This window comes from Stenotrophomonas sp. YJH_SMC_14-1 (assembly GCF_059372275.1).
In genome coordinates this window covers 282,001-395,747 of the sequence record NZ_JCAFVK010000003.1, presented here as the reverse complement: position 1 = coordinate 395,747, position 113,747 = coordinate 282,001, and the positions used below count along the sequence as shown (strand labels likewise).

Annotated in this window: 97 protein-coding genes, 1 other RNA gene, 1 pseudogene and 2 riboswitches (2 of these 101 only partly in view); of the genes and pseudogenes, 28 read left to right on the top strand and 71 right to left on the bottom strand. The window is 67.4% G+C overall.

The genetic code is table 11. The features are described from left to right. On the bottom strand, window positions 1-141 hold the 5' end (the start) of the coding sequence (locus AC5P9P_RS11175; RefSeq protein WP_495232778.1) for an aldo/keto reductase. 831 nt of this gene lie to the left of the window's left edge; 141 of the gene's 972 nt are visible here — the first part of the coding sequence; the start codon lies at window positions 139-141; its stop codon lies beyond the left edge, outside the window. Window positions 142-334: 193 nt separating this feature from the next. Here AC5P9P_RS11175 and AC5P9P_RS11170 point away from each other — a divergent pair, with 193 nt between their 5' ends. The 5 genes from AC5P9P_RS11170 (at window position 335) to AC5P9P_RS11150 (ending at window position 5,233) form a co-directional block, all read left to right on the top strand. Continuing rightward, window positions 335-1,633 (top strand): NupC/NupG family nucleoside CNT transporter, encoded by a 1,299-nt coding sequence (locus AC5P9P_RS11170; RefSeq protein ID WP_019661098.1) that lies wholly within the window; start codon window positions 335-337, stop codon window positions 1,631-1,633. A gap of 25 nt (window positions 1,634-1,658) precedes the next feature. Further along, the gene (locus AC5P9P_RS11165) at window positions 1,659-2,624 is read left to right on the top strand and encodes a ribokinase (protein ID WP_019661097.1); all 966 of its coding nucleotides are present in this window, start codon (window positions 1,659-1,661) and stop codon (window positions 2,622-2,624) included. 149 nt (window positions 2,625-2,773) lie between these two features. Next, window positions 2,774-3,205, top strand: coding sequence for a hypothetical protein (locus AC5P9P_RS11160; RefSeq protein WP_049402351.1), 432 nt, complete (start codon window positions 2,774-2,776; stop codon window positions 3,203-3,205). A 147-nt stretch (window positions 3,206-3,352) separates the two neighbouring features. Further along, entirely contained in the window at window positions 3,353-4,348 is a 996-nt protein-coding gene (dusB, locus tag AC5P9P_RS11155) for a tRNA dihydrouridine synthase DusB (protein WP_049402413.1), read from the top strand. Between the two features lie 57 nt (window positions 4,349-4,405). Beyond that, on the top strand, window positions 4,406-5,233 hold the full coding sequence (locus tag AC5P9P_RS11150) for a class I SAM-dependent methyltransferase (protein WP_005408109.1): 828 nt from the start codon (window positions 4,406-4,408) through the stop codon (window positions 5,231-5,233). A 57-nt stretch (window positions 5,234-5,290) separates the two neighbouring features. Here the strand turns inward: AC5P9P_RS11150 and AC5P9P_RS11145 are convergent, their stop codons facing one another. From AC5P9P_RS11145 to olsF, 3 genes are all read right to left on the bottom strand, one after another. Beyond that, the gene (locus AC5P9P_RS11145; protein WP_049433184.1) at window positions 5,291-6,358 is read right to left on the bottom strand and encodes a metal-dependent hydrolase; all 1,068 of its coding nucleotides are present in this window, start codon (window positions 6,356-6,358) and stop codon (window positions 5,291-5,293) included. 138 nt (window positions 6,359-6,496) lie between these two features. Further along, the gene (locus tag AC5P9P_RS11140) at window positions 6,497-7,297 is read right to left on the bottom strand and encodes a UDP-2,3-diacylglucosamine diphosphatase (protein WP_033834453.1); all 801 of its coding nucleotides are present in this window, start codon (window positions 7,295-7,297) and stop codon (window positions 6,497-6,499) included. After that, window positions 7,294-9,009: a bifunctional ornithine lipid synthase OlsF gene (olsF, locus tag AC5P9P_RS11135; protein WP_495232777.1), complete on the bottom strand. Its 1,716-nt coding sequence runs from the start codon at window positions 9,007-9,009 to the stop codon at window positions 7,294-7,296. Before olsF ends, AC5P9P_RS11140 begins: the two co-directional genes overlap by 4 nt. Window positions 9,010-9,333: 324 nt before the next feature. Between olsF and metK the strand changes: the two genes are divergently transcribed. Together metK and AC5P9P_RS11125 are read left to right on the top strand one after the other, a co-directional pair. After that, window positions 9,334-10,545 carry a methionine adenosyltransferase gene (gene metK, locus AC5P9P_RS11130; protein WP_005408103.1) on the top strand — a complete coding sequence of 404 codons (1,212 nt, stop codon included), beginning with the start codon at window positions 9,334-9,336 and terminating at the stop codon, window positions 10,543-10,545. A gap of 160 nt (window positions 10,546-10,705) precedes the next feature. Beyond that, the gene (locus AC5P9P_RS11125) at window positions 10,706-11,212 is read left to right on the top strand and encodes an acyl-CoA thioesterase (RefSeq protein ID WP_005412266.1); all 507 of its coding nucleotides are present in this window, start codon (window positions 10,706-10,708) and stop codon (window positions 11,210-11,212) included. Between the two features lie 87 nt (window positions 11,213-11,299). On the opposite strand, the gene ppc is transcribed toward AC5P9P_RS11125, so the two are convergent. Both ppc and AC5P9P_RS11115 read right to left on the bottom strand, forming a co-directional pair. Next, window positions 11,300-14,017, bottom strand: a complete 2,718-nt coding sequence (gene ppc / locus AC5P9P_RS11120; RefSeq protein ID WP_478419171.1) for a phosphoenolpyruvate carboxylase — start codon at window positions 14,015-14,017, stop codon at window positions 11,300-11,302. A gap of 172 nt (window positions 14,018-14,189) precedes the next feature. Then, entirely contained in the window at window positions 14,190-16,706 is a 2,517-nt protein-coding gene (locus AC5P9P_RS11115; protein ID WP_021203441.1) for a S9 family peptidase, read from the bottom strand. A 120-nt stretch (window positions 16,707-16,826) separates the two neighbouring features. Continuing rightward, window positions 16,827-16,910: riboswitch (S-adenosyl-L-homocysteine riboswitch) on the top strand. A gap of 36 nt (window positions 16,911-16,946) precedes the next feature. Here AC5P9P_RS11115 and ahcY point away from each other — a divergent pair. From ahcY to AC5P9P_RS11100, 3 genes are all read left to right on the top strand, one after another. Next, window positions 16,947-18,392: an adenosylhomocysteinase gene (ahcY, locus tag AC5P9P_RS11110; RefSeq protein ID WP_004154241.1), complete on the top strand. Its 1,446-nt coding sequence runs from the start codon at window positions 16,947-16,949 to the stop codon at window positions 18,390-18,392. Window positions 18,393-18,593: 201 nt separating this feature from the next. Beyond that, complete coding sequence (gene ybaK / locus AC5P9P_RS11105) at window positions 18,594-19,067, top strand: Cys-tRNA(Pro) deacylase (protein ID WP_033834448.1); 474 nt, start codon at window positions 18,594-18,596, stop codon at window positions 19,065-19,067. Beyond that, on the top strand, window positions 19,067-19,552 hold the full coding sequence (locus AC5P9P_RS11100) for a hypothetical protein (RefSeq protein WP_033834447.1): 486 nt from the start codon (window positions 19,067-19,069) through the stop codon (window positions 19,550-19,552). Before ybaK ends, AC5P9P_RS11100 begins: the two co-directional genes overlap by 1 nt. Window positions 19,553-19,627: 75 nt before the next feature. Here the strand turns inward: AC5P9P_RS11100 and AC5P9P_RS11095 are convergent, their stop codons facing one another. Next, on the bottom strand, window positions 19,628-20,185 hold the full coding sequence (locus AC5P9P_RS11095; protein WP_033834446.1) for a DUF3228 family protein: 558 nt from the start codon (window positions 20,183-20,185) through the stop codon (window positions 19,628-19,630). Between the two features lie 137 nt (window positions 20,186-20,322). On the opposite strand from AC5P9P_RS11095, the gene AC5P9P_RS11090 reads away from it, so the two are divergent. Further along, window positions 20,323-21,840, top strand: coding sequence for an amidohydrolase family protein (locus AC5P9P_RS11090; protein ID WP_033834445.1), 1,518 nt, complete (start codon window positions 20,323-20,325; stop codon window positions 21,838-21,840). 6 nt (window positions 21,841-21,846) lie between these two features. Here the strand turns inward: AC5P9P_RS11090 and AC5P9P_RS11085 are convergent, their stop codons facing one another. The 3 genes from AC5P9P_RS11085 to AC5P9P_RS11075 are packed head-to-tail and all read right to left on the bottom strand — an operon-like array spanning window position 21,847 to window position 24,572. Continuing rightward, complete coding sequence (locus tag AC5P9P_RS11085; RefSeq protein ID WP_033834444.1) at window positions 21,847-22,578, bottom strand: LytR/AlgR family response regulator transcription factor; 732 nt, start codon at window positions 22,576-22,578, stop codon at window positions 21,847-21,849. Then, the gene (locus AC5P9P_RS11080; protein WP_033834461.1) at window positions 22,575-23,621 is read right to left on the bottom strand and encodes a sensor histidine kinase; all 1,047 of its coding nucleotides are present in this window, start codon (window positions 23,619-23,621) and stop codon (window positions 22,575-22,577) included. Before AC5P9P_RS11080 ends, AC5P9P_RS11085 begins: the two co-directional genes overlap by 4 nt. Before the next feature lie 24 nt (window positions 23,622-23,645). Then, the gene (locus tag AC5P9P_RS11075) at window positions 23,646-24,572 is read right to left on the bottom strand and encodes an alpha/beta fold hydrolase (RefSeq protein ID WP_049459467.1); all 927 of its coding nucleotides are present in this window, start codon (window positions 24,570-24,572) and stop codon (window positions 23,646-23,648) included. 203 nt (window positions 24,573-24,775) lie between these two features. On the opposite strand from AC5P9P_RS11075, the gene metF reads away from it, so the two are divergent. Together metF and AC5P9P_RS11065 are read left to right on the top strand one after the other, a co-directional pair. Beyond that, complete coding sequence (gene metF / locus AC5P9P_RS11070) at window positions 24,776-25,603, top strand: methylenetetrahydrofolate reductase [NAD(P)H] (protein WP_005412254.1); 828 nt, start codon at window positions 24,776-24,778, stop codon at window positions 25,601-25,603. A 40-nt stretch (window positions 25,604-25,643) separates the two neighbouring features. Continuing rightward, window positions 25,644-26,228 (top strand): DUF4124 domain-containing protein, encoded by a 585-nt coding sequence (locus AC5P9P_RS11065; RefSeq protein WP_049397434.1) that lies wholly within the window; start codon window positions 25,644-25,646, stop codon window positions 26,226-26,228. A gap of 51 nt (window positions 26,229-26,279) precedes the next feature. On the opposite strand, the gene AC5P9P_RS11060 is transcribed toward AC5P9P_RS11065, so the two are convergent. The 3 genes from AC5P9P_RS11060 to AC5P9P_RS11050 form a co-directional block, all read right to left on the bottom strand. Continuing rightward, window positions 26,280-27,236, bottom strand: coding sequence for a Nudix family hydrolase (locus tag AC5P9P_RS11060; protein WP_288469700.1), 957 nt, complete (start codon window positions 27,234-27,236; stop codon window positions 26,280-26,282). Window positions 27,237-27,338: 102 nt separating this feature from the next. Continuing rightward, window positions 27,339-30,071, bottom strand: coding sequence for a preprotein translocase subunit SecA (secA, locus tag AC5P9P_RS11055; protein WP_005408088.1), 2,733 nt, complete (start codon window positions 30,069-30,071; stop codon window positions 27,339-27,341). Between the two features lie 278 nt (window positions 30,072-30,349). Next, window positions 30,350-31,306 carry a M23 family metallopeptidase gene (locus AC5P9P_RS11050; RefSeq protein WP_033834438.1) on the bottom strand — a complete coding sequence of 319 codons (957 nt, stop codon included), beginning with the start codon at window positions 31,304-31,306 and terminating at the stop codon, window positions 30,350-30,352. Between the two features lie 12 nt (window positions 31,307-31,318). On the opposite strand from AC5P9P_RS11050, the gene AC5P9P_RS11045 reads away from it, so the two are divergent. After that, window positions 31,319-31,768, top strand: a complete 450-nt coding sequence (locus AC5P9P_RS11045; RefSeq protein WP_005408086.1) for a DciA family protein — start codon at window positions 31,319-31,321, stop codon at window positions 31,766-31,768. Between the two features lie 282 nt (window positions 31,769-32,050). On the opposite strand, the gene lpxC is transcribed toward AC5P9P_RS11045, so the two are convergent. From lpxC to mraZ, 15 genes and pseudogenes are all read right to left on the bottom strand, one after another. Next, a complete protein-coding gene (gene lpxC / locus AC5P9P_RS11040; protein WP_005408085.1) occupies window positions 32,051-32,962 on the bottom strand; it encodes a UDP-3-O-acyl-N-acetylglucosamine deacetylase in 912 nt (303 codons plus the stop codon). Window positions 32,963-33,154: 192 nt separating this feature from the next. Next, entirely contained in the window at window positions 33,155-34,390 is a 1,236-nt protein-coding gene (gene ftsZ / locus AC5P9P_RS11035) for a cell division protein FtsZ (protein ID WP_005408084.1), read from the bottom strand. A gap of 170 nt (window positions 34,391-34,560) precedes the next feature. Next, window positions 34,561-35,796, bottom strand: coding sequence for a cell division protein FtsA (gene ftsA, locus AC5P9P_RS11030; protein ID WP_495232776.1), 1,236 nt, complete (start codon window positions 35,794-35,796; stop codon window positions 34,561-34,563). Window positions 35,797-35,864: 68 nt separating this feature from the next. Further along, window positions 35,865-36,542 (bottom strand): annotated as a pseudogene (locus AC5P9P_RS11025) (cell division protein FtsQ/DivIB); the annotation flags it as partial. After that, on the bottom strand, window positions 36,539-37,501 hold the full coding sequence (locus AC5P9P_RS11020) for a D-alanine--D-alanine ligase (RefSeq protein ID WP_495232775.1): 963 nt from the start codon (window positions 37,499-37,501) through the stop codon (window positions 36,539-36,541). The pseudogene AC5P9P_RS11025 and the gene AC5P9P_RS11020, both read right to left, overlap by 4 nt. Next, window positions 37,498-38,934: a UDP-N-acetylmuramate--L-alanine ligase gene (murC, locus tag AC5P9P_RS11015; protein WP_005408080.1), complete on the bottom strand. Its 1,437-nt coding sequence runs from the start codon at window positions 38,932-38,934 to the stop codon at window positions 37,498-37,500. The genes AC5P9P_RS11020 and murC overlap by 4 nt, the downstream gene beginning before the upstream one ends. Before the next feature lie 40 nt (window positions 38,935-38,974). Beyond that, complete coding sequence (gene murG / locus AC5P9P_RS11010; protein ID WP_495232774.1) at window positions 38,975-40,063, bottom strand: undecaprenyldiphospho-muramoylpentapeptide beta-N-acetylglucosaminyltransferase; 1,089 nt, start codon at window positions 40,061-40,063, stop codon at window positions 38,975-38,977. Continuing rightward, entirely contained in the window at window positions 40,060-41,379 is a 1,320-nt protein-coding gene (gene ftsW, locus AC5P9P_RS11005; RefSeq protein WP_478419163.1) for a putative lipid II flippase FtsW, read from the bottom strand. Before ftsW ends, murG begins: the two co-directional genes overlap by 4 nt. A gap of 1 nt (window position 41,380) precedes the next feature. Then, the gene (gene mraY, locus AC5P9P_RS11000; protein ID WP_004154219.1) at window positions 41,381-42,466 is read right to left on the bottom strand and encodes a phospho-N-acetylmuramoyl-pentapeptide-transferase; all 1,086 of its coding nucleotides are present in this window, start codon (window positions 42,464-42,466) and stop codon (window positions 41,381-41,383) included. Continuing rightward, complete coding sequence (locus AC5P9P_RS10995) at window positions 42,456-43,850, bottom strand: UDP-N-acetylmuramoyl-tripeptide--D-alanyl-D-alanine ligase (protein ID WP_005408077.1); 1,395 nt, start codon at window positions 43,848-43,850, stop codon at window positions 42,456-42,458. The genes mraY and AC5P9P_RS10995 overlap by 11 nt, the downstream gene beginning before the upstream one ends. After that, on the bottom strand, window positions 43,847-45,355 hold the full coding sequence (locus AC5P9P_RS10990) for a UDP-N-acetylmuramoyl-L-alanyl-D-glutamate--2,6-diaminopimelate ligase (RefSeq protein ID WP_033834433.1): 1,509 nt from the start codon (window positions 45,353-45,355) through the stop codon (window positions 43,847-43,849). The genes AC5P9P_RS10995 and AC5P9P_RS10990 overlap by 4 nt, the downstream gene beginning before the upstream one ends. Then, window positions 45,352-47,196, bottom strand: a complete 1,845-nt coding sequence (locus AC5P9P_RS10985) for a peptidoglycan D,D-transpeptidase FtsI family protein (protein ID WP_005412243.1) — start codon at window positions 47,194-47,196, stop codon at window positions 45,352-45,354. The genes AC5P9P_RS10990 and AC5P9P_RS10985 overlap by 4 nt, the downstream gene beginning before the upstream one ends. Beyond that, complete coding sequence (gene ftsL, locus AC5P9P_RS10980; RefSeq protein WP_005412242.1) at window positions 47,193-47,456, bottom strand: cell division protein FtsL; 264 nt, start codon at window positions 47,454-47,456, stop codon at window positions 47,193-47,195. Before ftsL ends, AC5P9P_RS10985 begins: the two co-directional genes overlap by 4 nt. Beyond that, on the bottom strand, window positions 47,453-48,421 hold the full coding sequence (rsmH, locus tag AC5P9P_RS10975) for a 16S rRNA (cytosine(1402)-N(4))-methyltransferase RsmH (RefSeq protein WP_012479154.1): 969 nt from the start codon (window positions 48,419-48,421) through the stop codon (window positions 47,453-47,455). Before rsmH ends, ftsL begins: the two co-directional genes overlap by 4 nt. Before the next feature lie 14 nt (window positions 48,422-48,435). Continuing rightward, a complete protein-coding gene (gene mraZ, locus AC5P9P_RS10970) occupies window positions 48,436-48,882 on the bottom strand; it encodes a division/cell wall cluster transcriptional repressor MraZ (protein WP_004143635.1) in 447 nt (148 codons plus the stop codon). A 323-nt stretch (window positions 48,883-49,205) separates the two neighbouring features. On the opposite strand from mraZ, the gene AC5P9P_RS10965 reads away from it, so the two are divergent. Further along, window positions 49,206-49,958 (top strand): NRDE family protein, encoded by a 753-nt coding sequence (locus AC5P9P_RS10965; protein ID WP_033834460.1) that lies wholly within the window; start codon window positions 49,206-49,208, stop codon window positions 49,956-49,958. 279 nt (window positions 49,959-50,237) lie between these two features. Beyond that, window positions 50,238-50,717: a DM13 domain-containing protein gene (locus AC5P9P_RS10960; protein ID WP_005412238.1), complete on the top strand. Its 480-nt coding sequence runs from the start codon at window positions 50,238-50,240 to the stop codon at window positions 50,715-50,717. 138 nt (window positions 50,718-50,855) lie between these two features. Here the strand turns inward: AC5P9P_RS10960 and rnpB are convergent. After that, window positions 50,856-51,207: RNase P RNA component class A (gene rnpB, locus AC5P9P_RS10955), an RNA gene on the bottom strand. Between the two features lie 155 nt (window positions 51,208-51,362). Then, on the bottom strand, window positions 51,363-52,181 hold the full coding sequence (gene rsmI, locus AC5P9P_RS10950) for a 16S rRNA (cytidine(1402)-2'-O)-methyltransferase (RefSeq protein ID WP_005412235.1): 819 nt from the start codon (window positions 52,179-52,181) through the stop codon (window positions 51,363-51,365). Between the two features lie 81 nt (window positions 52,182-52,262). Between rsmI and AC5P9P_RS10945 the strand changes: the two genes are divergently transcribed. The 4 genes from AC5P9P_RS10945 (at window position 52,263) to AC5P9P_RS10930 (ending at window position 56,479) form a co-directional block, all read left to right on the top strand. Then, on the top strand, window positions 52,263-53,984 hold the full coding sequence (locus AC5P9P_RS10945) for a penicillin-binding protein activator (RefSeq protein ID WP_049402415.1): 1,722 nt from the start codon (window positions 52,263-52,265) through the stop codon (window positions 53,982-53,984). After that, the gene (locus tag AC5P9P_RS10940) at window positions 53,974-54,342 is read left to right on the top strand and encodes a YraN family protein (RefSeq protein ID WP_174842129.1); all 369 of its coding nucleotides are present in this window, start codon (window positions 53,974-53,976) and stop codon (window positions 54,340-54,342) included. The genes AC5P9P_RS10945 and AC5P9P_RS10940 overlap by 11 nt, the downstream gene beginning before the upstream one ends. A gap of 110 nt (window positions 54,343-54,452) precedes the next feature. Further along, window positions 54,453-55,097 (top strand): metal-dependent hydrolase, encoded by a 645-nt coding sequence (locus AC5P9P_RS10935; protein WP_111108792.1) that lies wholly within the window; start codon window positions 54,453-54,455, stop codon window positions 55,095-55,097. Next, window positions 55,094-56,479 (top strand): FAD-binding oxidoreductase, encoded by a 1,386-nt coding sequence (locus AC5P9P_RS10930; RefSeq protein WP_111108793.1) that lies wholly within the window; start codon window positions 55,094-55,096, stop codon window positions 56,477-56,479. The genes AC5P9P_RS10935 and AC5P9P_RS10930 overlap by 4 nt, the downstream gene beginning before the upstream one ends. 22 nt (window positions 56,480-56,501) lie before the next feature. Here the strand turns inward: AC5P9P_RS10930 and AC5P9P_RS10925 are convergent, their stop codons facing one another. The 3 genes from AC5P9P_RS10925 to AC5P9P_RS10915 all read right to left on the bottom strand — a co-directional run bounded on the left by AC5P9P_RS10925 (window position 56,502) and on the right by AC5P9P_RS10915 (window position 65,100). Next, window positions 56,502-58,523, bottom strand: a complete 2,022-nt coding sequence (locus AC5P9P_RS10925; protein ID WP_495232773.1) for an acyltransferase family protein — start codon at window positions 58,521-58,523, stop codon at window positions 56,502-56,504. Between the two features lie 192 nt (window positions 58,524-58,715). Continuing rightward, the gene (locus AC5P9P_RS10920) at window positions 58,716-62,219 is read right to left on the bottom strand and encodes an autotransporter family protein (protein ID WP_495232772.1); all 3,504 of its coding nucleotides are present in this window, start codon (window positions 62,217-62,219) and stop codon (window positions 58,716-58,718) included. A gap of 190 nt (window positions 62,220-62,409) precedes the next feature. Further along, entirely contained in the window at window positions 62,410-65,100 is a 2,691-nt protein-coding gene (locus AC5P9P_RS10915) for an autotransporter family protein (RefSeq protein ID WP_288469694.1), read from the bottom strand. A gap of 597 nt (window positions 65,101-65,697) precedes the next feature. Here AC5P9P_RS10915 and AC5P9P_RS10910 point away from each other — a divergent pair. Both AC5P9P_RS10910 and AC5P9P_RS10905 read left to right on the top strand, forming a co-directional pair. Continuing rightward, complete coding sequence (locus tag AC5P9P_RS10910) at window positions 65,698-66,108, top strand: hypothetical protein (RefSeq protein WP_049402380.1); 411 nt, start codon at window positions 65,698-65,700, stop codon at window positions 66,106-66,108. 127 nt (window positions 66,109-66,235) lie between these two features. After that, window positions 66,236-66,610 carry a DUF805 domain-containing protein gene (locus tag AC5P9P_RS10905; RefSeq protein ID WP_049402382.1) on the top strand — a complete coding sequence of 125 codons (375 nt, stop codon included), beginning with the start codon at window positions 66,236-66,238 and terminating at the stop codon, window positions 66,608-66,610. 255 nt (window positions 66,611-66,865) lie between these two features. On the opposite strand, the gene thiL is transcribed toward AC5P9P_RS10905, so the two are convergent. From thiL to AC5P9P_RS10880, 5 genes are all read right to left on the bottom strand, one after another. Next, window positions 66,866-67,828 carry a thiamine-phosphate kinase gene (gene thiL, locus AC5P9P_RS10900; RefSeq protein ID WP_049402384.1) on the bottom strand — a complete coding sequence of 321 codons (963 nt, stop codon included), beginning with the start codon at window positions 67,826-67,828 and terminating at the stop codon, window positions 66,866-66,868. A 120-nt stretch (window positions 67,829-67,948) separates the two neighbouring features. Further along, the gene (nusB, locus tag AC5P9P_RS10895; RefSeq protein ID WP_012479139.1) at window positions 67,949-68,428 is read right to left on the bottom strand and encodes a transcription antitermination factor NusB; all 480 of its coding nucleotides are present in this window, start codon (window positions 68,426-68,428) and stop codon (window positions 67,949-67,951) included. Continuing rightward, entirely contained in the window at window positions 68,425-68,892 is a 468-nt protein-coding gene (gene ribH, locus AC5P9P_RS10890) for a 6,7-dimethyl-8-ribityllumazine synthase (RefSeq protein ID WP_005408061.1), read from the bottom strand. The genes nusB and ribH overlap by 4 nt, the downstream gene beginning before the upstream one ends. 128 nt (window positions 68,893-69,020) lie before the next feature. After that, the gene (ribB, locus tag AC5P9P_RS10885) at window positions 69,021-70,121 is read right to left on the bottom strand and encodes a 3,4-dihydroxy-2-butanone-4-phosphate synthase (RefSeq protein ID WP_033834708.1); all 1,101 of its coding nucleotides are present in this window, start codon (window positions 70,119-70,121) and stop codon (window positions 69,021-69,023) included. Continuing rightward, entirely contained in the window at window positions 70,118-70,720 is a 603-nt protein-coding gene (locus tag AC5P9P_RS10880; protein WP_033834707.1) for a riboflavin synthase, read from the bottom strand. The genes ribB and AC5P9P_RS10880 overlap by 4 nt, the downstream gene beginning before the upstream one ends. Window positions 70,721-70,794: 74 nt before the next feature. Next, window positions 70,795-70,940, bottom strand: a riboswitch (FMN riboswitch). 187 nt (window positions 70,941-71,127) lie between these two features. Between AC5P9P_RS10880 and AC5P9P_RS10875 the strand changes: the two genes are divergently transcribed. From AC5P9P_RS10875 to AC5P9P_RS10865, 3 genes are all read left to right on the top strand, one after another. Continuing rightward, window positions 71,128-71,748, top strand: coding sequence for a hypothetical protein (locus AC5P9P_RS10875; RefSeq protein WP_495232771.1), 621 nt, complete (start codon window positions 71,128-71,130; stop codon window positions 71,746-71,748). Between the two features lie 151 nt (window positions 71,749-71,899). Beyond that, window positions 71,900-72,784 carry a hypothetical protein gene (locus AC5P9P_RS10870; RefSeq protein WP_049402386.1) on the top strand — a complete coding sequence of 295 codons (885 nt, stop codon included), beginning with the start codon at window positions 71,900-71,902 and terminating at the stop codon, window positions 72,782-72,784. 133 nt (window positions 72,785-72,917) lie between these two features. Further along, a complete protein-coding gene (locus AC5P9P_RS10865) occupies window positions 72,918-73,253 on the top strand; it encodes a hypothetical protein (RefSeq protein WP_229295554.1) in 336 nt (111 codons plus the stop codon). A gap of 75 nt (window positions 73,254-73,328) precedes the next feature. On the opposite strand, the gene ribD is transcribed toward AC5P9P_RS10865, so the two are convergent. The 7 genes from ribD to AC5P9P_RS10830 form a co-directional block, all read right to left on the bottom strand. Then, window positions 73,329-74,414: a bifunctional diaminohydroxyphosphoribosylaminopyrimidine deaminase/5-amino-6-(5-phosphoribosylamino)uracil reductase RibD gene (gene ribD, locus AC5P9P_RS10860; RefSeq protein ID WP_049402416.1), complete on the bottom strand. Its 1,086-nt coding sequence runs from the start codon at window positions 74,412-74,414 to the stop codon at window positions 73,329-73,331. Window positions 74,415-74,692: 278 nt separating this feature from the next. Next, on the bottom strand, window positions 74,693-75,214 hold the full coding sequence (gene nrdR, locus AC5P9P_RS10855) for a transcriptional regulator NrdR (RefSeq protein WP_004143350.1): 522 nt from the start codon (window positions 75,212-75,214) through the stop codon (window positions 74,693-74,695). Window positions 75,215-75,363: 149 nt separating this feature from the next. Then, on the bottom strand, window positions 75,364-75,813 hold the full coding sequence (locus AC5P9P_RS10850; RefSeq protein ID WP_049430325.1) for a hypothetical protein: 450 nt from the start codon (window positions 75,811-75,813) through the stop codon (window positions 75,364-75,366). Window positions 75,814-75,840: 27 nt separating this feature from the next. Beyond that, window positions 75,841-76,260, bottom strand: coding sequence for a hypothetical protein (locus tag AC5P9P_RS10845; RefSeq protein WP_049402390.1), 420 nt, complete (start codon window positions 76,258-76,260; stop codon window positions 75,841-75,843). A gap of 6 nt (window positions 76,261-76,266) precedes the next feature. Continuing rightward, window positions 76,267-76,740, bottom strand: a complete 474-nt coding sequence (locus AC5P9P_RS10840) for a hypothetical protein (RefSeq protein WP_049402391.1) — start codon at window positions 76,738-76,740, stop codon at window positions 76,267-76,269. A 98-nt stretch (window positions 76,741-76,838) separates the two neighbouring features. Continuing rightward, entirely contained in the window at window positions 76,839-78,092 is a 1,254-nt protein-coding gene (gene glyA, locus AC5P9P_RS10835) for a serine hydroxymethyltransferase (RefSeq protein ID WP_005408051.1), read from the bottom strand. A 187-nt stretch (window positions 78,093-78,279) separates the two neighbouring features. Next, on the bottom strand, window positions 78,280-78,753 hold the full coding sequence (locus AC5P9P_RS10830) for an RcnB family protein (protein WP_033834700.1): 474 nt from the start codon (window positions 78,751-78,753) through the stop codon (window positions 78,280-78,282). 252 nt (window positions 78,754-79,005) lie between these two features. Between AC5P9P_RS10830 and ettA the strand changes: the two genes are divergently transcribed. Beyond that, entirely contained in the window at window positions 79,006-80,670 is a 1,665-nt protein-coding gene (ettA, locus tag AC5P9P_RS10825; protein ID WP_005408049.1) for an energy-dependent translational throttle protein EttA, read from the top strand. Window positions 80,671-80,762: 92 nt separating this feature from the next. After that, window positions 80,763-82,079, top strand: coding sequence for an NCS2 family permease (locus AC5P9P_RS10820; protein WP_005408048.1), 1,317 nt, complete (start codon window positions 80,763-80,765; stop codon window positions 82,077-82,079). Window positions 82,080-82,139: 60 nt separating this feature from the next. Here the strand turns inward: AC5P9P_RS10820 and bcsZ are convergent, their stop codons facing one another. The 13 genes from bcsZ to AC5P9P_RS10755 form a co-directional block, all read right to left on the bottom strand. Then, a complete protein-coding gene (gene bcsZ / locus AC5P9P_RS10815) occupies window positions 82,140-83,273 on the bottom strand; it encodes a cellulose synthase complex periplasmic endoglucanase BcsZ (protein WP_495232770.1) in 1,134 nt (377 codons plus the stop codon). Beyond that, window positions 83,257-86,838, bottom strand: coding sequence for a cellulose synthase complex outer membrane protein BcsC (bcsC, locus tag AC5P9P_RS10810; RefSeq protein ID WP_495232769.1), 3,582 nt, complete (start codon window positions 86,836-86,838; stop codon window positions 83,257-83,259). Before bcsC ends, bcsZ begins: the two co-directional genes overlap by 17 nt. After that, entirely contained in the window at window positions 86,838-89,201 is a 2,364-nt protein-coding gene (gene bcsB, locus AC5P9P_RS10805; RefSeq protein WP_053091554.1) for a cellulose biosynthesis cyclic di-GMP-binding regulatory protein BcsB, read from the bottom strand. The genes bcsC and bcsB overlap by 1 nt, the downstream gene beginning before the upstream one ends. Next, the gene (gene bcsA, locus AC5P9P_RS10800; protein ID WP_111108799.1) at window positions 89,198-91,822 is read right to left on the bottom strand and encodes a UDP-forming cellulose synthase catalytic subunit; all 2,625 of its coding nucleotides are present in this window, start codon (window positions 91,820-91,822) and stop codon (window positions 89,198-89,200) included. Before bcsA ends, bcsB begins: the two co-directional genes overlap by 4 nt. Beyond that, window positions 91,822-92,577: a cellulose biosynthesis protein BcsQ gene (bcsQ, locus tag AC5P9P_RS10795; RefSeq protein ID WP_033836076.1), complete on the bottom strand. Its 756-nt coding sequence runs from the start codon at window positions 92,575-92,577 to the stop codon at window positions 91,822-91,824. The genes bcsA and bcsQ overlap by 1 nt, the downstream gene beginning before the upstream one ends. Further along, on the bottom strand, window positions 92,574-92,753 hold the full coding sequence (gene bcsR, locus AC5P9P_RS10790; RefSeq protein ID WP_049402398.1) for a cellulose biosynthesis protein BcsR: 180 nt from the start codon (window positions 92,751-92,753) through the stop codon (window positions 92,574-92,576). Before bcsR ends, bcsQ begins: the two co-directional genes overlap by 4 nt. Continuing rightward, window positions 92,753-94,393, bottom strand: coding sequence for a cellulose biosynthesis protein BcsG (gene bcsG, locus AC5P9P_RS10785; protein WP_231522717.1), 1,641 nt, complete (start codon window positions 94,391-94,393; stop codon window positions 92,753-92,755). Before bcsG ends, bcsR begins: the two co-directional genes overlap by 1 nt. After that, on the bottom strand, window positions 94,390-94,569 hold the full coding sequence (gene bcsF / locus AC5P9P_RS10780; RefSeq protein ID WP_033836073.1) for a cellulose biosynthesis protein BcsF: 180 nt from the start codon (window positions 94,567-94,569) through the stop codon (window positions 94,390-94,392). The genes bcsG and bcsF overlap by 4 nt, the downstream gene beginning before the upstream one ends. Next, entirely contained in the window at window positions 94,566-96,104 is a 1,539-nt protein-coding gene (locus AC5P9P_RS10775) for a BcsE family c-di-GMP-binding protein (protein WP_049430314.1), read from the bottom strand. The genes bcsF and AC5P9P_RS10775 overlap by 4 nt, the downstream gene beginning before the upstream one ends. A 213-nt stretch (window positions 96,105-96,317) precedes the next feature. After that, window positions 96,318-97,355, bottom strand: a complete 1,038-nt coding sequence (locus AC5P9P_RS10770) for a fimbrial protein (RefSeq protein ID WP_049402403.1) — start codon at window positions 97,353-97,355, stop codon at window positions 96,318-96,320. Next, window positions 97,346-99,910: a fimbria/pilus outer membrane usher protein gene (locus AC5P9P_RS10765; protein ID WP_495232784.1), complete on the bottom strand. Its 2,565-nt coding sequence runs from the start codon at window positions 99,908-99,910 to the stop codon at window positions 97,346-97,348. Before AC5P9P_RS10765 ends, AC5P9P_RS10770 begins: the two co-directional genes overlap by 10 nt. Before the next feature lie 92 nt (window positions 99,911-100,002). Next, window positions 100,003-100,731 (bottom strand): fimbrial biogenesis chaperone, encoded by a 729-nt coding sequence (locus AC5P9P_RS10760; RefSeq protein WP_049402407.1) that lies wholly within the window; start codon window positions 100,729-100,731, stop codon window positions 100,003-100,005. Between the two features lie 85 nt (window positions 100,732-100,816). Next, complete coding sequence (locus AC5P9P_RS10755; protein ID WP_033834853.1) at window positions 100,817-101,356, bottom strand: fimbrial protein; 540 nt, start codon at window positions 101,354-101,356, stop codon at window positions 100,817-100,819. Between the two features lie 457 nt (window positions 101,357-101,813). Here AC5P9P_RS10755 and AC5P9P_RS10750 point away from each other — a divergent pair, with 457 nt between their 5' ends. Further along, window positions 101,814-102,179 carry a hypothetical protein gene (locus AC5P9P_RS10750; RefSeq protein ID WP_033834854.1) on the top strand — a complete coding sequence of 122 codons (366 nt, stop codon included), beginning with the start codon at window positions 101,814-101,816 and terminating at the stop codon, window positions 102,177-102,179. Window positions 102,180-102,201: 22 nt separating this feature from the next. Here the strand turns inward: AC5P9P_RS10750 and pncB are convergent, their stop codons facing one another. From pncB to xpsF, 13 genes are all read right to left on the bottom strand, one after another. Next, window positions 102,202-103,383, bottom strand: coding sequence for a nicotinate phosphoribosyltransferase (gene pncB / locus AC5P9P_RS10745; protein ID WP_049402409.1), 1,182 nt, complete (start codon window positions 103,381-103,383; stop codon window positions 102,202-102,204). Between the two features lie 101 nt (window positions 103,384-103,484). Beyond that, complete coding sequence (locus AC5P9P_RS10740) at window positions 103,485-104,324, bottom strand: glycosyltransferase family 2 protein (RefSeq protein ID WP_033834856.1); 840 nt, start codon at window positions 104,322-104,324, stop codon at window positions 103,485-103,487. After that, entirely contained in the window at window positions 104,321-105,172 is an 852-nt protein-coding gene (locus tag AC5P9P_RS10735; RefSeq protein ID WP_495232768.1) for a glycosyltransferase family 2 protein, read from the bottom strand. Before AC5P9P_RS10735 ends, AC5P9P_RS10740 begins: the two co-directional genes overlap by 4 nt. A gap of 678 nt (window positions 105,173-105,850) precedes the next feature. Continuing rightward, window positions 105,851-108,052, bottom strand: a complete 2,202-nt coding sequence (gene gspD / locus AC5P9P_RS10730; RefSeq protein WP_495232767.1) for a type II secretion system secretin GspD — start codon at window positions 108,050-108,052, stop codon at window positions 105,851-105,853. A 9-nt stretch (window positions 108,053-108,061) separates the two neighbouring features. Further along, window positions 108,062-108,862: a type II secretion system protein, XpsN-like gene (locus AC5P9P_RS10725; RefSeq protein ID WP_033834383.1), complete on the bottom strand. Its 801-nt coding sequence runs from the start codon at window positions 108,860-108,862 to the stop codon at window positions 108,062-108,064. After that, window positions 108,852-109,565, bottom strand: coding sequence for a type II secretion system protein GspM (gene gspM, locus AC5P9P_RS10720; protein ID WP_049432183.1), 714 nt, complete (start codon window positions 109,563-109,565; stop codon window positions 108,852-108,854). Before gspM ends, AC5P9P_RS10725 begins: the two co-directional genes overlap by 11 nt. After that, window positions 109,540-110,685, bottom strand: a complete 1,146-nt coding sequence (locus AC5P9P_RS10715) for a PilN domain-containing protein (RefSeq protein WP_049403932.1) — start codon at window positions 110,683-110,685, stop codon at window positions 109,540-109,542. Before AC5P9P_RS10715 ends, gspM begins: the two co-directional genes overlap by 26 nt. Next, window positions 110,682-111,545 (bottom strand): type II secretion system minor pseudopilin, encoded by an 864-nt coding sequence (locus AC5P9P_RS10710; protein WP_005408029.1) that lies wholly within the window; start codon window positions 111,543-111,545, stop codon window positions 110,682-110,684. The genes AC5P9P_RS10715 and AC5P9P_RS10710 overlap by 4 nt, the downstream gene beginning before the upstream one ends. Next, entirely contained in the window at window positions 111,542-112,174 is a 633-nt protein-coding gene (locus AC5P9P_RS10705; protein WP_005412204.1) for a type II secretion system protein J, read from the bottom strand. The genes AC5P9P_RS10710 and AC5P9P_RS10705 overlap by 4 nt, the downstream gene beginning before the upstream one ends. Further along, entirely contained in the window at window positions 112,171-112,596 is a 426-nt protein-coding gene (gene xpsI, locus AC5P9P_RS10700) for a type II secretion system protein XpsI (protein ID WP_005408027.1), read from the bottom strand. Before xpsI ends, AC5P9P_RS10705 begins: the two co-directional genes overlap by 4 nt. Beyond that, window positions 112,593-113,087 (bottom strand): type II secretion system protein XpsH, encoded by a 495-nt coding sequence (gene xpsH, locus AC5P9P_RS10695; RefSeq protein ID WP_111108385.1) that lies wholly within the window; start codon window positions 113,085-113,087, stop codon window positions 112,593-112,595. The genes xpsI and xpsH overlap by 4 nt, the downstream gene beginning before the upstream one ends. Before the next feature lie 6 nt (window positions 113,088-113,093). After that, the gene (gene gspG, locus AC5P9P_RS10690; RefSeq protein ID WP_004142831.1) at window positions 113,094-113,537 is read right to left on the bottom strand and encodes a type II secretion system major pseudopilin GspG; all 444 of its coding nucleotides are present in this window, start codon (window positions 113,535-113,537) and stop codon (window positions 113,094-113,096) included. A gap of 49 nt (window positions 113,538-113,586) precedes the next feature. Further along, a protein-coding gene (gene xpsF, locus AC5P9P_RS10685) for a type II secretion system protein XpsF (protein ID WP_005408025.1) crosses the window boundary here: on the bottom strand, window positions 113,587-113,747 show its end. 1,060 nt of this gene lie beyond the right edge of the window; only the last 161 of its 1,221 coding nucleotides appear in the window; its start codon lies off the right edge, out of view; its stop codon occupies window positions 113,587-113,589.

Genomic DNA, 113,747 nt, shown 5'->3' with positions numbered 1-113,747 from the left:
GAAGTTGACGCCATGATCCCAGGCGGCCGCCACCAGGTTGCGGGCCTCGTCGCGCGGGATCTGGTCACCGAAGGTCACCCAGGCGCCGAAGGACAGGGCGGAAATCGGCAGGCCGGTGGAGCCCAAGCGACGGTATTGCATGCAAATCTCCTGCTGCGGGCCCGCATCCGGGCCGGGATCGAACTACATTCTACCTGCCGCCACCGGCCGCAAGCCCTTGCCGTTGCTGGCCCGATCGGTACCGTTAGGTGCGCGCACGCTGCTTTTTCTTGCCCCGGCCCCTGCCCTGCACTAGGCTTCCCGTTTTTCGCGACGCCCCAGGGGAGTCACTCACATGGTCGAAGGTTTGGGCAGGATCGGCTTCGGCCTGTTCGGGTTGGCGGTGCTGATCGGCATCACCTGGTTGTTTTCCAACAACAAGCGTGCAGTTGACTGGAAGCTGGTTGCCACCGGTATCACCCTGCAGATCGCCTTTGCGGCGCTGGTGATCCTGGTGCCGGGCGGGCGCGACGTGTTCGATGCCCTGGGCAAGGGCTTCGTCAAGATCCTCAGCTTCGTCAACGAGGGCTCGGGCTTCATCTTCGGCTCGTTGATGGACACCAAGAACTACGGCTTCATCTTCGCCTTCCAGGTGCTGCCGACCATCATCTTCTTCTCGGCGCTGATGGGGGTGATGTACCACCTCAACGTCATGCAGGCGATCGTGCGCGTGATGGCCTGGTCGATCACCAAGGTGATGCGCGTGTCCGGCGCGGAAACCACCAGCGTCTGCGCCAGCGTCTTCATCGGCCAGACCGAGGCGCCGCTGACCGTTCGCCCGTACATCGCCAGGATGACCCAGTCCGAACTGCTGACCATGATGATCGGCGGCATGGCGCATATCGCCGGCGGCGTGCTGGCGGCCTACGTGGGCATGCTGGGCGGCGGCGATCCGGCGCAGCAGGCTTTCTACGCCAAGCACCTGCTGGCGGCCAGCATCATGGCGGCCCCGGCCACCCTGGTCGTGGCCAAGCTGCTGATTCCGGAAACCGGCACCCCGCTGACCCGCGGCACGGTGAAGATGGAAGTCGAAAAGACCTCCAGCAACATCATCGATGCCGCCGCTGCCGGCGCCGGTGACGGCCTGAAGCTGGCACTGAACATCGGCGCGATGCTGCTGGCCTTCATCGCCCTTATCGCGCTGCTGAACGCGCCGCTGACCTGGGTGGGCGAAGTGACCGGCCTGGCCGCTGCCATCGGCAAGCCGACCAACCTGTCGACCATCTTCGGCTATCTGCTGGCCCCGATCGCCTGGGTGATCGGCACGCCGTGGGCCGACGCCACCACCGTCGGCTCGCTGATCGGCCAGAAGGTCGTGATCAACGAGTTCGTCGCCTACACCGAACTGTCGCAGATCGTGAACGGCCAGATCCCGGGCGTGAGCCTGTCCGCCGAAGGCCGCCTGATTGCCACTTACGCGCTGTGCGGCTTCGCCAACTTCAGCTCGATCGCGATCCAGATCGGCGGTATCGGTGGCCTGGCGCCGGAGCGCCGCCACGACCTGGCCAAGTTCGGCCTGCGCGCGGTGCTGGGCGGTACCATTGCCACCTTCATGACGGCGACCATCGCCGGCGTGCTGACGCACTTCAGTTGAACCCCTGGTTGAGAAAAGATTTCCTATGAGCAGCAGTGTCGTTGTCGTCGGTTCCTTCAATGTCGATCACGTGTGGCGGTGCGAAACGCTGCCGGCACCGGGTGCGACCATTGCCGGCCGCTACAGCACCGGCCCCGGTGGCAAGGGCTTCAACCAGGCCGTGGCGGCCTGCCGCGCTGGTGCGGACACCCACTTCGTGTGTGCGTTGGGCGATGACGCCGGTGGCGCCACTGCGCGCGAACTGGCTGCGCATGATGGCTTCGCGCTGATCGCCGAGGCCAGCAGCGAGCCGACCGGCACCGCCGGCATCTACGTCGATGCCCGTGGCCGCAACACGATCGTGATCGGCCCCGGCGCCAATGCCGCGCTGGGCACCGATTTCCTGCAACAGCAGCAGGCCCTGCTGGCCGGTGCCAAGGTGGTGCTGGTGCAGCTGGAATCGCCGGTGCAGACCATCGAAGCGGCGCTGGCCACGGCCCGCGAGGCCGGTGTCACCACCGTGCTCAACACCGCGCCGGCCGATGCGCCCTCGACCATCGGCCTGCTCAAGCTGGCCGATGTGATCACCCCGAACGAGACCGAGTTCGCCGCCCTGCTCGGCCGCCATGTCGGCGAGCGCGTGGATGCCAACGACGTCGCGGCGCTGGATGGCGCCAGCCTGCATGCGCTGTGCCGCAAGCTGGTCGGCAACGGCACGGTGGTGGTGACCCTGGGTTCGGTGGGCGTGTTCGTCTCTCACGCCGACGAGAACCTGCGCGGCGATACCCAGCCGTACTACCGCGTCGGTGCCGAACAGGTGCAGGCCATCGACACCACCGGTGCCGGTGATGCCTTCAACGGTGCGCTGGCTGCGTCGCTGGCACAGGTGGCCGATGCACCGTTCGCCCGCCACGTGCGCTTTGCCAACCAGTTCGCCGGTCGCTCGACCGAGAAGGAAGGCGCTGCAGCGGCGATGCCGCGCTTCACCCCGGCCGACGCCGAAGCCAAGTAATTCCACGCCACGCGTGGATGACAAGGCCCGGGTGCACAGGCACCTGGGCCTTTATTTCGCCCATTGCCCAGCCCCTGCGACCGCCTGTCGCATTGCCCACATCCTGCCCCTCGCTCACGATCCGCGCAGCTTCCTTGCACGGGCAGGACATGGACGGATTCCCCTGGTTGCTGGTCGCGGCCGCAGGCAGTGCCGCTGCGGCGCTGCTGCATATCGGCTGCATTGCCTTCGGCGCCGCGTGGTACAGGTACTTCGGTGCTGGCCAGCGCATGGTCCGGCTGGCACAGGCCGGGCATTGGTGGCCGCCGCTGATGACCGCCGGCATCACTGCCGTGCTGGTGGCCTGGACGCTGTACGCACTGGCAGCCGCGGGCTGGCATTCGCCGCTGCCGGCCAGCCGTCTGGTCCTGTCGGGCATCGCCCTGCTGTTGCTGCTGCGCGCGGCGATGGGCTTCGGGCTGGCCCTGCTCCGGCCCGGCTACAACGGCCGGCGCTTCTGGGTGGTCAGTTCAGTGGTCTGCCTCAGCCTGGGGCTGGCCTTCGCGCTGGGTACCGGCCAGGCCTGGCAGAGCCTGGGGTAGCCGCCCACCATCGCCCGCCCGTGGGGGCGGCGGAAGCAACCGTCAAGCATCTGCTGATGCCGGTACGGCATGAGGTCGGTGCCGATCGGCCTGAACCGGACCGCGCCCGACGCGGCCGTACCGCCGCGCGCGCCCTACAATGAGCGCATGCAGATCGGCCCGTACACCATTGCCCCCAACGTCGTGCTGGCGCCCATGGCCGGCGTCACCGACAAGCCCTTCCGCCTGCTGTGCAAACGGCTGGGCGCGGGTCTGGCCGCCTCGGAAATGACCATCAGTGATCCGCGCTTCTGGAACACGCGCAAGTCGATCCACCGCATGGACCATGACGGCGAACCGGCCCCGATCAGCGTGCAGATCGCCGGCACCGAGCCGCAGCAGCTGGCCGAGGCCGCGCGCTACAACGTCGACCACGGCGCGCAGATCATCGACATCAACATGGGCTGCCCGGCCAAGAAGGTGTGCAACGCCTGGGCCGGCTCGGCGCTGATGCGCGACGAGCAGTTGGTGGCGCGCATCCTCGAAGCCGTGGTCAACGCGGTGGACGTGCCGGTCACGCTGAAGATCCGCACCGGTTGGGACTGTGACCACCGCAATGGCCCGCTGATCGCGCGCATCGCCGAGGACAGCGGTATCGCTGCACTGGCCGTGCACGGCCGCACCCGCGACCAGCACTACACCGGCCAGGCCGAGTACGCCACCATCGGCGAGATCAAGGCCGCACTGCGCATTCCGGTGATCGCCAACGGCGATATCGATTCGCCGCAGAAGGCGGCCTACGTGCTGAAGGAAACCGGCGTGGACGCGGTGATGATCGGCCGCTCCGCACAGGGCCGGCCGTGGATCTTCCGCGAGGTGGCGCACTACCTGGCCACCGGCGACGAACTGCCACCGCCGTCGTTGGCGGAAGTGCGCGACATCCTGCTTGGCCACCTGCACGCGCTGCATGCGTTCTATGGCGAGCCGCAGGGCGTGCGCATCGCGCGCAAGCACCTGGGCTGGTATGCCAAGGACCGGCCGGAGAATGCCGCTTTCCGCGCGGTGGTCAACCGTGCCGAGGATCCGGCCAGCCAGATCGCATTGACCACCGAATACTTCGACCGCCTGATCGCCGGGGAACCGGCGCTGCCTTCGGCGGCCTGAGCCGCCAGCCCCGCGTTTGCGAACAGTCGAGCCAGCTCGACGCTACAAGAGCCCACCATGACCCCGCCGATTTCCTCCCCGACCTATCTGCACGGGTTTTCCGGCACCGAGCAGCAGCGCCTGATGACCCAGGCCCGGCTGCTGGAATCGAGCATCTTCGGCCAGATCGACTACAGCGGCGCGCGGCGCCTGCTGGAAGTCGGCAGCGGCGTGGGCGCACAGACCGAGATCCTGCTGCGCCGCTTCCCCGAGCTGCACGTGACCGGCGTGGACCTGAGCGAAACGCAGCTGGCCACCGCGCGCGAGAACCTGGCGCGCACGCCGTGGTGCAGCGACCGCTACACCCTGCAGCAGGCCGATGCCGGTGAGCTGCCGTTCGAGGCACGCAGCTTCGACGCGGCGTTCCTGTGCTGGGTGCTGGAGCACGTGCCGTCACCCGCACGTGTGCTGAGCGAAGTGCGCCGGGTGCTGGCACCGGGTTCGCCGGTGTACATCACCGAAGTGATGAATGCCTCGTTCCTGCTCGATCCGTACTCGCCGCACATCTGGCGCTACTGGATGGCCTTCAACGATTTCCAGTACGACCACGGGGGCGACCCGTTCGTCGGCGCCAAACTGGGCAACCTGCTGCTGGCCGGCGGCTTCCGCGACGTGCACACCGAGATCAAGACCATCCACCTGGACAACCGCGAGCCGGCGCGTCGCAAGACGATGATCGCGTTCTGGGAACAGCTGCTGCTGTCGGCCGCCGACCAGCTGCTGCAGGCCGGCTCGGTGGACGAGGAAACCGTGGAAGGCATGCGCCGCGAGTTCCGCCTGGTGCAGAACGACCCGAACGCGGTGTTCTTCTACTCGTTCGTGCAGGGCCGCGCGACGGTGTATTGATCCGGTGTTCTGCTGCCGATCGAGGCCGCAGAGCCACGCCATGCGTGGATCCACTGATCAATGCACGGCGGTGTGGTCGGCCGCGCCCGGCGCCGCCGCCGGCTCCTGCCAGATCCGCTGCCACATCGCCGCCAGGCGGCGACCGGCGTCGGCACGCGCGGCGGGACTGCTGTAGTCCACGCGCACCTGCTCGGGAACGATTGCCCGCCACTGCCCGTCGGCCTGCTCGGCCACGACGAAATTGAAGGTGTAGTCCGGCTCCAGCCCCATGCGCAGGTCGCTCAGCACCAGCCGGCCGTCCACGACCTGCGCACGCATGAAGCCACGGTTGAACCACTGCAGGCGCCGCACTGCCGGAATGCCCCCCGCTTCGCGCAAGGCCTGCACGTTGGACGCATGGCCTTCGAACTGCATCGGCCCGTGGTCGGCCACCAGCGAGCGATCACCCACCACGTAGCCGTTGGGCGTCATCGCCACCACCCGCCACAGCAGGGTGTTGAACGGCATCGGCACCGAGAAGCGCGGTGCATCGCCCAGACCCATCGCCGCCAGGCTCTGCTGGGCAGCACGGTCGACCTGGGCCTTTGCGATCAGGCCCCAGCCCAGGTAGGCGCTGCTGACCAGCAACGCCACGCCCAGCACCTTGCCAGCCCAGGGGCGGGCGCGGCCAAACCAGGCCAGCACGCAACCCAGCAGCAGCCACACCGTGTAGCCAAGATCGATGATGAAGACACTGGAACCCATGGTCGGGTGTGGGCGCAGCGGCCACCACAACTGGGTGCCGTAGACGGTGAACGCATCCAGCACGGGATGGGTGACCAGCGCCAGCTGGATCGCCCAGAACCAGCGCACCGGTGACTGCGCGACGCGGCCGTTGCCGAAGCGCCTGAACAACCACCAGATCAGTGCCGCCACCCAGGGCAGCACCAGCAGCGAATGGCTGAAGCTGCGGTGCTCGATCATGTTCGCCACCGGGTCGGCGGCGGTGAAGCCCAACCACAGGGCATCGAGGTCCGGCAGGGTGCCGAGCGCGGCACCGGCCAGCAGGGCCGCGCGGCGATGGCCGGGCGGAGCGATGGCAGCAGCGACGGCGCCGCCGAGCACGATCTGGGTCAGGGAATCCATGGGCCGATGCTAGCGGCTTGCGGGCGCGCCGTCTCACTCCCGGACACCGCGTCTGTAGAGTCGACTGCTGGTCGACTGCTCTCCCATCAGGCTGCGGAAACCACGCGCTACACGCGACAGTCGACTCTACGGAACGGGTTACGCCGCCTGCGACAACCGCGCGCCCGGCAGTTTCACCAGGGTCTGGCCGTTGTGATCGAGCAGGCGCAGCGCGCCATCGTGGTCTTCGGCCAGCGCGGTCAGGCTCTCCACCCAGTCGCCGTCGTTGGCGTAGACCAGGCCATCGCGTTCGATCAACGCAGCGCGATGGATGTGACCACAGACGATGCCATCCAGTCCGCGCCGGCGCACGTCATCCAGCCCGGCCTGCACAAAACGCTCGATGTAGCGTTCGGCGGCACCACTGCGCTTCTTCAGGAATTCCGACAGCGACCAGTAGCGCATGCCCAGCCGGCGCCGCACTGCATTCAAGGCCTGGTTGCCGGTCAGGATGCGGTAGTACAGCCAGTCGCCGAATCTCTCCTGCAGGCCACCGAAGTGGGTCACGCCGTCGTACTCGTCGCCGTGCGCGACCAGCAGGCGACGGCCATCGGCGGTCACGTGGATGGCGCGGCGGCGCACCTGCATCGCTGGCAGCATCAGCCCGCACACCTGGCGCAGCGAGGCATCGTGGTTGCCGGGAATGTAGATGATCTCGGTGCCGGCACGGCGCAGCGCGTGCAGGGCCTGGATGACCTCGCTGTGCGACTGCCGCCAGTTGGCACGGCGATGGGCCATCCACCACAGGTCGATGATGTCGCCGACCAGGTACAGACGCTCACAGCGCAGCTGCGAGAGAAAACGTGCCAGTTCGGTGGCATGGCAATGACGTGAACCCAGGTGCACGTCGGAGACGAACACTGCGCGCCGGTGCGGCGACAGGTTCGCCAGCACGCTCATGCCGGCGTCCCCACATCGCGCAGGTAGCGTTTGCGCTTGTTCGGCCGGATCGCGCACAGGTCCACTTCGATCAGGCCGTCGATCGAATCGCTGAAGTCCGGGTCCACACCGAAGGCGAGGAAGCGCGCGCCACCGGGTTCGCACAGATCGGTGTACTGGCGATACAGCGTCGGCACGCCGGTGCCGAGTGCGGCCAGGTTGGCCTTGAGCACGTCGAACGCGGCGCCTGCATCCAGCTCACCGAAACTCGGCGGTGCGGCGAAGTACTGGAACGGCCGGTTCGATTCGGCCAGGCCAGCGGTACCGCTGTAATAGCGCTGGTAGTACGCCACCAGCTGCTCGCGCGCATCGCGTGGCAGCGCCGCGCTGATCGACACGGCGCCGAACAGGTAGCGGATGCCCGGCCTGCATTGCAGGTAGGCACCGATGCCCTGCCACAGGTAGTCCAGGCTGCGGCTGCCCCAGTAGTCGGGCACCACGAAGCTGCGGCCCAGTTCCAGGCCTTCGGCGATGTGGGTGATGGCATCGTCGGAATAGCGGAACAGCGACGCGCTGTAGAGCCCGGACAGTCCGTGCCGGGCCAGCGCATGGGCGCCGCGCATGATCCGGTACGCGCCGGCGATGCGCTGCGCGGCCGCGTCCCAGATCACGATGTGCTCGTACTGCGGGTCGTAATCGTCCAGGTCGCGGCTGCGCCCAGTGCCCTCGCCCACCTGGCGGAAGGTCAGTTCGCGCAGGCGGCCCAGCTCCATTAGTAGCGGCGAATCGGCAGTACAAGTGGCCAGCAGAATCTGCTTGCCGTCGGCGGTCTGGCCCAGCTGGGTGGCTGCGGCAATCCCAGCGGCGACCTGCGAGGGTGGCACCGGGGCCGCCAGCGGCTCGGGGCCTGCGAAGGCAGCGGCATTGCCGGCCGCGCCATTGCGGCCCAGCGCATACAGCGCGCGGCGTACCGACAGCAGCTGCGCGCCCGGGTCACCGCCCTTGCCCAGCTGCATCGGCTCACCGATGCTCAGGCGCAGCGGGCGGCCGCGGCGGGTGAACATCTCGCGCGCCAGCAGCGCGGTGCCGGCCGGCTTGAACAGGGTCGAGGCGCCGTAGAACAGCGCCGAATTGCGCGCTTCCACCCGTACCGGCAGCACCGGCGCCCCGGCGGCACGGGCAAAGCGGACGAACCCGCGCTGCCAGCGACCATCGCGGATGCCTCGCAGCGAGAGGCGCGAGACCTCGCCGGCCGGGAACACGATCACGCACTGCTCGGCGGCCAGCGCCTCCTCCACAGCGTGCAGGCTGCCACGCTGGGCCTTGCCACCGAGGATGCGCACCGGCAACAGCAGGTCCTGCAGTGGCGCGATCGCCCCCAGCAGGTCGTTGGCCACGATCCGCACATCGCGGCGGATGCGGCCGACCGCGTCCAGCAGGGCCAGCGCGTCCAGTGCGCCGGACGGGTGGTTGGCGACGATCAGCAAGCGACCGGTGGCCGGGATCTTCGCCAACGCGGCCGGATCCACCTGGTACTGGCCATCGATGAACTCCAGCCCGGCGGCGACGAAGCCGAATCCGCGCAATCCTGCACTGCGCTGCAGGAACGCTTCGATCTGGTCCAACCGCGACCAGCGCCCGACGCTGCGAAGCAATGGCCGCGCCAGTTGGCCACGGCGGCCATGGAACCAATCGGGAAAGCGTTGCTGGAGACGCTGTTCAAGTTCCTGCATGGCGGATCCACTCATGCCCGGCGGCCGGATTGGCCGACAGCCTGCGCCCGGCAGGCGGCAGCCAGATGGCGGTTTCGGGGCAGAACGATGACGGTCGCCCCCGGCCGGAGGGGCCGCAACCGCCCCACCTCGCCACCCGGCCCGCTGTCACGCTGGTGGAACACTGGGCCTCGAGGCCGGGGCCCAATCCCGTCAGGACGGCCCTTGCCGGGCCTACGCGGGCTTAACCACCGGCAACCGGTACAGGTTCACAATGCACAGGCGGCGCACCCCGTGTATCATGCGCGCCCATCTTTCCATCCGAATCAAGGGATATTACGCCTGATGTCCAGCTATCTCTTCACCTCCGAGTCGGTCTCCGAAGGCCATCCGGACAAGGTTGCCGACCAGATCTCCGATGCGGTGCTGGACGCGATCCTGACCCAGGACCAGCGCGCCCGCGTGGCCTGCGAGACCATGGTCAAGACCGGCGTTGCCATCGTGGCCGGTGAAATCACCACCAGCGCCTGGATCGACCTGGAAGCCCTGACCCGCAAGGTCATCACGGACATCGGCTATGACAGCTCCGACGTCGGCTTCGACGGCGCCACCTGCGGCGTGCTGAACCTGATCGGCAAGCAGTCGCCGCACATTGCCCAGGGCGTGGACCGCAAGAAGCCGGAAGAAATGGGCGCGGGCGACCAGGGCCTGATGTTCGGCTATGCCACCAACGAGACCGACAGCTACATGCCGGCCGCGATCCACCTGTCGCACCGCCTGGTCGAGCAGCAGGCCAAGATCCGCAAGAAGAAGAACTCGCCGCTGTCGTGGCTGCGTCCGGACGCCAAGAGCCAGGTCACCCTGCGCTATGAAAACGGCGTGGTCTCGGCCATCGACGCCGTGGTGCTGTCGACCCAGCATGCCCCGGGCATCAAGCAGAAGGACCTCATCGAGGCCGTCCGCGAAGAGATCATCAAGCCGGTGCTGCCGGCCAAGTGGCTGCACAAGGGCACCAAGTTCCACATCAACCCGACCGGCAAGTTCGAGATCGGTGGCCCAGTGGGCGACTGCGGCCTGACCGGCCGCAAGATCATCGTCGACACCTACGGCGGCTGGGCCCGTCACGGTGGTGGCGCCTTCTCCGGCAAGGACCCGTCCAAGGTCGATCGTTCGGCGGCCTACGCGGCCCGCTACGTCGCCAAGAACGTAGTTGCCGCCGGCCTGGCCGACCGTTGCGAAGTGCAGGTCTCCTACGCCATCGGCGTGGCTGAGCCGACCTCGATCTCGGTCACCACCTTCGGCACCGGCAAGATCAGCGACGACAAGATCGAGAAGCTGATCCGCAAGCACTTCGACCTGCGCCCGTACGGCATCATCAAGATGCTGGACCTGATCCACCCGATGTACCAGCAGACCGCGGCCTACGGCCACTTCGGCCGCAAGCCGAAGGAGTTCAGCTACCTCAACGGCGAAGGCGAGACCGTCAACGCCACGGCCTTCTCCTGGGAGAAGACCGACCGCGCCGCCGCCCTGCGCGCCGATGCGAAGCTGAAGTAAAGCCGGCGGGTAGAGCCGACCGGTAGAGCCGACTGTTAGTCGGCTGACCTTGAAGAAGGGCCGCGCAAGCGGCCCTTCTGCTTTCTGGTAGAGCCGGCCGCTGGCCGGCTTTTTCATGGCCTCCGGAAACAATCGCGCGGTTGCCGATACAATCCGCCGCATGTCGACCGAACTGAAAACCCACCAGCTGTCCATGACCGTGCTGATGTCGCCGGAAATGGCCAATTTCTCCGGCAAGGTCCACGGTGGTGCGATCCTGCGCCTGCTCGACCAGGTCGCCTACGCCTGCGCCAGCCGTTACGCCGGCAGCTACGTAGTCACCCTGTCGGTGGACCAGGTGATGTTCCGCCAGCCCATCGCGGTGGGCGAGCTGGTCACCTTCCTGGCATCGGTGAACTACACGGGCACCTCGTCGATGGAGATCGGCATCAAGGTGGTGGCCGAGGACATCCTCAAGCGTAGCGTGCGCCACGCCAACAGCTGCTTCTTCACCATGGTGGCGGTGGATGAGGAAGGCCGGCCGACGCCGGTGCCACCCTTGCAGCCGGTCACCTCGGACGAAAAGCGCCGCCAGGCGGCCGCGCTGATCCGCCGCCAGCTGCGCCAGGAAATGGAACAGCGCCATCTGGAACTGCTGGCGTCGAACCCGCCGTCGCCGGAGGAATGAGGTAGTGCCGGCCGCTGGCCGGCAACCTCGTGCGTGCCGCCAGACATCATGAGGTTGCCGGCCAGCGGCCGGCACTACCGCGACACCTCACCCGGTGTTCTGCACGCCCTGCGAAACACCGTTCACGCAGGCCACCAGCGCGCGCAGCAGATCGTCATCCTCGCGTCCGCTGGCCCGCCAGCGCTGCAGCAGGTCCACCTGCAGCACGCTGATCGGATCGACATAGGGATTGCGCAGGCGGATCGACAGCGCCAGTCGCGCATCGTGGTCCAGCAGCGTCTGCTGGTCCATCAATGCCAGCAGCCAGTGCCGGGTGAGTTCCAGTTCGCGCTGCACCTGCGGGAAGAAGCGGTCGTGCAGGCCGCCCGACAACAGCGAGAACTGCTCGGCGATGGTGATATCGCCCTTGGACAGCACCATCGCGATGTCATCCAGGAAGGTGCGGAAGAACGGCCAGTCACGCGCCATTTCGCGCAGGGTCTTTTCGTGGCCGGCATCCACCGCCGCCTGCAGGCCGCTGCCTACGCCGTACCAGCCGGGAATGACGGCACGCGCCTGGCTCCAGGCGAACACCCAGGGAATCGCACGCAGGTTGCCCAGTGCTGCGTCCTGGCCGAGCCGGCGCGACGGACGCGAGCCCAGGGTCATCCGTTCGATCACATCGATCGGCGTGGCGGTACGGAAGTAATCCATGAAGCCGGCCTGGCCAACGAACCCGCGATACACCTCGCTGCTGGCCGCAGCCACCGCATCCATCACCGGTCGCCACTCATCCTCGCGCGGCTCGGCGGCACGCGGGCGCAGGCTGGCGCGCAGCACCGCACCGGTGGCCTGTTCCAGCGAACGCAGGGCCAGCGCGCGGATGCCGTACTTGCGATGGATCACCTCGCCCTGCTCGGTCACTCGCAGGCGGCCATCGATGCTGCCGCGTGGTGAAGCATCCACCGCGTGCGTGGTCTTGCCACCGCCACGGCTGATCGAGCCGCCACGGCCATGGAAGAAGGTCAGCCGGATGCCCGCCTCGGCCGCCACCTCCAGCAGTTCCACCTGCGCGCGCTGCAGGCCCCAGCGCGAGGCGGCGATGCCACCGTCCTTGCTGCTGTCCGAGTAGCCCAGCATCACCATCTGAACATCATCGCGTGCACGCAGGTGCGCGCGGTACACCGGATCCTCCAGCAGGTCGCGCAGCGTGGCGGTGCCGCGCTTGAGATCGTCCACGGTTTCAAACAGCGGCGCGATGTCCAGCGGCACGCCGCCATCGGCATCGACCAGGCCACCACGCCGCGCCAGCGCCAGCACGGCCAGCACGTCGCTGCGGTCGTGCGCCATCGAGATGATGTAGCTGCCCAGCGCATCGCTGCCATGCCGCGCACGCGCATCGGCCAGCGCGGCGAACACCGCATCCAGCCGCTGGTTGCCCTCGTCGTCGCCGTTGGGCAATGCCGTTTCACCGCTGGCATGCGGGCTCAGCAGCCGCGCTCGGCCCGCCACATCCAGCGCCTGCCAGGCCTCTTCGCCACCCAGCACGGCGGCCAGCGCGCGCGCATGCACGCTCGACTCCTGGCGCACATCCAGCCGCGCCAGATGGAAGCCGAAGGTCTTCACCCGCCACAGCAGACGCTGCACGGCAAAACCACCAGCGTGCTCGCCACGGTTCGCAAGCAGGCTGTCGAGGATCAGCTGCAGGTCGTCGATCAGTTCGGCGGGGCCGGCGTAGGCGCCCTCGCCATTGTCCAGCGTCGCCTGCAGGCGCGCGCGCATGCGGTCATTGAGCAGGCGGTACGGCATGTCGGCATGGCGCGGGCGCGACTGCACCTGCGGCAGCAGCTGCTGGTACTGCGCCACGCGCGCCTGCAGCGGATCGCTCACCCCTACCCGCTCGGTGGACTGGCTGAGCAGGCTGGCCAGCTGCAGCAGTTCCTTCTGGTAGCGCCCGAGCACCGCCTGCCGCTGCGCATCCAGCGTATTGCGGATGGTGTGGGCATCCACGTTCGGATTACCGTCCATGTCGCCGCCCACCCACGTACCAAAGCGCAGCAGCCGCGGCAGCGGCAGCGGCAATTCTTCGCCATAGGTATCGCGCAGCGCCTGCTGCAGCGATTCGTACAGCACCGGGATCACCCGGTACAGCACCTGCACCAGATAGAAGCCCACATGCTCGCGCTCGTCATCGACGGTCGGCCGCACCGGTGAGGAATCGGTGGTCTGCCACGACGCGGTGAGCGCCATGCGGAAGCGCGCGGCATCGGCGGCAGCCTCACCCGGCGTGCGCTGGCCGTCGAGGTTGTCGACCAGGCTGGCCACCATCAGCTGCTCCTTCTCCAGCAGCGCGCGGCGCACGGCTTCGGTCGGATGCGCGGTGAACACCGGTTCGATGTCGATGCGCGGCAGCCACTGCGCCAGTTCGTCCAGGCCCACGCCCTGCGCCCTCAAGTGCTGCAGTGCATCCTGCAGGCCATCCGGCTGCGCACCCGCGGTACCGGCGCGCTGGTAGTCACGGCGGCGGCGGATGCGATGCACGCGCTCGGCGATGTTGACCACCTGGAAGTAGGTGCTGAAGGCCCGCACCATGGTCTCGGCCTGCTGCGGCGTGCGCCCGGCCAGGCCATCGGCCAGCTCCGACAGCGGCGCCTGGTTTTCGCGACGGGCGATGGCGCGGGTACGCACGTCCTCGACGTCATCAAGAAACGCGGCCGACACCTGTTCGACCAGCAGGTCGCCGACCAGTGCGCCAAGCCGGCGCACATCATCGCGAAGCGGAAGATCGGGAGAAGCAAACTCGATGCTGCTGCGGTACTCGTTCATCGGCGACGCACAGGCCTCGGTCAACGGATCCAGGCCCCAAGCCTATCCCAGATCGGGCGTCGTGCTGCGATGCAAAATTGGTTTCATCTGGTAGTGCCGGCCGCTGGCCGGCAACCTCAGGTTGCATGTCTCCATGAGGTTGCCGGCCAGCGGCCGGCACTACCAGGCCCGGTCAGCGCTTCTTCTTCGCCTTGCCCTGCTCGGCCGGGCCGATGGTCTGCTCCAGCCAGCGCTCGCTCTCGGCCAGCATGGTCATGATCGATTCGCGTGCGCGGTAGGCATGCGATTCGTTGGGCAGCATCACCAGCCGCGCGGTGCCGCCCAGGCCCTTCACCGCGGCGAACATGCGCTCGCTCTGGATCGGGAAGGTGCCGGAGTTGTTGTCGTCCACGCCGTGGATGAAGAGGATCGGATCCTTGATCCTGTCGGCGTAGTTGAAAGGCGCCATTTTCTGGTAGACCTCCTGTGCCTGCCAGTAGTTGCGTTCCTCGGCCTGGAAGCCGAACGGGGTGAGCGTGCGGTTGTAGGCGCCGCTGCGGGCGATGCCGGCCTTGAACAGGCGGGTGTGTGCCAGCAGGTTGGCGGTCATGAACGCACCGTAGGAATGGCCGCCGATGGCGATGTGATCGCGATCGGTCACGCCACGGCGCACCACCTCATCCACCGCTGCCTGCGCGTTGGCCACCAGCTGTTCGATGTAGGTGTCGTTCGGCTCCTTGTCGCCCTCACCGATGATCGGCATCGACGGGCTGGCCAGCACCACATAGCCCTTGGCCAGGAACGCCTGCGGGCCCCAGTAGCTGACCGCGTTGAAGCGGTACGGCGAATCGGTCACCTGGCTGGCCGCAGCCGCGCTCTTGAACTCACCCGGGTAGGCCCACATCAGCAGCGGCCGTGGGCCGTCCCGCTTGGGGTCGTAGCCCGGCGGCAGCAGCAGGGTCGCGGTCAGGTCGACCCCATCCTTGCGCTTGTAGCGGATCTGCTCCTTCTGCACGCCCTTCAACTGCGGCAGCGGGTGCGCGAAATGGGTCAGCGCGCGCGGTGCCGCACCGGCATCGGCCAGCGACTGCACGTAGAAGTTGGCCGGCTCATCCGGGCTCTCGCGGCTCAGCAGCAGCGAGCTGGCCTGGTCGTCCAGCAACGCCACCGGCAGCGAATAGCTCGGCGCCTGCGAGTGGAACAGGCGCGTTGCCTTGCCCGTGGCGATGTCGAAGCGGTCCACGAACGGACGGTCGCCTTCCGGCGAAGCACCGGCACCGGCCAGGTACAGGCTGCTGCCATCGGGGCTGGTCTGCAGCAGCGAACGACCCCGCTCGTCACTGGCCAGCAGCGGCCGGCCCGGATCGGCATAGCGGTCCTGCGCATCACGATCCCACAGCAGGCGCGGCTCGGCACCGGCGTTGTCCGGGGCGATCAGCCAGGTCTTGGTCCTGCGGGTCTTCCACCACGATTCGGTCAGCAGGGCCAGGTCACCGCGGCCCCAGCTGATGCCGGCCAGGCGGCTGCCAAGCTGGGCCAGGGTGACCGGCGGTTTGTCGAACGGCGCGGCCTGCATCAGCACCGCATCGCGCACCCTGGCCTCCCTGTTCGGGTCGCCGCCGTCCTGCGCTTCGGCCCAGACCAGGGTGGCGTCGGCATCACCGCGCCAGCTGATGTCGCGCACGCCGGTCACTTCGGCATCGTTGCCGGTCGGCAGCCCTTCCACCAGCGGGCGAACGGCGACGGTGTGCACCAGCTTGCCGCTGGCGCGGTCGATCACTTCAATGCGGCGCGGGAAACTGCTCACCGGCACCACGTAGGAGTACGGGCGCTGCACCGGCTGGCGCAGCACGAAGCGGCCATCCGGCGACACCGAGAAGCCCATGAAGATGCCGGCCGCGCCGATCACGCGGGTGCTGCCATCCAGGCCGACTTCCATTGGCTGGGTAGTGGCGTAGTAGTCGAACTGGCGTGCGTCGGCCTCGTTCTTCAGCAGGTCCTGGTAGGTACGGATCGACACCACGCCGCCGCCCTGGCTGGTCTGCTGCACGGCCGGGCCGGTCGGAATGCCATCGGCAGCCGGGGCCGCACCGAGGTTGGCCGGGCGGGTGAACACCACCAGGCCGCGGCTGTCCGGCAACCACTGGTAGCCGCTGCCGATCACCGTGTTCAGGCCGGCAACCAGGCGGCGGGCGCTGCCGCCGGCCACGTCCACCAGCCACAGTTCATTGGCGCCACTGGCAGCGTCGACCTGGTTGAAGGCAAGCCACTTCTGGTCCGGCGACCACATCACACTGGCGATCGACAGCTTGGCCGGCAGGCCGCTGATCTGCCGCTCCTTGCCGTCGGCCACGTTCATCAGCCACAGCTTCTCGCCGAAGCTGAAGCGGCTGTCGGAGAACGTGCGCGGGTTGATGCGCAGGCCAGCCAGCTTCAGTTCCGGCTGCGCCACCACCTGGATCGAAGGCAGCGACGGCATCTGCATCATCGCGGCCACGTCGCGTCGCGGCGACAGGTACAACGAGGGTGCACGCGGCGCGTCCACCACCGCCTGCAGCGCGGCCGACGGCAGTTCGTAGCCGTTGACGCCCTGGGCCTGTGTGGCCACCGGCTGCGGCGCTGCGGCCCAGGCCAGCGGGGCGACCGCCAGCAGTCCCATCGACAGGACCAGGCCGGTCCAGCGCCGTGTACGGCGCGCGTGCATGCTCATCGTTCCACCTGTGTGATGCGTGAAAACACCGACCTTAACAGGCCGTGCACGCGGCCCCATCTGCCGATGGTTGGGTCATCCGGATGTCACGCCGGGGCCGCGATATAATGGGGGTTCTCCCCTGCCGAGGGGCGCTGCGACCGGATCCCACGAGGCCCGGCCAGGCTCGGTAAGGTGGCTTTGTAACAACGGCGCCCGGCTAGATGCGAGCATCCGCTCGTCCACAACCGGAGCACACGAATGAACGCTGTTGCCAAGACCTTCTCCACCGAAGGTGACTACAAGATCCGCGATATCACGCTGGCCGACTGGGGCCGCAAGGAACTGGACATCGCCGAGCACGAAATGCCGGGCCTGATGTCGATCCGCCGCAAGTACCAGGCCGAGCTGCCGCTGAAGGGCGTGCGCGTGACCGGCTCGCTGCACATGACCATCCAGACCGCGGTGCTGATCGAGACCCTGAAGGACATCGGCGCCGACGTGCGCTGGGCCTCGTGCAACATCTTCTCGACCCAGGACCACGCCGCTGCCGCCATTGCGGCCACCGGCACCCCGGTGTTTGCCTGGAAGGGCGAGACCCTGGAAGAGTACTGGGACTGCACCCTGGACGCGCTGACCTTCACCCTGGCCGATGGCACCCTGACCGGCCCGGAGCTGGTGGTGGACGACGGCGGTGACGTGACCCTGCTGATCCACAAGGGCTACGAGCTGGAAAACGGCAGTGACTGGGTCAACACCGCCTCGTCCTCGCACGAAGAACAGGTCATCAAGAACCTGCTCAAGCGCGTCGCCAAGGAACGCCCGGGTTACTGGGGCCGCGTGGTCAAGGACTGGAAGGGCGTCTCCGAAGAGACCACCACCGGCGTGCACCGCCTGTACCAGCTGGCCCAGGCCGGCACCCTGCTGATCCCGGCGATCAACGTCAACGACTCGGTCACCAAGAGCAAGTTCGACAACCTGTACGGCTGCCGCGAGTCGCTGGCCGACGGCCTGAAGCGCGCGATGGACGTGATGCTGGCCGGCAAGGTGGCCGTGGTCTGCGGTTACGGCGACGTCGGCAAGGGCTGCGCGGCCTCGCTGCGTGCCTACGGCGCGCGCGTGATCGTCACCGAGATCGACCCGATCTGCGCCCTGCAGGCGGCGATGGAAGGCTATGAAGTCAACACCATCGAATCGACCCTGGGCCGTGCCGACCTGTACGTCACCACCACCGGCAACAAGGACATCATCCGCATCGAGCACCTGAGCGCGATGAAGGACCAGGCCATCGTCTGCAACATCGGCCACTTCGACAACGAGATCCAGGTCGATGCGCTGGTGTCGTTCGCCGGCATCAAGCACGTCAACATCAAGCCGCAGGTGGACAAGTACATCTTCCCGAACGGCAACGCGATCTTCCTGCTGGCCGAAGGCCGCCTGGTGAACCTGGGCTGCGCCACCGGCCACCCGAGCTTCGTGATGTCCAACAGCTTCGCCAACCAGACCCTGGCACAGATCGACCTGTGGGCGAACAAGGACAGCTACGAGAAGAAGGTCTACCTGCTGCCGAAGAAGCTGGACGAGGAAGTGGCCCGCCTGCACCTGGAAAAGATCGGCGTGAAGCTGACCACCCTGAGCCAGGAACAGGCCGACTACATCGGCGTGCCGGTGGAAGGCCCGTTCAAGCCGGACCACTACCGCTACTGATGCCTGCGGGGTGCCGGCCAGCGGCCGGCACCACCGGTGCATGCAACACACGGAACGGGCGCCTTCGGGCGTCCGTTCTGCGTTTGCGTGTGGCCGTACACCCCGCATCCAGTCCCCACGGTAGATCCACGCCATGCGTGGATGCTCTCCGGCAGTAGGCTCGGTCAAGGCAACGCGCCCAGCGCGCGCTACCATGCCTACATGACCCCGGCCATCAACCTGCTCAAGCGCGAGAAGATCGCCCACACCGTGCGCAGCTACGTGCATGACGCCCACGCCGAATCCTATGGCGGCGAAGCTGTCGACAAGCTCGGCCTCGATCCGGCCCAGGTGTTCAAGACCCTGCTGGCCAGCACCGAGGCACACGAACTGCTGGTGGCGATCGTGCCGGTGGCCGGCCAGCTGGACCTGAAGGCACTGGCCGAAGCCGCCGGCTGCAAGAAGTGCGAGATGGCTGCTGCTGACGCCGCGCAGCGCGCAACCGGTTACCTGGTGGGTGGCATCAGCCCGCTCGGGCAGAAGAAGCGCCTGCGCACCTTCTTGGACGCCAGTGCCGAAGCGCTGCCCAGGCTGCATGTCAGCGCCGGTCGCCGTGGCCTGGAAGTGGAACTGGCACCCACCGACCTGCTGCGCCTCACCGCCGGCCACTACGCTGCCATCGGCAAGTCACGCTGATGCGCTGGCCGTGGTCTGCAGCGCCGATTCCCCGGCTCGACGATGCACAGGCCGATGTGCTGCTGCAGGACCTGTTGTCGCGCGACGCAACACGCATCACCGATGCCGCCCGCGTTGTCGCACGACTGTTCAGTGCCTCATCGTTGGACGCGTTGAGCGCACATGTGGATCTGATCGAACAACGCTGCCAGGGCATCGCGCTTGGCGGCATGCTGATCAGCAACCAGGCGTATCTGAAGGCCGCCCTGCGTCGGCTGCGTTACTGGCGTGCACGCGAGGGTTGCCTGTGCGCGCTCAACCCCGGCTACCCGTTCTTCGATCCCCGTCGCCTGATTGAACAAGGACAGATGCAGCTGCTCTCGGTGGAAGAGGCTGAGGGCTGCTGGGGCGACTGCCACACCGTCGCCTGCACGCAATGCGGCCAGCATTGGCAGGCCATCGACCGCGAGTACCATTACCCGTGGTGGGAATGGAAAGCTGCCTGAAGGCCAAGCGGCCACGCATGGCGTGGCTCTACTGTGGTCCGCACATTCACGCGATGCGTGGATGACAAATGTTGCTCATGGCCGCCAGTTCGCGTTGTTCTCCCAGAACTCGACGGAACGCCGGTAGGCTTCGCGGTCCAGCGGCACGCCGGATCCGCCCTCGTCCACGCCCAGCGCATTGCGCATCATCGTGATCGGTGCCATCGGTACCTCTTCCGGTTCGGCGGTGTAGATGCAGCCGACGATGCCCCAGTCGGCCTCGATCGGCGAGCCTTCCCTGGCCAGCTGCCCGGCGCTGTACAGGATCACCACCAGGTAGTTCGCACGCGGTGATTCCACGCCCTCGAACCAGCGCACCAGCACCGGTAGTTCCTCACGGTTGCGCGCTTCGTAACCACTGCGCAGCAGGTGGCGGTTGGCCTCGGTGATCGGTACGGTCAGGCAGCGCGTGCTGGTCCAGTTCTCGTAGACGAACAGCTTGCAGAACGGGGCGTAGCCGTCGAGTACCTTCAGTGGCGCATGCGCATTGAGATGTGCCTCGAACTGCTCGGCAGTGCAGTCCTGGATGGTGTTGCCACGCGGCACGCGCGGGAACAGGCGGGGACGGGCGAAATCGGTGAGGACGATGGACATGGCGCGGGTGTGATCAGGAGTTCTGCTGCACAGGGTAACCGCCCCGGAGGCAGACAGGGCCGGATGCCGATGGTCACTGGCGCCAGCGTCCCGCTTGCAGCACCCTGCGGGCGACCCACTACAAGGATCGCCGGCTCATGGATGCAGCATGCGCATTGCCCCGTTCCGCCCACCGTCGGCAGTGGCCGATCGTACTGGTCATCCTCCTGCTGGCGCCGCCATTGCTGTTCGCCGCCGCTCTGCTCTGGCCGCTGTCGGCTCCGCCGTTGCCCGAGCCGGGCAACAGCCGCGTGATCGTCAACGCGCGGGTGGTGGACGTGGCGCGCGGCCAGGTCAGCGAACCCACCACCGTGACAGTGCGCCACGGCACCATCACTGCCATTGGGGAAGATCCGCAGGACGCGCGGCTTCCCGTGCTCGACGCCGGCGGCCGCTGGCTGCTGCCCGGTTTCTGGGACATGCACACCCATGCACTGCAATTGTCGCCGCAGCTGCAGTTCCCGCTGATGCTGGCCAACGGCATCACCGGCACCCGCGACATGATGGACTGCCCGCAGACCACCGATCCGCTGATCGCCTGCGTGGCCGACAAGCGCCGCTGGACCGCACAGGCCATTGCCGGGCAGCAGGTTGCACCGCGCTTCGTACAGATCGCCAGTTTCTACTTCGAAGATCCGTCACTCGCGCCGGAGGCCGCCGCTGCGCGTGCACGGACGTACAGCGCGCGCGGGGTCGACGCGTTGAAGGTCTACAACCGGCTGCGTGCGGACACCTATCAGCGGCTGGCCACCGAGGCGCAGCAGCTGCGCCGTCCGTTGGTCGGCCACCTGCCCAAGGCGGTGCCTCTGGACGACGCGGTGCAGGCGGGCCAGCGCAGCTTCGAGCACGCCCATCTGTTCGTGCGCCACTGCTTCGACAACGCGGCGGCATGGCGCGGTGGCGCGCTCGACGGCGAAGACCCGATCGTACTGGCCGAACGCATGGTTGCCAGCTATCAGCCCACGCTCTGCAACAAGGCGTTCGCTTTGATGCAGGCCAGCGGTGCCGCGTTCGTACCGACCCATGTCACCCGCGAAGAAGATGCACGCGCAAGCGACCCCGCCTTCGTCGACGATCCGCGCCTGGCCTATCTGGACCCGCTTTCACGCTGGGCGTGGCGTGATGACCTGCAGGCCACCGCAGCGCGCTATCCCGGCCGACGCGGCCAAGACGCACTGAAGACCTACTTCGAGCATGGCCTGGCTCTCACCGGTGCGGCCCATCGTGCCGGCGTCACCGTGCTGGTCGGCACCGACACCGGATTGGGCGGCTTCCGCTACCACGATGAACTGCAGTGGCTGCGACAGGCCGGCCTGAGCCAGGCCGACGTGCTGCGCGCAGCTACGCTGCAGGCCGCACGTCATCTGCAACGGCAGGCATCGCATGGAAGCGTCGAGGTCGGCAAAGCCGCAGACCTGGTGCTGCTTGATGGCAACCCGCTGCACGACATCGCCAATACCCGCCGCGTGCATGCCGTGCTGCTGGCCGGCCACCTCTATGACCGCCCGCGGCTGGATGCGCTACAGACTTATGCGCGCAGGCAGGCACGCTCGCCCGCAGTGATGGCACGCCTGCTGTGGGGATTCATCACCAGCCCGGTCAGTGCCGAGCTGTAGCGGCAGCTACAACGCCATCCGCTCGCGCAGTTCACGTGCCTGCCGCCGCGATACCTCCACCTCGCTGCCGTCGTCCAGCGCCAGATCGTAGCCATCTGCAATGCTGGGCGTCACGCCACGAATGCGACGCAGGTTGACCAGCGTGTTGCGGTTGGCGCGGAAGAACAACTCCGGCGGCAGGCGTGCTTCCAGCGCGCTCAGGCTGCGGGTCAGCAGGGCGTTCTGGTCGCGGAACCATAGCCGTGTGTAGTTGCCATCCACCACCAGCCGACGGATCTCCGAGACCGCGACGAACCAGCAGCGTTCGCCCTCGCGCACGAACACCTGGTCCTGCGCGCCCAGCGTGCTGCGCGGCTCCGGCGTTTCGCCCGCCACCACCTCGCGCCGGCGCGCCCGCTGCAACGCTTCCAGCAAGCGCGGCGCCTCGACCGGCTTCACCAGATAGTCCAGCGCATTGGCCTGGAAGGCGCGCACCGCATAGGTGTCGTAGGCGGTAACGAAGACCACCGCCGGCACCGCCTCCAGCCCATCCAGCACATCGAAGCCGCTGCCGGAGGGCATCTGCACATCCAGCAGCACCAGGTCCGGGGCCAGTGTGGCGATCGCCTCGCGTGCAGCGGGCACATCGTCGGCCTCGCCCACGCACTGCACCCACGGCAGCGCCGACAACAGCGTGCGCAGCTCCTGGCGCGCCAGCCGTGCATCATCAACGATCAACACACGCAGCACGCCACTCATTGCGGAATCTCCAGCAGGGCCTGCATGCGGTCGCCGACCGGCTGCAGGGTGAAACGACCCTGCGTGCCGAGCTGCGCACGCAGGTAGGCAAGGCCAACGCCATGGCCATGGGTGGGCTCGTTGGCGCTGCCCAGCGGATTGTCCACCTGCAGGCGCAGCACGTCATTGTCCAGCGTGGCACGGATCTGCACCTCACCGCCGCCCGGGCGGCTGGCGATGCCATGCTTGATCGCATTCTCCACCAGCAGCTGCAGCGCCATCGCCGGCAGCTGTGCCTGCAGGGCATCGGCATCAATGTGCTGGCTTACCTGCAGGCGCTGTTCGAAGTGGACTGCCTCGATGGCCAGGTAGTCGTCCACGACCACCAGTTCCTCGGCCAGGGTGACCTGCTCGCTGCGGTTGTGTGCCAGCGCCTGGCGCAGCGTGCGCGACAGGCGGGTGACCATGTCGCGCGCACGCTCCGGGTCTTCCAGGATCAGCGCGCGCAGGTTGTTCAGCGCATTGAACATGAAATGCGGGTTGAGCCGTGCACGCAGTGCATCGCGCTCCAGCGCGCTGCGCTCGGCCTCGGCACGCAGGCGCGCCAGTTCCGCACTGCGTATCCGGCGCAGGCTGTGCAGGCCTGCCCAGAGCGCTGCCCACAGGGCCAGCATCACCGCAGTGGTGTACCAGTAGAGCAGCAGCGCCTTGGGGCTGAAGTCGGCCGTCTGCCGCCCCAGGCTCACCCAGTTCCAGGCCAGCGCTGAGTGCAGCGCGATGTTCACCAGCAGCTGCGCCACTGCCGCGCCCAATGCCACCGACAGCGCCAGCCGCAGCAACAGCCCGGCCGTGCCGCGCGCCCACCAGTCGGCACGCAGCGCCAGCGCGCGGATGGCACCGCTGCACCCGAACAGGGCCAACGCCAGACCCAGCGTGATCAACACGCCTGCGCTTCCGGCATCGCTGAAATAGGCTTGGCGCAGGCCGATTCCGGCAACACCATAGAGCGCCCACACCAGCGCATTGAGCAGCCAGAAGCGTACCGTCGAGGAGGAATCCGGCATGTCCATTCCGAGGCGTGTTGAAACTCAGTGGTGGTGATCGAGGAAGGCCTGCACCTGACCGCGCAGCCAGCGCGGATCATCCCACATCAGGAAGTGGAAACCCTGCGCGCTCATCGCGATCTGCACGCCCCGCAGTTTCGCGTACTGCGCCTGGAACACCGCGCGCGTGCTGTCCTCGGTGCCGCCCATCGGCTGGTAGCCGGCCCAGCTGCCCAGCACCAGCGTCGGTGCGGTGATCGAGGCGATGTTGTCACGCAGGTCGGTGGTCATCACCGCATGCATGGCGTCAGCGGTGGTCTGGCGGTCGCTGGCTTCGCCCCAGCGCCCCAGCTCGGCCTGCCGCTGTGGATCGCGGGTCATGCCCGGCAGGCCGGCCTTCAGCTGCGCCTGCCACTGCGCGGCATCGGCGGCGAGCATGCCCTTGCGCAGCTGGTCGGCCATTGGCCGCACGCTGTCTGCGGTGGCGTTCGGGTCACGCGCGGCCGGCAGGAACGGCAATGCGTCGACCACCACCAGCGCACTGACTGCCTTCGGCTCGGCCTGCGCCATCTGCAGCCCCAGCAGGCCGCCAAGACTGTGGCCGATCACCACCACCGGGCCCAGCTGTTGGTCATGCAGGTAGGCCAGCAGCTGCCCGCGCATGGCCGGCAGGAATTCGGCCGGGCGCGGGTCGGCGGGCGCAGCGCCGGCAAAGCCCGGCAGCTGCACCAGATGGCACTGCACGTCCTTCAGCGCCAGGCAGGTCTCGCGCCAGACCTCGGCGCTGCTGTTCAGGCCGGGGATCATCAGCAGCGGACGGCCCTTGCCGACCACCTCGACCTGCACCTTGCCGGTGCCGGTGGCGGCCGCCGCATGCGCCGAGCCGGAACCGAGCACGGCCATCGCCATGCCGATCATCGCCAGCCGGGCCAGGGCCTTCATTGCGTACCAGAGTGCCAGGAAGATCTTCATCGTCTGCTCCTTCATTGGGTGGGTGGTGCCGGGATGGGAGCAGCGTGGGCCTGGCGGAGGCACCCCGGTTGCGATTTCGGAGCAGCGGCCGCACGGCGGGGCGAACGGTCGCGGGCCGGGGACGGCGGGCTCTCACGTAATTCTCATGCATCCATCTTGATGAAGAGATATACTGTTTCGCACCGACCGCCGCCATCCGCGCCATGACCGCCATCAGCTTCGAGTTCTATCCGCCCAAGACCGACGAACAGCGCAGCCAGCTGGACCGTGCTGCGGCCAAGCTGAAGGACTACGCCCCCGAATACGTGTCGTGTACCTTCGGCGCCGGTGGCTCGACCCTGAGCTACACCTCCGAGACCGTGCGCCACCTCAACCAGCACCATGGCTTCGATGCCGCGCCGCACCTGTCGTGCGTGGGCGGCACCCGCCAGGAGATCCGCGAACTGCTCAAGCTGTACCGCGCCATCGGCTGCCGTCGCCTGGTCGCGCTGCGCGGTGACCTTCCCTCGGGCATGGGCTTCCCCGGCGACATGCGCTACGCCGCCGAGCTGATCGATTTCATCCGCACCGAGCACGGCGATGCGTTCCACATCGAAGTGGGCGCGTATCCGGAAACGCATCCGCAGGCGACCGATGCGCTGGCTGACCTGAAGCACTTCAAGGCCAAGATCGATGCCGGTGCCGATGCGGCGATCACCCAGTACTTCTTCAACCCGGATGCCTACTTCCACTTCGTCGATGAAGTGCGCCGGCTCGGCGTGCAGGTGCCGATCACGCCCGGCATCATGCCGATCGCCAACTTCAGCCAGCTGCGCCGCTTCTCCGAACAGTGCGGTGCGGAGATTCCGCGCTGGATCGGCCGCAAGATGCAGGCCTACGGCGATGACGCCGAGTCGGTACGTGCATTCGGCACGGAAGTGGTGGCCCGGCTGTGCCAGCGCCTGATCGAAGGCGGCGCGCCCGGCCTGCACTTCTACACCTTGAACCTGGCCAAGCCGACCACCTCGGTGCTGAAGCTGCTGCACGGCTGAAAGCACGCCATGCGGACCGGATCGGCGCTACCCTGCGAGGATGATCCGGCTTTCCTTCCTGCTGTTGCTGCTGCCGCTATGCGTGCTGTCGAGCGTCGCCCACGCACAGTCCACGCGCCTGAACCGCTGCACCGATGCGCAGGGCCAGAGCGTGTACACCGACCGGCCCTGCGACAGCGTGGGTGCACGGTCACGGCTGCCGCCGCCCTCCCCCACCGGCAATACCGCAGCGCGCGACACGCTGGGTGCACGTTGCCCGCGCCGGCTGAGCGAGCTCGTGGACGCATTGCGCAACGGCATCCTCAGCAACGACGTCAATCGGCTGTCTTCACTGTACCTGTGGGGTTCGGTGTCCGACGCGGGCGCGCAGCGCATTCTCGGCCAGCTGGAATCGTTGGCGCGGCGGCCGCTGGTGGACGTGGTGCCGGTGTATCCCTCGCAGGCGCTGCCGCTATCGCAGGATGAAGGTCAGAGCCCTGCTGCGCAGGGGTCCGACCCTGAGCCGCCGGCCGTGCGCCATCCGGTCGGCCTGCGCCTGGAGCAGACGTTGCCGGGCAGCGTGGCGCGCGCTTCGACGGTGCTGGGGTTGCGGCGGCAATATGGTTGTTTCTGGATCACGCTGTGATCGGGAGGGGTCAGAGCCCTGCTGCGCAGGGATCTGACCCCGCATGCCGGCTCACTCTGGCCACAGCCCGCGAATGGCGGCGATGCCCTGCCCGCCATGGCGACGCGCTTCGGCGACCTGACCGCGGCCCATGCCGCCCAGCGCATAGATCGGCAGTGACACCTGCGCGCGCAGCTCGGCGAACGCGTCCCAGCCCAGCGGCACCGCGTCCGGATGGCTGGCCGTGGCCTGCACCGGGCCCAGCACGGCGAAGTCGCAGCCCAGCCGCTGTGCGGCCTGCAGCTGCTGCAGGTCGTGGCAGGATGCGGCCACCAGCTGGCCTTCGGGAAGTGGACGCTGCGACAGTTCCTGCAACTGCTCGCTGCCCAGGTGGACGCCCACGCCCAACGCACGCGCCAGTTCGATATCGCGATTGAGCAGCCACTGCACCCCGCTGCGACGATGCGCGCGCACGGCCTGTTCGACCATCGCCTGCCGCTGCGGATGCGCCGTCGGCAACCGCAGCTGGATGCGCTGCTGGCCCGCGGCCACCACGCGCTGCAGCTGTTCATGCCAATGCTGCACGCCGCCCTCATCATCGGCCGGCGCCGGGGTGATCAGGTAGCTGTCGGGCTGGCGCAGCGCGGCCACCACCGGCAGATCGGCCGGTGGCATCGAATAGCGGCCCAGCTTGTCCGGCGCCACCCAGGTGATTGCCTGGCCCTCCCGCCCACGCGGCGTCCCCTTCCAGCTGCGCACGTGGCGCACCTCCAGGGTCAGGTGCTTGTCCGGATAGCGCTGCGGCACATCCATCAGCCACTCGCCGACATCGGCCTCGATGCCCAGTTCCTCGCGCAGCTCGCGCACCAGCGCCTGTTCGGAGGTCTCGCCGGATTCGCGTTTGCCGCCGGGAAACTCCCACAGGCCGGCCATGTCGCGGTTCTCGGTACGGCGGTTGAGCAGCACGCGGCCACGGGCGTCGGTGATGACGGCGGCCACGACATGGATCGATCGGGTGGGGGAAGGCATGGGGGGAAGCATGCCCAGAACAGGGCGGCCGGCGCAATCACGGATCCGCTGCGACTCCCCTGCCACAAACGAAAAGCCCCGCTTTCGCGGGGCTCTTCGGCATCAGCTCAGCTGGCCGTGGCAGTGCTTGTACTTCTTGCCACTGCCGCACGGGCACGGATCGTTGCGGCCGATCTTCGGCTCGTCGCGCTGCATCTGCGCCACGCCCTGCTGGGCAGCCTGCACCTGCGCGGCTTCCTCGTCGGCGCTGTAGCCGCCCACGTCCTGGTGCTGGAACTGCGACTGGCTCAGGCGGGCTTCGGCCTGCTGGCGTTCGGCCGCTTCCAGCGCCTGCACTTCCTCGTCGCTGCGGATACGCACGCGCGACAGCAGGGTCACCACTTCGCGCTTGACGTTCTCCAGCATGTCCGAGAACAGCTCGAAGGCTTCCTTCTTGTATTCCTGCTTGGGCTGCTTCTGCGCGTAACCACGCAGGTAGATGCCCTGGCGCAGGTAATCCATGCGCGCCAGGTGCTCCTTCCAGCTCTGGTCCAGCACGGTCAGCATCACGTGCTTCTCCAGTGCGCGCATGGTCTCTTCGCCCACGCCGGCTTCCTTCTCGGCGAAGTGCTGGTTGACGCGTTCCTGCACCTTGGCGGCAATCGCCTCGGCATCCAGCTCCTCGTGCTCCTTGACCAGGTCAGTCAGCGACATCTGCAGGCCGAAGTCCGACTCCAGGGTCGCTTCCAGGCCACGCAGGTCCCACTGCTCGTCGATCGAGTTCGGCGGCACGAAGCGGGCCACCACGTCGAAGATCACATCGTCGCGGATGCCGTCGACGTTATCCTTCACCGACTCGGCGTCCAGCAGTTCGTCGCGCTGGGCGTAGATCACCTTGCGCTGGTCGTTGTTGACGTCGTCGAAGTCCAGCAGGTTCTTGCGGATGTCGAAGTTGTGGGCCTCGACCTTGCGCTGCGCCTTCTCGATCTGGCGGCTGACCAGGCGGTCTTCGATGACGTCGTCTTCCTTCATGCCCATCATGCGCATGGCCTTCTGCACCCAGTCGGAGGCGAAGATGCGCATCAGGTTGTCTTCCAGCGACAGGTAGAAGCGGGACGAACCCGGGTCACCCTGGCGGCCCGAACGGCCACGCAACTGGTTGTCGATACGGCGCGACTCATGGCGCTCGGTGCCGACGATGTGCAGGCCGCCCGCCGCCTTCACTGCCTCGTGGCGCTTCTGCCAGTCGGCCTTGACCGCGGCCTTCTGCTCGTCGGTCGCGTCCTCGCCCAGCGCGTGGAGCTCTGCTTCCAACGAACCGCCCAGCACGATGTCGGTACCACGGCCGGCCATGTTGGTGGCGATGGTCACCGCGCCCGGACGGCCGGCGTTGGCGACGATGGTCGCTTCGCGGTCGTGCTGCTTGGCATTGAGCACTTCGTGCTTCACACCGGCCTTGCTCAGGTGCTCGGACAGCATTTCCGAGGTTTCAATCGAGGTGGTACCGACCAGCACCGGCTGGCCGCGCTTGGCGCACTCTTCGATGTCGGCCAGCACCGCATTGAACTTGCCCTTGCGGTTGAGGAACACCTGGTCCGGGCTGTCCTTGCGGATGGTCGGGCGGTTGGTCGGGATCACCACCACTTCCAGGCCGTAGATGCTCTGGAACTCGAAGGCTTCGGTATCGGCCGTGCCGGTCATGCCGGACAGCTTCTTGTACATGCGGAACAGGTTCTGGAAGGTGATGCTCGCCAGCGTCTGGTTCTCGCGCTGGACCGGCACGCCTTCCTTCGCTTCCACCGCCTGGTGCAGGCCATCGGACCAGCGGCGGCCAGCCAGGGTACGGCCGGTGAACTCATCGACGATGACCACTTCGCCGTCGCGCACGATGTAGTCAACGTCACGCTGGTAGATCGCGTGCGCGCGCAGGGCGGCGTTGAGATGGTGGACCACGGTCAGGTTCTGCGCCGCGTACAGGCCTTCGGTTTCGCCGTTGAGGATGCCGGCTTCCACCAGCAGCTGCTCGGCGTGCTCCATGCCCGCTTCGGACAGGTGCACCTGCTTGCCCTTCTCGTCGACCCAGAAGTCGCCTTCGCCGTCTTCCGCTTCCTGCTTGACCAGGTGCGGCACGACGCGGTTGACACGGATGTACAGCTCCGGGGAATCATCGGCCGGGCCGGAGATGATCAGCGGGGTACGCGCTTCGTCGATCAGGATGGAGTCGACTTCGTCGACGATGGCGTAGTGCAGGCCGCGCTGGTAGCGGTCGGCCTTGGACAGCGCCATGTTGTCGCGCAGGTAGTCGAAACCGAATTCGTTGTTGGTGCCGTAGGTGATGTCGGCGGCATAGGCTTCGCGCTTGTCGCTGTGCGGCATGCCCGGGTAGACCACGCCCACGCTCAGGCCCAGCCAGTTGTACAGCTTGCCCATCTGCGCGGCGTCGCGGCGGGCCAGGTAGTCGTTCACGGTGACCACGTGCACGCCCTTGCCTTCCAGCGCGTTGAGGTACACCGGCAGGGTCGCCACCAGGGTCTTGCCTTCACCGGTGCGCATTTCTGCGATCTTGCCCAGGTGAAGCACCATGCCGCCGATCAGCTGCACGTCGTAGTGGCGCATGCCCAGCACGCGGCGGCCGGCTTCACGGCAGACCGCGAAGGCTTCCGGCAGCACCTTGTCCAGGGCTTCACCATCGGCGATGCGCTGCTTGAACTCCGGCGTCTTGGCCTGAAGCTGCTCGTCGGAAAGCTTCTCGATCTCCGGCTCCAGCGCATTGATCTTGGCGACGATGCGGTTGAGCTGGCGCAGCTGTCGTTCGTTACGACTGCCAAATACGCGGGTAAGCAGGCTGTTGATCATTGAAGGAACCGGGTTGGATGGACACGACGCCCGGCCTCCCCCTTGGGATCCGTCCGCCGCAAACGAAACAGGGCGCCTGGCGCCCTGTCGATGGCAACACCCATTGTAGCTTGGGACGGGCGGCTGAGGTTTCAACCCCGAGGGGTAGTGCCGGCCGCTGGCCGGCAACCTCATGATCTTCGGCAGCGTCGCGGATTGCCGGCCAGCGGCCGGCACTACCAGATCAACCGCATCGGGTCAGAGCCCTCCCGCAGCGCGGAAGGAGTCCGACCCGGGCATCAGCCGCGGCTGACGCGGCCGACCGGCGTGTTGCCGCCGTCGCCGAGGAACTTGCGCGGGTTGACCACGTTGCCGTTCTCCCACACCTCGAAGTGCACGTGGGCGCCGGTCGAACGTCCGGTGGAACCGGCCTTGGCCACTTCCTGACCGGCACGGACCAGGTCACCGGCCTTCACCACCAGGCGCGAATTGTGCGCGTAGCGGGTGACGTAGCCATTACCGTGGTCGACATCGACCACGTTGCCGTAGCCGCCCTTCACACCGGCGAAGCTGACCACGCCCTCGGCCACGGCCATCACCGGGTCACCGACCTTGGCGTGGAAGTCCATGCCCTTGTGGGTGGCGGCACCGCGGCCGAACGGGTCGGCACGGGTGCCGAAGCCGGAGGTCACGTAGCTGTTGCGGATCGGCATGCGCGACGGCACGGCGTTCTGCTGCAGCTGGTGGTCGAACATCAGCGATTCCATCACCGACAACTGGCGGCCTGAAGCAGCGAAACGCTGCTCCAGCACCTGTAAGTCGGCGTTGACGTCCTTGACCGGGATGTCGCTGGTCGGGCCGCCGGCATCGCCGTCACCGAGGCCAGGGGTCTCGTTGAAGTCGAACTCGCCGTCTTCCAGCTTGCCCATCTGGGTCAGCCGTTCGCCAAGGGCGTTCAGGCGGGTAGCCTGCGCCTGCAGCTCGCCGAGGCGTGCCGCCAGCGCGTTGACCTGGGTCTGCGCATCGCGCTTGACCTTGGCCAGTTCCGCATCCTGGCGCTCAACCTTGGCCTGCAGCCGGGAATCATTCAGCGCGCTGGCGCCAATGCCGCCAGCAAGGCCGATAATGCAGCCTACCCCGAGCACGCTGCCCAGCAGGGCGCGGGGGCGGTCCTCGAAATAGAACCGCAAACGCGCGATCGGCGACGACTTGGCCTGTCCTTCACGCGTTTTGATTACGATCTTTTTGAATGCCATCAGTGAGTTTTCATGTCTGAGCCGAAATCCAGCGTTCGCCCCGCGTCAGTGCCGAAGCCGGCGCTGGATGCGGTGATGGCGGACAAAAGCGGGAACCCGCTGCGGCGTGCCTTGTGGCTCGACGCGCTGGACCGTCAGTTGCGCCCCCAGTTGCCGCCACCTCTGCGCAGCCGTTGCCGGCTGGCCAATGTGGACGGGGAACACCTCGTTTTTCTCGTCGAGTCCCCGGTCTGGCATGCCAAGTTGCGGCTTGCCGAAGCCCAGTTGCTCGACGCGGCCCGTTCCATCGGGCTGAAGGCCACCAGGGTGACCATCAAGACTGCGTCTCCCACTCCCACGCGCTCCCCAGCGCTCGACAACCGGAATGGACCCCACGCAGTTTCAGCCGCCACGCACAAAGGGCTACGCGACGCCTTGGCTTGCCTGCAGGACGTTCCTTCGAAGCCGAAGAAGCGGTCCTGACGACAACGGAGCATCCGGCTCCGCTCCCCGTCGCGCGTGTCACCACGGCGTGAAACATTTCGGGGGCCGGGTCGCATCCTAGCTGCCATCCGGGGGCCTGTCGTTAGATTGTTGTTAAAACTGCGTTAAATTCAGGCTTCCGATCCAACAGGTTCACAAAACCGTGACCTCGAACCGGCCTTGACGCGTGTCAAGCATGCTGAATGCGCCGAACACGCCTGAAACGACAACGCCGCCCTGGAAGGCGGCGTTTTTGTCTTTAAATTCAACAGCCTACAGAAATCAGGCGTAGGCCGGAGTGGCATATTCGACCGGATCCGGCGTCGCCGGCGAGTCGAAGCTGACCCATTCCCAGGCAGTGGCGTCGGCCATCAGCGCCCGCACCAGCTTGTTGTTGAGGGCGTGACCGGACTTGAAGCCTTCGTAGGCACCCAGCACCTGGCCACCGGCCAGGTAGAGGTCGCCGATCGCATCGAGGATCTTGTGGCGTACGAATTCGTCGGCATAGCGCAGGCCGTCTTCGTTGAGCACGCGGAACTCGTCCAGCACGATGGCGTTGTCCATCGAACCGCCCAGGCCCAGGTTGCGCTCGCGCATGTATTCCAGGTCGCGCATGAAGCCGAAGGTGCGCGCGCGGGAGATTTCCTTGGTGTAGGCCAGCGTCGAGAACTCGATTTCCTGGCGCGACTGCTTGGCCGGGATCATCGGGTGGTCGAACTGGATGGTGAAGCCCAGCTTGTAGCCCTCGTACGGGCTGAAGCGGGCCACCTTGTCGCCCTCGGTCACTTCCACGGTCTTCAGCACGCGGATGAAGCGCTTGGGCGCATCCTGTTCCACGATGCCCGCCGACTGCAGCAGGAACACGAAGGGGCCGGCCGAACCGTCCATGATCGGCAGCTCGGCCGAGGACAGTTCGACAATGATGTTGTCAACGCCCAGGCCGGCCAGCGCCGACATCAGGTGTTCGACGGTCTGGATCTTGGCGTCGTTGCAGGTCAGGCCGGTGCACAGGGTCACTTCGGTGACCAGCTCGGCCTTGGCCGGCACTTCCACCACCGGGTCCAGGTCCACGCGGCGGAACACGATGCCATGGTTGACCGGTGCCGGGCGCAGGGTCATGTAGACCTTGTCACCGCTGTGCAGGCCAACGCCGGTGGCGCGGATCGTGTTCTTGAGGGTGCGTTGCTGGATCATGGGGGATGGACCGGAAGTGACACATTAGATTAACACGCACGGTCCCCTACCCCGGCTGAAAGGCAGGCAGGACACACCGGCGCGCCAATGGGACGCACATGAAGCAGGGCGGCCGGGCCCATCCTGGCCCGGCGCCCGCGTTTTCAGGACATGGTGGCGCAACCCGGGGAGGACAACCCCGGGCCGGCCCGCTCAGTCCGCCTGGCGGCGCAGGAACGCCGGGATGTCCAGGTAATCGTTCGGCAGTTCTGCCGCGGCCGGGGCCGAAGAGGACGGCGCCGACGGGGCCGAAGCCGCCGCGGTATCGCTGCTGGCGCGACGCAGGCCCAGGCCCATGCCGCCGACGGCCTTGGACACGGCGTCGCCGCCGTTGTCGAAGTCGCCGAACTCCGGCTGGCCGGTGGTGGCGTTGCGGACCAGCTTGATCGGCGCGCGCTCGCCCGGACGCTGGGCCTTGCTGGCCGACACGCGGTTCAGGCCGGTGGCAACCACGGTCACGCGCACTTCGTCCTGCATGTCCGGGTCGAGCACGGTGCCGACCACCACGGTGGCGTCTTCCGAAGCGAAGCCGTCGATGGTGCGGCCGATCTCGTCGAACTCGGCCATGGTGAAGTCAGCACCGGCGGTGATGTTGACCAGGATGCCGTTGGCACCGGCCAGGTTCACGTCGTCCAGCAGCGGGTTCTGGATGGCCGATTCGGCAGCGGCCTGGGCGCGGTCATCGCCACGGGCAGTGCCGGTACCCATCATCGCCAGGCCCATTTCGGACATGACGGTGCGCACGTCGGCGAAGTCGACGTTGATCAGGCCCGGACGCACGATCAGGTCGGCGATGCCCTGCACGGCGCCCTGCAGCACGTCGTTGGCGGCGCGGAAGGCCTGGATCATGGTCGCATTGCGGCCCAGCACGGTGATCAGCTTCTCGTTCGGGATGGTGATCAGCGAGTCGCAGTGCTGGCTCAGTTCCTCGATGCCCTTCAGCGCCACCTGCATGCGGCGACGGCCTTCGAACGGGAACGGCTTGGTGACCACGGCCACGGTCAGGATGCCCATCTCCTTGGCCAGCTGCGCCACCACCGGTGCAGCGCCGGTGCCGGTGCCACCGCCCATGCCGGCGGTGATGAACACCATGTCCGCGCCCTGCAGGGCGTCCATGATGCGCTCACGGTCTTCCAGCGCGGCCTGGCGGCCGACTTCCGGGTTCGCGCCTGCGCCCAGGCCCTTGGTCACGTTGGTACCCAGCTGCAGCTGCAGCTTGGCACCGCAATTCTTGATGGCCTGCGAGTCGGTGTTGGCGGTGATGAATTCCACGCCGTCCACCGCCGAGTTGACCATGTGCGCCACGGCATTGCCGCCGCCGCCGCCCACGCCAACCACCTTGATCACCGCATTGGGTGCCATCTTTTCGATCAGTTCAAAATGCGCCATGTCCGTGTCCTCGTTGTATCCGCTTGTCGGTGGCATGGACGGTCGGGCCTCCTGCCTTCGCGTGTCATGTTGCCGTTGCGGCTGTGTGGGTTGTGTATTGCGTTGCTGCGTTGTGATGCGGGTACTGCAGGTGCTGCGCCGGGGTGACCCCCGGTGTTACGGGTTCCGCGTCAGAACTCGCCGCGGAACCAGGTCTTGAGTTTCTTGAACATGCTTCCGGCGCGCCCGGTCGGCAGCGACGGCCGCCGCGGGTGCTCGATCTGGCTGCCCATCAGCAGCAGGCCCACGCCGGTGGCGTGCACCGGGTTGCCGACCACTTCGCCCAGGCCGGTGACGTGCTGCGGGATGCCCACGCGCACCGGCATCTGCAGCATTTCCTCGGCCAGTTCGACCACGCCCTCCATCTTCGACGCGCCACCGGTCAGCACCATGCCGGCGCGCACCATTTCCTCGAAGCCGGAGCGGCGCAGTTCGGCCTGCACCATCTCGAAGATTTCCTCGTAACGGCCCTGCACCGCCTGCGCCAGCGAATGGCGCGGCATGCGGCGCGGCGGACGGTCGCCCACCGACGGCACCTGGATGCTTTCCTCGGCGGTGGCCAGCTGGGCCAGGGCGCAGGCGTAGCGCACCTTGATCTGCTCGGCTTCCGGGGTGGGCGTGCGCAGCATGTGCGCGATGTCATTGGTGACGTGGTCGCCGGCGATCGGCAACGAAGCCGTGTGGCAGATCGCGCCCTGCACGAACACCGCGATGTCGGTGGTGCCGGCGCCCATGTCGACCAGCACCACGCCCAGCTCGCGTTCGTCGGCGGTCAGCACCGCAACGCTGGAGGCCAGCGAGGACAGCACCAAGTCATCCACCTGAAGGCCGCAGCGCTGCACGCACTTGCTGATGTTGGCCGCGGCCGACTGTGCGCACACCACCAGGTGCGCATGCACCTCCAGGCGCACGCCGGTCATGCCGACCGGGTTGCGGATGCCTTCCTGCGAATCGTCCAGCACGTACTCGCGCGGGATCGCGTGCAGGATCTTCTGGTCGGCCGGAATCGCCACCGCCTTGGCCGCATCGAGCACGCGATCCAGGTCGCCCCAGGTCACTTCCCCGTCGCGGATCGGCACGATGCCCGGCGAGTTCTTGCACTGCACGTGGTTGCCGGAGATCGAGGCGTACACCGAGCGGATCTCGCAGCCGGCCATCAGCTCGGCTTCTTCCACCGCGCGCTGGATCGACTGCACGGTCGATTCGATGTCCACCACCACGCCGCGCTTCAAACCGCGCGACTCGTGCGAGCCGATCCCGATCACTTCGATCGGGTTGCCCGGCGAATACTCGCCCACCAGCGCCACCACCTTGGAGGTGCCGATGTCCAGGCCAACGATCAGCGATTTGTCACCCTTGCGATTCATGTCCTTTCCTGCGTGCTTCTGGCCGGGGTCGCCGGCGTTTTCGCCGGCGTGGCCGGGGTACCCCAGCTCAGCGTGAAACCATTGGTGTAACGGAGGTCGGCGCGCTCGATCGGCGCGTCCTGACGGTTCAGCTGCGGCAGCACCTTGACGAAGCGCTGCATGCGCGAGCGCGCGTCGTCACGGCCGACCACCACTTCGGTGCCGTTGCTCAGCACCAGCGACCAGCTGCCGCGTGCATCCATCGTCACCCGGCGCACGTCGACGCCGGCCGGTGCGAACAATGCACGCGAGTCGCTGTACAGCTTCATCACTTCTTCTGTCTGGCTGTCCGGGCCATCCAGTTCGGGCAGCGCCAGGTCGGCCAGCTTCTTCGGCGTGGGGAACAACTTGCCCTGCTCGGAAACCAGGCGGTCGCTGCCCCAACGCGCGAACGGCTTGTGCTCGACCAGGGTCACCTCCAGCACGTCCGGCCACTGCTTGCGCACCTGCGCGCTTTCCACCCACGGCAGCTGTTCCAGCGCGTCCTGCGCGTCCTGCAGCTTGACCGCAAAGAAGCCGGCGCGCGCATACGGCAACAGCACCTGCTGCAGCTGTTCGGCCGGCACCCGCTTGAACTCACCATGCACGCGCAGCTTCGCCAGCGGCCAGCGCTCGGCGCCGACCCAGCCATTGACCACGGCCACCACCGGCAGTGCAACCACCGACAGCGCCAACAGCCAGACGAAGATGCGCAGCACCGCGTTCATGCGTGCGAGGCCTCCAGGGTCTGTTCCAGCACGCGCCACACCAGCTCTTCGAAGCTGATGCCGGCCTGGCCTGCGGCCTTGGGCACCAGCGAATGGCTGGTCATGCCCGGCGCGGTGTTCACTTCCAGCAGGAAGAAGCGGCCGCTGCTGCGGTCGCGCATCACGTCCACGCGGCCCCAACCACGGCAGCCAGCAGCGCGGAACGCGGCCAGCGCGATGCGGCGGATTTCCTCTTCGTCGCCACCGTCCAGGCCCGGGCACACGTACTGGGTGTCCTCGGCGATGTACTTGGCGTTGTAGTCGTACCACTGGCCCTTGGGCACGATGCGGATCGACGGCAGCGCGACGTCGCCGAGAATGGCCACGGTCAGTTCGTCGCCGACCACCATCTGCTCCATCAGCAGCTGGCCGTCGTAGCGCGCAGCCAGGGCCACGGCCTCATCCAGGCCGGCGTCGTCGGTGACCCGGCTGATGCCCACGCTGGAGCCTTCGTTGGCCGGCTTCACCACCACCGGCAGGCCCAGCTCGGCCGCCAGTGCATGCACGTTCGATGCGTCGACCTTGCGGTATTGCGGGGTCGGCAGGCCCAGCGACAACCACACCTGCTTGGTACGGATCTTGTCCATGCTCAGCGCAGAGCCCAGCACGTCCGAGCCGGTGTACGGCACGCCGAAAGCGTCCATCAGGCCCTGCACGATGCCGTCCTCACCACCACCGTTGTGGCCGTGCAGGATGTTGAACACACGGTCGATGCCGCCGGCGGCCAGCGCCTTGGCCAGCGCCGGAATGCCATCCACCGCGAACGCATCGACACCGCGCGACTGCAGTGCTTCCAGTACGTTGCGGCCGGAATCCAGCGACACCTCGCGTTCGCTGGAAGTGCCACCGAGCAGCACGGCGACGCGACCGAATACGGCCGGGTCGGTCACGCGCAGCGGCGGGAAGGTCAGCGCGCTCACGCCTCGCCCTCCCCCTTGAAGCCTTCCACCGCGATGTGGGTAGCCACGGCGCCGATGTCGCCCGCCCCCATCATCAGCAGCAGGTCACCGTCCTGCAGCACGTCCGGCAGCACGCTGGCCAGCTCGGCGGCCTTGCCAACCACCACCGGTTCGCTGCGGCCGCGTGCGCGGATGGCGCGGGCCAGCGCATGCGAGTCGGCACCGGCAATCGGTTCCTCGCCAGCCGGGTAGACCTCGCTCAGCACCAGCGCATCGACGCTGGAAAGCACCGCGGCGAACTTGTCGAACTGGTCGCGGGTTCGGCTGTAGCGGTGCGGCTGGAAGGCCACCACCAGGCGCTTGTCGGCCCAGCCACCACGGGCGGCGGCGAACACGGCTTCCAGCTCGCTCGGGTGATGACCGTAGTCATCGATGATGCGGACCTTGGCGCCACTGGCGGTGGTCACTTCGCCCAGATCGTTGAAGCGACGGCCGACACCGGCGAAGCCTTCCAGCGCACGCGCGATGGCGTCCGGGGCCACGCCCAGCTGCCAGCCCACTGCGGCGGCGGCCAGTGCGTTGAGTACGTTGTGCCTGCCCGGCAGTGCCAGTACCACTTCCTGGCTGGTGCCCTGCGGCAGGCGCAGGGTGAAGCGCATGCGCGACCCTTCCTGCACCACGTTCTCGGCGCGCACGTCGGCCTGCGGGCTCATGCCGTAGCTCATCACGTGGCGCGGGGTCCTGGCGGCCAGCGCAGCCACTTCCGGATCGTCGATGCACAGCACCGCCAGGCCATAGAACGGCAGGCGCTGCAGGAACTCGGCGAACGCCGCCTGCACGCGGGCAAAGTCGTTGCCGTAGTTCTCCAGATGATCGGCATCGATGTTGGTGATGATCGACATCAGCGGGTTCAGGCGCAGGAAGCTGCCATCGCTTTCGTCAGCCTCGGCCACCAGCCACTGGCCACCGCCCAGCTTGGCGTTGGCGCCAGCGGCCAGCAGCTGGCCACCGATCACGAACGTCGGGTCCAGGCCACCTTCGCTCAATACCGCAGCGGTCAGGCTGGTGGTGGTGGTCTTGCCATGCGTACCGGCCACGGCGATGCCGCGACGGAAGCGCATCAGCTCGGCCAGCATGGCCGCACGCGGCATGATCGGAATGCGCTGGCTGCGCGCTTCCATCAGTTCCGGGTTGTCTTCGCGGATGGCGCTGGAGACCACCACGCAGTCGGTGCCCAGCACGTTGGCCGCCGAGTGGCCGCGCATGATGCGCGCACCCAGGCTGGCCAGGCGGCGGGTCGCCACGTTGTCGGCGTTGTCCGAGCCGGACACTTCATAGCCCAGCGTCAGCATCACTTCGGCGATACCGCTCATGCCAGTGCCGCCGATGCCGACGAAATGCACGCGCGGGAATGCGCGCACCAGGTCGTTGGTGTCGTGCAGGCGGCGGATCATGCGCGGCCTCGCGCAGGGCAGGCGCGCTGGCATGCCTTCTTCATACAGCTTCCTCAAGAATGATATCGGCGATGCGCTCGGCGGCATCGACCTTGGCCAGGGCACGCGCGGCTTGCGCCATCTGCATGCGGCGGGCGGGATTTTCGGACAGATCGCGCAGCAGTGAGGCAATGCCTTCGGCCAGCGTTCCGTCCTGCTTCAGCAAAACCGCCGCGCCGCGCTCGACCAGGTACTCCGCATTGCGGGTCTGGTGATCGTCGACGGCAGCGGGGAATGGCACCAGCACACTGCCGACACCGACCGCGCACAGCTCGGCCAGCGTGGACGCGCCGGAGCGGCATACGACCAGATCGGCCCAGGCAAATGCCTCGGCCATGTCGGCGATGAACGGGGTGATCTCCGCCTGCACGCCGGCCTTGGCATACGCCTCGACCGCTTCGGCATGCATCTTCTCACCGCTCTGGTGGCGCACCTGCACCGGAACCCCGGCACCCAGCGCGGCAATCGCCTGCGGCACGCCGGCATTGAGTGCGCGCGCACCCTGGCTGCCGCCCACCACCAGCACGCGCAGCGGACCCTGGCGGTCGGCGAAGCGCTGTTCCGGCGGTGCGATGGCGGCGATCTCCGCACGCACCGGGTTGCCGACAAACTCCTCGCCCTTGGCGAAGGTGCCCGGGAAGCCGGTCAGCAGACGGCGTGCATAGCGCGACAGGATGCGATTGGTCAGGCCCGGTGCGCGGTTCTGCTCATGCACGATCAGCGGCAGGCCATGCAGGCGCGTGGCCATGCCGCCGGGACCGGAGGCGAATCCACCGAAGGCCACCACCGCACGCGGCTGGCGCTTGCGGATGATCATGCCGGCCGCGCGCAGCGCGCGCATCAGCCGCCACGGCGCGCCCAGCAGGGCCAGCTTGCCCTTGCCGCGCAGGCCGGTGATGGCCAGCGTGTCGATCGGAATGTCGTGCTGCGGCACCAGACGGGTTTCCATCGCACCGTCGGCGCCCATCCAGGTGACCGGCACGCCGCGCGCGCGCAGCACGCGGGCCACGGCCAGGCCGGGGAAGATGTGACCGCCGGTACCACCGGCCAGGATCATCACCGGGCGCACGTTGTCGGTGGCTGTGCTCATGACAGCCTCCCGAAGGTCGGTTCGATGCGCGACTGCAGGCGGCTGGTGCCGCGCGCAGCGTTCGCTGCAGCGGCAGCCACCGGCTCCGCGCTCATCGGTACGCTGGCGGCCACCGGCGAGGCCGGCTCGTCGCTCGGCTCGGCAGCGGCGTCTTCGGTGCCGCCGATGCGCACGGCCTGGCGGCGCTCGGCGCGCTTGAGTTCATAGGACACGCGCAGCAGCAGGCCCATCGCCACGCAGGTCATCAGCACCGACGAGCCGCCGGAGGAGATCAGCGGCAGAGTCAGGCCCTTGGTCGGCAGGATACCCAGGTTCACGCCGATCGAAACGAAGGTCTGCATGCTGATCCACAGGCCGATGCCGAAGGCGATGTAGCCGGAGAAGTGGCGCTTCATTTCCACGCAGCGCATGCCCAGCCAAAAGGTCCGGCCGACCAGCAGCGCGTACAGGGCCACGATCACGCAGGTGCCCAGGAAGCCGAATTCCTCAGCGGTGACCGAGAAAATGAAGTCGGTGTGCGCTTCGGGCAGGTAGTACAGCTTCTGCACCGAGTTGCCCAGGCCGACGCCGGTCCACTCGCCACGGCCCACCGCCATCAGCGCGTTGGACAGCTGGTAGCCGTCGCCCTGCTGGTCGGCCCACGGGTCCAGGAAGGAGGTGATGCGGCGCATGCGGTACGGCTCGATGATCGCCAGTGCGCTCATGCCGACCAGGCCGATGATCACCGGCATCGACATGCGCGGCATGTTCACCCCGCCCAGCACCAGCATGCCGGCGGTGATCGCCAGCAGCAGGGTGGACGAGCCGAAGTCCGGCTGCAGCAGCAGCAGCACCACCAGCGCCCCGGCCACGCCCAGCGGCTTGAGCATCGCCGGCCAGGTCGCGTTGACCTCGTCGCGGAAACGCACCAGGTAGCTGGACAGCCAGACAATGTAGAGCACTTTCACCGCTTCGACCGTCTGGAACTTGGAGATGCCCAGGTTGATCCAGCGGCGCGCACCGTTGACGGTGCTGCCCAGGCCCGGTGCGAACACCGCCAGCAGCAGCACGAAGCAGCCCAGCAGCAGCATCTGGTTGTACTGCTCGATGGACTTCAGCTCGGTGCGGGCGGCGATGACCGCCAGCACGATACCGACCGCCAGGAAGATCAGGTGGCGGTTGAGGTAGTAGAACGGACTGCTCATCAAGGCGATCGAGCTGGACGCCACCATCACCACGCCCACGCCGGTGAGCGCGATGATCGCGCCCAGCAGCCACTTGTCGTAGCTGCCTTCGATGGCTTCAAGGCGTGTTGCCTGGCGGGACAGGTCGTTCATCTCAGCGCACCTTCAACGTGGCCAGGCCGATCAGCACGAGCACGACGGAGATGATCCAGAAGCGCACGATCACGCGCGGCTCGGGCCAGCCCTTCAGTTCGAAATGGTGGTGGATCGGCGCCATGCGGAACACGCGCTTGCCGGTCAGCTTGAACGAGGCCACCTGGATCATCACCGACAGTGTTTCGATGACGAATACGCCGCCCATGATCACCAGCACCAGTTCCTGGCGGGTGATCACCGCGATCGTGCCCAGCACCGCGCCCAGCGCCAGCGCGCCGATGTCGCCCATGAAGACCATGGCCGGATAGGTGTTGAACCACAGGAAGCCGAGGCCCGCACCGGCGATGGCCGCACAGATGATGACCAGCTCGCCGGCGCCCGGAATCTGCGGAATCTGCAGGTAGTTGGCGAATACCACGTTGCCCGAGGCATAGGCGAACACGCCCAGCGCGCAGGCCACCAGCACGGTGGGCATGATGGCCAGGCCGTCCAGGCCGTCGGTCAGGTTCACCGCGTTGGAGAAGCCGACGATCCAGAAGTAGGCGATGGCCACGAAGCCGATGCCGGCCAGCGGCAACGCCACCGACTTGAACATCGGGATGTAGAAGGTCAGCGCCGCCGGCACGTCGGCCGTGTAGAACAGGAACAGGCCAGCAGCCAGGCCGAAGATCGACTGCAGCAGGTATTTCCAGCGCGACTTCAGGCCGTTCGGGTCGCGGCGGACGATCTTGATCCAGTCGTCATACCAGCCGATGGCGCCGAAGCACAGCATCACCGCCAGCACCAGCCACACGTAGCGGTTGCGCAGGTCGGCCCACATCAGCACCGACAGGGTGATGGTGAGCAGGATCAGCGAACCGCCCATGGTCGGCGTGCCGGCCTTGGAGAAATGGGTCTGCGGACCGTCCTTGCGGATCGGCTGGCCGCCCTTGAACTGGGCAAGCTTGCGGATCATCGCCGGGCCAAGCCACAGCGACAGGAACAGGGCCGTCAGCGCGGCAAGGATGGCGCGGAACGTCTGGTAGTTGAACAGCCCGAACAGGCTCTCCAACTGCTGCAACCATCGAGCCAGTTCATACAACATGCGGGGATTCCTCTCCTTGCGCCAGCAGCGCTTTGACGATCAGGTCCATGGCACTGCCACGGGAACCCTTGACCAGGCAGCGCACACCAGCGTGCAACTCGTCCTGCAGCGCCTGCGACAGCGCACCATGGGTATCGAAATGGCGACCGCCTTCACCGAAGGCGGCCGCAGCGGCGGCACTGAGCGGACCCAGTGCATACAGCCGCTTCAGGCCGGCGGCGCGTGCACGGATGCCGGCCTGCGCATGCAGGGCCTCGCCGTCCGGACCCAGCTCGCGCATGTCGCCCAGCACCAGCCAGCCCTCTTCCGGCGCGGCGGCAAGGGCGTCGATGGCCGCAGCCAGCGAACCGGGGTTGGCGTTGTAGCTGTCGTCCACCAGCACCGCGCCATTGCGCAGCTGATGGGCAATCTGGCGGCCCGGCACCGGCTGCGCTTCGGCCAGGCCGGTCGCGATCAGCGCCAGGTCGACACCGGCGGCCAGCGCCAGGCTGGCGGCGGCCAGCGCATTGCTGACGTTGTGGCGACCGGGCAGGCCAAGCACCACGCGGGCTTCGCCGCTCGGTGCGACCAGGGTGAACTGGCTGCCCTGCGCGCCGGCGCGGATGTCGCGCGCGGTCACCTCGGCGGTATGTTCCAGGCCGTAGCGCAGCACGCGGCAACGCGGCGGGGTGCCGACGAAATGCTGTTCGAACCAGCGGCCGTAGGCATCGTCCACATTGATCACCGCCACGCCATCGGCCGGCAGCGCGGCATAGATCGCACCCTTGGTCACCGCCACGCCGAGCAGGCTGCCCATGCGTTCCAGGTGCGCCGGGGCAATGTTGTTGACCAGCGCATAGCGCGGGCGGGCGATGTCGGTCAGGTAGGCGATATCGCCCGGCTTGCCGGCGCCCATCTCGTAGACGGCGTAGTCGGCATCTTCCGGCGCATCGATCACCGCCAGCGGCAGGCCGATCTCGTTGTTGCGGTTGCCCGGGTTGGCGTAGACCACCTTGTGGGCGTGCTGTGCCACCTGCTGCAGGATCGACAGCAGCAGGCTCTTCACGCTGGTCTTGCCGTTGCTGCCGGTGATCGCGAACACCTCGGTGCCGCGGTCGCGCTGCATGCCGGTGGCGATCTTCGCCAGTGCCAGTTCGCTGTCGGCCACCAGCACCTGTGGCAGTTCGATCGGCAGCAGGCGCTCGACCAGCAGCGCACTGGCACCGCGCGCCTGCGCGTCGGCGGCAAAGTCATGGCCGTCGAAACGCTCGCCGCGCAGCGCCACATACAGGCTGCCCGGGCCGAGGCTGCGGGTGTCATTGCTGACCGCATCGATGGCCACGTCGTCGCCGTGGATCTCGCCGCCGGCCCAGTGTGCGATCAGCGAAAGCAGGGTGCGCTTCATGCGGTGCCCTCCCCGGCCTGCGCCTCTAGTACACCGGCCTTGGCCGCCAGTGCAGCGGCGGCCACTTCGGTGTCGTCGAAGTCATGGCGCACGCCATTCACTTCCTGGTACGGCTCGTGGCCCTTGCCAGCGATCAGGATGATGTCACCGGCACCGGCACGCTTCACCGCCAGGCCGATCGCACGCGCGCGGCTGCGCTGCACGGTCACGGCGGAGGCATCGGTGAAGCCGGCCAGGATGTCGGCCACGATCACGTCGCCATCCTCGCCACGCGGGTTGTCGTCGGTGACGATGACCTGGTTGGCCAGACGCTCGGCAATGGCCGCCATCTGCGGGCGTTTGCCGGTATCACGCTCGCCGCCGCAGCCGAACACGCAGAACAGCGTGCCCTGCAGGTGGCCATGCAGGCTGTCCAGCGCCTGTTCCAGCGCGTCCGGGGTGTGTGCGTAGTCGACCACCACGGTCGGCAGGCCACCTTCGCCGCCCAGGCGGTTCATGCGGCCACGGATCGGCTGCAGCGCCGACAGTACTTCGGCGATGCGCGGCAGCGGCTGGCCCTGCGCGTGCAGGGTGCCGGCCACGGCCAGCAGGTTGTCCACGTTGAAGCGGCCCAGCAGCGGCGACTGCACCGCCGCGCGCTGGCCGTCGATGACCAGTTCGAAGGCAATGCCACGGCCATCCAGCTGCAGCGCCTCGGCGCGCACGCTGGCGTCGGTGGCACCGCGCGAGCTCAGGCCGATCGGCTGCACGCCCGCAGGCAGGCCGGCGAACAGCTGGCGGCCGAACGCGTCGTCCAGATTGATCACTGCGGCCTTCAGGCCCGGACGGTGGAACAGCCGCGCCTTGGCCGCGCCGTAGCTGGCCATGTCGCCGTGGTAGTCCAGATGGTCGCGGGTGAGATTGGTGAACACCGCCACGTCGTAGTGCACGGCATCCACGCGACCCTGGTCCAGCGCATGCGAGCTGACTTCCATCGCCACCGCGCGCGCACCGGCGTCGCGCAGCTGCGCCAGCAGCGCATGCATCTGCAGCACCAGCGGCGTGGTGAAGCCGGTCGGCTCGACCGCGCCATAAAGTCCGGCACCCAGCGTGCCGATACTGCCACTGGGCGTACCGAGCAGGTGCCAGGCCTGGGCCAGCAGCTGCACGGTGGAGGTCTTGCCGTTGGTGCCGGTGACACCGACCATCGCCATCGCCCGCGACGGCGCGCCATGGAACTGGTCGGCCATCGCACCCATGCGTGCGCGCAGGCCCGGCACGGCGATCGCATCGGCCGGTGCCGGCAGTTCGGCGGGCGCCGGCGGTTCAAACAGGATGACGCTGGCACCGGCGGCGCGGGCCTGCTCGACAAAGCCCAGGCCATGCGCGCCGAAACCGGCGATGGCGACGAAAGCATTGCCGGGACGCACGGCGCGGCTGTCCAGCACCAGGCCGGTCAGAACGGGGTCGTGCCCTGCAAGGGCAACGTCCGGAAGCAACTGCGAAAGCAACATCGAAGGACTCATTGCGTGCCTCCCGTAGTGGGCGGCGTCTGGGCGTGCGCGCTCGGCAGCGCAGCATCGAATTCAGCGGCGGCATCCACTGGCAGCGCGGTCTCGGCCGGCGGCGCAGGCAGGATCGAGGCCGAGTGACCGACCTTGCCGGACTGCTGTGCGGCCAGCCACGACTGCAGGTCGTCCAGTGGCACGTCCATCAGGCGCAGGGTGCCTTCCATCACGTTGTGATAGACCGGCGCCGACACCAGGCCGCCGTAGAACTTGCCGGCCTGCGGATCGTTGATGACGATGACGGTGGCGAAGCGCGGGTTGGTGGCGGGCACCACGCCGGCGAACAGCGCGTTGTAATGACCCCGTTCGTAACCACCCGGACCGGCCTTGCGCGCGGTACCGGTCTTGCCGGCCACGCGGTAGCCCAGCACCGCCGCCTGCTTGGCGCCGCCCTGGGTGACCACGGTTTCCATCATCGCCACCACCTGCCTGGCGACGTTCTCGTCGATGATCTGCTGGCCTTCATTGCGCTGGCCCTTGACGAAGGTCGGCGCGATCAGACGACCGCCGTTGGCCAGTGCCGAATAGGCGGTAGCGATCTGCAGCGGCGTCACGTTCAGGCCGTAGCCGTAGGACATCGTGGTCTTGGTGGTACCCGACCAGCGCGCCGGGCGCAGCACCACGCCGCCGGATTCACCGGGGAAACCGCTGTGCGGTACCGAGCCATAACCAAAGCGGCGCACGCCGTCGTAGAACACCTGGTCCGGCATCTTCGCCGCGACCTTGGCCGCACCCACGTTCGAACTGCGCGTGATCACGCCAGTCACGTTCAGCACGCCGTTGTTGCGCGGCACGTCACGGATGGTGAAGCGGCCCAGGGTCATGTAACCCGGATTGGTATCGATGATGGTGTCCTTGGTCACCGCACCGGCCTGCAGTGCGGTAGCGATGGTCAACGGCTTCATCGTCGAACCCGGCTCGACCAGATCGGTCACCGCACGGTTGCGGCGCGCATCGGGCAGCGCGCCGGTCAGCGAATTCGGGTTGTAGGTCGGCAGGTTGACCATGGCCAGGATCTCGCCGGTGGTCACGTCCATGATCACCATCGAACCGCCCGCTGCCTTGTTGGCCACCAGCGCGTTGCGCAGTTCCTTGAACGCCAGGTACTGGATGCGGCGGTCGATGCTGAGGGTCAGGTCCTTGCCCGGCTCAGCGGCGCGCAGCAGATCGCTCTCGACGGTCTCGCCCTTGCGGTTGCGGATCACCCGCTTCGCACCGGCCTTGCCGCGCAGCCATTCGTCGAACGCCAGCTCCAGGCCTTCCTGGCCGCGGTCGTCGATGTTGGTGAAGCCCAGCACGTGCGCCATCGCCTCACCCTGCGGGTAGAAGCGGCGGAACTCGCGCTGCGCGGCCACGCCCGGAATCTTCAGCGCGACCACCTTCTCTGCCTCGTCCGGATTGATCCGGCGGCGCAGGTACATGAATTCCTTGTCCGACTTCTGCGACAGGCGGCTGCTCAGCTCGTCCACCGACATGCCGACCGCCTGGGCCAGCTCCGGGATGCGCTCGGGCGAACGCAACAGGTCCTGCGGATTGACCCAGATCGAGGCGACCGGCGTGGATACCGCCAGCGGCTCGCCGTTGCGGTCGGTGATCATGCCGCGCGAGGTCTTGATCGGCAGCTCGCGCAGGTAACGGGCCTCGCCCTGGCGCTGGTAGAAGTCGCTGTTGATGATCTGCACGTAGGCAGCACGACCGACCAGCGACACCGAGCACAGGCCGAGCGCGAGCGCGACCCAGCGCAGGCGCTGGCGCAGGTTGAAGGCATTGCGCGGGCGGTTGCGGCCGGCCTTGCTCATGGCCGCACCACCACGATGTCGGCGGCCTCGGGGAACTTCATGCCGAGCTTCTCGCGGGCAATGCGGTCCACGCGGTTGGCCTCGGCCAGGGTCGCCTGCTCCAGCTGCAGGCGGCCGAATTCCAGGTTGATGTCATCGCGCTTGCGCTCGGCGCGCGACAGTTCGATGAACGTCTGCCGATGACGGTGACGCACGAACACGACGCCGATCGCCGAGGCCACGGTGGACGCCAGCAGGATGATCAGCAGCAGCCGGCTCATGCGTCGGCCTCCCGCTTCTGGGCCACGCGCAGCACGGCGCTGCGCGCACGCGGATTGGCGGCCAGTTCCTCGTCGGTAGCCTTGATGGCACCGCCGATCAGGTCCAGCGTCGGCACGAACGCCACCGCCTCAGGCAGGCGGCGGTTGGCCGGCGGCGCCTTGGCCAGGCGGTTCATGTACTGCTTGACGATGCGGTCTTCCAGCGAATGGAAGCTGATCACCGCCAGCCGGCCACCGGGCTTGAGCCGCTCCACCGCCGCATCCAGCCCCGCTTCCAGATCGGCCAGCTCGCGGTTGATGTGGATGCGGATGGCCTGGAAGCTGCGCGTGGCCGGGTGGATCTTGTCTTTCCCACGCGGCATCACCGAGGCGATCAGCTCGGCCAGTTCGGCGGTGCGGGAGAAGGGCTGCTTCTCACGGCGGGCCACGATGGCACGGGCGATGCGGCGGCTCTGGCGTTCTTCGCCATAGGTCCACAGCACGTCGGCAATTTCGCGCTCTTCCACGCGGTTGATCCACTGCGCGGCGCTTTCACCGCTGTCCGGGTCCATGCGCATGTCCAGCGGGCCGTCCTTGCCGAAGCTGAAGCCACGTTCGGCCACGTCCAGCTGCGGCGACGACACGCCCAGGTCGAACAGCACGCCGTCCAGGCCTTCGGCCGTCGCATCCCACTGCAGCAGCTGGGCGAAGCTGCCACGGAAGATGGACACGCGCGGGTCCGGCGCGAAATCGCGCTCGGCAACGGCGATGGCTTCCGGATCCTTGTCCATGACCAGCAGGCGCCCCTCGGGACCGAGCTGGGTGAGCACGCCACGTGCATGACCGCCACGACCGAACGTGCCATCCAGATAACGTCCGTTTTCGATCACCCTCAGGCCTTCAAGGACCTGGGTGTACAGGACCGGCAGGTGCACCGCCGGCGACTGCGACACCGGAAGGTGACCGGTCTGCGCTTCTGGGCGCATCCGGGCACCCCGGCTCACAACTTCAGGTCGAGCAACCCATCACCCAGATCCTCGTCAGACAACGTCTGCTGGATCAGGGCCCGATGCGCCTGCTCGCTCCACAATTCGAACTTGTCGCCCATACCGAGCAATACCGCCTTCTTCTCAATGCCCACCGCACCGCGGTGGCTGGCGGGGATGCTGATGCGACCGTTGCCGTCCAGTTCCAGATGGGCGGCCGAGCCGACCAGCTTCTGCTGCAACAGGCGCACGACGCGCTGGGTGTTGGGCTTGGACATGACGTCGTCGCGGACCCGCTCCCATTCCGACTCTGCATACAGCCACAGGCAGCCGGCTTCGAACGGGTTGTAGGTCAGCACGAGACGGTTGTTGCTGGCGCGCGCGACGAGGTCGCGGTAAGCGGTGGGAACCGCCATGCGCCCTTTATCGTCAACTGTGATGGCCGTCTCGCCCTGGAACACGACGCGTGCACCTATCCTTCGCCCGGTGAAACATTGAACCACGAAAACCCACAAAACACCCGGATTTCCCTCTGATGCCCACCTTAGCAGCGGCCGAGGGGTTGTCAACAACTTTTCAGCGGGGAAATCGCCAGCCGCATCAATGGCTTGCAACAACCTTTAGAGAATTGTTCAAGGCTTATCCACAAGTTGCTGATCCGTCTCAATTTTTGAGATTGAACGGAAGTTCAGGGCTGTGGACAAGGCGTGAAACATCGCCCGCGCATTCATCCGGAACCGGCCGGAAACGCCGCCGGACTGCGCAAACGATGCACAATGAGGCCATGTGCCTGCTCGCTCTTGGCTGGATGCACCACCCGCGCTGGCGGCTGGTGATGACCGGCAACCGTGATGAGTTCCACGCCCGCCCGACCGCGGCGCTGGCCCCCTGGCAGGATGAGACCTCCGTCATCGGAGGGCGCGACCTGCGCTCCGGCGGTGGCTGGGCCGGCGTCGGCGCCGGCGGCCGCATGGCCGTGGTCACCAATGTCCGTGATCCGCTGGCCGCACAGACCGGCCCGTCCCGGGGTGCACTGGTGGCCGACTTCCTGCGCGGCCGCGACCCCGCCGCCGTGCATATCGACCGGCTGGCCACCGTGGCGGGCGCGTATGCGCCCTTCAACCTGCTGCTGGCCGATGGCGACAGCCTGGAGTACCTCGGCAACCACCCCGCCGAGCGCCAGAGCCTGGGCCCGGGCGTGCATGGCATGTCCAACGGCGCGCTGGACGCGCCCTGGCCGAAGACCCGACGGCTGATGGACGCGCTGTCTGCGTGGCTGCAGGCCGGCGATGAGGATCTGGCCCCGCTCTGGGCCGCGCTGGCCGACGAACATCGCCCCGCCGACAGCGACCTGCCCGACACCGGCATCGGCCTGGAACGCGAGCGCTGGCTGAGCCCGGCGTTCATCCGTGGCGACGATTACGGCACCCGCGCCAGCACCGTGCTGCTGATCGACGCCGAGGGCCACGGCGAGATCCACGAGCGCCGCTTTGGCCCGCAGGGCGCAGCCAACGGACAGAGCCACGTCATTTTCTGACCGGGTAATGCCGGCCGCTGGCCGGCAACCTCCGGATCTTCGGGCAGGCCACGCAGCTGCCGGCCAGCGGCCGGCACTACCTGCTCCAGGACTGCCAACGGCGTCATTCAGCTTCCCGGCGCAGCGCCTTCTCGCCCGCGCCACAGGGCCTGCGCCGCTGAGGTCATCCCACTGTGCCCCTTTTGCGTCTCGCACTGTGTCTATAAATGCCGCCCGCAACCTCCCAAGGTGCTCATGCCCGGCGCCATGCCGCGCGATCCACATCCACATGGAGGCCCCATGCGCCGTACCCTCATCCTGCTCGCCACCCACCTGCTCACCCTCGGCCTGGGCTTCGGCCTGGGCATCTACCTGCTGCCGATCCTGATCGCTCCCGATGACCCGCCGGTCGCGAAGGTGCAGGCGGCGATGGGCGACGCCCGCTACCACACCACCTTCCGTCGCGACCTCAAGGGCAGCGACGCGGTGCACTGGGCCGAAGGCAACGTCAGCGTCAGCGCCCGCCAGGTCGCGTTCGACGGCAAGATGGGCCCGGGGCCGGACTACAAGGTCTACCTGGTCCGCGACTTTGTCGACAACAAGGCCGATTTCCTGAAGATCAAGGCGCAGGCCCAGCGCATCGGCGAGGTGAAGACGTTCAACCGCTTCCTGGTGGAGGTGCCTGCGAACGTGGACGTGGACGACTACACCACCGTGGTGGTGTGGTGTGAACGGTTCGAGCAGTTCATCTCCGCCGGGCAGTACCGTACGCCGGGTTGAAGACCGCGCGACGTCGAGGTAGTGACGGCCGCTGGCCGGTATTCTGTCCGCCGCTGCTGGCAGCGTGAAGCTGCCGGCCAGCGGCCGGCACTACCGATGCGCGGTTCACGCATATGCAAGCACGCATGTAGAAGAAAGAGGCGGAGCCGGCCGATAAGCCGGGTTCTGTCGTGGACAGTCATTCCTCTAGGCGTTACGTCACCGCAACGCTCAAGCAACCTACCCGGATCCAACGCGGGCCGCGCCAAAGGATCCCTATTTGGTCTTGCTCCAGGTGGGGTTTGCCGTGCCGGTCTGTTGCCAGACTCGCGGTGCGCTCTTACCGCACCATTTCACCCTTACCGGCCTTCCGAAGAAGACGTAGGCGGTATCTTTCTGTTGCACTTTCCGTCGGCTTGCGCCGCCCAGGCGTTACCTGGCACCTTGCCCTATGGAGCCCGGACTTTCCTCGGCACCCCCGAAGGGATGACGCGACTGTCTGGCCGGCTCCGCCAGCGCACATTCTAGCCTACGCACGCCCTTCCTGCCGTGCTGATCGCGGCATCCGGTTCATCCATCCACGCATGGCGTGGATCTACCGACTCCGCTGCTCTGGTGGGTGCGGATTCCGCTCTGGTGGGTGCGGACCTTGGTCCGCACGATCCATCAACTGCCGTACAACGCCTTGCGCGGTGCACCGGTCAACTCTGCCGCCAGCTTCGCCGCGGTCGACGGCGGCAGGTGCTCGCTCAGCTTGGCGTAGACGCGGCGGCCATGCGCCAGCTGCGCTTCCTCATCGTCGCCGGCGCCCTGCACCATCACCACGAACTCGCCCTTGCGCTGGTTCTCGTCAGCTTCCACCTTCGCCAGCAGGCCGGCCAGGTCGCCATCGAGCACGGTCTCGAACAGCTTGGTCAGCTCACGCGCCAGCACCGCAGGGCGTTCGCCGCCGAAGATCGCCGCCATGTCCGCCAGCGACTCGGCGATGCGATGCGAGGATTCGTAGAACACCATCGTGCGTACTTCACCGGCCAGCGCCTGCAGGCGGTCGCGGCGGCCGCTGGCCTTGGCCGGCAGGAAACCCTCGAAGCTGAAGCGGTCACTGGGCAGGCCGGCCACGCTCAGCGCGGCGATGGCGGCACAGGCGCCGGGAATCGGGCTGACCTTGATGCCCGCCGCACGCGCGGCACGCACCAGACGGAAACCGGGGTCACTGACCAGCGGGGTGCCAGCATCGCTGACCAGCGCCAGCGATTCGCCGGCCTGCAGGCGCGACACCAAGCGCTGGGCCAGGGCCTCTTCATTGTGTTCGTGCAGGGCCACCAATGGCTGCTGGATGCCGAAATGGGAAAGCAGCTGGCCACTGCGGCGGGTGTCTTCGGCACAGATGGCCGCCACCGAGCGCAGCACCTCCTGCGCGCGCGGGCTCAGATCGGCCAGGTTGCCGATCGGGGTGGCGACGACGTACAGGGTTGGCACACTCATTTCAGCGGTACTCACGGGGCAAGGGTAGAATCGTAGCGTGTACCCGGCCAAGGCCGCTGCCCTCATCGCATGGACCCGATCATGAACAAGCCCGCCGCACGGATCTCCGCCCTGTCGCTGTCGTTGATGCTGCTGGCCGGCTGTGCCACCACCAGCTTGACCAGCGCGCCCGAATCGCCGGCCCAGAGCCAGGCGCTGGCGCTGATCGACCAGGGCAAGCCGCGCGACGCCGCACTGCAGTTGGAAGGCCTTGCTGCCACCCTGCGCGGCGGAGCCCGCACCAATGCCCTGGCCGATGCGGCCTGGGCCTGGCACCTGGCCGGCGACAGCGCCCGCGCGCGCAGCCTGCTGGGTCAGCTCACCGCCCGCCAGCTGACCGGCGCCAGCCTGCAGCGCTACCAGTTGACCGGTGCCGAGCTTGCGCTGGCCGACAAGCAGCCGGGGCAGGCCCTGGCCCTGCTGAAGGACCACGGCGACAACGTGCTGCCGGCACTGCGGACGCGCTGGTATCTGGCCCGCGCCACTGCGCTGCAGGGCACCGGCGATGCCTTCGGCGCCGCCACCGAACGTGCCCGCGCCCATGCCAGCCTGACCGGCAGTGCGCGCAGCGAGAACCAGGCCGCCATCGCCGGCCTGCTCGGTACACTCGACGACGCCACCCTGCGCAGTCGTGCCGCCGCCCTGCCGGCCAACGACCCGCTGTACAACTTCGCCGGCCGCGCACTGATTGCACGCGGCCTGCCGCTGCCGCGACCGTTCGACCGCGATGGCGCCGCCCAGTTCGACACCAGCAAGCGCCCGCCGGCGATGAGCGACGGTTACCGCCCGCCGGCCAAGCTGGCCGTGCTGCTGCCGCTCAGCGGCCGCCTGGCCACCGCCGCGCAGCCGGTGCGCGATGGCCTGCTGGCCGCGTACTACGGCGAGACCCGCCGCCGCCCGGACATCAACTTCATCGACACCGCCGGTACCCCGGCCGGTGCCCTCGCCGCCTATGACAAGGCCGTGGCCTCCGGTGCCGACTTCGTGGTCGGCCCGCTGGGCCGCGACGAAGTGGACGCGGTGTACGGCCGTAAGCAGCTGCAGGTGCCGGTGCTGGCGCTGAACCGTGGCAAGGATGCGCCGCCGGCCGGCAGCGCCGGTTTCTCGCTGGCACCGGAAGATGACGGCATCGTCGCCGCTGAATACCTGCGTGGTCGCGAGCGCGGCAAGGCGCTGGTGATCAACAGCGCCGACGATACCGGCCGCCGTGCCGCCGCCGCCTTCGCCCAGCGCTTCGCCCAGCGTGGCGGCCAGGTGGTGGCCACCATCGGCGTCAGCGATGCAGTCGGCGATGTCGGTGCGCAGGTGCGCAATGCCGGCCAGGTCGATGCCGTGTTCCTCGCCGTGCGTGCGCCGCAGGCGCGCCTGCTGGCACCGCAGCTGGCGCTGGCCGGTGCCGGCGGCGCCACCCGCGTCGGCACCTCGCAACTGACCATCGGCAGCGGCAAGGTGGAAGAAGACGTGGCGCTGGACGGCATCGTCTACCCGAACGAAGCCTGGAACGTGCGCAGCGTGTCGGGCCTGCCGTCGGCCAGCCAGGTCGCCAGCACCCTGCCCAGCGCACGCGGTGCAGCCGGCCGCCTGTTCGCTTTCGGCGCCGATGCCTGGAAGATCACCGCCTATCTGGACAAGCTGTCCAACGAAGGCGGCCTGGACGGTGCCACCGGCACCCTGTTCCTGGACAGCAACGGCAACATCCTGCGCCAGCCGGCCTGGTCCACCTTCAATGGCGGCCGGCCGATGCCGATCGCCGGTGGTCGCTGAGCGCAGCCAACGGGGCTCGGCGGTGGAAGCCGCCGCCGAGCAGCATCTGCAACAGGCGGGACTGCAGCCGCGTGCGCGCAACGTGCGCTATCGCGGCGGTGAACTGGACCTTGTGATGGACGATGCCGGCACCGTGGTGTTCGTGGAAGTGCGCTATCGCGCGCGATCGGATTTCGGTGGCGGTGCCGCTTCGGTGGATGTGCGCAAGTGCCGACGCCTGGCGCACGCCGCGCAGCTGTACCTGCAGGACAACCCGGCGCTGGCCGATGCACCCTGCCGTTTTGATGTGGTCGACGCCACCGGCGAGCCGCCGCAGCTGCGGTGGCTGCGTGATGCGTTCCGGCTGGATGATTGCTGATGGGTACCGTCCGCTCTGGTAGAGGCCGACCCTGGTCGGCGCTTCTGTGCCAACCAAGGTTGGCACCTGCCAGCGCGCAGCCAGGCCGGCACGACCACGGTGTGTGACTGATGCCTTCGATCATCACCCATGCTGCCGTGCCGCTGGCGCTGTGGTGCGCCGCTGATCGCGGCCGCATCCCGCCGCACCTGCTGGCGGCCGGCGTGATTGCAGCGATGCTGCCCGATGCCGATGTACTGGCCTTCGCGCTGCACATTCCCTACGCCGATGCGTTCGGCCATCGCGGCGCCAGCCATTCGCTGCTGTTTGCCGGCATGCTGGCGGCATTGGCCGCGGTGCCGGCGTTCTTTGGTAACCGCCGATCTTGGTCGGCACCACACAGGCCCGGTAGTCGCCGACCTTGGTCGGCGGTTTCGTGCCAACCAAGGTTGGCACCTACCTGGGCGCGGCCAACGGTGGCATCTACCGTGCAGGCGGCAGTGTTCGTCTTCATCTGCGCTGCCAGCCACCCGTTGCTGGATGCGATGACCTCGGGCGGCCTCGGCGTGGCCCTCGCCTGGCCCTGGAGCGAACAACGCTTCTTCGCGCCGTGGCGACCGATCCGCGTTTCACCGTTCGCCCCACAGTTCTTCAGCGCGCGCGGCCTGGCCACCCTGCTGTCGGAACTGCGCTGGGTGTGGCTGCCACTGGCTGGCGCCGTTATCACCTGGAAACTGATCCAACCCGCTCCTGCTGCCCCACGAGATCCGTCATGAGTCCTGCCCTGCCTGCTGCCCTGGTTGCCGAACTGTCCGCCCTGCTGGGTGCCGATGGCTGGCGCATGGATGACAACGCGCTGGAGGCGAACGCGCAGGACAACTCGTGGCGCCACCAGCGCCCCGCTGCCGTCGCGCTGCCCGCCAGCATCGAACAGGTGCAGGCGTTGGTGCGTGCCTGCCGCGCGTATGGCGTGGTTCTGGTCGCACGTGGCGCCGGCACTGGCACCACCGGCGCAGCCGTGCCGCTGCCCGGCAGCATCGTGCTGTCGTTCACCCGCATGGACCGCATCGTCGAGATCCGCGCCGGCGATCGCTGCGCGGTGGTGCAACCGGGCGTGCTCAATGGCGCCCTGCAGCAGGCACTGGCCCCGCACGGCCTGTTCTGGGCACCGGACCCGTCCAGTGCGGAGATCTGCAGCGTCGGTGGCAACCTGGCCTGCAATGCGGGTGGCCCGCGCGCGGTGAAGTACGGCACCAGCCGCGACAACGTGCTGGGCCTGGTGGCAGTGACCGGCACCGGCGAGGTGATCCGCTGCGGCGGCGCCTACACCAAAGACGCCACTGGCTACGATCTGACCCATCTGCTGGTGGGCAGCGAAGGTACGCTGGCATTGATCGTGGAAGCCACGCTGAAACTGACCCCGCTGCCGGTCAGCCAGGCCGGGCTGCGCGTGTTGTACCGCGATGCGGATGCCGCCGCAGCCGCCGTGTCGCGGTTGATGTCGCAGCCGGTGGTACCCACCCGCCTGGAATTCATGGACGCACGCAGCCTGGAGCTGCTGCGGCTCAATGGCGCCAATGTTCCGGAGGCTGGTGCGATGCTGCTGGTCGAGGCCGATGGTGACCACGACACCCTGCCCTATCTGCTGCAGGCATTGGCCAGCGCCGCCGAAGGCGACGGCATGATCGAGCTGGACGTGGCGATGGAAGGCCGCGCGCGCGACCAGCTTTGGGCGGCGCGCAAGGCGCTGTCGCCGGCACTGCGGACGGTCGCGCCCGGCAAGATCAATGAAGACGTGGTGGTCCCAGTGTCGCGCATTCCGGAACTGGTGGCCGGTGTACAGGCGTTGGCGCGCGACTACACCCTGACCATCGTCACCTTCGGTCATGCCGGCAACGGCAACCTGCACGTCAACATTCTTTACCACCCGGACGACGCCGACGAAAACGCACGCGCGCATGCCGCACTGCCGAAGATCTTCGAACTGACGCTGTCACTGGGCGGCACGCTGTCCGGCGAGCATGGCATTGGGTTGGCCAAGCGCGATTTCATGGCGCAGGCGTTCAGCCCGGCCACGCTGGCGACGATGCGCGCGATCAAGGCCGCGCTGGACCCGGACGGCATCCTCAACCCGGGCAAAGTGCTGCCGCCGGTGTGAACGCCGCCGGGCATGCCCGGCGCTACCGGGGCGCGCTGCCTACGCTGTCGATGAGGGTCTGGCGGAAGCTGGGCAACAGCACGCGATTACCATGCCCGCTCAGATGGTCATTGTCGAAGAACAGGGGTTCACCGTCTTCCACCGCCGAACAGGTGTCTGGCCCGCACAGCAACGGCAGCGGATCCCACACGATCAGTGACGGGTAACGTGCGGCCAGGTCCGCCAGCAGTGCCATCTGCGGCACGCGCAGCATTTCCAGATCCGCACGCGGCATGCTCAGACCGCCGGCACAAGCCGGATTGCGGCGGTTGAACCAGTCCGAACAGCGGTACGCACCGGCCTTGAACAACGGCAGCGGTGCATCCAAAACCACATGCACGCCCAGCTTCTGCAGACGTCCAAGAACACGATCAGCCTCATCACGCGCGGCCTGCGCATGGGTCGGGGTGCGCTCGGCAAGCAGTTGACGATAGATCTGCTGTGCATCCTCCCGCTGCCAGTCAAATCCGCGCAGCTCCGGCATTCGCAGGGCCGCCAGCAGCACGAAGTCACCGGGGCGCGCCTCGCGCTCGATGGTCGACAACGCGTCCTCAATGAAGCCCTGGCAGTCGGACGGGCTGGCCCGCAGCAGGTTGACGAAGCTGCAGCCGCCGCGATCCTGCTGGCGCACCTCCATGCCGGTCTGGCGCGCGACCATGCTGGCCATGGTGCGATACGCCGCCGCGTGCGAATCGCCGGACACGAACAGTCGCCGCCCTTCAAGCGCCGGCGCACTCACCGGCTCCAATGGGCGCCACGCGGGGTAGCGACGCGCCTGCCATGCATAGCCGTCGCGGGTCACGCTCAGCGAGACCTGCTCGTGGTACTCCACCATGGCCCATGCGCCCGCACCACACAGCGCCACCAGCGGCAATGCCATCGCCAGCACCTTGGCCGGTGCCAGCCGCAGCAGCGGCGCCGCACGGCGCAATGGGCGTTCGACGAAGTGGTAGGACGCGGCCGACACCGCCAGCAGCAGTACCGGATACAGCCACAGCGCAGCACCGTGCAGGCCGTAGGTCCAGCGCAGCAGCACCAGCAGCGGCCAATGCCACAGGTACAGCGAATAGGACAGGCGCCCCAGGTAGGCGAGCGGTGCGCAGCCCAGCGCGCGGGCAATGCGCGATGACCCCGCTGTCGACACGCTCGCCAACAGCAGCAGGGTACCGGCCACGGTCGCCAGCACCCCCGGCACCGGCATCGCCAGCTGCGGGGCGATCACCACACCTGCGGCCAGCATCGCCAGGCCGGCCGCTGCGACCATGTCAGCGTTCTGGCCCGGCGTGCGCGTGCGCATCCACTGGTACAGCAGCGCGCCCGCGGCCAGCTCCCAGAACCGCGCCGGCAGCAGGTAGAACGCTGCCGCCGGTGCCGTCTGCGCCTGCCAGCCTGCCCACGCCAGCGACAGCAGGGTGAGCACCGGCAACAACCAATGCGACCACGGCCAGCGCTCACGCCCGCGCAGCCACACGAAGAACAGCAGCGGGAAGACCAGGTAGAACTGTTCCTCCACGCCCAGCGTCCACGTGTGCAGGAAAGGGTTCAATTCCGCGCCGGGTGAGAAGTAGTCGTTCTGCTGACCCGCCAGCACGATGTTGCTGAAGCCGACCAACGCGGACCAGCCGGTCTGGTCGAACTGCTCATTGCGCCATGCGCGGGGAATGAACAGTGCCGACAGCACGAAGGTCGCCATCAGCATCACCAGCAGCGCGGGAAGCAGGCGCAGCACGCGACGCCGGTAGAAATCGAGTAACAGCGCGCCCAGCGACGCATGGGTGCGCGAGGCCAACGACTGGCTGATCACGAAGCCGGACACCACGAAGAACAGGTCCACGCCGGTGAAGCCACCGGGCAACCATGCCGCATTGGTGTGGAACAGGATGACGGCCAGCACCGCCAATGCGCGCAGGCCGTCAATGGCCGCATTGTGGGAACGTTCGGGAGGGGACATGCGGGTGACCGGCAGCGAGCGATCCGGCAGCATCGCCACCGTTTGCGCAGTCATTCAATGGACGATCGCGACAGGGCGGGGGTGTGTTTAGGTTCGATGCAGCCTGTGGGCCACTGCAGGGCCGAGCCCCGCTCAGCGGCCCTTCGTCCAGATCGCGTTGAGCCGAGCATGGGCTCGGCTCTACAGCAGCAGTGGGGTCAGAGCCCATTGCCCAGACAATGGAATCCGCCCCCGCTGCAAGCCCGCTTACCAGGCCTTGCGCAGGCCCAGCTGGCCGCCCACGTTGCGGTAACCGTGGTCGCCGCGCTGCACGCTCACGCCACCCCACGCGCCCCAGCGCTGGCCCAGCTTCAGCTCGACACCGGCCTGCACTTCATAGCGATTGCGCGGCATATCCGCGCCCAGCGTGTCACCGTTGAACTGCAACGCGCTGGTGCCGCTGCCACGCAGCCAGTTCACGGCCAGGTACGGCTGCACCGTATTGCCGGCTGCAGTGCCATGGCCAAACACGCGCACGCCCAAACGCCCGCTCAGGCCACCGGCATCGGCTTGGTCGATCACCGTGCCGTTGCTCTCCACGTGGCGATCGGCGCGGAAATCGACCTGGCTCAGCTGCAGCTGCGGCTGCACATACAGCGCGCTGGCGCTGCCCTGCCACACGTTGAAGGTGTAGCCGGCCTCCAGCGACGCACTGGCCATGCGCGAATCGTAGTGCTCCGGCGCCAGGCCGATGCCCTGCACCCGGTTATCGAAGCGGCCGTACTGCAGGTTCGCATCCATGTACGCGCCCTGCGTGCCGTCAGCCGCCTGCAACCAGGTGCCGTACACACCCACCGCGCTGCCACGCACCCGCCCCTTGGCGTTGTAGCCGGTCAGATCGGACACTGCGCTGCTGTCGGCACGACCCGTGCCCAACATCACGCCGAACGCTGCATTGCCTCGGCGAACCAGGTCACTGCCGATCTGCAGCACCGAGGTGTTGCCGTCGATCGACAGTTGACCGCCGACCGCGCTGAAGTCCGCCTGCTGCCGGCCCACGCGCGCCCACGCGGCACGGCCTTCATCCAGCGGGACGGTACCGATGCGGTCTTTCAGACGATGGGAAAACATGTTGATCGCAGCCGACTGGTTTGCCAGGTACGCACCGGCTTCCGGTCGCAGCAGCCGAGGCGGAGTGATGGGGTCGACCGGATCGATCGGGTCTATCGGCGTACAGTCCGGCAGCGACGGATCGACCTGGCACGGGTCGGGCGTCGTCGGCAGTTCGGAGCGCAGGTACCAGTTGCCCTCGCCGCCGGCCACGCCCCCCTTGTGCAGGAAGTACTCATACGTACCCGCCACAGCACGTCCGGCCAGCGTGTAGCGGGCCAGCGACGCGCCATCGACCCGGATCAGTTCGATCCCGTCCAACGTTTGCGCACCGAGGCCGCCGACGTTGTTTACCATTACCTGCGCATCGCCCCACGCATCGCCGCGCACGTGCAGACGGTCGATCATCGACCCGTCGCCCTGCAATGCACCGTTGAACAGGAACGTCGCAGCGGTCGTATCCAGATCACCAGCCACAGTCAACGTGTTGAAAACGCGCCCGTCGGACAGTGCAAGGCCACTGCCGTTGACCCGCAGCGATTTGACCGCGGTATCGCCGGTCAACGTCCACTGGCTGCCACTGTCCAGCGTGACGCCGTGCAGCCGATCCGAGCGGCCCACCCACAGCGAGCCCTCCGACAGGCGCACGTGCAGCTCCGACTGCGGCCCCCGGCCCGCCGCCAGATCGTCGGGATTGATGACGATGTCGCCCTGCATCCGCGCGCCCTCCGCCAAGGCCACGTCGAAGCGACCGGCCACGGCCGCATCCAGCTGCACGGCGATGCCGTTGCCACCGTACAGCAGCGCGCCCTTGCCCAGCGCCAGTCCGGCATCACGCATGGAACGGATCCAGGCAGCGCCGTGCTGCTGGCTCACCAGCGATCCGCCATCGATCTGCAGGCGGCCGCCATCGTTGACCACTGCCGCCCACGAGCCCTCGCCTTCGGTCAATACGTGGGTGTCATGCAGGACGATTTCGCCCGTACCCGCTGCCAGTACGCCATGCGCCTGGGCACCTCGCGTGACGACGGCACTTTCCTGCAAGTGCGCTGTGCCGCCATCGCGTGCAACCACCGCAGGCGAATCGTCACCAGTCGTTTCAACCCAGGATCCGATCACCTCGGCCTGCGGCGTGGCAGAGTGCCTGCCATCGACCCATAAGCCAGCCGCACCGGTGCCAGATGCGCGCAGCGTGCTTTCATGCACCTTCGCCACGCCACCTTCCTGCCACAGCGCCGCGCCCCCCGCGGATGTGGACTGCAGTTCCGAATGGCGCACATCCAGCGAGGTGTTTCCAGACTGGCTCACGCCGGTGCCACCCACAACCACACTGGCATCGACATGGGCCGTGCTTCGCTCGCCGGAAAGCCGCAGGCCGGCGCGGAAATACCGGTCTTCTCCCTCAGAGGCTTCAAGCCGACTGCCCACGACGTCGACGTGATTGTCCGCTCCAGTCATCCCCAGCGCATTGCCTATTGCGTAAACACTGCTGTCGTGAAGGCTCAGCCGGCTTCCATCACTGCGCATGTCGATGGCGCGATGCAGAGGCCCATTGCTGCGCAATCGGCTTCCGGATACCGCGACAGCACTGCTGCCAAGGACCAGAGCGACGGCGCCGCTCAGTTCGCTGTCGGCAACAACCAGCGTGCCGTTGTAGCTTTCGATAGCTGCACCCGCTCCGGCATCTATGCGACTGTCATTGACCGTTGCCGTTGCGCCGGCCTCCAGGGACAGCCCTTTCGCCGTGAATCCACGATTCTCGTCGCTCAGATCGATCGCGACACGATCCAGCGTCACCTTGGCGTTCTCCTGCACCCTGATGGCATCGGTATCGCTGGGTGCCATGGGCTGCTCGACAATTCGTACGTCCCTGAGCATCACGTGCGCTGTGCCGGCAACCATGATGCCCTCTCCCGGGCCCACCGGCAGTTCCACCAGCACCCCGTCCAGCGTCGAGGTCCCTCCGCTCGCATTCAAGGCGTGTCCACCTCCCGCCAGGATCGTCCCTCCCCGCATCCGCAGCAGGCCGCCTGATACGTCGACCGCAGGGCCCGTGGGCCATTTGTCAGAACCCTGGATATGCAGATCCTCCAGAGCAACGTCCCCTCCCTCGACCAGAACGCCGCTACTGCTCTCACCACTCACTGTGATGCGTGTGCCGGACGCCTGCAGGACCGCGCCGGCACCCACCGAGATGCCATGCGCGCGCCTGCCGTTGGTCTGGATGCTGCCACCCTCGATCACGACCCGGCTCCCTTCACCATCAACTGCCACCGCCACGGCACCCGAATAGCGGGTTTCCAGATGCACGCCGGAAAGACGGGCGTATCCTCCCGTGCCAACAGAGATGCCGGGCGCGCTGCTCCCCCCAGAGTAGATACTGCCCGCTTCCAGCGCAACGCGGCTTCCCGAGCCTTCGACCCGGACAGCTGGAACGTCGTCGCCCCACTGGTAGAGATTCACCGATCCTGAGGGAATGATCGAACCGCCGTTGAGCGCGTGGAATACCGGCGCAGCGTCACTGCTGTAGGCTCGATATTCACCGGCTGCAGGCGTCTGCTCATCACCGTCGGCGATGACCTGTTGCGCATGCGCCGAGAAGCCGGCGAGCACGCCAGCAAGCAGCCCCAAAGAGGGGACGACACGATGATTGCGACACATGAAAGCGCTCCGACGAAAGGCAATGTCGCAAATGGTCCTTTCTGTCGCAGAGCTCATCCATGCAACTTGTTGCAATCAGGCAGTACAGGGGTCGGTGGGTTCATCGGGCGTTGCGCGGCCCGCATTGCAGACCCGCGCTGGCAGCCAGGAACGCCGCCGGGCGTAGGCCCGGCGCTACAACGATGCTGTGCTACCAGCGCCGTGCCACGCCGAGCTGTGCGCTCGTCTGGCGGTAGCCGTGATCACCACGCGAGACGTTGAGGCCGCCCCAGGCGGACAGGCCGCCCCGGAACTGGATGCGCACCCCGCTTCCCACTTCGTAGCGACTGCGCGGTGCAATACCGGCGATTGTCTCGTTGCCGAAACCGAGCTCGGATCGACCAGTATCACGATACCCGTGGGCGGCCAGCCATGGACTGACCACTGCGCCCTCTCCTCCGGCACCCTGCCCCTCCAGGCGCAACCCCAGGCGCCGTGACCACGCGGTACTGGTTGGATGTGCGATCGAGGTGCCGGTTGTCTCCACGTGCAGGTTGCCGCGATCGCGGAACTGGACGATCTGTACATCCGGTTGCAAGGTCAACGCGGTGCCGCCAAGCGTGCCCAGCGGCAGGCGGTAGCCGGCCTGAAGCGATGCCTGGCGTGCGCGCGACCGGTAGTGCTCTGGCGCCAGCGCATCACCCTGCACGCGATTGCGGAAGCGTGCATGCACAACTGCAGCATCCACATAAGCGGCCTCACCCTGCCAACCGGCGTACACGCCGAGGGCATTGGACTGCACCCGGCCGCGGGCGGCATAGCCGGTCAGGGTCGAGCGCGACTGCGCATCGGCACGCCCGGACGACAGCAGCACGCCAGCGCGGCCACGCCCGGCGTCGAACACGCCCAGGTCGGCGCCCAGCTGCAGGCTGTTCCACTGCGCCGACTGCTGCAGCTGATCCACCAGGCCCGGCAGTTGTGCCTGGCCACTATCGACGCGGGTCCACCCCCGTACGCCCTCCTGCCCCTCATTCGTGGCCAGATGCTGTCGAGGCTGCAGCAGCGCCTGTCGCACCCACCGGTTGGCCAGATAGGCACCCGCTTCCGGTCGCAGCACGCCTGCCGGGTCAGGCAGTGATGGAACTTCCGGGGTCGAATCAGGGCCCGGCTCCGGTGTCGGATCGGGTGTCGGATCGGGTACTGGATCGGGTACTGGATCGGGATCGGGTACTGGATCGACACCACAGCCGGGCAGGGTCGGATCGTCATCACATGGGTCAACGGCGGACAACTGCGAGCGCAGGTACCAGTCACCATCGGCGCCATCGTGATGCAGGAAGTACTCATACATGCCGCCGACCGCACGACCGGACAGGGCCAGCGTCGCCAGCGACTGCCCGCCCACGGTGATCAAAGGGATTCCCTTGTCGGTTGCGGCCCCGTCGCCAACGCCGACCACCGAGACCGTACCATTGCCCAGGAAATCGCCCTGGACGTCGAAGCGATCACTGGCCGCAGCGTCGCCGCCAAGCACCGTATCCAGGCGCAGGTGACCTTCATCAAGAAGCAGATCGCCGCGCACGACGAAGCGATCGCCTGCATGGCCGTTGGCCAGCGACACTTCGCTGCGCTGCACACTCAACTGATCGACCATGGCGTTGCCGTCCACCTGCCAGACGCTGCGCTCGCGCAATGCGACATCGAGCCGACCAACATCCGCGACGCGGGCGCCCCCCCGCATCAGGCTGCCCTGCAGCTGGACATCGGCCGCGGCGAAGCGGCCGATATCGAACAGTGCACCGCGCTCGTTCGCAAGTACGCTGCCCGCCTGCGCGTGCAGCTGCAGGCGAGTATCGGGTGCCTCCAGGACGATCGCCGCAGTTCCTCCGCCAAGCAACTGCGATGCGTGCAGGTTCAGCTGTGCCTGGCCATGCCGCACCGCCATACGCAGCGCCGCGTCGCTGCCCTCTGCCGCGCTGTTGACCATATCCAATCGATTGGCATCGCCATCGAGGAAGCGCACTGCATCGCCCTGCAGCGCCTGCACGTGGCTGTCCTGCAGCATCAGTTCGGCGCCCATGCCTGCACGGCCCGCGTCAGCGCCGCGATAGCCTGCGATGATGCCGCTGCTGCGGCTGCCCGCAACGCGAACCTGCACGCCGTACAGCTGGGCACGACCCGCGTAGGCGTACGACGGGCCTCCGAAACCAATGTGACCCGACTCGACGTAGAGTCCCGTACTGTCTTCCCCCGCTGTGCGAATGCTGCCGCCCTGCATGGCCACATCCGATCGATAGTTCCAGAGGCCGAACGCCCTGTCACCCTGGGTCGCGATGTCCACGTTGCGCAGCTGCAGCCACGCACTGGGCTCGAGCGCGACGCCCGCACTATCCTGGCCCTGCGTGAAGATCGAGCTGTCGATCACGGTGGTCGTATTCGCCTTGGCGATGAATCCTGACGCGTCCGGCGAAATATTGCCTACGTACAGCCCCGTCGAAGCCTCGCCGGAGGTCCGCAGGTGCGACCGGCTGATCCTTGCGCCGTCCACATGGTTGCTGGTCATCACCACGGCGTCGGACATCGTCCCTGCAGTCTCGACCCGGCTGTCTTCCATCACCAGATAACCACGCTGATTGATATCCATCTCCACGCCGGGCCAGCGATCGCGACTGCCGATCACGGTGGCGTCGTAGACCTCCAGCGACCGATCGAACCAGAGATCGTGGGCGGCGATTTCAACGCCGCACAGGTAGGACACCTCTACAGCCGGATCACCCGGATTGGCCGGGCGCGGAATGCTCGGGCAAGGCATCCCGGGAGGAGCGGCGGCAACCGATGCTGCGGGTAGAACCAGGGCCAGCACCAATGCTGCCGCCAGAGGCTGTCGGGTGAGGTTGTTCATGGCGTCCAGGAATCGAAAGATGGTATAGGCAGGAACTTTCGCCCCGGTACGCCACCGAATGCCATGCAACTTGTTGCAAATCCATCCGCAGTATGAAGGCTGCAACCAGCCAGACAAGACATGCGCCATCGCGATTGTCTCTTCTTGCAGTTCGCCCGCACAACGCTGTTGCTGTAGAGCCTAGCCATGCTCGGCCGCTTTTCGATCAGATTGCGATGATCCGAGCGTGGGCTCTACAGGAATGTCGCGATTGCCATGCCGAGGCGCGCACCACGCGTCTGCACCTTCTTTGAATTTTCAAATCTTTCTCATTGGCATACATGACACTGCATGCGAATCATGTGGCGCCACCGACAACGGGTGGCACGGCCTTGCAATCCCGTTTGATCGATGTTGTTTACGCTTGCCTGCCGGCGTCGTCCATCCCCCGGGCGGCGTCGGCAGGCATTCTGTCCGCGCTCACATGGCGGGCGGTGCATGGGGTCATTGTGCCCGCCGGCGTTTGTACATCGGTCACCGGTATTGCAACCACGCACCGTCCGCCACCCTCGCTGTTAAGCAGGGTGGCCCCTTCGTCGCACGCACAAGGAAGCCGCCATGACTGCCACACACTACCCGTACCTGTTCGCCACCCTCGGCGAGGCCGCCAACGAACTGCCCGAGGCCATCGCCCGTGCGCTCGAAACCACACTCAGTGCCACCCAAGGCAGTACCGCACCTTCAGCCACCACGCTGCTGGCATGCCTGCAGCGCATCCGCCAGGTAGACGCCGCCGACGGCCAACCCTGGCCAAAGAAGGGCCACACGTCGGGTCACCGGATGGCCATGGCACGCGCGGACCGCGCCAATGCCGGGCTGACCGTGTTGCTGGAACTGCTGCATGCGAGCGAACGGACGCGTGTGGATGGCGATGAAGATCAACAGATTGGAGAGGACGTGCGCGAAGGCTTGCTTCTGGCGTGCCGAGGGCTGTCTCAATATGTGGATGTGCAGTTGCACTGCACGTGAGCACACAACCATGGCAGCTGTCGATGTGCCCACATTCGGGGCAATTGGGGCCCGTGTTTGCAAGAAATTGTATGGCCCGTCAGTGCACCGGTGTCGATAGTGCTCTTTTCTTTCCTGGAGGGTACTGATGCACAAGATGATGACCCCACTAACAAAACGCTATGCACAGTTCAATGGCCGTGCAAGCCGTAGCGAGTTCTGGTGGTTCCAGCTGTTCATCCTGATCGTCTCGATCCCGCTGTATCTGCTGAGCTTCTATGCCGGTCACAGTGGTTCGCAGGGCCTGGCGCTGGTCGCTACCGGGCTGAGCGTAGTGATGTGGCTGGTGTTCGCCTTGCCGTGCATTGCCGCAACCATTCGCCGCTTGCACGATACCGATCGCTCGGGCTGGTGGATGCTGCTGGCGTTCGTGCCGTTTGCGAGCCTGGTGCTGCTGGTGTTCCTGGTGCTGCCCAGCACGCCGGGCGACAATCGCTTCGGTGCGCCGGTTCCGCACGTATAACCAGACCACGTTGGTAGGTGTCGACCTGGGTCGACATGGTGTTGCCACGCGCGACTGACACATCCGTGCCAACCAAGGTTGGCACCTACCAGAGCAACATCGATGTGCCTCCGCCCGGGTAGGTGTCGACCTTGGTCGACACGGTGTGGGCACGCGCGGCTGACACATTCGTGCCAACCAAGGTTGGCACCTACCAGAGCAACATCGATCTGGCCCCACCCCGAAGGTTGACCCAGCAGGGCAGTACCGCTGCGGCTACGCGAAGTGCTGATAGCCGCCGTCGGCGGCTTCGCCATCCACGTGCACGCCCAGCCCTTCGGCAATACGACCAATCCGGGTGAGCGGCAGGTCCAGCGATTCGGCCAGGTAATGCAGCGCATCGCGCTGGTCGGCGGCGGCGGTGAAGCACAGTTCGTAGTCGTCGCCACCACGCAATGCGCAATCGCGCGCATCGTCGCGGCCGAGCAGCTCACGCAGCGCGTGCGAGATCGGCAGCGAATCGGCATCGACGTGTGCGGCCAGGTTGCTGCGCGTGGCGATGTGGCCCAGGTCGGCCAGCAGGCCGTCGGACACATCCACCGCCGCATGCGCGAAGGCACGCAGGCGCAGGCCGAGGGTCACACGCGGCGTCGGCCGCAGCAGGCGCAGGCGCAGGCTCTCGTAGTCGGCCAGCAACGTGGCGGTGGCCAGGTTCAGCGCGCCCTGCTGCCACAGGCGCAGCGCACCGGCGGCATCGCCCAGCGTGCCGCTCACCCATATGTCATCGCCCACCTGTGCGCGGTCGCGGCGCAGCGCCTGGCCACGCCCGACCTGGCCCATCGCAGTCACCGACAGCGACAGCGGACCGCGCGTGGTGTCGCCGCCGATCAGCGCGATGTCGTGCTGGTCGGCCAGGGCAAAGAAGCCATCGGCGAAGGCCTCGATCCAGTCTTCAGACGCTTCCGGCAGCGACAACGCCAGCGTGCACCACGCCGGCCGCGCGCCCATCGCGGCCAGGTCCGACAGGTTGACCGCCAGGGTCTTCCAGCCGATGTCGAAGGCCGGGGTTTCCACCGGGAAGTGCACGCCGCTGTTGAGCGTGTCGGCGGTAACCACCAGTTGTTCATTGGCACGCGGCTGCAGCAGCGCGGCGTCATCGCCGATGCCGAGCAGGATGTCGTCGCGCTCGAGGGTACGGGCGCGGATGCGGTCGATGAGGGCGAATTCGGCCAGGGACATGGGGCGTTCCCGCTGTTGTACGTGCCGCGCAAGGCGCGGTGGGCGGTAGTGCCGGCCGCTCGCCGGCAACCTCAGGATCCCTGCAGCTGCCGGCCGGCGGCCGGCACTACCACGGGTGGGTCAGTGACCCGATTCGACCTTGCGCCATTCCACGGCGGCACGATCCAGCACGCCGTTGACGTAGGTGTGGCCATGTTCGGAACCGAAGCGCTTGGCCGATTCGATGGCTTCGTTGATCACCACGCGGTACGGCACGTCCAGGCGGTAGCGCAGCTCGTAGCCGGCCAGGCGCAGCACCGCGCGTTCGATCGCGTCCACTTCTTCGATGCCACGGTCCAGGTACGGGCCGAGCGCTTCGTCGATGTCGCGGCGGTTGTCGAGCACACCGTGCAGCAGCGCCTCGAAATACGCCAGGTCGGCGATTTCGCGGGCCTGCTCGTGGGCGAACTGGGCGATCAGCGACTGGGCGTTGCCGCCGGAGATCTGCCAGGCGTAGATGGCCTGCACCGCGCGACGGCGTGCGCGCGAGCGCAGCACCGGATCGACGCCATCGCGGCGGACGGGTTTACCGGAGGGCTTGCCCTGGGTGTTCTTGTTCATGGCAGCTGCTCCAGAAGATTGACCATTTCCAATGCGGCGAGTGCGACTTCCTCGCCCTTGTTGCCGTGGCTGCCGCCTGCGCGGGCCTCGGCGTCTTCAACGCGTTCCACCGCCAGCACGCCGTTCAGCACCGGCACGCCGAAATCCAGCTGCACGCGCATCAAGCCTTCAGCGCAGCGGTCGGCCACGTGCTCGTAATGACGGGTATCGCCACGGATCACGCAGCCCAGGGTGAGGATGGCGGCGTGTTCGTGGGCAGCGGCCAGGCGCGCGGCCACCAGCGGCAGCTCCCAGGCACCCGGCACGCGGATCACGTCGATGTTGGCTTCGGTGATGCCGTTGCCGGCCAGGCTCTGGCGGGCGCCAGCGACCAGCGTGTCGGTGATGCGGGCATTCCAGCGGCTGGCCAGGATGGCGAAGCGCGCCGATTCGGGAGTGCGAAGATCGCCTTCGAAGTGGCTCATATGCGGCTTGGGGGACTCGATAAGGGGGTAATTCTAGCGTGGATGGACCCCGGCCGTGGCTGGCGGGCGCGCAAGGGCGTGCCGACCAACGGTCGGCATCCACCGATGGCAGGGGTCGGCACTACCCATTACAGGGTCACCGTCTCCACCACTTCCAGGCCGTACCCGGCCAGGCCGATCTGGCGGCGGGGGGTGCCCAGCACGCGCAGCTTGCCCAGGCCCAGGTCGGACAGGATCTGCGCGCCGGCACCATTGCGGCGCCACTGGCCCACATCCTTGTCCTTGCCCGGCACCACCGGCGCCGGCTGCTGGCGCAGGCGGGCCAGCAGGGCTTCGCCGTCGCGCGGGGCCGACAGCACCACCATCACGCCACTGCCTTCGGCATCGATCGCACGCAGGGCATCGGTGGCGGCCACGCCAAAGTCGTCACGGCGCCAATGCAGCAGGTCAGCCAGCGGATTTTCCACCTGCACGCGTACCAGGGTCGGGGTGTCCGCATCCGGGGTCCCGCGCACCAGCGCGAAATGCATGTCGTGGGCGATGCGGTCGCGGTAGGTCACCAGCTTGAACGGGCCGAACTCGGTGTCGATCTCGCGCTCGTCCACGCGTTCAACGGTCTTTTCGGTGGCCAGGCGGTAGGCGATCAGATCGGCGATGGAGCCCATCTTCAGCCCGTGCTCGCGGGCGAACATTTCCAGCTCCGGGCGGCGCGCCATGCTGCCATCCGGGTTCAGGATCTCCACCAGCACACCGGCCGGCTCCAGCCCGGCCAGCATGGCCAGGTCGACGCCGGCTTCGGTGTGGCCGGCGCGGGTCAGCACGCCGCCCGGCTGGGCGATCAGCGGGAAGATGTGGCCCGGCTGGTGCAGGTCCGATGGCTTGGCATTGGGCTTCACCGCGGTGCGGATGGTGTGCGCGCGGTCATGCGCCGAGATGCCGGTGGTAACGCCCTCGGCAGCCTCGATGCTGACCGTGAAGTTGGTCTGGAACTGGGCGGTATTGGCCTGCACCATCGGCGCCAGGCCCAGATCGGCCGCGCGCGTGCGGGTGAGCGGCAGGCACACCAGGCCACGGCCGTGGGTGACCATGAAATTGATGTCGCTGGCCTTCACCAGCTCGGCGGCCATGATCAGGTCGCCTTCGTTCTCGCGGTCTTCGTCATCGACGATGACCACCATGCGGCCCAGGCGGATGTCTTCCAGGATTTCGGGGATGGGTGCGAAGTTCATGCGCGGGCTCCTTCACCCAACAACCGCTCGACATACCGAGCGACCAGATCGATTTCCAGGTTCACCGCGCTGCCCACGCCGGTAGCGGAAAACGCGGTGTTGGCCACGGTGTGCGGAATGAGGGCGACTTCGAAGCCTTCATCGTCCACTTCGTTGACGGTGAGACTGACGCCATCCACGCAGATCGAGCCCTTCTTGGCGATGTAGCGGCGCAGCGAGGCCGGCGCGGCGAAACGCCAACGCTGGGCACGCGCGTCTTCGTGGATGGACAGCACCTGGCCGAGGCCGTCGACGTGGCCGCTGACCAGATGGCCGCCGAGGCGGTCGGTTGGCCGCATGGCGCGTTCCAGGTTGATGACTGCCCCTTCGCCCAGCTGGCCCAGCGTGGTCAGGCCCAGGGTCTCGGTGGAGGCATCGGCCTGGAAGCTGCTGGCGTCGAATGCGATGACAGTGAGACAGACGCCGTTGATGGCAATGCTCTCGCCCATCTGCACGTTGTCGAACGGCAGATTCCCGACACTGAAGGTGAAGCGGACATCGCCGCCGATGGATTCGCGTGCGGCCAGACGGCCGACGCCTTCGATGATTCCAGTAAACAAGTAACGTTCTCCGCGAAAAGTGAGCGAAAAACGCCGCAAGGCAAACAGGCGCACGCAGGGCATGAGCCCTGTGGCACCGTCTTCTTTCATCCGGACTATGACCGTCGGCTCCGGCATTGGACCGGATCTGCTGACCCCCGGCCGTGGGCCGGGGCGCTCGCGGGCTCGTGCTTGCGCACCTACCGCCGGTGGGGAATTGCACCCCGCCCTGAAGACGTTTGTATACCGGCGAACCGGCGTGACCAGTGTAACAGCCCAGGCTGAACGGGGTCGGATGCCGCAGCTGTGACGGCCGTCGCTCGCAATTTGTAAAACTTTCATTAAAATTCCGCCCTGGACGACATGATGTCGCCACGGGCAGCCGCGACGGCAGGCCCGCCAATGGACTGAAATTCACAGGAATTCCCATGCGCAAGATCCTGATCGTGGCCGCCCTGCTGGCCGCCGCCCCGTTCTCGGCCTCGGCCGACGCCCTTAGCTACACCTACGTCGAAGGCGGTTGGACGCAGGTCAAGGTTGACGACAACGCACTGGACGACCCGGAGGTCGACGGCGGCTACCTGCGTGGTTCGGTCGCGCTGGCTGAACAGGTCTACGTGTTCGGCGGATGGTCGCGTACCAGCAAGACCCGCCACTACGGCGAGGATTCGCTGAAACTGGAACTGAACCAGCCGGAGCTCGGCATCGGCTACCACATGCCATGGACCGACCGCGTGGACTTCACCGCAGATGCCGCCTGGGTTCGCCAGAACGCCGAATCGACCCTGCGCTATGACGGCGTGCGTTACCACGGCAAGGACCACACCAACCTGGGCCGCGTCACCATGGGCATCCGCGGCAAGCCGTCGCGCATGACCGAAGCCTGGGCCAAGGCCGGTTACATGGACGGCGGCAACAACTACAAGGGCACCTGGGTCGGCACCGTCGGCGGCCAGATCAACTTCACCAAGACCTGGGGTCTGGTGGGCGAAATCTCCGGCTACCGCGACGTCACCCAGTACTCGGTTGGCGTGCGCGCCAGCTTCTGATCCAACGATCGCTCCTCGTCGTGCGATCGAACGGGCCCCGCAAGGGGCCCGTTTTTTGTCCGCTGCACACCGTCACCTGGTTGCATCGCGCCATCGAAAGTGTGGGCAGATGCGCTAGGCTTGCGCGCGTCTGGAACAGGAAAACACCGTCATGAAGACCCCCACCCGAACCCTTCTGGCCAGCGTGCTGCTGTGCGCCCCGCTGATTGCCAGCGCAGCACCGGCCCAACTGACGCCCGAGCAGGCCTTCGACCTGTATGCACGCGTGCTGCTGGAAGACGACGCGGCCGCCACGCGCACGCTCAACGACGCACTGAAGCCGGCGTTCGAGGGCCAGGACGCCGTGACCCCGAACCCGGGTGCGCTGGCCAAGGCCTTGGCCGAACCCTGGCAGACGGTACTGGCCAGCACCGGCGCCAAGGTCGACGCTGCGGGCACCGAAGCGCTGTATGCCAAGGCGCTGCGCGATTCGAAGTGCCGCGCGACCAAGAGCGTGATCGAAGACAACGAATACGTTGAAGACCAGAAGCTGGCGCGGATCAGCTACAGCTGCCAGGTGCCCGACCTGGGCAAGGTCCGCCCGCTGTTCGCCGCCAGCCTGGCCGACGATGCCAGCCCGGCCGCGCGCAAGCAGTTCACCGATGCCTATACCCAGGCACTGCAGAGTGGCGCGCGCGTTCCGGCCAGCGGCACCTTCACCCTGTATCCGGCCAAGGACAATGGCTACTGGTACAGCGGCAACTTCGATGATCTGGTGGGCACCGTGGCCGGTGCGCTGGCACCGTTCGAGGACTGGATGCAGGACGCGCAGGCGGCCAACGCGCCGAAGGTGACCGGCGTTCCGGGTTGCGACCTGTTGCTGCAGCAGCACCGCAGCTGCGTGGCGAAGATCGCACCGGACCAGATCGGCGGCGTGGACGCGATGGCCGAGGAACTGAAGGCCAAGGCCCAGGTGAAGTCGGCCGACGAGATGACGCAGGAGTGCAAGTCGCTGCGCCCGATCGCCGAAATGATGTGGACCGACGAGTGCGCGTAAGCCACGTATAGAGCCGAGCCCACGCTCGGCTCATCGTCGCCGACGACAAGGGCGACTGCACTTTCAGAACCGTTGCATGGCCTTGCGCGGCCTGCATGTCAATGCGGTTGCCCTCTTCCACCGGGGCAACCGCATGAAACATCGTACGACGTCGACTACTGTCATGCTGCTGGCGCTGATGGTGTGTGGGCAGGTCGAAGCGTACAGGCCCAAGACCTTCATCATCCGCCCATCGGTTGCCTTCGAGTCGAACCAGCTACGTGACAGGGACATTGATGCACAGCTGAGCGAGAACGACGACTGCTGCGCGTTCCTGCAGTACCACGATCGATGTGCACCGACGGTCCTGCCGGACGAGTACGACGACGGCATCAGCCGCCGCAGACTACGGTCGAAGTCGACAGAGCTGGCGGGGGAAGCGCTCAGTGCCTACTGCCGCGACCTGCACGTGCTGTGGAAGCAGCAGTGAAAGAACAGTGCCCCGCCTACGAAGACGAGGACGAGGACAAGGGCACCTGACGACGCCGGAGATACCGCCATTCCCTCACGGCCGCAGCAGCAGCCGGATGTCCTCGCCGACCTGGCGCTGGTCAACCACCCGCAGGCGGCGTTGCTGGTCCATGGCATCGATGCCGAGGCCGGTCAGCAACGGGCGTCCGCCGTCGCCCAGCAGTGTGGGGGCCTGGTACAGCAGCAGCTCGTCCACCCAGCCGCCGCGCAGCAAGGCACCGGCCAGCGTCGCGCCGGCTTCGGTATGCACTTCGTTGATGCCGCGTTCGGCCAGCAGGGCCAGCACCGCGCCCAGATCCAACCGTCCCTCTGCGCTGGGCACGCTGGCAAATTCTGCGTCCGCCGCATCCGGCGCACTCACCGCCGCATCGTGCAGGTACAGCGTCGGTGCCCCGTCCTCGCGCACGCGACTACATTCGAGCGAACGCAGGCGCGAATCGAGTACCACGCGCAACGGTGGCATCACTTCGGTATCGGCCAGGCGCACGGTCAGCATCGGGTCGTCGGCCAGCACGGTGTCGGCGCCGGTCAGGATTGCACCAGCACGCGCACGCCAGTGCTGCACGTCTTCGCGTGCGGCTGGACCGGTGATCCACTTGGAGCTGCCGTCGGCCATCGCGGTACGCCCATCAAGGCTCGCGGCCAGCTTCACCCGCAACCACGGCCGATTGCGCTCCACGCGTGACAGGAAGCCTTTGTTGAGCTCACGTGCCTGCGTCGCCATCAGTCCTTCGGCGACCTCGATGCCGGCATTGCGCAGCAGATCAAAGCCACCGCCATCGACCTTCGGGAACGGATCGCGCATTGCGGCAACCACGCGCGACACGCCCGCTTCGATCAGCGCCAGTGCACACGGCGGTGTGCGCCCGTAGTGGGCACAGGGCTCCAGAGTGACGTAGGCGGTGGCACCGCGCGCCTCGCTACCGGCCTCGCGCAACGCGAACACTTCGGCGTGCGGTCCACCGGCGCGCTGGTGCCAGCCCTGCCCGACCACGCGTTCGCCATGGGCGATCACGCAGCCGACCATCGGGTTCGGGCGGGTGGTATAGGCAGCGCGCTCGGCCAGGCGCAGCGCGTTGGCCATGTGCAGGTGGTCGAGGACGGAGAACGGGGTGGTCATGCGGCCATGGTAACGCCGCCGGTGTAGATCCACGCCATCGGTGCCAACCAAGGTTGGCACCCACCAGAGCAAAGGAGATCCATGCCATCAGTGCCAACCAAGGTTGACACCCACCAGAGCAAAGGAGATCCATGCCATCAGTGCCAACCAAGGTTGGCACCCACCAGAGCAAAGGAGATCCATGCCATCAGTGCCAACTGAGGTTGGCGCCCACCAGAGCGAAGGAGACCCATGCCATCAGTGCCCACCAAGGTTGGCACCCACCAGGGCAGAGGTGGTCAGCCCTTCTTCTTCTTGGTCAGGGCGATGACATCGCCCAGCAGCTGCAGCTGTTCGGTACTGGACGGCAGGTCGCGTTCAAGCTTCTCGATCTCCTCGCGGAAATCGGCCACGTCCTCGAAGCTGCGGTAGACCGAAGCGAAGCGCACATAGCCGACATGGTCGAGCTTGCGCAGTTCGTTCATGACGAACTCGCCGACCTTGATGGAGGGCACTTCGCGCTCGCCGCTGATGCGCAGCTGGTGGACCACAGCGCGTACTGCCGCTTCGATCTTGTCTTCGGCCACCGCACGCTTCTGCAGCGCGCGGTCGAAGCCAGCACGTACCTTGCGCTGATCGAACGCTTCGCGGGTGCCATCGCTCTTGACGATGGCCGGCAGCTTCAGCTCGACTGTTTCCATGGTGCTGAAGCGCTCGCCGCAGGCTTCGCATTCACGCCGACGGCGGATCGTCGCGCCGTCTTCAGAGACGCGCGAGTCGATGACCCGGGTATCGGCATGTTGGCAGAAGGGGCAATGCATGGAACGCCTGGCTCAGGGAAGTACCTATTGCCACGGTCATGGCAGCGTCGCAAAGGTACCTGAGAAGGGGCCCGGCAGCAAATGCTGTCTGCGCGGAAGTGCCTGCATTTCGGTCGAACCGAGCCTTCTGCGCGGTCAGCGCTGCGCGTTCAAGCGGGTGCCGGCGGCGCCGAGGCCGCGCGCGCCCAACGCAGCCACACCAGATGCCCTGCCATCACCAGCAGCGGTGGGCCAAAGCCGAGGAAGGCCAATGTCGAGATCTCCCCATGCTTGAAGGTGAAGTACAGCGTGGCCGCAACGACGCCCAGTGCGGCCAGGGCACCCACCCCCAGCCCTACCCAGGCGACAACCGGGGAGTGGCGCAGGCCGGTGACACCTCGCCACAGGAACAGGCCGCTCAGCCACAACCACGACAGCAGGCCGATGATTCCGGCCGACGACCACAGCAGCAACAGCCTGTGCTCGTCGCCCGTCAGATACTTGCCGTCCCATACGACCATCAACCCCAGCACGGCACCCGTGCCGCCTGCCGCCACGGCGGGCAGGCCCACCAGCAGGCCGGCGATCGCCATCCAGCGTTTGTGCAGACGCTCATCCATGCGTTCGATCTCCTTCCATGGGCCACGTCATCCGCAGCGTTTAATCCACAGCAGCATCGCAGCCGGCACCAGCATCGACGGACCCAACAGCAACAAGCCGATGCCTTCGACATGCACGGCGATGCCCCACCACAGCGCCAGCCCCAGCGGGGGCAAGGCGGCGAGACCGCCTGCCAGCAGCATCCACCACCAGAGGCGGTGCACGTGCAGCCCGGCACGCCCCTGCATCAGAAAACCCGCGCTGAGCCACAACCAGGCCAGGCAGCCGGCAATGCCGGCCAGGCCCCACAGCGGCATCACCGTCACCGAGGCCAGCGTGCCATGACCGAACTGGCCCAGCCCCGTCAGCAGCAGCATCGTCGCTGCGGCACCGCCCACCACCAGGCTGGGCAGGCCAGACAGCACCGCCAGCGCGGTGTACAGGTACTTGAGGCGGCGCTCATCCACGCGGGCCTACTCCTCTGATCGCGCCGGGCCGGATGGCTCGCCCAGGGCGTCAGCACGCAACCGCAGGAGGATCAACGTACCGGTGGGCACCAACAGGGACGGCCCGGCGAACAGCCCGCTGAGCACGGACGAACCCAGCTCGGCGAAGTAATACAGCGCCATCGCCAGCAAGGGCAGGCCTGCCAGCACGCCCAGGCCCAGCAGCAGCCACCAGCGGCGTGATGCCATGTGCAGGCCGCGTGCACCATCGCGCAGCCAGACGATGCTCAGTGCGACCCAGGCCACCAGGCCGGTGATCGCGCAGGATCCCCACGCGAGCATGCCGGCGGCAAACCACAGTTTGTCCGCGTCCAGCGAGACGAGCCCGATCACGCCCATGACCACGGCGATGCAGGCGCCGGCACCGCCGAAGAACAGGCTGGGCAGGCCGAACAGCACCGCCAGTGCGATGTACAGGTACTTGAGGCGGCGCTCATCCATGCGCGGGATTCCTGATGACGGGGTCAGAGCCCTGCGTCGATCCGGAAGGCGGGGTCGGATCCCTTTCCGCCAGGAAAGGGCTCTGACCCCGGCCCTGATCAGCCGTAGACCGGGTACTTGCGGCACTGCGCGCTGACGGCATCGCGCACGCGGGCAATGACGGCGTCATCGTTCGGCGCGTCGAGCACGTCGGCGATCCAGTTGGCCAGGTCCACGCAGTCCTGTTCGACGTAGCCACGGGTGGTCACCGCCGGGGTGCCCAGGCGCAGGCCCGAGGTCACGAACGGCGAACGCGGGTCGTTCGGCACCGAGTTCTTGTTGACGGTGATGTGGGCCTTGCCCAGCGCCGCTTCCGCGTCCTTGCCGGACACGTCCTTGCCGATCATGTCGACCAGCATCAGGTGGTTCTGGGTGCCGCCGGAGACGATCTTGTAGCCACGCTCGATCAGCGTATTGGCCATCGCCTGGGCGTTCTTCACCACCTGCTGCTGGTAGGCCTTGAAGCCCGGTTCCAGCGCTTCCTTGAAGGCCACGGCCTTGCCGGCGATGACGTGCATCAGCGGACCGCCCTGGATGCCCGGGAACACGATCGACTGCAGCTTCTTGACCAGGTCTTCGTCGGCGCCCTTGGCGACGATGATGCCGCCGCGCGGGCCGCGCAGGGTCTTGTGGGTGGTCGAGGTGACCACGTGGGCGTGTTCCAGCGGGCTCGGGTAGACGCCAGCGGCAACCAGGCCGGCAACGTGGGCCATGTCGACGAACAGGTAGGCACCGACCTTGTCGGCGATGGCGCGGAAGCGCGCCCAGTCGATCACCTGCGAGTAGGCCGAGAAGCCGGCCACGACCATCTTCGGCTTGTGCTCCAGGGCCAGGCGCTCGACTTCGTCGTAATCGATCAGGCCCTGATCGTTCACGCCGTACTGCACGGCGTTGAACAGCTTGCCGGAAGCATTCACCTTGGCGCCGTGGGTGAGGTGGCCGCCGTGGGCCAGGCTCATGCCGAGGATGGTGTCACCCGGCTGCAGCAGGGCGAAGTACACGGCCTGGTTGGCCTGCGAGCCGCTGTGCGGCTGCACGTTGGCGTAGTCGGCGCCGAACAGCTGCTTCAGGCGGTCGATCGCCAGCTGCTCGGCGATGTCCACGTACTCGCAGCCACCGTAGTAGCGCTTGCCCGGGTAGCCTTCAGCGTACTTGTTGGTCAGCTGGCTGCCCTGGGCTTCCATCACCGCCGGGCTGGTGTAGTTCTCGCTGGCGATCAGCTCGACGTGGTCTTCCTGGCGCTGGGTTTCAGCGGCGATGGCCTTGGCCAGTTCGGGATCGTAGGATTCGATGCGGACGTCACGCGGGAACATCGGGTACTCCAGCAGGCAGGGAAAAGGGGTACGGCTCAGCCCCTGATTGTAGCCCCGCGCCGGCCCGCTGGGGCCGAAACAGACGGGGCCGGCATCCCCGAAGGAATCCGGCCCCGTATGGTTTCGAGGGATGTTGTGGGGTCAGTGCTCTTTCCGTTGGAAAGGGATCCGACCCCGGCCGCGACCCTCAGCGGCTGCTGAGCACGTACTGGGCGATCACACCGGTAGCGATGGCTACCAGCAGCATGTTGCCGCGGTCATCGCGGATCCACTGGTGCCCGTAGGGCGGGCGACGCAGGTTGTAGCGCGGGTAGTCGTTCACCACGTAGATCGGGCCGCGGTAGTAGTCGCGATAGCGGTGGCCGACCTTCCAGCCATAGCCCGGGCCGTAGGCCGGACGATAGACCACGCGCGGCGGTGCCGGGCGGTAGTAGCGGTCATGGTCGCGATGCCAGTCGCGGCGGTCGCGTTCCCAGTCGCGACGGGCCTCGCGGCGGTCGCGCTCCCAGTCGCGGCGGTCCTGGCGCCACTCACGGCGATCCTCGCGCCACTCGCGGCGATCGTGGTCGCGGCGATGGTCGTTGTCGGCGAATGCCGGGGCCACGGCGCCCAGTGCCAGCACAGAGGCCACGGCACTGGCCATTACTCGATTGATGCGCATGTCAGACCTCTGCTTGGTGGGTGGTGAGCCCATATTGCGCAACCGATCTGAACCGTTTCCGGCTGGAAACGCTTCCCGCTGCAGGACTGTGACCGAGTATTCAGGCGATAGCCAGCCCGGCGGCGCCTCCCGGGAGCGGCCCGGAACCGGTTCCGGCTATAATTGGCGGTATTCCATTTCAGTCTGTGCCCGCTGCCGCAACGGGATCTACCCGTGACGGGTCGGGCGCAGGGCCGCGCCTACGGAGACCGCATGTCCTCGCAATACATCTACACCATGAACCGCGTGTCCAAGGTGGTCCCGCCCAAGCGGCAGATCATCAAGGACATCTCGCTGTCCTTCTTCCCGGGCGCGAAGATCGGCCTGCTGGGCCTGAACGGCGCCGGCAAGTCCACCGTGCTGAAGATCATGGCCGGCGTGGACACCGATTTCGAGGGCGAGGCCCGCCCGCAGCCGGGCATCAAGGTCGGTTACCTGGCGCAGGAACCGGAACTGGACCCGACCAAGACCGTGCGTGAAGCGGTCGAGGAAGGCGTGGGCGAAGTGCTGCAGGCCCAGGCCGCGCTGGAAGCGGTGTACGCCGCCTACGCCGAGGAAGGCGCCGACTTCGACGCGCTGGCCAAGGAACAGGAGCGCCTGGAGGCGATCCTGGCCGCTGGCGACGCACACACGCTGGAAAACCAGCTGGACGTGGCCGCCGACGCGCTGCGCCTGCCGCCGTGGGATGCCATCGTCGGCAAGCTGTCAGGTGGTGAAAAGCGCCGCGTGGCCCTGTGCCGCCTGCTGCTGCAGAAGCCGGACATGTTGCTGCTCGACGAACCGACCAACCACCTCGACGCCGAGTCGGTGGAATGGCTGGAACAGTTCCTGGCGCGCTACACCGGCACCGTGGTGGCCGTCACCCACGATCGCTACTTCCTGGACAACGCCGCCGAGTGGATCCTGGAACTGGACCGCGGCCGCGGCATTCCGTGGAAGGGCAACTACACCGACTGGCTGACCCAGAAGGACGAGCGCCTGAAGCAGGAAGACAACCAGGAAAAGGCCCGCCAGAAGGCGATCCAGAAGGAACTGGAGTGGTCGCGCCAGAACGCCAAGGGCGGCCGCACCAAGGGCAAGGCCCGTCTGGCCCGCCTGGAAGAGCTGCAGTCGGTCGATTACCAGAAGCGCAACGAGACCAACGAAATCTTCATCCCGCCGGGCGAGCGCCTGGGCAATGCGGTGATGGAGTTCAAGAACGTCTCCAAGAAGTTCGGCGACCGCCTGCTGTTCGACAACCTGAGCTTCCTGGTGCCGGCCGGCGCCATCGTCGGCATCATCGGCCCGAACGGTGCCGGTAAGTCGACCCTGTTCAAGATGATCACCGGCCAGGAAAAGCCGGATACCGGCGAGATCGTGGTCGGCCCGACCGTGAAGCTGTCCTACGTGGACCAGAGCCGCGACGCGCTGGAAGGCAACCACAACGTCTTCCAGGAAATCGCCGGCGGCCTGGACATCCTCAACATCAACGGCATCGAGATCCAGTCGCGCGCCTACATCGGCCGCTTCAACTTCAAGGGCCAGGACCAGCAGAAGATGGTCGGTTCGCTGTCCGGTGGTGAGCGTGGCCGCCTGCACATGGCCAAGACCCTGCTGCAGGGTGGCAACGTGCTGCTGCTCGACGAACCGTCCAACGACCTGGACATCGAAACCCTGCGTGCGCTGGAAGATGCGCTGCTGGAGTTCCCGGGCAACACCTTCGTCATTTCGCATGACCGCTGGTTCCTGGATCGCATCGCGACCCACATCCTGGCGTTCGAAGGCGACTCGCACGTGGAGTTCTTCCAGGGCAACTACCGCGAGTACGAAGAAGACAAGCGCCGCCGCATGGGCGACGACGCCGCGCCGAAGCGCCTGCGCTTCAAGGCGCTGAAATAAGAAAGGAAGAACGGCCGCGCTCTGCGCGGCCGTTCTTCATTCGGGTAGGTCACGACCGTTGGTCGTGACACCTTATTGTCGCGAGAATCTCCATGTCCCTGTTCGAGCGCCTGTTCCAGCTGCAGCAGCACGGCACCACCGTGCGCACCGAACTGCTGGCCGGTGTCACCACCTTCCTGACGATGTCCTACATCGTCTTCGTGAACCCCGAAATCCTCGGCACCACCGGCATGGATGCGGGTGCAGTGTTCGTGGCCACCTGCCTGGCCGCCGCGCTGGGTTCGGCAGTGATGGCGCTGGCCGCCAACTTCCCGGTGGGCATGGCGCCGGGCATGGGCCTGAACGCGTTCTTCGCCTTCACCGTGGTCGGCGCCGCCGGCCTGCCCTGGCAGCAGGCGCTCGGTGCGGTGTTCATTTCCGGCCTGGTGTTCCTGGTGCTGTCGCTGACCGGTGTGCGCGCATGGCTGGTGTCGGGCATTCCCTCATCGCTGCGCTCGGCCATCGTGGCCGGTATCGGCCTGTTCCTGGCGATCATCGCGCTGCAGAAGTCCGGCGTGATCGTCGGCAATGAAGACACGCTGGTGGCACTGGGCCCGTTGAACACGGCGCCGCCGCTGCTGGCACTGGCCGGCTTCCTGCTGATCGCGGTGCTGGAAGCACGGCGCATCCGTGGTGCGATCCTGATCGGCATCCTGGCCGTGACCGGCGCGGGCTGGGCGCTGGGCGACGTGCAGTACCAGGGCCTGGTGTCGCTGCCGCCGAGCCTGGCCCCCACCTTCCTGCAGCTGGACCTGCCGGGCCTGCTGCACCACGACGGCGGCGCGCCGATCGCCGTGCTGCTGCAGGTGGTGCTGGTGTTCGTGCTGGTGGAAGTGTTCGATGCCACCGGCACGCTTTATGGCGTGGTCGGCCGCGCCGGCCTGCTGAAACTGCCGGGCGCGCAGAAGCGTTTCGGCCGCGCGCTGCTGGCCGACAGCACCGCCATCGTTGCAGGCTCGATGCTGGGCACCAGCAGTACCACCGCCTTCGCTGAAAGCGCCTCCGGCGTGCAGGTGGGCGGCCGTACCGGCCTGACCGCATTGGTGGTGTCGGCCCTGTTCCTGGCGGCACTGCTGTTCTCGCCGCTGGCAGCGATGGTGCCCAGCTATGCCACCGCACCGGCGCTGCTGTTCGTGGCCGGCCTGATGCTGCGCGAGCTGGTGGAAGTGGACTGGAGCGACCTGACCGAATCGGTGCCGGCAGCGCTGTGTGCGCTGGCGATGCCGTTCACCTACTCGATTGCCAATGGCCTGGCGTTCGGCTTCATCGCCTATGCCGCGCTGAAGGCCGGTACCGGGCGCTGGCGCGAAGTGCATCCGGCGGTGTGGCTGGTGGCGGTGCTGTTCACCCTGCGCTACGCGCTGGAGTGACCGTTGAGTGGGGTCAGATCCCATTGCGATGCAACGGGATCCGACCCTCCAGCACTGCAGCTACCAGCGCGGCAGCAGGCGGCCGTCGGCGGCGAAACGCCAGCGTCCCTCGGCCCAGCCTCGACCGAACAGCGCCAGCATCTGCGAGTAATAGGCCGGTGCGTCAGCACGCTGCTGCTCCGCACTGGGCAGGCTGGCCAACAATGCATCGGCACGCTCCGCTTCGCCCTGCGCGATCAGATACGGCAGCAGTGCCGCGCGGAATCCGTAGTTGCCTTCGCCCTGCCCCTGGCCACTGCGGGTGTCGATCTTCTCCCACATCGGCGCACCACTGCGCAGGCGCTGCAGCGGCCCGGACAGGGCCGCCAGCTGCGCACGGAACAACGGATCGCGCGGTGCGGTCATGCCCGCCCAGGTGTAGCAGCGGATGGCATCGTAGCCGCCGACCGCACCGCGCACCGGATCGACGACGAAGCGATCGCCTTTCCACGCCGCCCAGTCCGGTGCGAACCCGTTTGGGCTGGTCTGCTGCAACAGCTGCACGCTGTTGCGCGCCAGCGCCTGCCACGGCCCGCTGCGATCCTCCACCGCAAAGCGGCGCAGCAGCGGCAGTGGCAGATAGCTGGGGTTGACCCGCATGGCGTCCCCTTCGGTGAATCCCTGTGGGCCCGGCAACAGCATCGGGCCGAGCCCGGGCAGGTCCACGATCTCGCGTGCCCGCACCTGCGCAAGCATGCCCTCGGCGATGGCCTTCAACGCGGGACGGCGCCACAGCCGCGCGCCTTCCAGCAGCGCATAGGTCAGCCAGAGATCGGAGTCCGAGGCCGGGTTGTCATCCAGTACCCGCCACGCTCCAGCGCCATCGCGTCCCCACAGCCAGGCCGCCAGGCGCTTGCCCATGTCGCCTTCGGCGAGGTTGTCCTGGGTCCAGCCAAGGACGCGGTCGAACAGCGCCTGGTCGTTGTCGACCAGGGCGAAGAACAACGCATAGGACTGGCCTTCGGAGGTGCTGCGCTGATCGTCCTGGCTGCGATCGATCATGCGCCCATCGCGGCTCAGGCTGCTGTCCACCAGTACCTGCCACGCCGGCCAGCGCGGTACGGGCGTGGCCTGTGCACTGCGCCAGCCAAGCAGCGGCAGCGTGGCGGCCACCTGCAGCAGGCGCCGGCGCTGCAGGTCAGCGGAACTCGCCATACGGCACCAGTGGCGATACGGGCAACGGCAGGTTTCCCTGCCAGGGCTTGAAGGTGTAGCGCAGGTAGAGCTGGAACGAATTCGGCGAGAAATCGCGGCTGCGCTGCAGGGTGCCGGCGGCACCCAGCACGAAGTGGTCGCCCAGGCGGCGCTCGACCGCGCCGTACAGGCGGTAGCCGGTGCCGGTGCTGCTGCTGTCGCCGGTGTACAGGCCGGCCTCGTCCAGCTGCAGGGGGCCATACTGCGGCTCGAGCTGTGCGATCACGCGCTCGATCAATGCCTGGTCGGGGAAACGGCTGATCGACGAGGTACGCGCACTGGACACACTTACCGAGCCATCCAGGCGCACCGACCACACGTCGTTGCGCCAGGCGAAGCTGACCGGCAGGCTCAGCGACGCATAGCGCTGCGGGCTGTAGTAGCCGCCCTGGCCCAGCGAGTAGCCGCCCAGGTCTTTCTGGTAGCGCCAGTACATTGCGGTGGTGCCCACATCCAGCCGCATGTCGGGGCGCTGGATCAGCTTGTGATACCAGCCCACCATCGCGCGTGCGCGGGTGTTGTCGACCACGTTGTGGCCGGTCAGCCGATGCCAGCTCCAGTTCGACCATACGCCATCGCGGCCGCCCTGGTCGTAGCCGAGGCTGAAGGTCACGCCGTTGGCGGTGACCCCGCCCCAGGCGATGCCACTGCGTGGATCAACGGCACCGGCCTGCGACAGCAGCGAATTGGTCATTGGCCGCCGCGACACCGTGGCGCCCCAGCCGAAGCGCCCGAGGTCACCATTGAGGGTGACACCGCCAAGCCAGTTGCCGACCACGTAGTTGGACGGGGTGTGGCCGATATCGAAGTTCCAGCGGTCATCCAAGGTGCGCCAGCCCACGGCGAAGCCGGCGCCGGAGGTGCGCCGCTGGTGCACGAAACGGGTGCAACCCGGTGCGCGCAGGCGGCTGTTGTCGGCCTGCAGCAGATCCAGGTCGCAGCTACCGAAATCCTCGTCGTAGGCCCCGTTCCCGTCGGTCTGGAAGCGGCCGGCATCGAAGCTCACCTGCTCGATGCGCGCCCAGCCCAGGCCACCGGCGAACGGCGCGTCGAGATGCGCGATGCGGGTATCGCGCGACAGCCGCGAAATACCCGGGGTTCCGTCGCTACGGCGCCCGGTGTCCTGCATCACCGTCAGGGTGGGATTCTCCTGCTGGTACAGGGTCTCCACGTCGCTGCGCAGGCTGCGCCGCAACCAGTCATCGCCGGCCGTCTCGCGGCTGGCCAGGGTCAGCGCGCGATTGTCGCGTGGCGCGGCCTGGCTGGGGGCCAACAGGCCGTTGTCGGCCATCGCATGCGCATACATGTCCAGCGCCTGCTGTGGATCATCGCGGCGCACCAGCCGTGCAGCATCACGCCAGGACTGTGCGTCGGGCCCGGTCTTGCGCGCCAGCAACGCGCGCAGGATCGCCAACGCCTTCGTGTCCTCGCGCAGGTCGGTCCAGATGGTGGCGAGCTGGCGCTGCTGGCCGATCCCGGCATCGTCCACTGCCGGCGGTGCGTCGTGCATCTGGCGGCGTGCGCTGGCCAGATCGCCGGTGCCGATCCAGGCCTGCACCTGGCCCAGCTGCGCATCCACATTCTCCGGCTGTGCAGCAAGCACGCGCTGGTAGTAGTGCAGCGCCTGCGCGTGGTCGCCGCGCAGGCGCGCCCATTCGGCCATCAGCAGATCGTTGTCGGTGCTGGGCGGTTGCTGCTGCAGCAGCGCGATGGCTTCGGCCTCCCTGCCCTGCGCACGCAGATCCCACAGATGATCGACCAGCTGCTGCCGCTGCAGGCGCGCCGACAGCGCGCGGATGTCATCGTCCCACTGCGCCTGCGGCAGCGCATCGAGCACCGCCAGCGCCTGCGGCAGCCGATCGGATCCCGACAGATAGAGCGCCTGCGCGTAGCGCGCCTCGGCACTGTGGTTGTGCGTGGTCATGTCGGCCACCACCACGTCGGCCTCGTCCTGCCGGCCGGCGGCGCGCAGCTCGTTGCCCAGCGCATAGGCCAGCCATGCATCGCCCGGCAGTTCGCCGCGCAGCTGCTGTCCCAGCGAGATCGCAGTGGTTGCATCGCCGGCAGCCAACGCCTGCTCGCGCCGCTCACGCAGTCGACTGATCTGCAGCTGGCGCAGATCTTCGGCATACAGCCTGCGCTGGGCGGCGGGCAATGCGTTGATGAAGGCTTCCAGCCGCTGCGGGTCGGTGCGGCCGTACAGCTGCACCAGCTTGCGGATCACGTTGGCATCGTTGGGCGCCATCCGCCGGGCAACCTGCAGCTGGCGTTCGGCTGCGGCGTCATCGCCGCGGGCCACGGCCACGTCGACCAGGCCCAGTGCAGCATTGACGTCGCGGGGCTGCTGGCGACGCGCCTGCGCATACAGGCGCTCGGCCTCGTCCAGCCGGCCGGCGGCCAGCGCCGCATCGGCCTGGTCCAGCTGCAGCCAGTAGCGGGTACTGGCAATCAGGTCACGCCACTTGTCGTTGCTGTCACCGGCCGGGGTGGCCTGCACCGCACGCTGGAAATAGTTGATGGCCTGCTCGCGGCGGCCCTGGCGCATCAGCGCCATGCCCAGTCCACCCAGCAGATCGGGCTCGCGTGGATAGCCGCGCAGCGCCTGCAGGAAAGCGCGCTCGGCCTCTTCATTGCGGCCTGCGTCGAGCAACTGCTGGCCACGCAGGCCGGCGCGCCACGCCGGGTCACTGACCCGCTTGTGCTGGTCGGTGTAGCGCTCGCGCACCAATGCGATGTCGGCGAACGTCGGGTTGCGGGTGATGAAGTCCTGCAGCCGGCGCACGCTGCGGTCGTCGGCCGGCTGATCCTTCAGGTAGGCCCACTCGGCGTCCGCCGCCATGCCGCGGGCTTCCGGATTACGCCCCATGCGCTGCAGCGCGGCCAGCGCCTCGGCATCGCGGCCGGCCGCGAACAGCATCTGCGACAGCGCCTGCAGCAACGGCACATTGCCCGGATAACTGCGGTCCAGTTCGCCCAGCGCACGGATCGCCTGTGCACGCCCATCCGCCTGGGCGCCGCGCAGGCGCCAGTACTCCAGGCCCAGCTGCAGGCCAGGTGGATCATCGTTGAACAGGCGCCGGTAGATCGCCAGCGCTTCGGCGCTGCGACCACCGGCAGCGAACAGCCGCGCCTGCTGCAGATCCTGCTGCAGGTCACCGCGATAGGCCTGCCAGAGGCGCTCGCCGGCGGCCAGTTCACGGGTGCCCGTGCCGATCTCGCGCAGGCGCTTCAGGGTCGCCTCGGCATCCTGCAGCTTCTGCTGCGACAGCTGCACTTCCAGGATCGCCACCAGCGTGCCGCGATCATCCGGCGCCAGCATGCGCAGCCGCGCCAGCGCGTCTTCGATCAGGCTCTGGCGACCGGTGGCCTCTCCGATGCGCACCTGCTGAAGCAGCCACTGGCGCTGCTCGGCGACGGTTCCGCCCGGTGTATCGGGCAGGGCCTGCGCCGCGCAGGGCCCGGCACCGGCCAGTCCCAACAGGACCAGGCCGGAAGCGGTGACCAGCGGATGCCGCGTACGTGCCATCAGTGCCCCGGGTCCAGGCGCTTGGCCGCGACCCAGCGCAGCGTGCGCCACAGCAGGAAAGCGACCATCAGCACCACCAGCGTCGCCAGCACCGCCAGCAGTGCCGGGTGGTCGGCCAGGTGGTACCACAGCAGCAGCCACCACGGCAGCGCGCCAACGTAGTAGTGATCGCCGACGAACTGGCTGTGGATGCCCGAGGTACGCAGGATCGCCACCGAACCTGCGATGGCTTCGCGCTTGCCGGTATCGCTGAGTGCATCGTCGAGCAGGCCGTAGTCGGCGGCATTGCTGGCGGCCAGCGAAACGATGCTGCGCTGCGCATGCTTCGGCGACTGCATGCCGATGATCGCGGCAAACGGTGCCTGCGCGCTCACTGCTACTTCGGTCACCGCCGGGTCGCCATCGCGGCTGCCACGGCGGGCCTGTTCCATCGCCTGCTGCGGCGACGGCGACTGGCCGTTGAGCAGGCGCGTGCGCTGGTCGTCGATCAGCAGCGACAGCTGCTGGCTGCCGCGCAGCTCCGCCGGCAAGGCGCCCAGCATCAGCAGGTCCGCATCCAGTGCGCTGGCCTGCTTCCAGTCATCGGACAGGCGCAGGCCATAGGCCGGGTAGCCACTCTGCACGCCCAGCCCACCGATCAGGTTCAACAGCAGGCTGACCTGTGCTTCGCTGGCGCTGGGCGGCACCAGCACGACGGTCTCGGACAGATCGGCCATGCGGGTGAACGGGAAACCGCTGAGTGCGAATGCGGACAGGTCCGGCAGGCCCATGTAGTGATGGAACCCGGAGAAGTCGATGGTCGAGTCCTCTTCGATCGCTGCCTGCAGGTTGGGCGGCAGCACGGTCTGGCAGTGGTCGCGCTGCGCACTGCCCATCACGCTGGCGAAGTTGAAATCGAAGCGCAGCTGGTTGCGGTCGCCCAGCTTGAGCGCCGGAATCAGCAGGCGCCCGTCGTCGGCACCGGCATCGCCGGCCAGCACCGGCAGGCGGATTTCCTCCAGGCCCTGCTTGCCGTTGCGGCGCACCAGCGGGAAGCTGGAGATGAACTGGTCGTTGATCGCCACGCCCAGCCGCGACTCATCGCTGCCGAACGGCGGCGTGTAGCGGTAGCGCAGGTTCAGCGGAATGCCCTGGTTGCGCCAGATGAACAGGTCCGGCGGCAGGTTGAGGTTGACCGTGATCGGCTGCGGCGACACGCCGTTGGCGTGCAACTGCTGCGGGTAGTCGAGCAGTTCGGCCAGGCGGACGGCGCGGTCGGTACGTACCCAGTTCGGCGCGTCGTACGGCTTGCGCGGGGCCAGTGGCTTGATCTCGTCGACGCTGACCTGGCGGCCGCGGAACAGCACGTTGCCGGCCGCCATCGCGGCCACCGCCTTCTGCAGGTCGTCATCGTTGCGGCCCAGCACCAGCAGCAGCTTGCGCTGCGGATCCTCCGGCAGCGACATCAGTTCGATCATCGGGCCCTTCACCGGGGCATGGTTGGCGATCACCGGCGGGAACCTGCCGTTGACCGCCAGCACCACCGCGTGGCCCTTGTCCGGCAGCGTGCCGAAGCTGACCGGGAAGCGCGCCTGGCGCCACCAGCCGGACAGGCTGCCGAAGTAGGAGGACATCACCGCCGCCGCGCGCTGCTGCGCCAGGCTCGGTGCGGCGGCGAACACCACCGGCAGTTCCAGCCGTGCGGTATCGCGCGGATCGAAGAACGGCAGCGGGAAGTTGGCCAGGTCGTCCTGCATCGCCAGCGGCTGGCCTCCCAGGCGCAACGTGCTGTTGCTGGACAGGTTGACCCACAGCGAGCTGTGCGTCGGCTCTTCGCAGATGTCGGTGTAGTGGCCGACGAACTCCAGGCGGACCTGGTTGAAATCAGCGATCAGGCGTGCGTCCAGCGGCAGCTTGGCCTGCACCGGGCGGCCCAGCTGGTCGTTGCTGATCGGCACCACGCCCATCATCGCGTCGTTGAGGTAGACCCGCAGGTGCGACAGGGTCGGCAGCAGCGACGGTGACGGCGTGAAGCTCAGATCCAGTTCCGCATCACGGACCAGGCGGTCACGGCGGACCTGGAACTCGAAGGTGGTGGCATTGCGCACCCCCGACAGCAGCGTGTCCTGGCGGCGCCCCAGCTGCGCGAACGTGTTCTGCCGCTGCCAGGGCCAGGCGCTGCCCGTCCAGGTCTGCGCCAGCGCGGGCTCGGTACCGGCGGCGGGAGTGGTGGCGGGTGCGGCCGGCACGCTCGGCACCGGCGGCGCGGCAGGCGCTGTGGTGGGAGGGGCGACCGGTGCCGGAGCAGGCGCGCTGTTGCCTGACGCCACGGGCAGGGCCAGCAGGGGCAGCAGCAGCCAACGCAGAGAGGACGGAAGGGTCATGGACGAAGCCCTGGGTCAGCGGCTGGGTCAGCCGGGTGTGAAGGAAGCGGACGTTGCGGAGCAAAGCTGGCCAGCCATCGCAGCAGGCGACGGTTCCAGTGTGCCGGGCGGTCAAGGTCGAACGGTGCGAAATCACCCATCCGCCGATAGCCGCGCCAGCCCAGGACCAGCACGCTCCACAGGCTGCGCGGCAGGCTCTTGGGTTGGTAACCGGCGTGCCAGTCGAGCCAGGCATCGGCGCGGGCGAAGGTGCACTGGGCGAACTGCACGCGCTGGCGTTCGTCCTCGAACAACAGCAGCAGGCCCAGTCGCTGGCCGACCGTGCGCTGCACCCGCGCCGGGAACGCGAACTCGCGGCGGCCCCGCCCCAGCAGCACCTGCACGCGCTGGCCTTCGGCCAGCTGTGCGTCTTCGCCGAGTTCAACGCCTACGCCATCGTTGGAGTAGTCCTGCAGCACGCCGCGCAGGCGGCGGCCATCGGGCACCTGCAGCGCCATCGGCAGGTGGGTGGTGACGCGGTGCGTGCGCCGCACCTGCTGCACTTCAGCGGCCACCGCCAGCGCACCGCCGATGATCAGCAGGTTGTACAGCACCCACAGCGAACTGACGACCACCGTGCCGCGTTCATCGAGCGGCCCGTGCATGAAGCGCCACACGGCAAAGCACAGGCCGAGCACGTTCAGCAGCGCCAGCACCAGGTAGGGCTGCGCCACGCGCCAGTCGAATCGATCGCCGGCCTGGGTGCCGCCCTTGTCGGTGACGTTGAACTTGCCGCGGCCCGGGCTGAACAGTGCCACGGTGGTGGGCCGTGCGATGTACCAGGCCAGCACCGTTTCGTACACCTCGCCCCAGAACGGGCGCCGGTACTTGCCCTGGATGCGTGCGTTGGTAAGGCTGGCGTGGGCCATGTGCGGCACCACGAACAGCAGGATGGCCAGCGCCGGCGCATAGATGATGTAGACGTGCAGCAGCAGGAACGCCAGCGGCGCGGTAAGGAACACCAGGCGCGGAATACCGGCCAGGAAATGCAGCATCGCATTGGCGTAGCAGAATCGCTGGAACAGGCTCAGGCCCTTGCCCAGCAGCGGGTTGTCGATGCGGAAGATCTGCACCATGCCGCGTGCCCAGCGGATGCGCTGGTTGACGTGCGCGCCGAGGCTGTCGGTGGCCAGGCCGGCCGCCTGCGGAATGCGCAGGTAGGCCGAGTTCCAGCCCTTGCGATGCAGGCGCAGCGCGGTGTGCGCATCTTCGGTGACGGTCTCGGTGGCAAACCCGCCGATGGCATCGATGGCCTCGCGCCGCAGTACCGCGCAGGAACCGCAGAAGAACGCCGCGTTCCACAGGTCGTTGCCGTCCTGCACCAGGCCGTAGAACAGCTCGCCTTCGTTGGGGTCGCTGCGGAACACCTGCAGGTTGCGTTCGAACGGATCGGCCGAGAAGAAGTGGTGCGGGGTCTGCACCAGCGCCAGTTTCGGGTCGCGCAGGAACCAGCCGCAGGTGATCTGCAGGAACGAACGCACCGGCAGGTGGTCGCTGTCGAAGATGGCCACCAGCTCACCATCGATCAGGGTCAACGCATGGTTGAGATTGCCGGCCTTGGCGTGATGGTTGTTCGAGCGGGTGATGTAGTTGACCCCGGCACGCTCGGCGAATGCGCGGAATTCTTCGCGCTTGCCATCATCGAGGATATGGATGCGCAGCTTGTCGGCCGGCCAGTCCAGGCCCATTGCTGCGTACACGGTGTGCCGCACCAGCGCCAGGTCTTCGTTGTAGGTGGGAATCAGCACATCCACCGTCGGCCACTGGCGGATGTCGGCCGGCAACGGCGCCGGGCGGCGACGCAGCGGCCAGGCCACCTGCACGTAGCCCAGCATCAGCACCAGCCACGAATAGGTTTCCGCCGCCAGCAGCACCACGCCACAGACCAGGTCGAAGGTACTGTTCCAGTTCAGCGTGGCGGTGTAGCGCCACCACAGGTAGCGGCAGGACACGGTGATCGACAGCACGACCAGCACCAGCGTCGCATAGCGCCCCTGCATGCGCCGCACCAGCAGCGCGATGGCCCACAGCAGTGCAACGAACACGAACTGTGCGAGATAGGTGAACGGCTGGGTGATGCACAGCGCCGCCAGCCCCAGCGTGGCCAACCCGACCAGCAGGGTCAGCAGGTGCCGCGAACGTGGCGACAGGCTGCCCATCTTACGGCCGAACCAGGCCGCCACGCGGCTGTTCCAGAATTCACTGGGCGCATCGCGCATCGCGCGCAGATAGCGCAGGCGGCCACGACCGGCCGCACCACGCAGTTCGGCAATGCGTTCGCGCCGGGCCTGGGCCAACCGTTGCCGCCTCAGCGAGGGCTGCGGTACCAACCGCACCACCGATAGCCACATGGCCTGGATCAGCAATCGCAGGGGATCACCTGGGCGCCAGCGACGGTCGCCCTGTATCTGCGGGAAGGCGTAGCGCAGGCGCGGCGCCTGCGCCTGCCATGCCGGCCCTTCCAGGCGCAGGAACGCCCAGCCCACGCATTGCAGCAGCCACAGCATTGCCCGCGTCGGCCAGGACGCATGCACCCGCTCACGCAGGCGTCCCCAGTCCAGGTAATAGACGCGGGCACCCATCAGCGTCCTCTCGCCGCGGCCTGGCGCCGTGTGGCCTCCGCCAGGCACCACAGCACCAAGCCATCCACATCGGCAGCAGCCAGCGAATCGGTCGCATAGCGGCCCAGTGGCTGCTTGCTGGCCAATGCGGACGGCACCCGCGCATCCTCGTGCAGCGGCTGCGGCACCAGCCGCGCCCCGTGCGCGTGCAGCCACAGCTGCATCAGATCGCGCTGCACCGGAATGACCGGGTCATAGCGGTTGGCCAGCAGCAGGCGGGTGTCATCCGGCTGGCGTTGCAGGAACACATGGCTGACCGGATCGACACAGGCCAGGCGCAGCGGCAGCGTGCAGCGCGCGTGCTGGTTGATGGCCGCAGCGTGCGCCGGCAGGCGCTGCGGCAGGTCGAACAGGATCCAGTCGAACTGGGTCTCCAGCAGCGGAATGCGTTCGGCCCAGGTGGCCGGCGCCTGCTGCAGCTGCTGTTCGATGCGCATCGCGGCCCCGGCATCGACACGACCGTAGGGCAGCACCGCCAGCCCCGCTGCGATGGCATAGGCGGCATCGCGCCAATCCGTGCCGTCCAGCTGCGCGCGCGCCCAGCCGTTGTCGACATCGGCCGGCAGGCCCAGGTGCAGGCCGAGCATCTGGTCCGGGCTGCATTCGACCAGCAGCACACGCTGGCCCTGGGCGTGCAGGCCCTGGCCCAACGCGGCAAGCACCGTAGTGACGCCGGTTCCGCCATGGATGCCCTGCAGCGACAACACGGTGCTCATCGGCGTGGCTCCAGTTCGGCCAGCAACGGCCAGCGCGCCAGCGCCCGTGCACGTTCCTGCTGGGCCGAGAAGTCCACGTAGGGCAACCCTGGCATGTCCAGACTGCGGCGCAGCAGGTCGATGTCATCCTCTTCCACGGACAATGTGACCGGCACGGCAAGAATGTCGGCAGGCATCAGCGCGCCTCCTCCGGGTAGGGGCTCCAGGTCTGGCTGCCCTGCAGCTGCAGCCAGGGCTTGCCGGCGTACTCGATGACCTTGGCGCCTTCGTTCTCCGATACCGACGGTGTCTGCGGCAGCCCCTTCAGCAGGCTGTCCCAGTTACGCTCGCTCGGCGGCGACTGGGCATTGAGCGCGTACACACGCGACACCAGCTCGGACACCGCCAGGTAGCTGCTCGGTTCGGGCACATGACGTGGGCCGCCGGCCGCCGGCGCGCCCATGCCGATCAGCTTCACGCCCACCGGCACGTGAGTGATCGATGGACTGGGAATCTCACGCATGCCCGGAATCTGCATGCGGTCGCCATGCAGGGCCGCGCCATGCTCAGGCACCACCACGATCATCGCGCGGCGGCCACTCTTCTCCACCGCATCGACGAAACCGGCCATGTCACCCAGCACCATTTCCGCACGTGCCTTGTAGTCGGCGGCATTCGAACGGCCATCGGCGCCGACGATGCGGTTGCCATCGTGCAGCGAGATCGTGTTGTAGAACAGCGCCACCTGCTGGCTGGTCCCGGCCAGCCGCTGTTTCCACCACGCCATCAGCACATCACCATCGCGGCGCAGCGGTGACTTGTCGAACGCCACCAGCGCTTTAGGAAACGCGCTGATGTCCATCGGCTGCGCCTGCAGCCCACCGTACTGGTGCAGTTCGCCGATGAAATCGTCGAAGTGGCCGTCATGGTTCATCGCCAGCTCGCTCTGGAAGCCCAGATGCTGCAGGTTCGAGAACAGCTGGCACTCGGCCGGCACCGGATCGAACAGCGCGGTGTGCGAGGTCTGGCCACAACTGGCGCGCAGCAGGCGGATCGCTGCTGGGCCGCTGTAGGCGGTTGCCGAGTTGAAGTCGTCGAACACCACGTCCATGTGGTCGAGCAGGTTGTTCTGGCGCAGCCCCACTTCATCCAGATCGCTCCATGCCAGCGAGCAGATGTTGAGGATGATGACGTCGAACGGCGCGCCGCTGCCCGGTGCGGGGAAGCTGGTCTTGAGGCTGGCCTGCTGCTGGTAGAAGCTGGCCAGCCATGCATTGAGCGTCTCGTTGTTGGCCGGCGGCAGGCCGCCACCTGAGGTGCCTCCGGTGCTGGCGGTGGCCGCGGTGGCCGCGGTGGCGGTACCCTGCCCCCAGTTCCAGCCCGCCGGCATCGGTATCGCCATCACGGCCAGGCCAAGCATGCCCAGCACGCTCAGGGTAGTGATGCGCAGCCACGGCTTGAGCAGCATGTAGGCCAGCACCAGCATCACCAGCACCGCCACCATCTGCCAGTTGATGAAGCGCTGGGCCAGTTCAAGCCAATAGTCGGCCGAGAAGTCCAGCACGCCCGGCTGCACCAGCAGGCGCCGGAACGGTGGCCACCAGGTGTCCTGGTAGTACAGCGCGACGCCCACCGGTACCGCGACGACGGTGCGCGCGATGCGTGCCCAGCGCCAGCGCAGCGGAATCAGCAGCGCGCCCAGGAACAGCAGGTTGGGCAGGATCTTCAGATCCAGCGCGCCCATCCAGGCCAGTACCACCTTGGACAGGAAGTACAGGTTCCAGCCACGCAGGTCGGCCCAGGCGAAGGGAGATGCGGGTGCCATCTGCGGACTCATGCAGCCCTCCGCGGCGCACGCTGGCGTACACCGGCGCGGCGCAGATGGCGGGGTGGCAGCCAGCGCGCGACACGGCGGCGCAGCCCGCGCCACAGCGTGCCGAGCATGGCTCCAAAGGGAATCATCACCAGCGCGCAGGCGACGATCAGGGTCCAGAGTTGCTGGTCGGTGGTCATGCGCGATCTCCCAGCCGCAGCGGCTTCGGGGCGGTGAAAACAGGCGCCTCGAGCGCCGGGGCCACAGCCGGCAGGGCCGCAGGTGCTTCGGGCAGTACCTCGGCCTCCGGATCGCTGCCGTGGGCGTTCATCGCTGCAATGTCGTACTCGGCCAAGCGCTGGTAGCCATCGAACAGCTCGCGCCAGGGCAGGCGGAACAGATTGCCCAGGGCCTGCTCGACCGCATCACGCCGGCAACCAAACAGGAACAGGCGTACCTGCCCGCGGTAGACACAGGCCAGATCGCCCTGGCGGCGGATGCGCAGCTGCTGCAGGGTCTGCTCGGCACGCAGGCCGGCCACCGGCTGCAGCGCCAGCACGGCGCTTTCCACCGCACTACCGTCCTGGTCGATGCGATCACCTGCGATCTGGCGGAAGCGTGCGGCGTTGACCAGGCCACTCACCGATGGCGGTCGATGCGAACGGATCAGCGGCTCTGGTTCTTCCGCCAGCTGGCCCTGCCAACGCTGCCGCTGCACGGTTTCCAGCAGGGTCAGCAGTCGCGGCAAAGGCGTCGCTGACGGCACCACCAGGCTGCAACCGCACTGCATCAGCAGCCGCTCATCGGCGTAGCGCAGGCAGGGCTGCAGCTCGCGCACCACCAGCTTCAGCGCATTGCCACGTTCGCGGCGCAGGCGGTGCAGCAGGCGGGCCAGTGCATCCACCTTGGCATTCTCGTCGATGGCCAGCACCACGGTGGCCTCGCGCGCCTGCAGCGCGGCCGGCAGCAATCCGGCCCAACCGTCATACAGGCGCCAGGCCGCCGACAACGGCGGCGCACCTTCCAGTACTTCGGCCTGGGCCAGGAAGACATCGCGGTCGCTGCCACTGGTCGCATCGATCCCAGTGTCGGCGGCATCGGCCTCGGCCAGGTGGCGCAGCCCGCGGCTTTCCTGCTCGACGCCGAATGATCGCTGGGCCACCACGCCATGGCTGTTGGACCAGTAATGCAGCAGCAGCTGCAGAGCGCCACGATGCGGATGCAGCTGGGCCACACCGGCGCAGTTCCGGCTCAGTGACAACAGGCGCGGGGCCAGGGTCGCCACTTCGCCGTGGCACAGCAACAGCAGCACCTGCTGCGCCTGTCCGGCCCATTCCTGCAGCTGCTGGCACCAGCGCGCCAGCCGGGCATCATCCCAGCCGTCCAGCGCCGCCACCGGGAACTGCACCAGGCTGAGCCGGGTGCGCGCCGAGGCGGTGCGCGGCAGATCGCCGGTCAGCCCGCGCAACGCCTGCTGCATGCCGTGGTGCGAGCGCTGGAACAGCCGCAGGCGGGCCGGCCCCTGGTCGGCAGGCAGCAGCGCCAGCATCGATTCGGCCCCCCGCCCCAGCGTGACCAGCACGGCCTCGTCCAGTGCCTCGGCCGTTGCCAGCACGCCGGCGCCGAGCAGGTCCGTCGGCGCGCTGCCGGCAGCCACCACCCAGTACAGGCCTCCGCTGCGCATCTCGACGAACTCGGCGGGCAATCCGGCAATGGCAAGGTGGGTCGCAGGCACGCCGGATCCTTTCATTGCCCCTCAACCGGGCGGAAAGCCCGGCAGTGGAGGCGCTGCGGTGAAAAGGAGGTCACTTTCATGACGTACATCACATTCATGTTTCTGTACGGCAATGATAGCCCTGATCTTCACGTTTGCGGGATCAAGACGCAGTCAACGCCGCCCGCGGAACGGGCGACGTGAGGCTCGAAACTCAGCAATGGAAAGCGCGTACTACTCGTACTGGATCGTGAACGTCGCCTGCCCGTTGGCGGTGCCGGCACCGACGGTGCCGGCCTGGGTCTGCACATAGCGGGCCCGCAGCGGCAGGCTCATGACACTGGTACCGGTAGTGGTCGTGCCGACACTGATGGTCTGGCCGAAGCGCACCTCGCGTTCGGTGCTGCCGTCGCGCTGGACCATCTGGATGCCGATGCGGGTGGCGCTGTTGGTGGCTGCGCTCAGCTTCAGCACGCCGGGCATGTTCGAGCTGTCCTGATCGGCATCCAGGCGGATGCCGATCTTGCTCTGGTAGGCGGCCACGTTGCTGCCCTGGCAGTTCAGGCGGATCTCGAAGTCACGGTCGACCGCGCGCGAGCCGACGCCGGTGAAGGTGGTGTTGGCCACGCTGCCGAAATCGACCGCGATGTTGCGGCTGCCGGCCTGCACTTCGCAGGTCGGGCTGACCACGGTGGTGCCCGAGCCCCTGAAGGTCGAGGTCAGTACCGGGCGGCTGGGACCATCCCCATCGAAGTAATAGGTAGTGAAGCGGCCATTGGGTGCGATCACCCCCGAACCGGTCTGCGCGGCGGTCTTGATCAGCTGGATGCGGAACTGGCCACCGATCAGCGAGATGGTGGAGTTGGCACCGAAGTTGATGGAATGCGGGTAGTACGTCTGGATCGCGCCGGAGTCGCGGAACAGTCGGATACCCACGCCTGCAACACCGGTCTCGTAGACGTTGGCAAAGCCGGCCACTGGCCGCTTCTGCGGGGCATTGACATACTCGCCGGTCGAGCTGCCGCCATACCAATAGTCGCAGCGGGCGACGCTGTTCTGCTGGTTGATCGGCACGCTGATTTCCTTGATCACGCCCCCCACCGGGGTGCTGGGCAGAATCACGATCTGGCCCATGTCCATCTGCACATCCTGGGCAACGAAACCGTTGATCTGGATGCGGCAGGCCGCGCTGGCCTGCTGCGCCATCAACACACTGCCCAGCAGTGCCATTGCGGCCAGCACTTTGCGACCACGGGAAGAAATCATCGGCATGCTGCCTCCAGCGGGATGAAGCCGGTCTTGGACGCATCGGCGTCCGCCGGAACCTGGTAATCGACGGTGCAGCGCTGGTCGGCACCTGCGCCCCACTCCACCAGCAGGCGGCCCTGGTTCTTTTCACTGCGCACGTACAGGCGGCCGCCCTGGCTGACCATGCCCACCGGCTGGCCCTGCTCGTCCTTGACCTGTGCACCGAACGGCATGGTGCGGCCATCAGGGTTGCGTACCTGGATCAGCAGCGCGTTGCCCTTGCGGGTATCGAAGCGCAGGTAGCTGATGGCACCGGCGAACGGCGCGATCGCCTGGCTGGTGCTCTCCAGTTCGACGTCGTGGGCCATGCCCTGCGGGTCGAGGGTGACGGTGTTGAGGCGGTACGGCGACACGTACGGGACCACCGCGTAGCCGCGGCCATCGACACGCAGGCCCGGGGCGTTGCTGACGATGGCATCGCGTGCACCCGGCGCTTCCACCAGCACCATGGTGTCGCCACGTTGCGGGGTGAAGGTGAAGCCGCCTGGATGCACGACCACGCTGCCGTTGGCACCGACCGAGGCCTGGCGGAAATCACGCGAGTGGCTGTAGGTGGCGTTCAACGCGGAGTAGCGGCTGCGGTATTCGACGTTGCCGACCGCGGTGGTGCCACCCTCGCGCGAGTCGGACAGGGCTGCGCCATAGCTGAAGTTGTTGTCGACGCCTGCCGAACCGGTGATGCCGACGCGGCTGTTGTCGTAGCCACCGCGGTCGCGCACGCCGAGGTCGGCGCTGAACGACACCGGGTGGGTGCCACGGCCCAGCGGCACGCTCATCGACAGCAGGTACTGGGTATCGGAATGGCCCAGTACGCCCTCTTCGGTGCGCAGCGCCGAGAAGCCATAGTTCACCGAGCGCCAGGCATTGTTGTAGCCGACCTGGTACTGCTTGGAGGTGCCGGGGCGATCGTAGAAGTCGCGCACCGAACCGGTCAGGTACAGCGCGCCGCCGCGACGACCCAGCGGCTGGTTCAGCGTCACCTGGAACTGGCTGCGCTGGCGGCCGCGGGTGGTCGGATCGATGCCACGCTTGTCCGAATCACGACCGTACAGTGCGTCCTGCAGGCTGTAGAAGCCCTCGGTCGAGTAGCGGTAGGCGGCCAGGGTCAGGTTGGTCCCGGTCTCGCCGATCATGTTGCTGTAGCTCAGACGCACGCTGGCACCGGTGTGGTTGCCGTAGTGATCGAACGAGGTACGCGCATGGGTGACGTCGGCGGCGAACGCGCCGACCGGCGTGGACAGGCCGACGCCGTACAGCAGCGACAGGTAGCCATCACTCAGTGCACTGCCGCCGTACAGGGTCAGCTGGTTGCCGATACCGCGCTGGTAGGTGCCCTGCACCAGCCACGGCTCATCGGCCAGCAGCTTGTTGCGCACCTGGCCGGCGGTCAGCGAGTAACGCGACACGCCTTCGCGCAGCATCTGCGGCACCGAACCGAACGGCACCTTGAACTCGCGGCGACGGCCATCGGCCTCGATCACGCTCACTTCCAGGTCGCCGCCATAGCCGGTCGGGTAAAGATCGTCGATGACGAAGCTGCCCGGCGATACGGTCGAGGAATAGATCAGCTGCTGGTTCTGGCGCACTTCGATGCGCGCGTTGGTCTCGGCGATGCCGCGCACGACCGGCGCGTAACCGCGCAGCGAATCGGGCAGCATGCGGTCGTCGCTGGCCAGGCTGGCACCGCGGTAACCGATCGAATCGAACAGCTCGCCGGTGGTGTAGGCCTCACCGATGGTGAGCATGCCGCGCACCTGCGGGATGCCGCGCTGCGCATAGGTGGCGATGCTCTGCCAATGGCGGCCGTCGCCCTCGGACCAGGTCAGGTTCGAGTCGTGGCGGAACTGCCACCCGCCCAGGTTGAGGCCCGCGTTGAGGCCCAGGTAGGCACTGCGGTTGCGCTGGCCGCCTTCGACGCGGCTGTCGCTGTCGATGGCATTGAAGCTGTAGCCGACGAAGCCGGCATTGATGCCACGGTCCCACAGTGCCGGGTTGACGTAGCCACGCGCCTCGCGGCGCAGGAACACCTGCGGGATGCTGAGGTCGTAGCGCAGGTTGCCGCTGTCGTAGACACCATAGGCATTGGCCATGCGCTGCTGGACCGGCACGCAGCTGGTCTTGTCGGTCGGCACGGACGGGTCCTGCTGCAACAGCACGGCCTCGCTGTCCACGCCCATTTCTTCCAGCATCGGCAGCGGCAGGCAGGCGTCTACGCGGCCCTGCGCATCGGCCTTGAACTGCAGGTCGCGGCGGCCCTGCCAGGCTCCGTTGACGTAGACGTCGACACGGTAGTTGCCGGCCACCATCGGGTTGCCGTTGCTGAAGGCCGCCAGATCGACCTGCTTGGCCTGGCCAGACAGGAAGCTGGAGTTGAACTGGGCCGATTCCGGGGCACGCGCATTGGCCGCACCACTCTGCGCCATCAGCGCCTGTTCGCCGAGATTGGCCGGAGCAGCCAGCGCCCATCCTGGGCAGGCCACGCCAGCAACCAGCAGGCAAAGCGCCTGATGGATCGACAATGTCAATCTGTTTCCGATCACACTGACATTCCTTCAGTTCGCCGCACGGCGGCGGTGGCGGGATGCGCCGGCCGTGGGCCAGCGCGGCGCGTTCAGCCCCCGGTGCTGCCGAGGCGGATCGTGTGTTCCACCCGGCCGCCGTAGTCGTTGATGGTGATGAAGCGGACCTGGTCGGTGCCCGCCGGTGCGGCGAACTCCAGGCTCTGCTTCGGCGCGACCATTGCGCCCTTGTCCTCGACAGCCTTTTCAGTGCTGCCGGTCACGGCATGCACTTCGGCCAGGGTGACGTGGAAGGGGCTTGGGTTTTCCACCCGCAGACGGTCGCCCGAACGGGTCCAGCGCAGCGCTGCCGGCGCGTCGTTGGCGACGCCCTTCAGGCCCTGCGGCCGGTAGAAAAGCTTCAGGCGCGAACGGAACGCGACCTGCAGGTAGTTCTGGTCGCCACTGTCGGCGTTGTCCGGCGACGGCGGCACGTCCAGCACGTTGAGCCAGAACACCGACTCGCGGTCGGTCGGCAGCTGCGCGCCGGAGAAGATCACGCGCAGCGCCTGGCTGCGGCCCGGTTCGACGCGCGCGATCGGCGGCGTCAGTACGAACGGGGCGTCGCTGGTATCGGCGGTCTGGTTGGCGTCGCCACTGTCGATCCAGGCCTGGACCAGGGCGGGCGAGTCGCCGACGTTGTCGACCTGCACGGTGACTTCGCGCGCCTGCGCCGGGTAGATCACCCGCGTGCCATTGACCACCACGCCGGCCAGAGCGTTCTGGCAGAAGGGCAGCGTGAACGCTGCCAGCAGCAGCGCCCGGGGAAAGAATGCTTTCATCGGAAGTACTACGCTCGAGGTATGGGGCCAGAGGCCGCGAGGCACTGGCCGGCGCGTACGCCGGCCAATGCGGGTACGGCTGCGATCAGTTGTAGATGATCGTGTACTTGACGCTGCTGGTGACGTCGCCCGGGGTGGCGGCGGCAGTGGCGTAGTACTCGGCGTAGTAGTTCAGGTCGGCCGAGCCGTCGGTGCCGACGGTGACCCACTGCGAGTTGGTCTGGGCCTGGCCAGCGCCTGCAGCCTTGATCGGCAGGACCTGGTTGTTCGAGCCCAGCAGCTGCAGCTGCACGTTGGTGGCAGCGTTGGCCGAGGCCTGGTTCAGCAGGCGGCCGGTGTTGAAGTCAACGGTCGAACCCGGCTCGAAGTAGGTAGCGACGTTGCCGGCGCTGCACTTGGTCAGGTTGATCGCGAACGGGGTACGGCCCGCAACGTTGCCGGCGGCGGCCAGCGTGTTCTTCGACACGGTCGGCAGGTTGACGGCGAAGTCCTTGCCGCCCGGGGTCGAGATGGTGCAGGTCTTGTCGGTCACCTTGCCGGTGAAGGTGATGGTGCCGTCGGCGGCGTTGGCGGCCAGCGGAGCGGCGGCCAGCATCAGAGCGGCGATGAGGTTGATCTTGTGCATTCGCTTTTACCTAACCCTACTGAAGAGATGGAAGTAGAGGAGGAAGCAAGGAGCACTGCCGGGCGAACAAGACCCATCCTTGCGTCTCACCTGTGGCCGGATTCGGACATACGTTCCCCTGAATCCGTGACGCACGTATATGCACAAGTGTGATGAAAGTCTCATTATTTTTCTGAACGCCAATTCATTGACGCTATAAATGTGACGTGCTAGGCGAAATGATGGCCTCAAAGGTGCGGGGATTTGGCGGTCGCCGGATCAGGTCGGAAACGACCTTGGATGACGCTTCAGGTGGCGCGTTCGGCATGCACGGAAACAGGCCTTTCTCAGGTGGAAATCGGCTTCTTTGATGCGCATCACTCTTTCTTGGTGATGGGCCTAGCAGATTCGGAATCGTCCTATTAAAGGCTGATCGAAGCTGTCGCTAACTAGGACACACCGAACCAGAGAACGTGTCATGAGAACCTCCCTTCTGCTGTGCGTGGCCCTGATGTCCATCAGTGCCGTGGCCCAGGCCAGCAGCGGCAGCATCCGCTTCAGCGGCCGCATCGTCGAACCGGGCTGCACGACCAACCTGTCCCAGGGCGAGCTGAGCCTGGCGGCCTGCCCGCCGTCGGCCAAGGGCTCGACGGTGGCTGTGACGGCGCTGGCCGATGGCCAGGCCGCAACGCTGCGCGATGGCAAGCGTCAGGGGCAGAAGCTGTCGGTGTCGGCCAGCGCGATGCGCGCCGGCGATATCGCCTTCTCCGAGCGCTACAGCGTGCAGGCCTCGAAGCAGCAGCCGCTGCAGGGCGCCTACCTGGTCGTTGTCGACTACCTGTAAGCAGTACTGAAGGCCGGCGCGGTTACGCCGGCTGCGGCAGCTCGAAGACCTGGCGCAGGTAAGCCAGGTAACCCGGGTCGTCGCACATGCTCTTGCCCGGCGAATCGCTGAGCTTGGCCACCGGCTGGCCGTTGCAGCGGACCATCTTGATGACGATGTTGAGCGGCGTCGGACCCAGATCATTGGTCAGGTGGGTGCCGACGCCGAACGCGACCTGGCAGCGACCACGGAAGTAGTCGTACAGGCGCATGACCTTGGCGATGTCGAGCCCATCGCTGAACACCAGCACCTTGCTGCGCGGGTCGACCCGGCGCTGCTGGAAGTGCGCCAGCATGCGGTCGCCCCAGTCGAACGGATCGCCGGAGTCATGGCGGACACCGTCGAACAGCTTGCAGAAGTACATGTCGAAATCGCGCAGGAACGCGTCCAGGCCAACCACGTCGGACAGCGCGATACCCAGGTCGCCGCGGTACTCGCGCGCCCACGATTCCAGTGCCGCCACCTGCGAATCGCGCAGTCGTGGGCCCAGCGCCTGGAACGCCTGCAGGTACTCGTGCGCCATCGTGCCGTGCGGGGTCATGCCATAGAGGCGGGCGAAGTGCACGTTGCTGGTGCCCACCAGCTGCGGGCCCAGTGCATCGCGCAGCAACGGCAGCAGGCGCGCGTGCCAGTCGCGCGAGTAGCGGCGGCGGCTGCCGTAGTCGGCAATGCGGCACTGTTCGAAACCGGGGGTATCGCGCAGCAGCGCGGCCTTGGCCTGCAGGCGGCGCTCGCCTTCGGCGAAGTCAGGCGTGGTGGTGTTGCGGAACCAGACTTCGTTGATGATCGCCAGCAGCGGCACTTCGAACAGGATGGTGTGCAGCCAGGGACCGGTGATGTCCAGTTCGATCTCGCCGGGCACGGTTTTCGACGCACGCAACTGGATGTACTTGCGGTCCAGGTGGAACAGGCCGAGGAAATCGGCGAAGTCCGGCTTCACGAAGCGCAGCCCACGCATGTAGTCCAGTTCCGCGCTGCTGAAACGCAGGCTGCACAGGTGGTCGATCTCTTCGTCGATCTGGTCGATGTAGCGGGCCAGGTCGATGCCGGGGGTGCGGCACTTGAACCGGTACTGCACCTGGGCGCCGGGGTGCTGGTGGAGCACCGCCTGCATCATGGTGAACTTGTACAGGTCGGTGTCGAGCAGGGACTGGATGATAGGCATGGGGCGGATTATGCGCCCGGACGGGTGAACCGGGGGCGCCGCCCGTGGATCCACACCCTGCATGGATGCCCCTATCCATGCAGCCGAGCGCGGGCTCGGCTCTACAGGGACCGGCGCAACAGGCGCGGCACCAGCATCACAGCGTGGGCCCAGATCGCGCCCCACACCGCCACCCGCACCGGCAGCGAACGCTGCTTCGCTTCGAACTTCTGGAAATAGCGCCACAGGCCCTTGTGTTTGTGCCATTCAACGAAGAACGGCCGTGAGCGGCTGGAGACACCGCGCACATGGGTGACCTGCAGGTCGTTGGCGATCGCCACCACCGCGCCAGCCTCACGTGCGCGCCGGCACAAGTCCAGGTCTTCGGCGTGCAGGCGATAGCCGGCGTCCCAGCCACCGATGCGGTCGAACAGCGCACGCGGCATCAGCAGCAGCGCGCCAGACAACGCCGGCACCCGCTGCAACGCCTGCTGCGGATCGCGCGGGACCGACAGCTTCGAGCCTTTGCCGGGCGAACGCAGCATCAACAGGAAATCCGGATCACGACGGCGCACGGCCTCGTCGGCATGGCCATGCTCGTCCAGCTGTTCGACACCCAGCAGGCAATCCCCCAACCGTTCGGCACGACTGCGCAGCTCGGCCAGAGTATCGGGCTCAACCATCAGGTCCGGGTTGATGAAGGCCAGCCACGGGCTGTGCGAATCGGCCACCCCCTGATTGTTTGCGGCGGCAAAGCCGGGATTGTCCGGATTGCCGACAAAACGCACGCGCGGGTCGTGGCTGGCATGGCGCTGCACGATATCCAGCGTGCCATCCATCGAGCCGTTGTCGATCACCCGGATTTCGGCCACGTCCCGCGCCTGGCGCAGGCGCGAGAGACAGGCATCGATGGTGCTGCCGCTCTGGTAGGTGACGACGATGGCGGCGATGGCAACATTCAAACGGGTGGCTCCGGCGCGGAAGGAACGAACAGGTCGCCCTGTTCCTTCGGCATTATCGCCTGCCGCATGCGCTGCTGCAGGTCGGCACGCAGCCCGTGCAGCGGGTCGTGCATCAGGAAGTCCGCCAACCGAGGCACCCAGCCCGGCCAGCGCGCGGCCAGCGCTTCAAGATCGCCGTCACGGCTGACCGCCTCCCCCGCCCGGCTGACGAAGGCGGTCTCGCACAGCACGTTGCGCCATCCCAGGCCGGCCATGCGCAGGCTCAGGTCCACCAGCGCCGCGTTCCAGCCGGCGTAGCTGTCCACGTCCAGGCCCCCGGCACGTCGACGCGCGTTGCCCCGCACCAGCACCGCATGGGTGACTGCGGACGGCAGCTCGGGGTGCAGGGTTGGCAATGTGGCACAGGTATGCGCCAGCAGGGCCGGATCATGGGGTTCGGGATTGATTTCGCCCAGCCGTGGCCACGCAGCGGTCTCGCCGGCATTGCACCACGTGGTTGCGGTGGCGATGGCGGCATCGCGGGCGAAGGTGTCCTGCAGCTGCTGCAGCCAGCCCGGCGCGGGCACGCTGTCCGGTGCCAGCACCGCCACGTCCATGCCATCGCAGGCGCGCAACATCTCGTCCAGGTGGGCCACCTCGCCCAGCGGCCGCGCGCGGCGGGTGTACTCGGCCTGCAGTGGCGTATGCGCCAACCAATGTTCCACCACCGCCTGCGCGCGCGGCCCGGTCTGCGCATCGTCGGCCAACCAGACCGCGGTGCCCGGCGCGGTGCCGGCATCCAGTGCGGCCAGGCAGCGGTCGAGCGCGGCATCGTCCACGCACAGCGGCAACAACACGATCGCCCCCATCCCGCCTCCGTGGTTGTCGGTAGCCACAGCCTAGCACCGGGAGGGTATCGGCCGGGTTGCACCCGGCACCCGCTTCAGGCCAGAGCCGAAGCCGAAGCAGCAGCAGAAGCCGGCTATCCGTGGGATGGCGGGGGGGGTCCGGTTGCGGGGGACGCTGCAAGTCCCCCTTCCGGGGCCCGGCCCAGCCGCTGGCGGCTGTGCGTTCGGGCGCTTGCGAAGCAGTGCTTCGCAAGCAAAGCGCCCTCACCCATGTAAGCTCGGTCGCCGCATCCATGCGGCTCACGCCCCCGCAACCGGACCCACCCCGCCTTCGACAGTTTTCCGCGATCTGCCTGCTCTTCTGTAGAGCCGAGCCATGCTCGGCTCAGATCTCACAGATTTCGAAATATTCGATTTCGATGGAGAGTCATCCACGCATGGCGTGGATCGTGTCGACCAAGGTCGACACCTACCAACAGCCGCGGGGATCTGTCATACGGTGGGGCGGTGTGGGTTGGCAGGACCGTTGGCGCCATGGATGGCGCCATCGAGCCCCCAGGGACGGGTTTACGGCGTGTCCTGCCAACCCACACAGCCCCGCCACCCCTCAGTAAACCCGCTGTTGCCGTTGCTCCGGCTCCGGCTCTGGCTCTGGCTCCGGCCTCTGCGGGTGCCGGGCGCAGCCCGGCCGCAAACCCCTTACTTCTTTGCGCGCGGCTGGTTCAGCGGCTCCATCGCGCGGAAGCGCTGGCTGTACTCATCGGTCAGATTCCGCGCTTCCTGCCCGTTGCGCACGATGCTCGGGGTCAGCAGCACGATCACCTCCGAACGGCGGCTGGTGCGGCTCTTCTGCCCGAACAGCGCGCCGACCACCGGAATCCGGCTCAGGCCGGGAATGCCGCTGCTGCCATCGGTGGCCGAATCGGTGATCAGGCCGGCCAGCATGATGGTGTCGCCGCTCTGCACCGCCGCTTCGGTCGACAGCTTCTTGGTGGAAATCCGCGGGTTGCAGTTGCGCTCGGTCGGATTGCAGTTGTCGGGCACGTTCGAGGCGCTGCTCACTTCCTGCACGATATCGAGGAACACCGTGCCATCGCGGGTTACGCGCGGGCGCACCTTCAGGATCACGCCGGTGTCGATGTACTGCACCGAACTGTAGGTGCCGGTGCCGATACCGGTGTTGACCGTGGTGGTGTTGATCGGCACCTTGTCGCCCACGTTGAGCGTGGCCTCGGCGTTGTTGCGCACGAACACCGAGGGGGTCTGCAGCAGGCGTACATCGGTGACCTTGTCCAGCGCGCTCACCACCGCCGCACCATTGTGGCCGGTGAATGCCCAGCCCAGGCCTTCGCCCCCGGTTGCGGCACCGGCGAAGCTGCTCCAGGAGCCACCCGCTGCTGCCGGCAGGGTCACGCCGCCCAATGCTCCCGTCAGGGCACGCCCGACCACGGCATTGTCGAAGAACCAGTTCACGCCGTACTTCAGGTCACCATCCAGCGACACCTCGGCCACCTGGGCTTCGATGTGCACCTGCAGCGGCATCACGTCCAGCTTCTCGATCACCTCGCGGATCGAGCGCCAGGCCTGCGGGCTCGAACGCACCAGCAGGGTATTGGTCTCCTCCACCGCCGAGACGCCCACGCGATCGCCTTCCACTTCCAGGCTGACGCTGACGTTGCCGGACTGGCGCTGCGGCAGGTTCATGCTGCCGTTGCCGGCACCGCTGGAACCGCTGCCCGGGGTCGAACCGAAACTGCTGCTGTTGTTGCTGTCCATGCCGCGCTCGCCGTCGCTGCCCAGCTGCGATGGAATCGCGCCGGGTGCCAGCGATGCCGGGCTGGAGCCGCCGCGGTTGCCGCTGCTGGCGAAGGCTTCACTCAGCCGCTCGGCCAGGTCGCGCGCCTTGATGTAGCGCAGCTCGTAGGAGAACAGACGGGCGCTGCCACCGGCGGTATCGATACGGTCCAGCCACTGCTGGATCTGGTCCAGGTAACGCACCTGCGGGGTGATCACCAGCACGGCGTTGGCGTTTTCCAGCGGCAGGAAACGGAACATGCCGGCGCTGGGGGTCTTGCTCTCCTCGCCGAACACCTTCTCCAGATCGGCAGCGACCTGCTCGGCCTTGCCCGACTGGATCGGGAACACGCCCACCGACATGCCCGAGAGCCAGTCAACGTCGAAGATCTCGACGGTGCGCATGTAGTTTTCCAGCTCGGCGCGGGTGCCACCGAGGGTGATCACGTTGCGGCCGCTGTCGACGTTGACGATGGCATTAGGCCGCGCATACGGCTCCAGCACCTTCTTCATCTCGGTGGCGGAGATGAACTGCAGCGGGATCACCCGTACCTCGAAGCCACGCGCACTGGCTGCAGGCGCCGTGCTCGGCGCAACCGTACCGGCCAGCGCCTGGTCGGCAGCGACGATGTTGTAGCGGCCACCGCTGTAGACCATGCGGGCATTGTTCCAGCCCAGCACCATCTCCAGCAGGTTCAACGCCTGCGCTGGCGACACCGGCTTGGGCGTGGCCAGGGTGACCGTGCCCTGCACGCCCGGTGCGATCACGTAGTTCTGGCCCAGCATGTCACCCAGGATGGCCTTGACCACCGCGTGCACCGACTCGCCTTCGAAATTGAAGGTTGCTTCACCGGTGCTGGCGCCATGCAGCGCCGGTGCCGGTGCACGTGCTGCTTCGCGGTTGATCATGGTGCCGGTGCCACGGCGGATCACCGCCTGCGGAGCGCCCTGGGCGTCACGGGCAGCATCTGCTGCGACATCAGCTGCCTGGCCGGCCTCGGCAGTGGGCGACAGATTGCCCTTGCGCTGCACATGCGGCGCGGACACGGTGCTGCAGCCGACCAGCAGCGCGAGGGCAAAGGACCAGGGAAGAAAACGCAGGCTCATGCATTCACTCTATCGGTTGGTGCCATCGCCCGGGGGCGGCGACGGTTGTTGCTGCTGTTGTTGCTGCAGCTGGCGGCGACGGGCCTGGATGCGTTCGCGGATGGCCTGCATCTGCGCTTCGCTGGGGCCATTGGTGTTGGCAGGAGGTGCCGCGGCGGCGGCTGATGGCACGCTGCTGGCGGGCTGCGGCTGCGCGGTTGCGGTTGCGGTTGCAGCAGCCGGAGGTGGGGATGGCATCGGCGGTGCACCCGCCGGCGGTGGCACAACGACCGCACCCGCCGGCGGCGCGCCATTGGCACCCCGCAGTACGGTGGGCGGCTCGCCGCCCTGGCCATTGAACACGGCCAGTTCCAGCACCTGGCTGCCGCTTGGGCCGATCACCGTGGCCTGGCGCGGCGCAAGCCCCACAAGTTGCCAGCCGTCCACCGCTTCGCCGTTGAGGCGCAGCCGCAGCGAACGGTTCTGTTCGGTGGTGAAGGTGGCCATGCCGAAGTCGCCGGTCAACAGCACGCCGGTCAGGCGCAGCGCGGCGCTGGCGGCCGGCTCGCTGCCACCGAGCAGGTAGGGCTTCGGCCTGCGGTCCTCGGCGAAAAGCGGTCGCTCGCCGATCGCGCTGTAGCTGTCGGCGCTGGGCATGCGTTCTGCGGCCAACGGCGGCAGCACCGGCAGCGAAGGCACCGCATCGGCATCGCCATCCGCACCTGGCAACTGGCTACCCAGACCGAAGCCGGTGGCCAGCCAGACCGCCGCAGCCCAACCGGCCAGGGCCAGCAGGAAACCGGTGCGCAGGCTGATCTGCTCAAGTTTCATCAGCGACCTCCTGTCCCTCGACCGGCGCCGCCGGTGCGGGGGCGGGTGGCGCTGAAGGCGGCTGCGGCGCGGACACCGGTTCGGCGGCAGGCGTCGGCGCACTGCCATCGGCTGCTGCACCGGGCAGCAGGTAACCGGCCAGTTCGAATGACACATCCAGGCCAAGCCCGGATTCATTCGGCGACTGCTGGAAGCGCTGCGCGATCAGGTTGAGGTTGTCGACGAACAGGCGCGGGCTGCCGGTCTCCAGGCTGTGCAGCACCGTGGCCAGTTCGGCCACGCCACAGCGCAGGCGCACCTGCATGGCCACGCGCACGAACTCGGCGTCCCGGCGGTTGTCGGTGAGCGGCGTGCGGTTGCTGATGGTGCAGCTGCGGTTGCCCGGGCTGGCCATCGCCACCGCGTCCTGCAGCTTCGCGCCCAGTGCGGCGGCGGCGGCCTCGGCAGTGGCCTCACGCAGGAAGCCCGGCCGTTGCTGCAGGGCTTCGCGGGTGGCTCGCAGGCGCTGCTCGATCTGCGGCTTCTGCTGCAACTGTGCCTGCACGCGCGATTCGCGTTCGCGCAGTGCGGCGACATCGGCATCGATCTCGCGCAGCGGCTGGGTGAACCACGGGTGCACCAGCAGCAGATAGGCCAGGCCCAGCACTGCCAGCAGCAGTGCCAGTGCCAGCCAGCGGTCACGGCGTGCGCTTGGCATCGGCATCGGCCGCCTCCCGGGTCGGGGCTGCCGTCGGCAACGGCTGCAGTTCAGCGGTCATGGTGAAGCGGTCGCGGCCGCTGGCGGCACCATCGGCCTGCAGCACGCCGGTCAGGTTCACCTTGCGCCACTGCGGCGCATCCTGCAGCAGCTGCACCAGCTGCGATGCCTCGCGGCTGAGCCCGATCAGCTGCAGGTTGTTGTTCTCGATGGCCAGTTTTTCCAGGTACGTCCCCTCCGGCAGGCGCCGGGTCAGTTCGTTCCAGATCTCCACCGTACCGGCGCGCTGGCCGCGCTGCTTTTCCAGGAACGCAGCACCGTCGATCAGCGCCTGCAGCTGGGCACGTTCGCTGGCCACGCCACGCGCACTGCGCGCACTGCGCTCAACTTCGGCACGCAGTTCATCAGCTGCCGCGCGGCGGTTGTCGAGCAGCTGCAGGCCAGCCAGCACCAGCATCACCACCGCGGCCACCGCCAGCAGAAGGTTCCAGCGCCGCATCGGGTCGGCCTGCAGCTGACGCTGCGCGGGCGGCAGCAGGTTCACCTGCAGGATGTTGCCCTGCGCATCGATGGCATCGACACCGGACAGTGCATCGGCCCATTGGCCCACGTTGCTGCGCCAGGCCTCGAGCTGCCGCAACGGCCAGGCCACCAGTTCGACCTGCAGCTGGCCCTCGCCCGCCGCGCCACGTTCACGCACGTCATAGCTGACCTGGCTGGATTCGAACGGCGTCTGCCGGTCGATCTCGAAGCCGACCACCGCACGCAGGCGGTCAGCCGCCGCCGCTGGCAGGCGCAGCTGCCGGCGCAGCACATCGCCGGCCGGCAGCAGCCACACCCGCGGCAAGCTGCGCAGGCGGGCTTCCAGCACGCGATCCAGTTCGGCCGGTGACAGCGGCCACGGCAGCCGCACCACCGGTTCGCGGCGCTCCCCCGCCTCACGCCAGACCTGAAGGTGGTCGCCTTCGCGCTGCAGCAGCAGGCGGGCCTGCGCCCAGCCCAGTGCCCACTGCCAACGTGCCGGCACCCAGGCCAGCAGCGATTGCCGCCACCAGCGCAGGAAACGGCCGGCGCCAGGGCCGATCCGGCCCTGTACCTGCCGCACACTGTCCTGCCATGCCGTCATCTTGCTGTCATTCCCTGCTCCCAGCGAAGCACTGTGTAGGACCGCCCGGGAACCCCGCCCGAGCCATTGCGTACCACTGCCTGCAACACCGACCGGCGTCCACTGCCGTCGGTTGCACGAGACTCGATACTATAGGTGCCGCTGCTGCTGGCAAGCGTTGTCGCACCGCCAGCGGTATCTGCGTCACGCTCCTGCTGTGCGCGCTGCGCCAGCACGGTATCCGCATCCAGGCCCAGTGCGGTCAGCACCGGCGCGCTGGCAAACTGGGGATCCGGGCGCGCCTGGCGGCTGTACAGGGTCAGGTGCGGCAGCATGGCCTGGTACAGCGGGCCGCGCATGCCGAGTACCCGCTGCAGCTCGCCCAGCGTCTCGAAACGCTTGTTGCGGGGGCCATAGGGCAGGCCTGCCGCGGCATAGTCGGGCGCTTCGGCACCGCCGCCGGGCTGCAGCAGGCTGTCCTCGTCGCGCCAGTCGACGATCGCGCCGGCCAGCTGGCGGGCCTGCGCTTCGTCTTCACCCAGCGCCTTGAGGAAGGCGCTCAGCAGAGCCACGTCGGCCAGGTTCAGGTTGATCTTGCCGTTCTCGTCCAGCACCTTGATCTCGATGCTGGCGTCATCGAACTGCCAGCGATAGACACGGCCATCGGCGCGCCAGGGCGCCCGCTGCGGATCGGCGGACAGGCGCGTCAGCGCGTACTCAAGTCCCGCCCGTGCACGCTCCTGGCCTCGCGCATCATCATCCAGCACCCGCTGCTGCAGGTGCTCGACCCGCGCGCTCAACGCGAACGCGCCCACCAGCGCCGTCATCAGGGCGATCAGCCACAGGACCAGTACCAGCGCCGCGCCGTGCGCCCGGCTCATCGCGCTCCTCCACTGCCGCCCGCGCGCGGAGCGACCACCAGTGCAGGCCAGGGAGCGCCCTTGGCGGGCACGATCTGGATCTCCACCAGCATCGGCAGGCGCCGGGTGTCATCCCAGCGCGGCGTCCAATCAGTCACCTGCCCGGTGCTGGCATCGATGCCGCGATAGCGTAGTTGCACCGACTTGAGGTTCTCCACCAGCACCTCCGGTGGGCGCGGCGGAGTTTCGGCGATGCGCTCGCCCTCCTGCAGCAGCACCAGGTCGAGCAGGAGGCGTTGCTGGCCGCTGCGGCCATCCACCTGCAGTGCGTGCAGGTAGGCACCGCCACGGCCCAGATAGCCCGGTAGATCGGCCGCGAACAGCATGCGTTGCTCTTCGCCCTGGAAGAAGATCGGTTCGCGGGTGGGATCGGGCACTTCCAGCGGCGTGCGCAGCGCACCGGCCAGCTGCCGCCGCAGCAGAGCCTCGACCGCACGCATGCGTTCGCTCTCGGCGGCAATCTGCTCGCCACGCTGGCTCACCGCCATCGCCGAGCGCACGCTGGCAAAGGCCAACGCCAGGCCACCGGCCAACAGCACCGTGGCCAACATCACTTCCACCAGGGTAAATCCTGCGGCGCGTCGCTTCATCGCGCGCTCTCCAGGTCCGGCGGCAGCAGGCGCAGGCTGCGCCAGCGCAGTTGTTCGCGTTCGCCTTCGCCCCAGCGCACCTGAAGCTGCAGCTCGGCCAGCCAGGGAGCCCCCGGCGATTGCGCCTGTGCCTGTACCGCGTTGGCGGCACGCGGCTCGACCCATGGCTGTACCTGCAGCTCCCAATGGTATCGGCCCTGTTCCCAGTCGCCCTGCTGGCTGCCCACCTGCAATGGCGCGGCGACACCGGCTTCGGCCAGCAATGACTGCGCATGCAGCACCGCACGCGTGCGCAGCTCGGCCTCCCGGACCTGTTTCGCGCCACCTGACAGGCTGCCCAGCAGCAGCGTCAGCGCCAGGCCCAGCAAGGCGAAGGCGATGATCACTTCCAGCAACGTGAAACCACGCGCCTGCCGCTTCATGGCGCCTGCCACGGGCCGGAGCGGACCTCGCCGGTCAGCCAGCCGACATCGATGCGCCATTCGGCGCCCTCACGTTGCAGGCGGATGCGGCCACCACTGGAGCCACCATCGGGATGGAACTCGATCACGCCCTGCCCCGGCGCGGTGGCCAGCTGCGCGGCACCTTCGAACTGCACCTGCAGCTGCGTCGGCACATCGCCCTGCCGCTGGTTGGCCCCCTGCCAACGGCGACGCGCCGGTTCGATCACGAAGCGCTGCGGCTCACCGCGCGCGATGGCCTGGGCGCGCACCATGCGCAGCTGGTTGGCGATGTCCTTGCCGGCGCTGCGCAGCTGCATGCCGGCAAAGCCGCGCGACAGACCCGCAGCGGTGATCAGGCCGATCGCGGCGATCAGCGCGATCACCAGCAGCATTTCCAGCAGCGACAGGCCCGCTGCGCGCCTGCCGTGCAGGCGCGGGCGAGGCAGCCGGCGCTGCAGGAAATGCGTCATGCCCGGTTACGGCTGGTAGCGGATGTCAGCGTCGACGCTGCTGCCGCCGGCCTTGCCGTCCTTGCCCAGGCTGATCAGTTCATACGGCTGGCCTTCGCCCGGCGCGCGGTACTCCAGCGCGTGGCCCCACGGGTCATTCAGGTCGGCCGGCTTGGCGTACGGGCCCAGCCAGCCGCCGACACCTGCCGGTGCGGTCACCAGATCGTTGAGCGAGCCAGGCAGCTTGCCGGTATCGATCTGGTAGTTGTCGACCTTGGAGGCAACGGTCTGCACCTGGGCCTTGGCGATGTTCGCCTTGCCACGATCGGCACCGCCCAGCACGCGGCTGGCGACCAGGGTCAGCACCGCGCCGATCAGCACGATGACGATGATGATCTCCAGCAGGCTCATGCCCGACTGGTTGCGCGCGGCAGTGAAGGAAAGGCGGATCGGTCGACGGGAAGCAATCATGGTCGGTCCTTTCAGTTGCGGAGTGTCGGGGTTGCGTAGGGAGCCATCATCAGCCGATGGCATTGGTCAGGTCGTACAACGGCACCAGCACGGCGACGATCACCGCACCGACCACCGAGGCCAGCACCAGGGTGATCGCTGGTACCATCGCGGCCAACAGGCGGTCGATGCGACGGGCGCTGTCCTGTTCAAACGTGTCGGCAGCTTTCA

Excerpts from the sequence above, each read along its gene's own strand:
- AC5P9P_RS11170 (WP_019661098.1), top strand. The coding sequence starts at position 335 with ATGGTCGAAGGTTTGGGCAGGATCGGCTTCGGCCTGTTCGGGTTGGCG.
- AC5P9P_RS11165 (WP_019661097.1), top strand. The coding sequence starts at position 1,659 with ATGAGCAGCAGTGTCGTTGTCGTCGGTTCCTTCAATGTCGATCACGTG.
- AC5P9P_RS11160 (WP_049402351.1), top strand. The coding sequence starts at position 2,774 with ATGGACGGATTCCCCTGGTTGCTGGTCGCGGCCGCAGGCAGTGCCGCT.
- dusB (WP_049402413.1), top strand. The coding sequence starts at position 3,353 with ATGCAGATCGGCCCGTACACCATTGCCCCCAACGTCGTGCTGGCGCCC.
- AC5P9P_RS11150 (WP_005408109.1), top strand. The coding sequence starts at position 4,406 with ATGACCCCGCCGATTTCCTCCCCGACCTATCTGCACGGGTTTTCCGGC.
- AC5P9P_RS11145 (WP_049433184.1), bottom strand. The coding sequence starts at position 6,358 with ATGGATTCCCTGACCCAGATCGTGCTCGGCGGCGCCGTCGCTGCTGCC.
- AC5P9P_RS11140 (WP_033834453.1), bottom strand. The coding sequence starts at position 7,297 with ATGAGCGTGCTGGCGAACCTGTCGCCGCACCGGCGCGCAGTGTTCGTC.
- olsF (WP_495232777.1), bottom strand. The coding sequence starts at position 9,009 with ATGCAGGAACTTGAACAGCGTCTCCAGCAACGCTTTCCCGATTGGTTC.
- metK (WP_005408103.1), top strand. The coding sequence starts at position 9,334 with ATGTCCAGCTATCTCTTCACCTCCGAGTCGGTCTCCGAAGGCCATCCG.
- AC5P9P_RS11125 (WP_005412266.1), top strand. The coding sequence starts at position 10,706 with ATGTCGACCGAACTGAAAACCCACCAGCTGTCCATGACCGTGCTGATG.
- ppc (WP_478419171.1), bottom strand. The coding sequence starts at position 14,017 with ATGAACGAGTACCGCAGCAGCATCGAGTTTGCTTCTCCCGATCTTCCG.
- AC5P9P_RS11115 (WP_021203441.1), bottom strand. The coding sequence starts at position 16,706 with ATGAGCATGCACGCGCGCCGTACACGGCGCTGGACCGGCCTGGTCCTG.
- ahcY (WP_004154241.1), top strand. The coding sequence starts at position 16,947 with ATGAACGCTGTTGCCAAGACCTTCTCCACCGAAGGTGACTACAAGATC.
- ybaK (WP_033834448.1), top strand. The coding sequence starts at position 18,594 with ATGACCCCGGCCATCAACCTGCTCAAGCGCGAGAAGATCGCCCACACC.
- AC5P9P_RS11100 (WP_033834447.1), top strand. The coding sequence starts at position 19,067 with ATGCGCTGGCCGTGGTCTGCAGCGCCGATTCCCCGGCTCGACGATGCA.
- AC5P9P_RS11095 (WP_033834446.1), bottom strand. The coding sequence starts at position 20,185 with ATGTCCATCGTCCTCACCGATTTCGCCCGTCCCCGCCTGTTCCCGCGC.
- AC5P9P_RS11090 (WP_033834445.1), top strand. The coding sequence starts at position 20,323 with ATGGATGCAGCATGCGCATTGCCCCGTTCCGCCCACCGTCGGCAGTGG.
- AC5P9P_RS11085 (WP_033834444.1), bottom strand. The coding sequence starts at position 22,578 with ATGAGTGGCGTGCTGCGTGTGTTGATCGTTGATGATGCACGGCTGGCG.
- AC5P9P_RS11080 (WP_033834461.1), bottom strand. The coding sequence starts at position 23,621 with ATGCCGGATTCCTCCTCGACGGTACGCTTCTGGCTGCTCAATGCGCTG.
- AC5P9P_RS11075 (WP_049459467.1), bottom strand. The coding sequence starts at position 24,572 with ATGAAGATCTTCCTGGCACTCTGGTACGCAATGAAGGCCCTGGCCCGG.
- metF (WP_005412254.1), top strand. The coding sequence starts at position 24,776 with ATGACCGCCATCAGCTTCGAGTTCTATCCGCCCAAGACCGACGAACAG.
- AC5P9P_RS11065 (WP_049397434.1), top strand. The coding sequence starts at position 25,644 with ATGATCCGGCTTTCCTTCCTGCTGTTGCTGCTGCCGCTATGCGTGCTG.
- AC5P9P_RS11060 (WP_288469700.1), bottom strand. The coding sequence starts at position 27,236 with ATGCCTTCCCCCACCCGATCGATCCATGTCGTGGCCGCCGTCATCACC.
- secA (WP_005408088.1), bottom strand. The coding sequence starts at position 30,071 with ATGATCAACAGCCTGCTTACCCGCGTATTTGGCAGTCGTAACGAACGA.
- AC5P9P_RS11050 (WP_033834438.1), bottom strand. The coding sequence starts at position 31,306 with ATGGCATTCAAAAAGATCGTAATCAAAACGCGTGAAGGACAGGCCAAG.
- AC5P9P_RS11045 (WP_005408086.1), top strand. The coding sequence starts at position 31,319 with ATGTCTGAGCCGAAATCCAGCGTTCGCCCCGCGTCAGTGCCGAAGCCG.
- lpxC (WP_005408085.1), bottom strand. The coding sequence starts at position 32,962 with ATGATCCAGCAACGCACCCTCAAGAACACGATCCGCGCCACCGGCGTT.
- ftsZ (WP_005408084.1), bottom strand. The coding sequence starts at position 34,390 with ATGGCGCATTTTGAACTGATCGAAAAGATGGCACCCAATGCGGTGATC.
- ftsA (WP_495232776.1), bottom strand. The coding sequence starts at position 35,796 with ATGAATCGCAAGGGTGACAAATCGCTGATCGTTGGCCTGGACATCGGC.
- murC (WP_005408080.1), bottom strand. The coding sequence starts at position 38,934 with ATGATCCGCCGCCTGCACGACACCAACGACCTGGTGCGCGCATTCCCG.
- murG (WP_495232774.1), bottom strand. The coding sequence starts at position 40,063 with ATGAGCACAGCCACCGACAACGTGCGCCCGGTGATGATCCTGGCCGGT.
- ftsW (WP_478419163.1), bottom strand. The coding sequence starts at position 41,379 with ATGAACGACCTGTCCCGCCAGGCAACACGCCTTGAAGCCATCGAAGGC.
- mraY (WP_004154219.1), bottom strand. The coding sequence starts at position 42,466 with ATGTTGTATGAACTGGCTCGATGGTTGCAGCAGTTGGAGAGCCTGTTC.
- AC5P9P_RS10995 (WP_005408077.1), bottom strand. The coding sequence starts at position 43,850 with ATGAAGCGCACCCTGCTTTCGCTGATCGCACACTGGGCCGGCGGCGAG.
- AC5P9P_RS10990 (WP_033834433.1), bottom strand. The coding sequence starts at position 45,355 with ATGAGTCCTTCGATGTTGCTTTCGCAGTTGCTTCCGGACGTTGCCCTT.
- AC5P9P_RS10985 (WP_005412243.1), bottom strand. The coding sequence starts at position 47,196 with ATGAGCAAGGCCGGCCGCAACCGCCCGCGCAATGCCTTCAACCTGCGC.
- ftsL (WP_005412242.1), bottom strand. The coding sequence starts at position 47,456 with ATGAGCCGGCTGCTGCTGATCATCCTGCTGGCGTCCACCGTGGCCTCG.
- rsmH (WP_012479154.1), bottom strand. The coding sequence starts at position 48,421 with ATGCGCCCAGAAGCGCAGACCGGTCACCTTCCGGTGTCGCAGTCGCCG.
- AC5P9P_RS10965 (WP_033834460.1), top strand. The coding sequence starts at position 49,206 with ATGTGCCTGCTCGCTCTTGGCTGGATGCACCACCCGCGCTGGCGGCTG.
- AC5P9P_RS10960 (WP_005412238.1), top strand. The coding sequence starts at position 50,238 with ATGCGCCGTACCCTCATCCTGCTCGCCACCCACCTGCTCACCCTCGGC.
- rsmI (WP_005412235.1), bottom strand. The coding sequence starts at position 52,181 with ATGAGTGTGCCAACCCTGTACGTCGTCGCCACCCCGATCGGCAACCTG.
- AC5P9P_RS10945 (WP_049402415.1), top strand. The coding sequence starts at position 52,263 with ATGAACAAGCCCGCCGCACGGATCTCCGCCCTGTCGCTGTCGTTGATG.
- AC5P9P_RS10935 (WP_111108792.1), top strand. The coding sequence starts at position 54,453 with ATGCCTTCGATCATCACCCATGCTGCCGTGCCGCTGGCGCTGTGGTGC.
- AC5P9P_RS10930 (WP_111108793.1), top strand. The coding sequence starts at position 55,094 with ATGAGTCCTGCCCTGCCTGCTGCCCTGGTTGCCGAACTGTCCGCCCTG.
- AC5P9P_RS10925 (WP_495232773.1), bottom strand. The coding sequence starts at position 58,523 with ATGACTGCGCAAACGGTGGCGATGCTGCCGGATCGCTCGCTGCCGGTC.
- AC5P9P_RS10920 (WP_495232772.1), bottom strand. The coding sequence starts at position 62,219 with ATGTGTCGCAATCATCGTGTCGTCCCCTCTTTGGGGCTGCTTGCTGGC.
- AC5P9P_RS10915 (WP_288469694.1), bottom strand. The coding sequence starts at position 65,100 with ATGAACAACCTCACCCGACAGCCTCTGGCGGCAGCATTGGTGCTGGCC.
- AC5P9P_RS10910 (WP_049402380.1), top strand. The coding sequence starts at position 65,698 with ATGACTGCCACACACTACCCGTACCTGTTCGCCACCCTCGGCGAGGCC.
- AC5P9P_RS10905 (WP_049402382.1), top strand. The coding sequence starts at position 66,236 with ATGCACAAGATGATGACCCCACTAACAAAACGCTATGCACAGTTCAAT.
- thiL (WP_049402384.1), bottom strand. The coding sequence starts at position 67,828 with ATGTCCCTGGCCGAATTCGCCCTCATCGACCGCATCCGCGCCCGTACC.
- nusB (WP_012479139.1), bottom strand. The coding sequence starts at position 68,428 with ATGAACAAGAACACCCAGGGCAAGCCCTCCGGTAAACCCGTCCGCCGC.
- ribH (WP_005408061.1), bottom strand. The coding sequence starts at position 68,892 with ATGAGCCACTTCGAAGGCGATCTTCGCACTCCCGAATCGGCGCGCTTC.
- ribB (WP_033834708.1), bottom strand. The coding sequence starts at position 70,121 with ATGAACTTCGCACCCATCCCCGAAATCCTGGAAGACATCCGCCTGGGC.
- AC5P9P_RS10875 (WP_495232771.1), top strand. The coding sequence starts at position 71,128 with ATGCGCAAGATCCTGATCGTGGCCGCCCTGCTGGCCGCCGCCCCGTTC.
- AC5P9P_RS10870 (WP_049402386.1), top strand. The coding sequence starts at position 71,900 with ATGAAGACCCCCACCCGAACCCTTCTGGCCAGCGTGCTGCTGTGCGCC.
- AC5P9P_RS10865 (WP_229295554.1), top strand. The coding sequence starts at position 72,918 with ATGAAACATCGTACGACGTCGACTACTGTCATGCTGCTGGCGCTGATG.
- ribD (WP_049402416.1), bottom strand. The coding sequence starts at position 74,414 with ATGACCACCCCGTTCTCCGTCCTCGACCACCTGCACATGGCCAACGCG.
- nrdR (WP_004143350.1), bottom strand. The coding sequence starts at position 75,214 with ATGCATTGCCCCTTCTGCCAACATGCCGATACCCGGGTCATCGACTCG.
- AC5P9P_RS10850 (WP_049430325.1), bottom strand. The coding sequence starts at position 75,813 with ATGGATGAGCGTCTGCACAAACGCTGGATGGCGATCGCCGGCCTGCTG.
- AC5P9P_RS10840 (WP_049402391.1), bottom strand. The coding sequence starts at position 76,740 with ATGGATGAGCGCCGCCTCAAGTACCTGTACATCGCACTGGCGGTGCTG.
- glyA (WP_005408051.1), bottom strand. The coding sequence starts at position 78,092 with ATGTTCCCGCGTGACGTCCGCATCGAATCCTACGATCCCGAACTGGCC.
- AC5P9P_RS10830 (WP_033834700.1), bottom strand. The coding sequence starts at position 78,753 with ATGCGCATCAATCGAGTAATGGCCAGTGCCGTGGCCTCTGTGCTGGCA.
- ettA (WP_005408049.1), top strand. The coding sequence starts at position 79,006 with ATGTCCTCGCAATACATCTACACCATGAACCGCGTGTCCAAGGTGGTC.
- AC5P9P_RS10820 (WP_005408048.1), top strand. The coding sequence starts at position 80,763 with ATGTCCCTGTTCGAGCGCCTGTTCCAGCTGCAGCAGCACGGCACCACC.
- bcsZ (WP_495232770.1), bottom strand. The coding sequence starts at position 83,273 with ATGGCGAGTTCCGCTGACCTGCAGCGCCGGCGCCTGCTGCAGGTGGCC.
- bcsC (WP_495232769.1), bottom strand. The coding sequence starts at position 86,838 with ATGGCACGTACGCGGCATCCGCTGGTCACCGCTTCCGGCCTGGTCCTG.
- bcsB (WP_053091554.1), bottom strand. The coding sequence starts at position 89,201 with ATGACCCTTCCGTCCTCTCTGCGTTGGCTGCTGCTGCCCCTGCTGGCC.
- bcsA (WP_111108799.1), bottom strand. The coding sequence starts at position 91,822 with ATGGGTGCCCGCGTCTATTACCTGGACTGGGGACGCCTGCGTGAGCGG.
- bcsQ (WP_033836076.1), bottom strand. The coding sequence starts at position 92,577 with ATGAGCACCGTGTTGTCGCTGCAGGGCATCCATGGCGGAACCGGCGTC.
- bcsR (WP_049402398.1), bottom strand. The coding sequence starts at position 92,753 with ATGCCTGCCGACATTCTTGCCGTGCCGGTCACATTGTCCGTGGAAGAG.
- bcsG (WP_231522717.1), bottom strand. The coding sequence starts at position 94,393 with ATGAGTCCGCAGATGGCACCCGCATCTCCCTTCGCCTGGGCCGACCTG.
- bcsF (WP_033836073.1), bottom strand. The coding sequence starts at position 94,569 with ATGACCACCGACCAGCAACTCTGGACCCTGATCGTCGCCTGCGCGCTG.
- AC5P9P_RS10770 (WP_049402403.1), bottom strand. The coding sequence starts at position 97,355 with ATGCCGATGATTTCTTCCCGTGGTCGCAAAGTGCTGGCCGCAATGGCA.
- AC5P9P_RS10760 (WP_049402407.1), bottom strand. The coding sequence starts at position 100,731 with ATGAAAGCATTCTTTCCCCGGGCGCTGCTGCTGGCAGCGTTCACGCTG.
- AC5P9P_RS10755 (WP_033834853.1), bottom strand. The coding sequence starts at position 101,356 with ATGCACAAGATCAACCTCATCGCCGCTCTGATGCTGGCCGCCGCTCCG.
- AC5P9P_RS10750 (WP_033834854.1), top strand. The coding sequence starts at position 101,814 with ATGAGAACCTCCCTTCTGCTGTGCGTGGCCCTGATGTCCATCAGTGCC.
- pncB (WP_049402409.1), bottom strand. The coding sequence starts at position 103,383 with ATGCCTATCATCCAGTCCCTGCTCGACACCGACCTGTACAAGTTCACC.
- AC5P9P_RS10735 (WP_495232768.1), bottom strand. The coding sequence starts at position 105,172 with ATGGGGGCGATCGTGTTGTTGCCGCTGTGCGTGGACGATGCCGCGCTC.
- gspD (WP_495232767.1), bottom strand. The coding sequence starts at position 108,052 with ATGAGCCTGCGTTTTCTTCCCTGGTCCTTTGCCCTCGCGCTGCTGGTC.
- AC5P9P_RS10725 (WP_033834383.1), bottom strand. The coding sequence starts at position 108,862 with ATGAAACTTGAGCAGATCAGCCTGCGCACCGGTTTCCTGCTGGCCCTG.
- gspM (WP_049432183.1), bottom strand. The coding sequence starts at position 109,565 with ATGCCGATGCCAAGCGCACGCCGTGACCGCTGGCTGGCACTGGCACTG.
- AC5P9P_RS10715 (WP_049403932.1), bottom strand. The coding sequence starts at position 110,685 with ATGACGGCATGGCAGGACAGTGTGCGGCAGGTACAGGGCCGGATCGGC.
- AC5P9P_RS10710 (WP_005408029.1), bottom strand. The coding sequence starts at position 111,545 with ATGAGCCGGGCGCACGGCGCGGCGCTGGTACTGGTCCTGTGGCTGATC.
- AC5P9P_RS10705 (WP_005412204.1), bottom strand. The coding sequence starts at position 112,174 with ATGAAGCGACGCGCCGCAGGATTTACCCTGGTGGAAGTGATGTTGGCC.
- xpsI (WP_005408027.1), bottom strand. The coding sequence starts at position 112,596 with ATGAAGCGGCAGGCGCGTGGTTTCACGTTGCTGGAAGTGATCATCGCC.
- xpsH (WP_111108385.1), bottom strand. The coding sequence starts at position 113,087 with ATGACGCATTTCCTGCAGCGCCGGCTGCCTCGCCCGCGCCTGCACGGC.
- gspG (WP_004142831.1), bottom strand. The coding sequence starts at position 113,537 with ATGATTGCTTCCCGTCGACCGATCCGCCTTTCCTTCACTGCCGCGCGC.